The 113780-nt window shown below is 57.8% G+C and carries 113 protein-coding genes, 1 tRNA gene and 2 pseudogenes (1 of these 116 running past the window's edge); 62 read left to right on the top strand and 54 right to left on the bottom strand.

Annotated features, from left to right (window positions below):
* The 5 genes from TU74_RS10605 to acs form a co-directional block, all read right to left on the bottom strand.
* A protein-coding gene (locus tag TU74_RS10605) for a succinylglutamate desuccinylase/aspartoacylase family protein (RefSeq protein WP_047276977.1) crosses the window boundary here: on the bottom strand, positions 1–140 show its 5' end (the start). The gene continues 973 nt to the left of window position 1, outside the view; 140 of the gene's 1113 nt are visible here — the first part of the coding sequence; its start codon is at positions 138–140; its stop codon lies beyond the left edge, outside the window.
* A gap of 3 nt (positions 141–143) precedes the next feature.
* Entirely contained in the window at positions 144–842 is a 699-nt protein-coding gene (locus tag TU74_RS10600) for an ABC transporter permease (RefSeq protein ID WP_047276978.1), read from the bottom strand.
* Entirely contained in the window at positions 839–1528 is a 690-nt protein-coding gene (locus tag TU74_RS10595) for an ABC transporter permease (RefSeq protein ID WP_047276980.1), read from the bottom strand. Before TU74_RS10595 ends, TU74_RS10600 begins: the two co-directional genes overlap by 4 nt.
* A 90-nt stretch (positions 1529–1618) precedes the next feature.
* Entirely contained in the window at positions 1619–2401 is a 783-nt protein-coding gene (locus tag TU74_RS10590) for an ABC transporter substrate-binding protein (protein ID WP_047282953.1), read from the bottom strand.
* 553 nt (positions 2402–2954) lie between these two features.
* Positions 2955–4910, bottom strand: coding sequence for an acetate--CoA ligase (acs, locus tag TU74_RS10585; protein WP_048376401.1), 1956 nt, complete (start codon positions 4908–4910; stop codon positions 2955–2957).
* A 418-nt stretch (positions 4911–5328) separates the two neighbouring features.
* Here acs and TU74_RS10580 point away from each other — a divergent pair, with 418 nt between their 5' ends.
* From TU74_RS10580 to TU74_RS10560, 5 genes are all read left to right on the top strand, one after another.
* Positions 5329–5592: a DUF2790 domain-containing protein gene (locus TU74_RS10580; RefSeq protein ID WP_047276988.1), complete on the top strand. Its 264-nt coding sequence runs from the start codon at positions 5329–5331 to the stop codon at positions 5590–5592.
* Between the two features lie 115 nt (positions 5593–5707).
* Entirely contained in the window at positions 5708–5965 is a 258-nt protein-coding gene (locus TU74_RS10575) for a hypothetical protein (RefSeq protein ID WP_047276990.1), read from the top strand.
* A gap of 503 nt (positions 5966–6468) precedes the next feature.
* The gene (locus tag TU74_RS10570) at positions 6469–7719 is read left to right on the top strand and encodes a ribonucleotide-diphosphate reductase subunit beta (RefSeq protein ID WP_047276991.1); all 1251 of its coding nucleotides are present in this window, start codon (positions 6469–6471) and stop codon (positions 7717–7719) included.
* Positions 7720–7972: 253 nt separating this feature from the next.
* Entirely contained in the window at positions 7973–8290 is a 318-nt protein-coding gene (locus tag TU74_RS10565; RefSeq protein ID WP_047281052.1) for a helix-turn-helix domain-containing protein, read from the top strand.
* Positions 8291–8707: 417 nt separating this feature from the next.
* Positions 8708–9769, top strand: a complete 1062-nt coding sequence (locus TU74_RS10560) for a diguanylate cyclase (protein WP_047281053.1) — start codon at positions 8708–8710, stop codon at positions 9767–9769.
* On the opposite strand, the gene TU74_RS10555 is transcribed toward TU74_RS10560, so the two are convergent.
* Positions 9766–10092 carry a DUF2025 family protein gene (locus TU74_RS10555; protein WP_047276997.1) on the bottom strand — a complete coding sequence of 109 codons (327 nt, stop codon included), beginning with the start codon at positions 10090–10092 and terminating at the stop codon, positions 9766–9768. The two genes, TU74_RS10560 and TU74_RS10555, sit on opposite strands and share 4 nt — an antisense overlap.
* Before the next feature lie 233 nt (positions 10093–10325).
* Between TU74_RS10555 and TU74_RS10550 the strand changes: the two genes are divergently transcribed.
* From TU74_RS10550 to alaC, 6 genes are all read left to right on the top strand, one after another.
* On the top strand, positions 10326–11453 hold the full coding sequence (locus tag TU74_RS10550) for a glycerophosphodiester phosphodiesterase (RefSeq protein ID WP_047276999.1): 1128 nt from the start codon (positions 10326–10328) through the stop codon (positions 11451–11453).
* 104 nt (positions 11454–11557) lie between these two features.
* On the top strand, positions 11558–11863 hold the full coding sequence (locus tag TU74_RS10545) for a PepSY domain-containing protein (RefSeq protein ID WP_047277001.1): 306 nt from the start codon (positions 11558–11560) through the stop codon (positions 11861–11863).
* A 155-nt stretch (positions 11864–12018) separates the two neighbouring features.
* Positions 12019–13206 (top strand): GAF domain-containing sensor histidine kinase, encoded by a 1188-nt coding sequence (locus TU74_RS10540; RefSeq protein WP_047277002.1) that lies wholly within the window; start codon positions 12019–12021, stop codon positions 13204–13206.
* 127 nt (positions 13207–13333) lie between these two features.
* Positions 13334–14161, top strand: a complete 828-nt coding sequence (mddA, locus tag TU74_RS10535) for a methanethiol S-methyltransferase (protein WP_047277005.1) — start codon at positions 13334–13336, stop codon at positions 14159–14161.
* 64 nt (positions 14162–14225) lie between these two features.
* Positions 14226–14729 carry a GNAT family N-acetyltransferase gene (locus TU74_RS10530; RefSeq protein ID WP_047282957.1) on the top strand — a complete coding sequence of 168 codons (504 nt, stop codon included), beginning with the start codon at positions 14226–14228 and terminating at the stop codon, positions 14727–14729.
* 165 nt (positions 14730–14894) lie between these two features.
* Positions 14895–16103, top strand: a complete 1209-nt coding sequence (gene alaC, locus TU74_RS10525) for an alanine transaminase (RefSeq protein WP_047277007.1) — start codon at positions 14895–14897, stop codon at positions 16101–16103.
* Between the two features lie 46 nt (positions 16104–16149).
* Here alaC and TU74_RS10520 read toward each other — a convergent pair whose 3' ends face one another.
* Together TU74_RS10520 and TU74_RS10515 are read right to left on the bottom strand one after the other, a co-directional pair.
* Positions 16150–17502: a GntP family permease gene (locus tag TU74_RS10520; RefSeq protein ID WP_047277009.1), complete on the bottom strand. Its 1353-nt coding sequence runs from the start codon at positions 17500–17502 to the stop codon at positions 16150–16152.
* An 85-nt stretch (positions 17503–17587) separates the two neighbouring features.
* Positions 17588–18121, bottom strand: coding sequence for a gluconokinase (locus TU74_RS10515; protein ID WP_047277010.1), 534 nt, complete (start codon positions 18119–18121; stop codon positions 17588–17590).
* 226 nt (positions 18122–18347) lie between these two features.
* Between TU74_RS10515 and gntR the strand changes: the two genes are divergently transcribed.
* Both gntR and TU74_RS10505 read left to right on the top strand, forming a co-directional pair.
* Positions 18348–19379: an HTH-type transcriptional regulator GntR gene (gene gntR / locus TU74_RS10510; RefSeq protein ID WP_047277012.1), complete on the top strand. Its 1032-nt coding sequence runs from the start codon at positions 18348–18350 to the stop codon at positions 19377–19379.
* Between the two features lie 153 nt (positions 19380–19532).
* Positions 19533–19997: a hypothetical protein gene (locus TU74_RS10505; protein ID WP_048376398.1), complete on the top strand. Its 465-nt coding sequence runs from the start codon at positions 19533–19535 to the stop codon at positions 19995–19997.
* Between the two features lie 40 nt (positions 19998–20037).
* On the opposite strand, the pseudogene TU74_RS25095 reads toward TU74_RS10505, so the two are convergent.
* Positions 20038–20469 (bottom strand): annotated as a pseudogene (locus tag TU74_RS25095) (methyl-accepting chemotaxis protein); the annotation flags it as partial.
* A gap of 117 nt (positions 20470–20586) precedes the next feature.
* Positions 20587–21258 (bottom strand): annotated as a pseudogene (locus TU74_RS25090) (PAS domain-containing protein); the annotation flags it as partial.
* A gap of 393 nt (positions 21259–21651) precedes the next feature.
* On the opposite strand from TU74_RS25090, the gene TU74_RS10495 reads away from it, so the two are divergent.
* On the top strand, positions 21652–22062 hold the full coding sequence (locus TU74_RS10495; RefSeq protein ID WP_048376394.1) for a GNAT family N-acetyltransferase: 411 nt from the start codon (positions 21652–21654) through the stop codon (positions 22060–22062).
* Positions 22063–22108: 46 nt separating this feature from the next.
* Here TU74_RS10495 and def read toward each other — a convergent pair whose 3' ends face one another.
* The 3 genes from def to TU74_RS10480 form a co-directional block, all read right to left on the bottom strand.
* Complete coding sequence (gene def, locus TU74_RS10490) at positions 22109–22648, bottom strand: peptide deformylase (RefSeq protein WP_047277019.1); 540 nt, start codon at positions 22646–22648, stop codon at positions 22109–22111.
* A gap of 2 nt (positions 22649–22650) precedes the next feature.
* The gene (locus TU74_RS10485) at positions 22651–23604 is read right to left on the bottom strand and encodes a YihY/virulence factor BrkB family protein (RefSeq protein ID WP_047277021.1); all 954 of its coding nucleotides are present in this window, start codon (positions 23602–23604) and stop codon (positions 22651–22653) included.
* Between the two features lie 193 nt (positions 23605–23797).
* The gene (locus tag TU74_RS10480; RefSeq protein WP_047277023.1) at positions 23798–23989 is read right to left on the bottom strand and encodes a CsbD family protein; all 192 of its coding nucleotides are present in this window, start codon (positions 23987–23989) and stop codon (positions 23798–23800) included.
* Positions 23990–24189: 200 nt separating this feature from the next.
* Between TU74_RS10480 and TU74_RS10475 the strand changes: the two genes are divergently transcribed.
* Complete coding sequence (locus TU74_RS10475) at positions 24190–24570, top strand: hypothetical protein (protein ID WP_047277025.1); 381 nt, start codon at positions 24190–24192, stop codon at positions 24568–24570.
* Positions 24571–24625: 55 nt separating this feature from the next.
* On the opposite strand, the gene fadD1 is transcribed toward TU74_RS10475, so the two are convergent.
* Both fadD1 and fadD2 read right to left on the bottom strand, forming a co-directional pair.
* Entirely contained in the window at positions 24626–26317 is a 1692-nt protein-coding gene (fadD1, locus tag TU74_RS10470) for a long-chain-fatty-acid--CoA ligase FadD1 (RefSeq protein ID WP_047277026.1), read from the bottom strand.
* 350 nt (positions 26318–26667) lie between these two features.
* Positions 26668–28356, bottom strand: coding sequence for a long-chain-fatty-acid--CoA ligase FadD2 (gene fadD2 / locus TU74_RS10465; protein ID WP_048376392.1), 1689 nt, complete (start codon positions 28354–28356; stop codon positions 26668–26670).
* A gap of 209 nt (positions 28357–28565) precedes the next feature.
* Here fadD2 and TU74_RS10460 point away from each other — a divergent pair, with 209 nt between their 5' ends.
* On the top strand, positions 28566–29510 hold the full coding sequence (locus tag TU74_RS10460; RefSeq protein ID WP_048376390.1) for an alpha/beta hydrolase: 945 nt from the start codon (positions 28566–28568) through the stop codon (positions 29508–29510).
* Positions 29511–29582: 72 nt separating this feature from the next.
* Positions 29583–30053, top strand: coding sequence for a MaoC family dehydratase (locus tag TU74_RS10455; protein WP_047277033.1), 471 nt, complete (start codon positions 29583–29585; stop codon positions 30051–30053).
* Between the two features lie 55 nt (positions 30054–30108).
* Here TU74_RS10455 and TU74_RS10450 read toward each other — a convergent pair whose 3' ends face one another.
* Positions 30109–30576, bottom strand: coding sequence for a ferritin-like domain-containing protein (locus tag TU74_RS10450; protein WP_047277035.1), 468 nt, complete (start codon positions 30574–30576; stop codon positions 30109–30111).
* Between the two features lie 209 nt (positions 30577–30785).
* Here TU74_RS10450 and TU74_RS10445 point away from each other — a divergent pair, with 209 nt between their 5' ends.
* The gene (locus TU74_RS10445) at positions 30786–31022 is read left to right on the top strand and encodes a DUF3820 family protein (RefSeq protein ID WP_047278153.1); all 237 of its coding nucleotides are present in this window, start codon (positions 30786–30788) and stop codon (positions 31020–31022) included.
* 13 nt (positions 31023–31035) lie between these two features.
* Entirely contained in the window at positions 31036–32223 is a 1188-nt protein-coding gene (locus TU74_RS10440; RefSeq protein ID WP_048376388.1) for an aminotransferase class V-fold PLP-dependent enzyme, read from the top strand.
* Between the two features lie 99 nt (positions 32224–32322).
* Here TU74_RS10440 and TU74_RS10435 read toward each other — a convergent pair whose 3' ends face one another.
* The 3 genes from TU74_RS10435 to zwf are packed head-to-tail and all read right to left on the bottom strand — an operon-like array spanning position 32323 to position 35175.
* Entirely contained in the window at positions 32323–32988 is a 666-nt protein-coding gene (locus TU74_RS10435) for a bifunctional 4-hydroxy-2-oxoglutarate aldolase/2-dehydro-3-deoxy-phosphogluconate aldolase (RefSeq protein ID WP_047277040.1), read from the bottom strand.
* A 17-nt stretch (positions 32989–33005) separates the two neighbouring features.
* Positions 33006–33719: a 6-phosphogluconolactonase gene (gene pgl, locus TU74_RS10430; protein WP_047277042.1), complete on the bottom strand. Its 714-nt coding sequence runs from the start codon at positions 33717–33719 to the stop codon at positions 33006–33008.
* Positions 33706–35175, bottom strand: a complete 1470-nt coding sequence (gene zwf, locus TU74_RS10425; protein ID WP_047277044.1) for a glucose-6-phosphate dehydrogenase — start codon at positions 35173–35175, stop codon at positions 33706–33708. The genes pgl and zwf overlap by 14 nt, the downstream gene beginning before the upstream one ends.
* 209 nt (positions 35176–35384) lie before the next feature.
* Here zwf and TU74_RS10420 point away from each other — a divergent pair, with 209 nt between their 5' ends.
* On the top strand, positions 35385–36245 hold the full coding sequence (locus TU74_RS10420; RefSeq protein ID WP_169835829.1) for a MurR/RpiR family transcriptional regulator: 861 nt from the start codon (positions 35385–35387) through the stop codon (positions 36243–36245).
* Positions 36246–36285: 40 nt separating this feature from the next.
* Here TU74_RS10420 and TU74_RS10415 read toward each other — a convergent pair whose 3' ends face one another.
* From TU74_RS10415 to TU74_RS10390, 6 genes are all read right to left on the bottom strand, one after another.
* Positions 36286–37149, bottom strand: coding sequence for a D-hexose-6-phosphate mutarotase (locus TU74_RS10415; RefSeq protein ID WP_047295019.1), 864 nt, complete (start codon positions 37147–37149; stop codon positions 36286–36288).
* A 98-nt stretch (positions 37150–37247) separates the two neighbouring features.
* Positions 37248–38585 (bottom strand): carbohydrate porin, encoded by a 1338-nt coding sequence (locus TU74_RS10410; RefSeq protein WP_047277050.1) that lies wholly within the window; start codon positions 38583–38585, stop codon positions 37248–37250.
* Between the two features lie 86 nt (positions 38586–38671).
* Positions 38672–39832, bottom strand: coding sequence for an ABC transporter ATP-binding protein (locus TU74_RS10405; RefSeq protein WP_048376385.1), 1161 nt, complete (start codon positions 39830–39832; stop codon positions 38672–38674).
* A gap of 3 nt (positions 39833–39835) precedes the next feature.
* The gene (locus TU74_RS10400; RefSeq protein ID WP_047277053.1) at positions 39836–40672 is read right to left on the bottom strand and encodes a carbohydrate ABC transporter permease; all 837 of its coding nucleotides are present in this window, start codon (positions 40670–40672) and stop codon (positions 39836–39838) included.
* Positions 40665–41573, bottom strand: coding sequence for a carbohydrate ABC transporter permease (locus TU74_RS10395; RefSeq protein WP_047278160.1), 909 nt, complete (start codon positions 41571–41573; stop codon positions 40665–40667). The genes TU74_RS10400 and TU74_RS10395 overlap by 8 nt, the downstream gene beginning before the upstream one ends.
* A 107-nt stretch (positions 41574–41680) precedes the next feature.
* Positions 41681–42958, bottom strand: coding sequence for an ABC transporter substrate-binding protein (locus TU74_RS10390; RefSeq protein WP_048376383.1), 1278 nt, complete (start codon positions 42956–42958; stop codon positions 41681–41683).
* 349 nt (positions 42959–43307) lie between these two features.
* Here TU74_RS10390 and TU74_RS10385 point away from each other — a divergent pair, with 349 nt between their 5' ends.
* Positions 43308–43952 (top strand): AP2 domain-containing protein, encoded by a 645-nt coding sequence (locus TU74_RS10385; protein ID WP_047281065.1) that lies wholly within the window; start codon positions 43308–43310, stop codon positions 43950–43952.
* A 58-nt stretch (positions 43953–44010) separates the two neighbouring features.
* On the opposite strand, the gene TU74_RS10380 is transcribed toward TU74_RS10385, so the two are convergent.
* The 4 genes from TU74_RS10380 to edd are packed head-to-tail and all read right to left on the bottom strand — an operon-like array spanning position 44011 to position 49014.
* On the bottom strand, positions 44011–45441 hold the full coding sequence (locus TU74_RS10380) for an ATP-binding protein (RefSeq protein WP_088500197.1): 1431 nt from the start codon (positions 45439–45441) through the stop codon (positions 44011–44013).
* Between the two features lie 19 nt (positions 45442–45460).
* On the bottom strand, positions 45461–46192 hold the full coding sequence (locus TU74_RS10375; RefSeq protein WP_048376380.1) for a response regulator: 732 nt from the start codon (positions 46190–46192) through the stop codon (positions 45461–45463).
* Between the two features lie 42 nt (positions 46193–46234).
* Entirely contained in the window at positions 46235–47191 is a 957-nt protein-coding gene (locus TU74_RS10370; protein ID WP_048376378.1) for a glucokinase, read from the bottom strand.
* Positions 47188–49014: a phosphogluconate dehydratase gene (gene edd / locus TU74_RS10365; protein ID WP_047295033.1), complete on the bottom strand. Its 1827-nt coding sequence runs from the start codon at positions 49012–49014 to the stop codon at positions 47188–47190. Before edd ends, TU74_RS10370 begins: the two co-directional genes overlap by 4 nt.
* Positions 49015–49221: 207 nt before the next feature.
* On the opposite strand from edd, the gene gap reads away from it, so the two are divergent.
* The 7 genes from gap to TU74_RS10330 all read left to right on the top strand — a co-directional run bounded on the left by gap (position 49222) and on the right by TU74_RS10330 (position 56300).
* Positions 49222–50223 (top strand): type I glyceraldehyde-3-phosphate dehydrogenase, encoded by a 1002-nt coding sequence (gap, locus tag TU74_RS10360; protein ID WP_047281069.1) that lies wholly within the window; start codon positions 49222–49224, stop codon positions 50221–50223.
* Between the two features lie 4 nt (positions 50224–50227).
* On the top strand, positions 50228–50692 hold the full coding sequence (locus TU74_RS10355; protein ID WP_047277066.1) for a methylglyoxal synthase: 465 nt from the start codon (positions 50228–50230) through the stop codon (positions 50690–50692).
* Between the two features lie 115 nt (positions 50693–50807).
* On the top strand, positions 50808–51326 hold the full coding sequence (locus TU74_RS10350) for an RNA polymerase sigma factor (protein ID WP_047277068.1): 519 nt from the start codon (positions 50808–50810) through the stop codon (positions 51324–51326).
* Positions 51327–51493: 167 nt separating this feature from the next.
* Entirely contained in the window at positions 51494–52399 is a 906-nt protein-coding gene (locus TU74_RS10345) for a FecR family protein (protein WP_088500198.1), read from the top strand.
* 118 nt (positions 52400–52517) lie between these two features.
* A complete protein-coding gene (locus TU74_RS10340) occupies positions 52518–55121 on the top strand; it encodes a TonB-dependent receptor (RefSeq protein ID WP_048376374.1) in 2604 nt (867 codons plus the stop codon).
* 110 nt (positions 55122–55231) lie between these two features.
* A complete protein-coding gene (locus TU74_RS10335) occupies positions 55232–55840 on the top strand; it encodes a biliverdin-producing heme oxygenase (RefSeq protein ID WP_048376372.1) in 609 nt (202 codons plus the stop codon).
* A gap of 58 nt (positions 55841–55898) precedes the next feature.
* Positions 55899–56300: a YbaN family protein gene (locus tag TU74_RS10330; protein WP_047277076.1), complete on the top strand. Its 402-nt coding sequence runs from the start codon at positions 55899–55901 to the stop codon at positions 56298–56300.
* 31 nt (positions 56301–56331) lie between these two features.
* Here TU74_RS10330 and arcD (TU74_RS10325) read toward each other — a convergent pair whose 3' ends face one another.
* Entirely contained in the window at positions 56332–57759 is a 1428-nt protein-coding gene (arcD, locus tag TU74_RS10325; protein WP_048376370.1) for an arginine-ornithine antiporter, read from the bottom strand.
* 458 nt (positions 57760–58217) lie between these two features.
* Between arcD (TU74_RS10325) and arcD (TU74_RS10320) the strand changes: the two genes are divergently transcribed.
* The 12 genes from arcD (TU74_RS10320) to TU74_RS10265 all read left to right on the top strand — a co-directional run bounded on the left by arcD (TU74_RS10320) (position 58218) and on the right by TU74_RS10265 (position 72484).
* A complete protein-coding gene (gene arcD, locus TU74_RS10320; protein ID WP_047277080.1) occupies positions 58218–59645 on the top strand; it encodes an arginine-ornithine antiporter in 1428 nt (475 codons plus the stop codon).
* 33 nt (positions 59646–59678) lie between these two features.
* Positions 59679–60935 carry an arginine deiminase gene (gene arcA, locus TU74_RS10315; protein ID WP_047295046.1) on the top strand — a complete coding sequence of 419 codons (1257 nt, stop codon included), beginning with the start codon at positions 59679–59681 and terminating at the stop codon, positions 60933–60935.
* A 75-nt stretch (positions 60936–61010) separates the two neighbouring features.
* Entirely contained in the window at positions 61011–62021 is a 1011-nt protein-coding gene (locus tag TU74_RS10310; protein WP_048376368.1) for an ornithine carbamoyltransferase, read from the top strand.
* An 84-nt stretch (positions 62022–62105) separates the two neighbouring features.
* On the top strand, positions 62106–63035 hold the full coding sequence (gene arcC / locus TU74_RS10305) for a carbamate kinase (RefSeq protein ID WP_047277085.1): 930 nt from the start codon (positions 62106–62108) through the stop codon (positions 63033–63035).
* 57 nt (positions 63036–63092) lie between these two features.
* A complete protein-coding gene (locus TU74_RS10300) occupies positions 63093–63452 on the top strand; it encodes a DUF5064 family protein (protein WP_047277087.1) in 360 nt (119 codons plus the stop codon).
* 117 nt (positions 63453–63569) lie between these two features.
* On the top strand, positions 63570–65078 hold the full coding sequence (locus tag TU74_RS10295) for a sigma-54-dependent transcriptional regulator (protein WP_048376366.1): 1509 nt from the start codon (positions 63570–63572) through the stop codon (positions 65076–65078).
* A 356-nt stretch (positions 65079–65434) separates the two neighbouring features.
* Positions 65435–65818 carry a glycine cleavage system protein GcvH gene (gene gcvH, locus TU74_RS10290; protein ID WP_047277090.1) on the top strand — a complete coding sequence of 128 codons (384 nt, stop codon included), beginning with the start codon at positions 65435–65437 and terminating at the stop codon, positions 65816–65818.
* A gap of 10 nt (positions 65819–65828) precedes the next feature.
* The gene (gene gcvP / locus TU74_RS10285; RefSeq protein WP_048376440.1) at positions 65829–68687 is read left to right on the top strand and encodes an aminomethyl-transferring glycine dehydrogenase; all 2859 of its coding nucleotides are present in this window, start codon (positions 65829–65831) and stop codon (positions 68685–68687) included.
* A 91-nt stretch (positions 68688–68778) separates the two neighbouring features.
* Positions 68779–70155: an L-serine ammonia-lyase gene (locus tag TU74_RS10280; protein ID WP_048376365.1), complete on the top strand. Its 1377-nt coding sequence runs from the start codon at positions 68779–68781 to the stop codon at positions 70153–70155.
* Between the two features lie 17 nt (positions 70156–70172).
* Positions 70173–71297, top strand: a complete 1125-nt coding sequence (gene gcvT, locus TU74_RS10275) for a glycine cleavage system aminomethyltransferase GcvT (RefSeq protein WP_048376362.1) — start codon at positions 70173–70175, stop codon at positions 71295–71297.
* Positions 71298–71685: 388 nt separating this feature from the next.
* On the top strand, positions 71686–71898 hold the full coding sequence (locus TU74_RS10270) for a cold-shock protein (RefSeq protein ID WP_007977299.1): 213 nt from the start codon (positions 71686–71688) through the stop codon (positions 71896–71898).
* A 94-nt stretch (positions 71899–71992) separates the two neighbouring features.
* A complete protein-coding gene (locus TU74_RS10265; RefSeq protein ID WP_047278206.1) occupies positions 71993–72484 on the top strand; it encodes an RDD family protein in 492 nt (163 codons plus the stop codon).
* A gap of 104 nt (positions 72485–72588) precedes the next feature.
* Here TU74_RS10265 and TU74_RS10260 read toward each other — a convergent pair whose 3' ends face one another.
* From TU74_RS10260 to rpoE, 4 genes are all read right to left on the bottom strand, one after another.
* A complete protein-coding gene (locus TU74_RS10260) occupies positions 72589–74019 on the bottom strand; it encodes a DegQ family serine endoprotease (RefSeq protein WP_371057692.1) in 1431 nt (476 codons plus the stop codon).
* Between the two features lie 187 nt (positions 74020–74206).
* On the bottom strand, positions 74207–75169 hold the full coding sequence (locus tag TU74_RS10255; RefSeq protein WP_048376361.1) for a MucB/RseB C-terminal domain-containing protein: 963 nt from the start codon (positions 75167–75169) through the stop codon (positions 74207–74209).
* A 7-nt stretch (positions 75170–75176) separates the two neighbouring features.
* Positions 75177–75767, bottom strand: a complete 591-nt coding sequence (locus TU74_RS10250) for a sigma-E factor negative regulatory protein (protein ID WP_047277104.1) — start codon at positions 75765–75767, stop codon at positions 75177–75179.
* Positions 75768–75798: 31 nt separating this feature from the next.
* Positions 75799–76380, bottom strand: coding sequence for an RNA polymerase sigma factor RpoE/AlgU (gene rpoE / locus TU74_RS10245; protein ID WP_047277106.1), 582 nt, complete (start codon positions 76378–76380; stop codon positions 75799–75801).
* Between the two features lie 512 nt (positions 76381–76892).
* On the opposite strand from rpoE, the gene nadB reads away from it, so the two are divergent.
* Positions 76893–78509: an L-aspartate oxidase gene (gene nadB, locus TU74_RS10240; protein ID WP_047278212.1), complete on the top strand. Its 1617-nt coding sequence runs from the start codon at positions 76893–76895 to the stop codon at positions 78507–78509.
* Here nadB and TU74_RS23440 read toward each other — a convergent pair.
* A complete protein-coding gene (locus TU74_RS23440) occupies positions 78478–78930 on the bottom strand; it encodes a protein YgfX (RefSeq protein WP_082149863.1) in 453 nt (150 codons plus the stop codon). The two genes, nadB and TU74_RS23440, sit on opposite strands and share 32 nt — an antisense overlap.
* Complete coding sequence (locus tag TU74_RS10235; protein ID WP_047277109.1) at positions 78914–79168, bottom strand: FAD assembly factor SdhE; 255 nt, start codon at positions 79166–79168, stop codon at positions 78914–78916. The genes TU74_RS23440 and TU74_RS10235 overlap by 17 nt, the downstream gene beginning before the upstream one ends.
* A gap of 150 nt (positions 79169–79318) precedes the next feature.
* On the opposite strand from TU74_RS10235, the gene ygfZ reads away from it, so the two are divergent.
* Together ygfZ and TU74_RS10225 are read left to right on the top strand one after the other, a co-directional pair.
* A complete protein-coding gene (gene ygfZ / locus TU74_RS10230; RefSeq protein ID WP_047295063.1) occupies positions 79319–80260 on the top strand; it encodes a CAF17-like 4Fe-4S cluster assembly/insertion protein YgfZ in 942 nt (313 codons plus the stop codon).
* Between the two features lie 39 nt (positions 80261–80299).
* Entirely contained in the window at positions 80300–81121 is an 822-nt protein-coding gene (locus TU74_RS10225) for an HDOD domain-containing protein (protein ID WP_048376358.1), read from the top strand.
* A 22-nt stretch (positions 81122–81143) separates the two neighbouring features.
* On the opposite strand, the gene TU74_RS10220 is transcribed toward TU74_RS10225, so the two are convergent.
* Together TU74_RS10220 and TU74_RS10215 are read right to left on the bottom strand one after the other, a co-directional pair.
* The gene (locus TU74_RS10220; protein WP_047295067.1) at positions 81144–82535 is read right to left on the bottom strand and encodes a sensor histidine kinase; all 1392 of its coding nucleotides are present in this window, start codon (positions 82533–82535) and stop codon (positions 81144–81146) included.
* Positions 82528–83199, bottom strand: coding sequence for a response regulator (locus tag TU74_RS10215; RefSeq protein WP_047277116.1), 672 nt, complete (start codon positions 83197–83199; stop codon positions 82528–82530). The genes TU74_RS10220 and TU74_RS10215 overlap by 8 nt, the downstream gene beginning before the upstream one ends.
* Positions 83200–83652: 453 nt before the next feature.
* Here TU74_RS10215 and TU74_RS10210 point away from each other — a divergent pair, with 453 nt between their 5' ends.
* The 6 genes from TU74_RS10210 to TU74_RS10185 all read left to right on the top strand — a co-directional run bounded on the left by TU74_RS10210 (position 83653) and on the right by TU74_RS10185 (position 88548).
* Complete coding sequence (locus TU74_RS10210) at positions 83653–84630, top strand: Bug family tripartite tricarboxylate transporter substrate binding protein (protein ID WP_048376356.1); 978 nt, start codon at positions 83653–83655, stop codon at positions 84628–84630.
* 57 nt (positions 84631–84687) lie between these two features.
* Positions 84688–85146, top strand: coding sequence for a tripartite tricarboxylate transporter TctB family protein (locus TU74_RS10205; protein WP_048376354.1), 459 nt, complete (start codon positions 84688–84690; stop codon positions 85144–85146).
* A gap of 1 nt (position 85147) precedes the next feature.
* Positions 85148–86662: a tripartite tricarboxylate transporter permease gene (locus TU74_RS10200; RefSeq protein ID WP_047278223.1), complete on the top strand. Its 1515-nt coding sequence runs from the start codon at positions 85148–85150 to the stop codon at positions 86660–86662.
* Positions 86655–87686: an AbrB family transcriptional regulator gene (locus TU74_RS10195; RefSeq protein WP_048376352.1), complete on the top strand. Its 1032-nt coding sequence runs from the start codon at positions 86655–86657 to the stop codon at positions 87684–87686. The genes TU74_RS10200 and TU74_RS10195 overlap by 8 nt, the downstream gene beginning before the upstream one ends.
* Positions 87687–87784: 98 nt before the next feature.
* Positions 87785–88081 carry a response regulator transcription factor gene (locus tag TU74_RS10190; protein WP_139048412.1) on the top strand — a complete coding sequence of 99 codons (297 nt, stop codon included), beginning with the start codon at positions 87785–87787 and terminating at the stop codon, positions 88079–88081.
* A 113-nt stretch (positions 88082–88194) separates the two neighbouring features.
* Positions 88195–88548: a putative holin gene (locus TU74_RS10185; RefSeq protein ID WP_048376350.1), complete on the top strand. Its 354-nt coding sequence runs from the start codon at positions 88195–88197 to the stop codon at positions 88546–88548.
* 17 nt (positions 88549–88565) lie between these two features.
* On the opposite strand, the gene TU74_RS10180 is transcribed toward TU74_RS10185, so the two are convergent.
* Positions 88566–88967, bottom strand: a complete 402-nt coding sequence (locus TU74_RS10180) for a helix-turn-helix domain-containing protein (protein WP_048376348.1) — start codon at positions 88965–88967, stop codon at positions 88566–88568.
* Between the two features lie 334 nt (positions 88968–89301).
* Between TU74_RS10180 and TU74_RS23435 the strand changes: the two genes are divergently transcribed.
* Positions 89302–89568 carry an Ogr/Delta-like zinc finger protein gene (locus tag TU74_RS23435; protein ID WP_082149862.1) on the top strand — a complete coding sequence of 89 codons (267 nt, stop codon included), beginning with the start codon at positions 89302–89304 and terminating at the stop codon, positions 89566–89568.
* Positions 89565–89924 (top strand): hypothetical protein, encoded by a 360-nt coding sequence (locus tag TU74_RS10175; RefSeq protein ID WP_048376347.1) that lies wholly within the window; start codon positions 89565–89567, stop codon positions 89922–89924. The genes TU74_RS23435 and TU74_RS10175 overlap by 4 nt, the downstream gene beginning before the upstream one ends.
* 95 nt (positions 89925–90019) lie before the next feature.
* On the opposite strand, the gene ung is transcribed toward TU74_RS10175, so the two are convergent.
* Positions 90020–90712 (bottom strand): uracil-DNA glycosylase, encoded by a 693-nt coding sequence (ung, locus tag TU74_RS10170; protein ID WP_047277131.1) that lies wholly within the window; start codon positions 90710–90712, stop codon positions 90020–90022.
* A 148-nt stretch (positions 90713–90860) separates the two neighbouring features.
* Between ung and TU74_RS23430 the strand changes: the two genes are divergently transcribed.
* The 6 genes from TU74_RS23430 to TU74_RS10145 all read left to right on the top strand — a co-directional run bounded on the left by TU74_RS23430 (position 90861) and on the right by TU74_RS10145 (position 95227).
* The gene (locus tag TU74_RS23430) at positions 90861–91085 is read left to right on the top strand and encodes a cysteine-rich CWC family protein (protein ID WP_047278229.1); all 225 of its coding nucleotides are present in this window, start codon (positions 90861–90863) and stop codon (positions 91083–91085) included.
* Between the two features lie 33 nt (positions 91086–91118).
* Positions 91119–91811: a pseudouridine synthase gene (locus tag TU74_RS10165; protein ID WP_048376345.1), complete on the top strand. Its 693-nt coding sequence runs from the start codon at positions 91119–91121 to the stop codon at positions 91809–91811.
* Between the two features lie 103 nt (positions 91812–91914).
* Positions 91915–92799: an alpha/beta fold hydrolase gene (locus tag TU74_RS10160; RefSeq protein ID WP_048376343.1), complete on the top strand. Its 885-nt coding sequence runs from the start codon at positions 91915–91917 to the stop codon at positions 92797–92799.
* A 66-nt stretch (positions 92800–92865) separates the two neighbouring features.
* Positions 92866–92939, top strand: a tRNA-Gly gene (locus TU74_RS10155).
* 177 nt (positions 92940–93116) lie between these two features.
* Complete coding sequence (locus TU74_RS10150; protein WP_048376341.1) at positions 93117–94400, top strand: tyrosine-type recombinase/integrase; 1284 nt, start codon at positions 93117–93119, stop codon at positions 94398–94400.
* 218 nt (positions 94401–94618) lie between these two features.
* Complete coding sequence (locus TU74_RS10145) at positions 94619–95227, top strand: hypothetical protein (RefSeq protein ID WP_048376339.1); 609 nt, start codon at positions 94619–94621, stop codon at positions 95225–95227.
* A gap of 198 nt (positions 95228–95425) precedes the next feature.
* Here the strand turns inward: TU74_RS10145 and TU74_RS10140 are convergent, their stop codons facing one another.
* The 12 genes from TU74_RS10140 to TU74_RS10090 all read right to left on the bottom strand — a co-directional run bounded on the left by TU74_RS10140 (position 95426) and on the right by TU74_RS10090 (position 106811).
* Entirely contained in the window at positions 95426–95845 is a 420-nt protein-coding gene (locus TU74_RS10140) for a terminase small subunit (protein WP_048376338.1), read from the bottom strand.
* 121 nt (positions 95846–95966) lie between these two features.
* Positions 95967–96251, bottom strand: a complete 285-nt coding sequence (locus TU74_RS10135) for a hypothetical protein (RefSeq protein WP_048376336.1) — start codon at positions 96249–96251, stop codon at positions 95967–95969.
* A complete protein-coding gene (locus TU74_RS10130) occupies positions 96248–96472 on the bottom strand; it encodes a hypothetical protein (protein ID WP_157315150.1) in 225 nt (74 codons plus the stop codon). The genes TU74_RS10135 and TU74_RS10130 overlap by 4 nt, the downstream gene beginning before the upstream one ends.
* Positions 96472–97473 (bottom strand): phage major capsid protein, encoded by a 1002-nt coding sequence (locus TU74_RS10125; protein ID WP_048376332.1) that lies wholly within the window; start codon positions 97471–97473, stop codon positions 96472–96474. The genes TU74_RS10130 and TU74_RS10125 overlap by 1 nt, the downstream gene beginning before the upstream one ends.
* A 405-nt stretch (positions 97474–97878) precedes the next feature.
* Positions 97879–100380 (bottom strand): hypothetical protein, encoded by a 2502-nt coding sequence (locus tag TU74_RS23120; protein ID WP_053069991.1) that lies wholly within the window; start codon positions 100378–100380, stop codon positions 97879–97881.
* Complete coding sequence (locus tag TU74_RS10115; RefSeq protein ID WP_048376330.1) at positions 100377–100964, bottom strand: hypothetical protein; 588 nt, start codon at positions 100962–100964, stop codon at positions 100377–100379. Before TU74_RS10115 ends, TU74_RS23120 begins: the two co-directional genes overlap by 4 nt.
* On the bottom strand, positions 100961–101128 hold the full coding sequence (locus TU74_RS24455) for a hypothetical protein (protein WP_164488088.1): 168 nt from the start codon (positions 101126–101128) through the stop codon (positions 100961–100963). The genes TU74_RS10115 and TU74_RS24455 overlap by 4 nt, the downstream gene beginning before the upstream one ends.
* A 687-nt stretch (positions 101129–101815) precedes the next feature.
* Positions 101816–102535 (bottom strand): hypothetical protein, encoded by a 720-nt coding sequence (locus TU74_RS24990; RefSeq protein WP_338148439.1) that lies wholly within the window; start codon positions 102533–102535, stop codon positions 101816–101818.
* A gap of 400 nt (positions 102536–102935) precedes the next feature.
* On the bottom strand, positions 102936–104219 hold the full coding sequence (locus tag TU74_RS10105) for a diguanylate cyclase domain-containing protein (protein ID WP_048376328.1): 1284 nt from the start codon (positions 104217–104219) through the stop codon (positions 102936–102938).
* An 85-nt stretch (positions 104220–104304) separates the two neighbouring features.
* Positions 104305–104940 carry a LysE family translocator gene (locus tag TU74_RS10100; protein ID WP_048376327.1) on the bottom strand — a complete coding sequence of 212 codons (636 nt, stop codon included), beginning with the start codon at positions 104938–104940 and terminating at the stop codon, positions 104305–104307.
* Between the two features lie 124 nt (positions 104941–105064).
* On the bottom strand, positions 105065–106219 hold the full coding sequence (locus tag TU74_RS10095) for a phospholipase D-like domain-containing protein (RefSeq protein ID WP_048376325.1): 1155 nt from the start codon (positions 106217–106219) through the stop codon (positions 105065–105067).
* Position 106220: 1 nt separating this feature from the next.
* Entirely contained in the window at positions 106221–106811 is a 591-nt protein-coding gene (locus TU74_RS10090; RefSeq protein WP_048376323.1) for a YceI family protein, read from the bottom strand.
* A gap of 262 nt (positions 106812–107073) precedes the next feature.
* On the opposite strand from TU74_RS10090, the gene olsB reads away from it, so the two are divergent.
* Positions 107074–107829: an L-ornithine N(alpha)-acyltransferase gene (olsB, locus tag TU74_RS10085; protein WP_047295091.1), complete on the top strand. Its 756-nt coding sequence runs from the start codon at positions 107074–107076 to the stop codon at positions 107827–107829.
* Positions 107829–108626 carry a lysophospholipid acyltransferase family protein gene (locus TU74_RS10080; RefSeq protein WP_047295094.1) on the top strand — a complete coding sequence of 266 codons (798 nt, stop codon included), beginning with the start codon at positions 107829–107831 and terminating at the stop codon, positions 108624–108626. The genes olsB and TU74_RS10080 overlap by 1 nt, the downstream gene beginning before the upstream one ends.
* Positions 108627–108638: 12 nt before the next feature.
* Here the strand turns inward: TU74_RS10080 and TU74_RS10075 are convergent, their stop codons facing one another.
* Entirely contained in the window at positions 108639–109217 is a 579-nt protein-coding gene (locus TU74_RS10075; RefSeq protein ID WP_048376322.1) for an acyl carrier protein phosphodiesterase, read from the bottom strand.
* A gap of 156 nt (positions 109218–109373) precedes the next feature.
* Between TU74_RS10075 and TU74_RS10070 the strand changes: the two genes are divergently transcribed.
* From TU74_RS10070 to TU74_RS10060, 3 genes are read left to right on the top strand one after another with little or no spacing between them, the layout of a single operon-like run.
* Complete coding sequence (locus TU74_RS10070) at positions 109374–109676, top strand: ArsR/SmtB family transcription factor (RefSeq protein WP_047277151.1); 303 nt, start codon at positions 109374–109376, stop codon at positions 109674–109676.
* Positions 109677–109687: 11 nt separating this feature from the next.
* Positions 109688–110854 (top strand): MFS transporter, encoded by a 1167-nt coding sequence (locus tag TU74_RS10065; RefSeq protein WP_048376319.1) that lies wholly within the window; start codon positions 109688–109690, stop codon positions 110852–110854.
* Positions 110855–110871: 17 nt separating this feature from the next.
* Positions 110872–111921, top strand: a complete 1050-nt coding sequence (locus TU74_RS10060; protein ID WP_047295097.1) for an alkene reductase — start codon at positions 110872–110874, stop codon at positions 111919–111921.
* A gap of 693 nt (positions 111922–112614) precedes the next feature.
* Here TU74_RS10060 and rpoS read toward each other — a convergent pair.
* Positions 112615–113619, bottom strand: a complete 1005-nt coding sequence (gene rpoS / locus TU74_RS10055; RefSeq protein ID WP_047277156.1) for an RNA polymerase sigma factor RpoS — start codon at positions 113617–113619, stop codon at positions 112615–112617.
* Between the last annotated feature and the right edge of the window lie 161 nt (positions 113620–113780).

The following is a 113780-nucleotide window of genomic DNA, read 5'->3' as shown; positions in this document are numbered from 1 at the left end:
CAACGCATGCCGGGCAGTTCGTCGGCGTGCAAGCTGGCCTGAATGTAGGCCTTGCGCTCACCCGTACCAAAACGAAACACCGACAGATGACGCTCGGTGCCCAGGCTGCTCCAGGGCAAGGGATGATCGATACGCTCCATGGGTCAGGCCTTGCGCGGGGCCATATAGCCCAGCCAGCGGCGCTCGGCCAGTTTGAACAGGCGCACCAGAATGAACGTCAGGCACAGGTAGAAAACACCGGCGGTGATGTAGGCCTCGAACGGCAGGTAGTACTGCGCATTCACGGTACGCGCCGCACCCGTGATGTCGATCAGGGTCACGATGGACGCCAGACTGGTGGTCTGCAACATCATGATGACTTCGTTGCTGTACTGCGGCAGCGCCCGGCGCATGGCCGACGGCAACAGAATGCGGCGGTACATTTTGCCGCGCGACATGCCCATCGCCTTAGCCGCTTCAATTTCGCCGTGGGGCGTGGCCTTGAGGCTACCGGCGATGATTTCGGCGGTGTAGGCGCTGGTGTTGATGGCAAAGGCCAGACAGGCGCAGAAGGTTGCGCTGGACAACAGCGGCCACATGAAACTGTCGCGCACTGCATCGAACTGGGCCAGCCCGTAGTAGATCAGGAACAACTGCACCAGCATCGGCGTGCCGCGAATCACATAGGTGTAGAGCCAGGCCGGGAAGTTGACCAGCGGCTGCTTGGAGACGCGCATCAGCCCCAGCGGCACGGCCGCCAGCAAGCCGAAGAACAGTGAAATACCCAGCAACTTGAGGGTTTCCAGCAGGCCATCAAGGTACAGCGGCATGCTGTCCCAAATGACGTTGTAGTCGAAGATCATAGATCAGCCGCCTTAACGCCTACCGAGTAGCGCTTCTCAAGTTGTCGCAACGCCAACAGCGATACGCTGGTCAACACCAGGTACATCGCCGCGACGGCCAGAAAGAAGGTGAAAGGTTCGCGAGTGGCATCTGCCGCCTGCTTGGCCTTGAACATCATGTCTTGCAACCCGACCACCGAGATCAGGGCCGTGGCTTTGGTCAACACCAGCCAGTTGTTGGTAAAGCCCGGGATCGCGAGACGAATCATCTGCGGCACCAACACCCGGAAAAACACTTGAAAGCTGCTCATCCCATACGCCATGCCGGCTTCCGCCTGCCCTTTGGGAATGGCCATAAAGGCACCCCGAAAGGTTTCGGACAAGTACGCACCAAAGATGAAACCCAAGGTGCCGATACCGGCCGCCAGCGGGTTCAAATCAATGTAATCGTCATAGCCCAACAGGGGCGCGACGCGGTTCAGCAAGTCCTGACCGCCGTAGAAGATCAGCAGGATCAGCACCAGATCGGGAATGCCGCGAATGACGGTGGAATACAAATCGCCCAACCAGGCCAGCCAGCGCACCGGCGACAGGCGCAAAGAAACACCGATCAGACCTAGAACAATGGCCAGGGCCATGGACGACAAGGCGAGCTGAAGCGTCAGCCAAGCACCATCGAGGATGACAGCCCCGTAGCCTTTCAACATGATTCAGGTCCTCAAAATTTGGATGAAAAAATGGCGCAAACTTCAGAAATCCTGTTGCTTGCGCCATTTCGGACAGGGTGCTGCGATGGTTTACTTCGCGTCAGCGCCGTAAATATCGAAGTCGAAATACTTGTCCTGGATCTGCTTGTACTTGCCGTTGGCACGGATACCGTCGATGGCCGTGTTGATCTTGTCTTTCAGCGCATCGTTCTTGCGTACCGCGATGCCTACGCCGTCACCAAAGTATTTGACGTCGGTGAATTGCGGGCCTACGAACGCGTAACCTTTACCTGCGTCGGTTTTCAGGAAACCGTCTTGCAGCAGGGTGGCGTCGGCAACGGTGCCATCAAGGCGACCGGCCTGGATATCAAGGTAGATTTCGTTCTGCGAACCGTAAGGAACAACAGTGGCTCCTTTAGGCGCCAGCACTTCCTTGGCAAAACGGTCGTGGATCGAACCACGTTGCACACCGATTTTCTTGCCTTTGAGTTCATCCAGGTTGTCGCCGACCGCAGTGCCGTCCTTCATCACCAGGCGTGCTGGAGTGAGGTAGTAACGATGGGTGAAATCAACGGATTTTTTACGGTCGTCGGTGATGGACATCGAGGACAGGATGGCGTCGATCTTGCGCACTTTCAGCGCCGGGATCAGGCCATCGAACTCTTGCTCAACCCAAACGCACTTGACCTTCATCTCTTCGCACAGGGCGTTACCGATGTCGTAGTCAAAGCCGACAATGCTGCCATCCGGGGCCTTGGAGGCAAACGGAGGGTACGCAGCTTCGATACCAATTTTCAGAGGTTTTTCATCAGCAAAAGCCTGCAGGGACAGCACAGACAGTGCCAGGGCGCCAAGAAGCACGAGTTTCTTCATCTTAGGACTCCATCGGTAAAGGGCAAAAAATGCAGAGTGAGCGTGAGCCCAATATGCGGAGGTTAAACCGGGAATGCGGCGCCACGTCCTACTGGCGTTGTGCTGAGGTCAACACAACAACGACGAGCGAGTGATCGGCATTCTAACGACAGGCTTCAAGCCGTTATTTCTTCAATGCGACAACTAATTACAAATGCACCGAGAAAGGCGACTCCAGGCATTGACAGCTCTTCATAATTATGCAATAGCAAAAGGTGCAGAACCTATATGAGTTGCAAATAGCGGGCCTATTATTCGCAAAGCCTTCTATTCCGGCAAGTGCAGCGTTTCATCTAATTTATTTGGCCCACACTGGCGGCGCCAAAACAGTGCTTTTCGTTTCGCAAAGCCCCGTTTTCGTGCACCCGGTTACACACGCGGTAACACCTCTTCGCTTTGCGTAGGACCAAACCTACTGCGCGCCAGCCTGTTCCTACACATCCACCCTTTGGATCAACCACAAAAAAGCCCCGCCTGACAGTGCCAGGCGGGGCGTGTTTAATGCCAGCCGGTGTTACGCGACCTTCATACCTTTATGGGTTTCAATCAAATGCTGCACCACGCCCGGATCGGCCAGCGTCGAGATATCCCCCAGCCCGTCGTACTCACCCGTGGCGATCTTGCGCAAAATGCGGCGCATGATTTTGCCCGAACGGGTTTTGGGCAGGCCCGGCGCCCACTGAATGACATCGGGCGACGCAATGGGACCGATCTCTTTGCGGACCCAGTTTTTCAACTCCTGACGCAGTGCGTCTGTGGGCTTTTCCCCGCCATTCAACGTGACGTAGACGTAAATACCCTGCCCTTTGATGTCGTGCGGCACGCCAACGACGGCGGCCTCGGCAACTTTAGGGTGCGCAACCATCGCACTTTCTATTTCAGCCGTGCCCATGCGGTGCCCGGAAACGTTAAGCACGTCATCCACACGCCCGGTGATCCAGTAATAGCCATCTTCGTCACGGCGCGCGCCGTCACCGGTGAAGTACATGCCGCGGAAGGTCTTGAAGTAGGTGTCCACAAAGCGGTCGTGATCGCCGTACAGCGTGCGCGCCTGACCCGGCCACGAGTCGAGGATCACCAGATTGCCCTCGGTGGCACCTTCGAGGATGTTGCCCAGGTTATCCACCAGCGCAGGCACCACTCCGAAGAACGGCCGTGCCGCCGAACCGGGCTTGAGGGCATGCGCGCCAGGCAGCGGGCTCATCAGGCACGCACCGGTTTCGGTCTGCCACCAGGTATCGACAATCGGGCAGCGCTCTTTGCCGACGGTCGTGTAGTACCAGCTCCAGGCTTCGGGGTTGATCGGCTCGCCCACCGACCCCAGCAAACGCAAACTGGAGCCGTCTGCATCTTTTACGGCTGCCTGCCCCTCGGCCATCATGGCGCGAATGGCGGTAGGCGCGGTGTAGAGGATGTTGACCTTATGCTTGTCGATGATCTTCGACACGCGGGTGATGTCCGGGTAGTTCGGCACCCCTTCAAACAGCACCGTGGTGGCACCGTTGGCCAGCGGCCCGTAGACAATGTAGGTATGACCGGTGACCCAGCCCACGTCGGCCGTGCACCAATACACCTCGCCCGGGCGGTAATCGAACACGCGCTCATGGGTCAGGGCCGCATACAGCAGGTAGCCACCGGTGGTGTGCTGTACGCCCTTGGGCTTGCCGGTGGAGCCGGAGGTATAAAGGATGAACAACGCTTCTTCAGCGCCCATCTCTTTTGGCGCGCAGTGCGTTGAGGCGACGGCCATCAGGTCGTGGTACCAGATGTCACGGTGTTTGTACCAGGCAATGTCACCGCCGGTGCGCTTGAACACGATGATCTTTTGCACGCTGGAGGTGTCTGGGTTGGTCAGCGCTTCGTCGACATTGGCCTTGAGCGCCGTGCGCTTGCCGCCCCGAATACCTTCGTCGGCGGTAATGACCACCTTGGATTTGCAGTCGATGATGCGACCGGCCAGCGCCTCAGGCGAGAAGCCGCCAAACACCACCGAGTGAATCGCACCGATACGGGTGCAGGCCAGCATGGCCACGACCGCCTCGGGCACCATCGGCATGTAGATCGTCACCACGTCGCCACGGTGCACGTCCTGACCGCGCAAGGCGTTCGCCAACTTGCACACTTCTTCGTGCAGTTCACGGTAGGTAATGTTGCGTTGCTCGGAAGGGTCATCGCCCTCCCAGATAATCGCCACCTGATCGCCGCGCTCGGCCAGATGACGGTCCAGGCAGTTATAGGACACGTTGAGGGTGCCGTCGGCAAACCATTTGATGTCGACATGGTGATCGTCGAAAGAGGTCTGCTTGACCGTGGTGAAAGGCTTGATCCAGTCGAGACGCTTGGCCTGCTCGCGCCAGAAACCATCCGGGTTGACGACAGATTGCTGGTACATCGCCTTGTAGGTCGCCTCATCGGTCAGCGTGTTGGCTGCGACCTCGGGGCGTACGGGATACAGGGAAGCTGCACTCATGTTCCACACCTCAATTTTTTTGTAGTTGTTGTTTTATGACCCTGTTGTAGCCGGGCCACCGCGTGAGTTCCATTCGACGTTGGTAGTAAGAAACCTGCTTAAAAAACGTCATATTTATCAAGAAGGCTCAAGCTCGCCACTTACAGCGCACCTCCCCGTCAAAAGCCGCGCCGCCAGACTGCCTTGCCCTGCTGTTTTCGGCGATTGTTGCAGAATCTGTCAACAGTCTTTATCAAAACGCCCTCTATATGCAGGCCCGGCGCAGGCATAAAATTCCTCTCGCCAACCAAGGCACCGCGATTAACGCAAGTTACAGCCCCCACGAAGGCACGTTCAGTCGCACTTAACTCATCAAGTTTCACACGTGGCCTCATAAGGGCTACGTGACCCCACTCGACCAAAAACAGGTAACCCTGAAATGAAAGCGTTGTTAGTTCTGGCCCTCAGCAGTGTGTGTTTAACCGCCATGGCGGATGAATCAAACACCCCGGTTTCCAGCCAGCAACCTGCCGTTGAACACTACTCCTACTCTTCCGAACTGGACATTGCCAAAGTTATTTCCATGACTGAAGTGCCTAACGTGTGCGAAGTAGTGCCCGCACAAATGGTGTACGAAGACTCCCACGGTATGCAGCACACCCTGGAGTACCGCGTCATGGGTAATGGCTGCTCTAACGGCTAACTTACTGTTTTAAGTTAAACCCCTACTTATTTATTCAGGGCGCAACTTTAACGGCACACAAGGTTATATACGTGTTGCGTTAATGCCCGCCAGTCACCACTCAGGACACTCGTACATGAAACGCTCGCTGATATTGGCTTTTAGTCTATCGGTACTGGCAAGTGCTGCCTTTGCAGCAGACGGTTACACCCGCACTCATTCAGCCACTTATGCTGAAGACGGTTATGACAACACCCGTTCGGCCTCTTTTGCCGAAGATGGTTACGACAACACCCGCTCGGCCTCCTTTGCCGAAGACGGTTACGACAACACCCGCTCGGCCTCTTTCGCCGAAGATGGCTATGACCGCACCCAGGGTCATCGCTTGAGCTGACACCGCGAGTGACTTAACGCCCGGTTTCGACCGGGCTTAGTCCCCCCGAACGGCAACCCCCCCCCTCCCGGCCTCACCTCGCCCTGCACACACCCCGGCAAGACCCACGCAAAAATAATCTGCCTGCGGCAAACCCTCGCCCAGCCGCGGCCTCGCCCAAGTCCACCCTAAAATCAGGGCATTTCGTCGCATCCGCGGAAAAAAACTGGCTGAAATACCCTGTACAAAACCCGTATACTCCCGCCGTCAAAAGGGCTTGATATATCCCCTTCCCGGGTTATAAACCCACGCTGCTCCGGCCCAAGGCCAGGCTGCGATGCACAAACCACTGCATCCCCTCAGCGACAGCGGGCCAACCCTACGAATACATTCATGTTTTTGCGTGCGCTTACCGCTGCTGCAAGCAACATTTCTTAGATCCAAGCGGCCAATGGCCGTGTGACAACTCAACCATTAAGCGTTATCACACGGGCGTCAGGCCCTCACGCAGGAGACGACACGTCATGCTGAGCTGGGACGAATTCGATAAAGAAGATGAAGGCGAAGTCGCCGTCAAAGGCGCCAATGCCGGTCACGCAACCGAAGCCAACATGGACCGCCTGGACACCGCTGGCGGCGTTGCGGCACTTGAGGCTCGCGCTGTCACGGCCAGTGACTCCGAGGCCATCAAGCGTGCCAAGGCCGCACTGGACAACCTTGATATCGCTGAAGGCCTGGCCGAGCTCGAAGGCGCCAGCGCTCGTGTAGCCGTTGATGAAAAGATGATGATCAACTGCCGCGCCGACCTTAACCAGCTCGTGCCGTTCAAGTACGACTGGGCCTGGCAGAAGTACCTCGACGGCTGCGCAAACCACTGGATGCCGCAAGAAGTCAACATGACCGCCGACATCGCCCTCTGGAAAAACCCGGAAGGCCTGACCGACGACGAACGCCGCATCGTGATGCGCAACCTGGGCTTCTTCTCCACCGCCGACTCGCTGGTTGCCAACAACCTGGTCCTGGCCGTGTACCGTTTGATCACCAACCCGGAATGCCGCCAGTACATCCTGCGCCAGGCGTTCGAAGAGGCGATCCACACCCACGCCTATCAGTACTGCATCGAATCGCTGGCCATGGATGAAGGCGAGATCTTCAACATGTACCACGAGATTCCTTCGGTCGCCAAAAAGGCCACGTGGGGCTTGAAGTACACCCGTTCGATCTCTGATCCGAAGTTCGAAACCGGCACCGTAGAAACCGACAAGGAACTGCTGCGCAACCTGATCGCTTACTACTGTGTGCTGGAAGGCATCTTCTTCTACTGCGGCTTCACCCAGATCCTGTCGATGGGCCGCCGCAACAAGATGACCGGGGTTGCCGAGCAGTTCCAGTACATCCTGCGCGACGAGTCGATGCACCTGAACTTCGGCATCGACGTGATCAACCAGATCAAAATCGAAAACCCGCACCTGTGGGATGCCGAGATGAAGGAAGAAGCCTCGCAGATGATCCTGCAAGGCACGCAGCTGGAAATCGAATACGCCCGTGACACCATGCCGCGCGGTGTGTTGGGCATGAACGCAGCGATGATGGAGGACTACCTCAAGTTCATCGCCAACCGCCGCCTGTCGCAAATCGGCTTGAAAGAAGAGTATCCGGGCACGACCAACCCGTTCCCGTGGATGAGCGAAATCATGGACTTGAAGAAAGAGAAAAACTTCTTCGAGACCCGCGTGATCGAGTACCAAACGGGCGGCGCACTGAGCTGGGACTGATGCCCGGCGCGGTTAAACGCTGACCTTGAAAGGCTGCCCCCACGGGCAGCCTTTTTTTGTGGCCGGGCAAACGTCGCCAATTCAATCGAAATATTCGACAGATCACGGCTTGGGCACATCGGCTCACATCAAGGGGTTGGGTCGGGATCTCACGGCGGGAACAGATCAAAAAAATGGATTTGATCCACGCTTGAAACAACTGTATAAAAACACAGTACTTTTTCAAGCATAGACCCAGCCCCGGAGAATCCCCATGTCGAACTCAGCGATGCGCAATACGCTTGAGCAAATCGTACTCAACCAATTCACCCCGTTGCACTGCGCTCAGGCACGCGAAATGCTGGGCTGGAGCTTTGAACGACTGAGCGAAGCGTCCCGTGTTTCGGTAGGGGCCATTAAACGCTTTGAGTCCGGCGAACCGATTCGCGACGTCACCCTGCTGGCCCTAGCTCACCGCCTTGAGGCTGAAGGACTGGTGTTCTTTCCGGGTTTCGCTCCCGGCAGAGGCGAGAACATTCGCGGCACTACCCCGAACCCGATCGGTCGCGGCGATTACGCCATGATCGAGTAACACCGGGCGATACAGGTTCAACGCCACGCCAGCCATGCTGCCTGGCGTGGGCAGGCATCCGATCCAACCGCGCGTACTGGCCAGGGAAGGCCAGCTCCAGCGTGACGTTGTGAATCACCAAAGAGGGGGCATGGGAATACCCAGTCTCGTCTGATGACAGGGGCAGACACGGAAGCTATCCAACGCACCAGGCCCATCAACCGAAAAAGCTCACCCTGTGCGCGTTGAGCACGAAAGACCGTCAATCGCTGTTTTTCTGACCCCTGCCTTAGCACTCCGCTACCCAGCCCTGAAATGATGCCCTTGAGAAACGTTCAGCAGCTACGCTTGAACAATCTTGATCTGAAGTGCATAAAGCCCGCGCGGCATATACCTGATCCAGCACCCGTTGAACCACCCTTTTTCGTAGACCACGCCATGGACAATAAAAGAGGCAAAGGCCTGTCATTCGCCAAACGCATCTATGTGCCACGCATCATTGGGTTAGGCATTGGCTGTTTTAGCGTAATGGCCACTCTTTATCCGCTCGACCCGCCTGCCTGGCTATGGGGTTTGTTGCTATTCAACGGGTTCATCTGGCCACACTTGGCCCTGCGGCTCTCGACACGCTCGGCGTATCCGTTTCAGGCCGAGCGCCGCAATATGCTGATCGATTCGTTGTGGGGCGGGTTTTGGGCCGCGAGCATGCAGTTCAATCCGTTACCCACGGTGACCATCCTGTCGATGATGATCATGAATAACGTCGCAGCGGGTGGCCAAAAAATGCTGCTTCGTGGCGCAGTGGCCCAACTGGCCGGTGTGCTGATTTCTTGGGGGTTATTGGGCGTGGCCTTCAGCACGACCATCACGCCCCTGCAGATCTACGCCTGCTTGCCCATGCTGACGCTCTACCCGTTTGCGGTGGGCATGGTCTGTTATCGGCTGGCCATCAAACTGGCCGAACACAAACGCACCCTCAGTGCCCTCAGCCGTACCGACAGCCTGACCGGACTGTTAAACCACGGTTCGTGGAAAGACCTCTTACAGCTCAGCTTTGAGCAGTGCCGGAAAAATAACTCACGCGCGACGCTGGCCTTGATTGATATCGACCATTTCAAGCGCATCAATGACACGTACGGACATATCGTCGGCGACAGCGTGTTGCGCCAATTCAGCAAACAACTCAAGGACAACCTGAGGGCCGAGGACCTGGCGGGGCGTTATGGCGGGGACGAGTTTTGCGTCATCCTCCCCGACCGCACCCTGGAGCAGGCGCAAGACATCATGGAGCGACTGCGCCAAGTTTTCTGCAACGACCTGCATGACAATGACCCGGCGTTGCGGGTCAGCTTGAGCATCGGGCTGGCGTCATACCGCGCCGATTTCAACGATGCCTCCCTGTGGCTCAACGAAGCCGACAAAGCGCTGTATATCGCCAAAAACACCGGCCGCAACAAAATCAGCGTGGCTGCGGCCGAGGTGTTTCCGGACCCCGCCTAGGGGGTAACGCAACGTCGTACGGCACTGATCTCAGGAATATCTTGCCTGCGCATATACACACGCAACGGCTCGGTGATGTTGAGCCGATCATCGATGTTTTGATCCAGCAGCAACTGAACCAGCTCACGCTTGAGGGTCATGGTGTCGGCATCCCCGGCTTGCCAGACAAATTCGCTGGTGGGGGTGATGTTGTCGTCGGCGACGTCCATCCCGAAGGAATCTTCACTAAAACGGACAATGTGCTGGCCTGTCTTACGATTGAAACCAACGAAGCCGTTAAGTTGATCGGCGGCCTGGCAGATCAGTTCAGACGTGATGCGCATGGTAAACCTCACTAATGAGCGCTAAAGGCTCTAGGACGATGGTTTACACGCAAGGATGAAGGTGTGTTCCCTCTGCCGGGGACGCTGTTGCGCGCCAGAATACTGCAGATCACACCTTAAAAGCGCAGCAAATTGCCCCTCACGCACATTTATGTCGGGTTCTCGATAGCCCCCGAGGCTGTCAGTTGTTAAAAAGACGCCCTTAATTTTACCGATCGAAAGGAACTCACCCCATGCCGGATATTTTTGGCAAAAGCGCCCTGCTCCTCAGCCTGTTGCTGGGCATGAGCGGCGCACACGCCGCCCGCCCGTCTGACACGGCTCAAGCGGAACTGGCCAAGGCTCAGGGCATCCCGCGGCCGGCCGTTATCGCCCATCGCGGCGCATCATTCGACGCCCCTGAATCCACGGCAGCGGCGTACACCGTTGCCCGCGACCTGGGTGCCGATTACCTGGAAATGGATCTGCAGCGCAGTAAAGACGGTGTGTTGTTTGCCTTGCATGACAACAGCCTGTTGCGCACCACCGACGTCGCGACAAAATTCCCGGAGCGCAAAGACAGCCCGGCCAACGCCTTCACCATGGCCGAGCTGAAAACCCTGGATGCGGGCAGCTGGTTCAACGCGGCCTACCCTGAGCGCGCTCGCCCGTCTTATAAGGGTCTGCAAATCCTGACCCTGGATGAAATCATCGACATCGCCGAGGCCAGCCCTCAGCACACACCCGGTTTGTACATCGAGACCAAGGAGCCCAAGCAGTTCCCGGGCCTTGAACATGACCTTAAAAACGCGCTGAGCAAGCGCGGCTGGCTGCAACCTGTCACCACGGTCAGCGGCGAACCAGGCGTGGGTCAGGGCAAAGGCCGCGTCATCCTGCAAACCTTTGAGAAAAGCAGCCTTGAACTGCTGCAAAAAGAAATGCCCGACACCCCTAAAATCTTGCTGTTATGGGTCGGTGAAGGTGGCATGGCGCCCAACTCCGACGTGAGTTTTGCCGACTCTGGCGAGAAAGATAAAGCCGCCTATTACGCCAAACAGCAACCCAAGGATAAAGCCGAGTTCCTACGCTGGCTGGACTTTGCCAAAGCCCACGGGGCCATCGGTACGGGGCCTTCGGCTGCGCTGGCGGCCGGTGGCGATCAGAGCTACTTCGACCTGGTCCAGCCCTGGATGAACACAGCGACCCACGACAAGGGCATGCTGGTACACGTGTACACCATTGATGAACCGGCGGACTTCAAGCATGTCATGCAATCTGGCGTAGACGGCATCTTTACCAACCGCGCCTCCGAGCTGCTGAAGTTCTATCAACGCCCGGCGCCGTTAACGGTTAACCAATTGCTCGAAAAGAACGGTTACTGATCGATTTGAGGCTTTCTTCAGTTTCAGGGCAGAAATTAAGGGTGAGTTAAGTTGCGATGTTTAATCTGGCCCCACTTAAACAGCTCACCCAAGAGGAATTAAACATGAAAGCACTTAGCGTATTGTTTGCCACTGCTGCCCTGACACTGACTGCCGGTCTGGCTCAAGCCGATGTTCGTCCGGACCACATTCCCGAATTGCTCAAGAAGGGTGAAATCACCTCTTTTGAAACGCTGAATGCAAAGGCGCTGGCCCAACATAAGGGGGCCACTATTCTGGATACCGAACTTGATGACTCATACGGCAAGTTGGTGTATGAAGTTGAAATGCGTGACGCCCAGGGCCTTAAGTGGGATGTTGAACTGGACGCCAAAACGGGCGACGTATTGAAGAATAAACAAGACACCTGAGTTAAGCGTTTAATAAATAACCGCGCCCTCTTCTAGAGTGGCGCGGTTTTTTTATGTCGGCGTCCACTCTTTTTATAAAATATCGCCTCAGTTGTAGCGCATAAGCGAGTTCTCGCTAAAATTGCCCCTACCCCGTTCAACCGAGACCCCGATCCATGGTGCAAGGCGTAGAAACTGACATCGCAACGATCAATCGCATCAGTGCAGTGCCGGCCATGTTGCAAGTCATCAGTGAAATGACCGGCATGCGATTCGCGGCCATCGCCCGCGTGACCGCCACCAGCTGGACGGCGTGTGCCGTGCTCGACAAACTCGGGTTCGGGTTAAAACCCGGCGGCGAACTGGATTTGGCCACCACCTTGTGTTTTGAAAGCATGGGGTCGCATCAGCCGATCATTATCGATAACGTCAGTACAGACCCGCACTACCAGAACCATCACACCCCTAAGTTGTACCGTTTCGAAAGCTACATCACGGTGCCGGTATTCCGTACCGACGGCAGATTTTTCGGCACCATCTGCGCGCTGGACCCTGAACCCGCGACACTCAAAAGCAGCACCATCCAGACCACGCTGGAGTCGTTCGCTCGACTGATCTCGTTGCAAATGGACGCCGAAGAACACCAGCAACGCACCGAAACCGCGCTACTTCTGGAACGTGAAACCGCCGAGTTGCGCGAGCAGTTTATTGCCGTGCTGGGCCATGACTTGCGTAACCCGCTGTTCGCCATTACCACCGCCGCCGAACGACTGCTACGCAAACACCCTAACCCGGCATCCGATCATCTGGTGCAGCACATTCTGACCAGCGGCCGACGTGCCGCACGGCTGGTTGAAGATGTACTGGACTTTGCCCGAGGGCGCCTGGGGGCCGGTATTCCATTGACACTGCATGACTCTGCCGACCTCAATGACGTTTTTACCCATGTCATCTCGGAAGTCCAAAGTGTTCACCCGCAGCGCCAGATTGAGGCAGACATCGGCCCCATTGATGGGCTGCATTGTGACAGCGGTCGATTGGCGCAATTGCTGTCCAACTTGCTGGCCAATGCCATCAACCATGGCGCAACCCACGGGGTGGTCGAAGTGCAGGCCCAAGTGAACGATGACCTCTTCACTCTGAAAGTAACCAACCAGGGCAACCCGATTCCGCCCCACGTCCAGGCACAGCTGTTTCAGCCCTACTCACGCCCCGCCAATGACACGCCACAAGCCGGGCTGGGATTGGGACTGTACATCGCCAGCCAGATCGCTCAATCGCACGGCGGCCATATTGAAGTGTCCTCCTGTGAAGAACACGGCACCGTCTTTGCTTTCCACCTGCCGTTAGGCGCACGGCGCTGAGGGTGTGTTCCTGTGCAGGAGAGGTCAGTACATTAAACACGGCATCTTTTCGAAACGACCAATGGCAGCTTGAGGCGTCTACGCTGGGCTATGGTAGGTACTTTGCCCTGTTCGAAAGGAGTCGATCATGCACGGCAATACACGCTTGGAATCGTCCATTTCCACCCTCGCGGGCAAACTTGCCGCTTTGGCCTACAGCCTTCTGAGTTACGCGCTCTTTCTGTTGGTCTTTATCTACTTCATCGGCTTTCTCAGCTCGATTGGCGTCCCTAAAGGCATCGATACCGCCGTCAGCCGGGTACCCTGGCCATGGGCAATCGGGATCGATGTGCTGCTGATTACCCTGTTCGCCATTCAACACAGCGGTATGGCGCGCAAAACCTTCAAACACTGGTGGCTCAGGTTCGTGCCGGCACCGATTGAACGCGCAACCTATGTGCTGTTCAGCAGTGCGGTGCTGGCGCTGATGATCTGGCTGTGGCAACCGGTCAGCATCACCGTGTGGCGCATCGAGTCCCCTTTGGCCGTCGCCCTGCTGACAGGGGTGTATTGGCTGGGCTGGGCTCTGGTACTGGTGGCTACGTTTCTGATCAGCCACCTTGAACTGTTCGGCATCAAGCAGGCACTGGACACTGTTCTGCGGTTAAAAGCACCCGATACCTCTTTCAAAACCCCGCTTCTGTACAGAGTCGTGCGGCACCCGATGTATGCCGGTTTTCTGATGGCCTTCTGGGCGACGCCGCACATGACCGTCGGGCGACTGGTGTTCGCCGTGACCTGCACGCTGTATATCGTGATTGGCAGCCGACTTGAGGAAAAAGATCTGCTGGTGCTGTTTGGCGATCCCTACCGGCGTTACCAACAACGCATCGGCAGGCTCATCCCGTTTGTCGGTCGCAGAAAACTCCCGGTCTTGAGCCCGCAAAAAGGATGTATTTGCAGCGAAGATGAGTAGACACTGGCGCACCGCTTTAACGCTCACCTGTGAGCTCTTCCATTGCGCCATGACAGACCTCGCCATGCTTACCCGCCTTTGCACTTACGATGACCTGACGGCTGAACAACGCCAGCAACTGCGTGCCATCAACGTCCATCCGGAGCAGCTCCCCTACTGCGGCGACATTGAATGCGCCCTGTACTCTCTGCCGGCTACCCCACATGCCGGTATCAAAGGGTTCGTGCTGCTGGGCGATGACCTGCCCGTGGCATTTTTACTACTCAAGCGCGCACCGCTGCTGGCGCATTGGGCCGAACCGGGCAGCGCCACCGTGCATGCGTTTCAGGTCGACAAACGCCTTCAGGGCCAAGGGATCGGCAAAACCTGCCTCAACCTGTTAGCCCGGCAACTGCACGGTTACTGGCCAGAGATCAACCAACTGATGCTCTCCGTCAGCCCGTTCAACACGTCAGCCCTGCATTTTTACAAGGGCCAGGGCTGGATTGAAGGGGGTGAGGCGTATCAGGGCGAGCGGTGTTTGACCTTGGCGCTGCCCCCCCCCTTGGCGAGCCAGCAAGCGGGTTAAAGGCATCGCCCTCACATGCCAGAACAGAATCATCGCGTCTCATCGAAAATCGCCGCTGACAGCCCCTAGACAAAAGGCCACCATCGACCTTATTGTTTGGCCCGGACCACCGCAGTGGTTCACGTCGCTCGGACGGTTCCGGGCGCTTACGTATCAGAGGCCAACATGGCAGACCAAGGTTCGCCGCGCCGCTTTGCGCGCATCGATCGACTCCCCCCGTATGTGTTCAACATCACCGCCGAGCTGAAAATGGCTGCGCGGCGCCGTGGCGAAGACATTATCGACTTCAGCATGGGCAACCCTGACGGCCCGACACCGCCGCACATCGTTGAAAAACTCTGCACGGTCGCACAACGCGAAGACACCCATGGCTACTCCACTTCGCGCGGCATCCCACGCCTGCGCCGGGCTATTTCCCGCTGGTATGCCGATCGCTACAACGTCGACATCGACCCTGAAGACGAAGCCATTGTCACCATCGGTTCCAAGGAAGGCCTCGCGCATTTGATGCTGGCCACGCTGGATCAGGGCGACACGGTGCTCGTGCCCAACCCCAGCTATCCGATCCACATCTACGGGGCTGTCATCGCGGGCGCGCAAGTGCGGTCAGTGCCGCTGATTCCCGGCGTAGACTTTTTCGCCGAGCTGGAAAAAGCCATCCGCGGATCGATTCCCAAGCCAAAAATGATGATTCTGGGCTTCCCGTCCAATCCCACCGCGCAGTGCGTTGAGCTGGATTTCTTCGAGCGCGTGGTGGCGCTGGCCAAACAATATGACGTGCTGGTGGTGCACGACCTGGCCTACGCTGACATCGTGTACGACGGCTGGAAGGCCCCTTCGATCATGCAAGTGCCGGGGGCAAAAGACATCGCCGTGGAGTTTTTCACCCTGTCAAAAAGCTACAACATGGCAGGCTGGCGCATTGGTTTCATGGTGGGTAATGCCGAACTGGTCAGCGCGCTGGCGCGCATCAAGAGCTACCACGACTACGGCACCTTCACACCGTTGCAAGTCGCCGCCATTGCTGCCCTGGAAGGCGATCAACAGTGCGTGAAAGACATTGCCGAGCAGTACCGCCAGCGCCGTAACGTACTGGTCAAAGGGCTGCATGAGCTGGGCTGGATGGTCGAAAACCCGAAAGCGTCCATGTATGTGTGGGCCAAGATCCCTGAGGCCTACGCGTCTATGGGGTCGCTGGAATTTGCCAAGAAGCTGCTAGCGGACGCCAAAGTCTGCGTCTCACCGGGCGTAGGATTTGGTGAATATGGCGATGACCATGTGCGCTTTGCGCTGATCGAAAATCAGGATCGAATTCGTCAGGCGGTGCGCGGCATTCGCGCCATGTTCCGTGCAGATGGCGTGAGCGCCAACTGAAAGACCCCGCCGGTGCGAACGCATTCGCGCCGGCGGGGGCTGGGGTTTAAACCACCAGCGACAGCAGCAGGATGAAGATCAAACCGACCACCGACAGAATGGTTTCCATCGCGGTCCAGGTTTTGAATGTTTCAGCCACGGTCATGTTGAAGTACTGCTTGACCAGCCAGAACCCCGCATCGTTCACATGGGACAGGATCAACGAACCTGCGCCCGTCGCCAGCACCAGCAGCTCGCGGTTCACGCCCGGAATCAAGTCCACCACCGGCAGCACAATGCCTGCGCCGGTGATGGTTGCAACGGTCGCGGAACCGGTCGCAATCCGAATCACCGCCGCCACCAGCCACGCCAGTAGAATCGGCGAAATTTGCGCATTCACCGCCATGTGACCGATCACGTCGCCCACACCGCTGGCCACCAGCATTTGCTTGAAACCACCGCCAGCACCAATGATCAAAATGATCGCCGCCGTCGGCGCCAGGCTCGCGTCCAGTAATTTGAGGATGCGCTTGGAGTCGATGCCCTGACGCGCGCCAAAGGTGTACAGCGACAGCAGCAAGGCCAGCAACAGCGCGGTGATCGGGTGGCCGATCATGTCCATCCAGCCGCGGAAGAAGTTACCGTCGGGCAACGCCACGTCGGCAAAGGTCTTGAGCAACATCAGGAACACCGGCAGCAACACCGTGGCCAGCGTGATGCCGAAACTCGGCAGGCTGCTGGATTCCGGCTCGCTGGCCAGTTGATCCACCAGTTCCTGGGACGGGTTGCCGGGAATGTACTTGGAGATAAAGCTGCCGTAGATCGGCCCCGCGATGATGGCCGTCGGCAAGGCAACGATCAGGCCATACAGAATGGTCTTACCGATGTCTGCGCCAAAGACCCCAATGGCCAGCAACGGTCCCGGATGCGGAGGCACCAGGCCATGGACGGCAGACAAACCGGCCAGCAGCGGAATGCCGATCTTGATCAACGACACGCCGGTGCGGCGCGCCACGATGAACACCAACGGAATCAGCAGGACAAAACCGATCTCGAAAAACAGCGGAATGCCCACCAGGAACGCAGCGAACATCATCGCCCACTGCACGCGCTCTTTACCGAACGCGCGAATCAGGGTGCGGGCGATCTGATCGGCCCCGCCTGAGTCGGCCATCATTTTGCCGAGCATGGTGCCCAGCGCGAGGATGATGCCGACAAAGCCCAGCACGCCACCGAACCCGTCCTGGAAAGACTTGATGATTTTGTCCGTAGGCATGCCCGAGGTCAGGCCGAGGAACGCCGAGGCAATAATCAACGCGATAAACGGGTGTAGCTTGAACCGGGTGATCAACACGATCAACCCGATGATGGTGACGACAGCGTCAAGCAGTAGAAAGGTGTTCTGGGACATGCCTAGCATGGGGCGTCTCCTGGCTTGTTGTTGTTATCGGGCGCGAATGTGCAGCCGGGGATGAGTCGGATAGCGCTGTCTTTTTTATGCAAAATCATGGGGTTGTCTGCAACGAATGTTCATGCCACCAATCGCGGGCCTGAGACGCCAGCTCATCGATGTCATGGGTGGCCGCGTTCAGGGTCAACACCAGAGGTTCATTGACCGGCGATTCAAGGGCAGCGAACTGGCTGTCAATCAGGGTTTTGGGCATGAAATGCCCGGGGCGATGAGCCACCCGATCTGCCGCTACTTCGGGCGTCAACTCAAGGAACACGAAGCCCAAACCGTCGACGGCGCTGCGCAGACGCTCGCGATAACGCAACTTGAGCGCCGAGCAGGTCAATACCGGGCGCTGGCCCCGCTCAACGGCAAGGCGCAACTCGTCTGCCAGGCTGGCCAGCCATCCGGCACGGTCGTCGTCGGTCAGGGGGATCCCGGCACTCATCTTGGCAATGTTGGCCGCGGGGTGAAACGCGTCACCCTCAATCGGGGTCGCGCCATTGAGCAGGCACAATGCCTGGCTCACGCTGGATTTGCCGCAGCCGGCAACACCCATGATGACCAGGGCAGTGATAGGTTGACTCATGAAACACCTCAGTCCGTAGACAGCGCTGTCTTTGTCCGTGCGTTCAGTACCTGAAAGCAAAGCACAAAGCCGGGGCTACCGACGTCTATTTCTCATTTTTGTGGGGAGACGCGGTGACGCTCTCGACATACAAAGCTGGGGTAACCGGAGTGCCGACAATCAGGCAATTGCGGGCATCCGTGGACAGCGCTACCTTAGTGGCTTGTTTTTTGTTTGGCAAGCCGCGATGACCTCCGTCAAAAACGATAAAAATACCCGCACAACGGGCCGCCCGACCCTCAATGAAGTCGCCCGACTGGCAGGCGTCAGCCCTATTACAGCCTCGCGCGCATTGCGCGGCATCAGCAGTGTGGCCACCGAACTGGCCGAAAAAGTGCGCCAAGCCGCCGCCGACCTGAACTACGTGGTCAACCCCGCGGCACGTGCCTTGGCCTCGGCCCAGAGCCATTCGGTGGTGGTTTTAGTCCCGTCGTTGTCCAACCTGCTGTTTATCGACACCCTCGAAGCCATCCATTCGGTATTACGGCCCAAGGGTTTTGAAGTCTTGATCGGCAACTTCCATTACTCGCGTGACGAAGAAGAAGACCTGCTGCGCAACTACATGGCGTACCAGCCGCGCGGGCTGCTGCTGACCGGGTTCGATCGCTCTGAAAGCTCACGGCGCATGATCGAGTCCAGCAATGTGCCCTGCGTGTACATGATGGAACTGGACGCGGGCGCCGGACTGAACTGCGTAGGGTTCTCCCAGTTGGAAGCGGGCGAGACCGCCGCGCACCATTTGATTTCCAGCGGCCGTCAACACCTGGCTTATATAGGGGCACAACTCGACCAACGCACCTTGCTGCGCGGTGAAGGCTATCGGCGCGCGCTGCAAGCCGTCGGCCTTTACAACCCGGACCTTGAGGTGCTGACGCCACGCCCTTCATCCGTGGGGCTGGGTGGCGAGTTGTTCTTGCAGTTGATAGCCGCACACCCGCAGGTGGATGCCATTTTCTTCGGCAATGACGACCTTGCCCACGGCGCCTTGCTGGAAGCGGCGCGGTTCGGGATCAAAATCCCTGAACAAATCGCCATGCTGGGGTTCAACGACCTGCCCTCTTCCGAGTTTATGGTGCCGCGGCTCAGCAGCATTCGCACGCCTCGCGAAGCCATTGGCCGTCGTGCGGCGGAACAAATGCTGACCCTGATGGCGGGTAATCGAGTCGCCAATCCTGTGCAAGACATGGGGTTTGAATTGATGGTGCGCGAAAGCAGTTAATCCTTAACCGGCCCAAAAGCGGCAAGCGGGCGGCAAGGTTTCTCCGCCCGGCCTTGCCGTTGACCGCCAGGCCCCGCGCGGGACGGGGGTGAGCGTGCCCGGCATGCTAATTGCTCGATAAGTGGCTATCGACGATTTGAACAGGGCTCACGCATGCTAGTTACTGCGCAAAACACCTCGACCCTCCTGAAGACCCAGCGCCCGGACCTGGACCCTGTCACAGGGGCCGCCAGCGCGCTGTACAACGGTCAACTGCAAAACAGCCAGCCGCTGACCAATATTCAAGCCACGCCGACGTCGGCGGCCGGCAATGCTCAGGCCGATAACGTCAACGCCGCCTTCGCCAAAACCCGCGTGCTGTTGCAGGCCAGCGTGCCTGAAACCGCTGCCACCCAAGGAACTGCCACCCAAGCCTTCAAGGACTACATGGACACGCCTGTGGCGGAGCGCATTCGTGAACAGTTTTTGAAGGAAATGGGCCTGACCGAGGACGACGTAAAAGCCATGCCGCCCGAAAAGCAGCAAGCGATCAACGACAAAATCAGCGATTTGATGCAACACAAAGAAGCCCTCAAACACGCTGAAAGTGCCCGACACAAACAAGAAGAGCAGGTTTAGCGCTTGCCTGTCATCGCTGACAGGCAATGTGAAAGACCGGTTAGTGCAACTGCAACGTGGCGTTGAACTGGCTGATAGCGTCTACCACGTGCCTGGAGCCTTGCTGAATCTCCAGAATCGCCACCCCGGCTTCATTGGCCAGTTCAACGCCCAATCCTGTTCGGCTCAGACTCGATTGCATGCTGTTGACGGCATTAAGGGACAAGTCGTGGTTCTTGCGCACCACTTCTACTATTTCCACAGTTGCCGCACTGGTGCGCGCGGCCAGGCTTCTGACCTCATCGGCCACCACGGCAAAACCCCGCCCATGCTCTCCGGCACGCGCCGCTTCAATGGCCGCATTGAGTGCCAGCAAGTTGGTCTGATCGGCGATGCTGCGAATTGTTTGCACAATCTTGCCGATGCTGTCCGATTGCTTGCTGACCGCATCGATGCTCTGCGCTGCCTCGTTCAGGTCCTGGGAGATGGCCTCGATGATTTGCACCGTTTGCTGAACCACCTCAGAACCTTTCTGCGCACTTGCATCGTTTTGCACCGAAGTGGCATGGGCTGATTCGGCCGCTGTTTGCAGGTTGGTGACTTGAGCCGTGATATCACTGGCGAATTTCACCACTTTGTATAAACGGCCCTTGGCATCGAAGATCGGGTTATAGGAGGCCCCAAGGAACACCTGACGGCCATATTTATCGAGCCGCTCAAATCGTCGCGAGTGCACTTCGCCGCGGTTGAGTGACGCCCAAAATGCCTTGTACTGCGCCGACTCTCGTTCGCTCGGCGTGCAAAACATGCCATGGTGCTGGCCCACAATCTCTGCCAACGAATAATGCATGGTGTTGAGAAAGTTCTGATTGGCGTTGATTACGCAACCGTCCGGCGAAAACTCGATTAGCGCCATGGAACGACTCAAGGCGTTCACGATGCTTTCGTTCTCATGTTCGGTGTGGATACGTTGCGTGATGTCCGCCGCCACTTTGATCACGCTGCTGACCTGTTTGTCGGCGCCAATGATCGGCATATAGCTGGCCTCAAGCCAGACTTCACGGCCGCTTTTATCGAGTCGCAGGTAAGTGCCACTCATGGCTTCGCCCTCACCCAGCGCGCGCCAAAATCGTGCGTACTCTTCGCTTCGGGTGTAAGGCTCTTCGCAAAATAGGCGGTGATGCTTGCCGCGTAGCTCTTCGACGGGATAACCCATGACCCGGCAAAAATTATCGTTGGCATCGAGAATAGTGCCGTCGGGGGCAAATTCGATGATGGCCATGGAGCGACTGATGGCCATTACCTTGGCCTTCATTTCCTCGAGTGAACAACTCAGGCGTTGATTTTCAAGCAAGTCAGCTTTGCGATGTAAATCGAACATGGCTCAATCCCTGGAGATGCTGTCTATTGATACGTCATAGGCTTCAAGACACAACAAACCATCAGCTTGCAAGGCTCATGCCGCTGGAGCCAGGCGCACCTCGGGGGATTCAAGCATTCGTTATTCGCGCCCCGTAATTAATGAGCATAGCCAGCCAATGAAGGGTTGCAAGCAAAAGGCCATCAATTTGCGGCGCACCGCCCATTTTGCAAAACGTTCCCAAACGGACGATGCGGGATGCGCCACAGGCCTTTGTATATACTGGCGCCCGACTTCTCCACCGATAGTTCCCACATGACCACCCTTGTCTACAGCCTGCTCGATGCGCCTTTATGGCCATTGATGAACAAGTTTTACCGCCACCATCAGTCGTCAATGAAAGCGGTCAAAGACGCGCAAGTGTGGGTGGCGCGGCAAGAAGAAATCATCGCCGGGCTGTGCCTGCGACCTGTGGCAAACGGCTATTGGTTGACGGGTGTGTTTGTCGCGCCCGAGTGGCGCAAACAAGGTGTCGCGGCGACGCTGATTGATCGCGCGGTGTCGGCCTGCGACGGGCCGGTCTGGTTGTTTTGCGACCCAGGGTTGCAGGGCTTTTATGAAAGGTTGGGGTTCTCGCTCGATACCCGACTGCCCCATGCCTTGCATGAGCGGCTGGTGCGTTACCAACGTAACAAAGCGATGGTCGCGCTGGGGATCGGCATGTAGTCGCTGCCTCAACAAAAACGAGGCAGCCACCACAGAGGCAGGACGTTTACTCCAGCGTGCCAGGCTCCAGCTCCGGAAATAGCACCTCGATATAACCGAACTTGCTGAAGTCCTTGATCCGCGACGGGTACAGGCGGCCAATCAGGTGATCGCATTCATGCTGCACCACCCGTGCGTGGAACCCTTGCGCTTCGCGCACAACCGGTTCGCCTTTGGGCGTAAAGCCCTCGTAGCGGATCCGTTGGTAACGCTCCACCGCGCCGCGCAAACCCGGCACCGACAAGCACCCTTCCCACTCCTCTTCGACCTCCGGACTCAACGGCGTGATAAGCGGATTGATCAGAATGGTCTGCGGCACCGCCTCGGCATCCGGGTAACGCTCACTGTGTTCGAACCCGAAAATCACCAGTTGCAGATCCACCCCGATTTGCGGCGCAGCCAGACCGACGCCACCGGCATGTTCCATGGTTTGCAACATGTCATCGATCAATTGCCACAACTCGGGCGAGTCGAACATGTCATCCGGCACAGGTTTGGCGACCTGCAGCAGACGTTCATCGCCCATTTTCAAAATTTCACGAATCATAGTCAGGCTTCATCTGAGGGGGATGTAAGGGAATGGTCGCGGCCAAGGCCGGAAACATGTTGCTTGGGATTGGGATCGTCCGCTTCATCGAACGTTTTCTCACCCGGGTCCTTGCCTTCGGCGGACATGTGCTCGATCACTGCGTTCATTTCTGCCCCCAGTAGCAGCACGGCTGCCGAGATGTAGAAATACAACAACAGCACGATGATTGCCCCGATGCTGCCGTACATGGCGTTGTAATCAGCGAACGTCTTGACGTAAAAGGCAAACCCCAACGACGCGGCGATCCACACCACCACGGCCAATACCGAGCCCGGTGTAATGAAACGAAACTTCTGTTCGACATCGGGCATCACGTAATACATCACCGCCACGGCAACCATCATCAGCAGCACGATCACCGGCCAGCGCAGGATCGTCCACAGCGTCACCACAAATTCTTCAAGCCCGACCTGCCCCGCCAGCCAGCTCATCACTTGCGGGCCCAGCACCATCAACGCGGCGGCAGCCAGCAACATGCCCGCAAGACCGATGGTGTAAAAAATCGACAGCGGCAAACGCTTCCAGATAGGCCGCCCTTCTACCACGTCATACGCCGCGTTCATGGCGCTCATCATCAGGCGCACACCGGCCGAGGCGGTCCACAAGGCAATCACAATACCCACCGAGAGCAAACCGCCCTTGGACTGTTGTAACTGGTCGATCACCGGGTTGACCTGTTCCAGCGCCTGCGGCGGCAATACCAGTTCGGATTGCAGGCGCAGCCAGCTGAAGAAGTCCGGCAGGTGCAAAAAGCCGATCAGCGCGATCAGAAACAGAATGAACGGGAACAACGAAAACAACATTTGATAGGCCAACGCAGAGGCGTACGTCGACATCTCATCGTCAATGAATTCCTTGACCGTACGGATCAACACTTTGCCCAACGGCAGGCCATTCAAGACCGGAAATAACATAGCGTCTCCTTTCGCCGCTCAATGAGAGGGTTTACAAGCCATACAACAACTTCAGGTGGGGGTTTTACCTCAAAAGTAGTCGAGTTGGCGACTTTGGAAACAGGTCCGCGCCCAACGTGTAAAAACGGCCATCACTGGATGGCCGTCATTTATTTCTTCAGGCAAATCAATTGCCCTCAGGATCCAGCGCTGTTCAGGCTTTGTCGACGGTCTTCTTGACCGCATCCTTGGCCTTGCCCACCGCCTGCTGGCCTTCGCCTTTCACTTCCTGGGCTTTGCCTTCTGCGCGCAGTTTGTCGTTATCAGTGGCTTTGCCAACCGTTTGTTTGACATTGCCTACTGCTTCGTTCGCCATGCCTTTGATCTTATCGCCAGTGCTGCTCATGGGATTTCTCCTAGTGAAATTTCGGATGTCATTAACTCGACATTAGGATTGACCTGACGCTTTACGGAGGAGTTTCATTTATTTTCTGTGGGTCATTTCATCGCCCGGCGCAGGTTGGGCTTTATGTTTGCCCGCGAACCCCCGAGAATGCGCGACGTATTCAGGCTCAGGCGCTGAAGATCCAGAAAGACAGGAAGGTTATGAAACTCGATAAAAAGCAGGCCATTGCTCGCAGAAACCAGGCACTTGGCGGTGCAGTGATCGGCGTTAACAACGGTCACTTCGCCTCACTCAACACCAACAAGAATATTTGGTGGTTCGACATCCCACTGGCCCGTCTGGCCGTTGGTCAGTACGAATGGGTGCACCTGCTGCTGCACACGCCGAGCACTGATGAACTGCTGCACCTGAAAGTGACCACGGCGTTTCTGCGCGAGAAACGTGAAGGCATGGTGGTACGCGCCACCCACAAGCGCACGCCGACCATGAGCCTGGAACTGAGCGCTGACAAGGATTCGTTCTTGCAGGACGTACGCCCGACCGGCACGGGCGTGAACTTCGCCCAGTTCTTGCAAAAGTAACCCGTTGCACAAACGACAAAGCCCCGCATGGCGGGGCTTTGTCGTATTCGGGCGGTTACTTTTTCAGGCCAAGCTTTTTCAGTTCTTCGTCACGCAACTCGCGACGCAGGATTTTGCCCACGTTGGTCGTAGGCAATGAATCGCGGAATTCAACGATTTTCGGCGCCTTGTAAGCCGTCAGGTTGGCACGCATGTGCGCCATCACTTGCTCCTTGGTCAGCGTCATGCCCGGCTTGACCACGATGAAGACCTTGATCAACTCGCCGGTTTTCTCGTCCGGGATGCCGATGGCCGCTGATTGCAGCACGCCCGGCAGCGAGGCCATCACGTCTTCCAGCTCGTTGGGGTACACATTGAAGCCCGAGACCAGGATCATGTCTTTCTTGCGATCGACAATGCGCATGTAGCCGTCCGGCTGGATGATGGCAATGTCACCCGACTTCAACCAGCCTTCGCTGTCCATGATTTCGTCGGTGGCGTCAGGGCGCTCCCAGTACCCTTTCATGACCTGCGGGCCCTTGATGCAGAGTTCGCCCACTTCACCCAGCGGCAACTCTTCACCGGCATCGTTGATGACTTTGCACAGGGTCGACGGGACCGGAATACCGATGGTGCCGACCTGGATGTTCTGAATCGGGTTGACCGACGCCACTGGGCTGGTTTCGGTCATGCCGTAGCCTTCGCAGATCGGGCAGCCGGTCACGGCTTTCCAGCGTTCGGCCACGGACAACTGCAAGGCCATGCCGCCCGACAACGTGACTTTAAGCGCGGAGAAGTCCAGCTTGCGGAATGCTTCGCTGTTGCACAGCGCCACAAACAAGGTGTTCAGGCCCACGAAACCGCTGAACTTCCATTTCGACAGTTCTTTGACCATGGCCGGCAGGTCACGGGGGTTGCTGATCAGCACGTTGTGGTTACCGATCAGCATCATCGCCATGCAGTGAAAGGTGAACGCGTAGATGTGGTAAAGCGGCAATGGCGTGATGAGGATTTCGCAACCTTCATTGAGGTTGGAGCCCATCAGCGCCTTGCACTGCAACATGTTGGCGATCAGGTTGCGATGGGTCAGCATCGCGCCCTTGGCCACGCCGGTGGTGCCACCGGTGTATTGCAGCACGGCCACATCGCTGCTCGGCGGGTTGGCATCCCTGACCGGCTGGCCGTGCCCTTTGCTCAGCACATCGTTGAACTTGATGGCATTGGGCAAGTGATAGGCCGGCACCATTTTTTTCACGTACTTGATGACGCTGTTGATCAGCACGCGCTTGAACGGAGACAGCAGGTCGGCCACTTCGGTGATGAATACGTATTTGACGGACGTTTGGGGCACGACTTTTTCGGCCAGGTGCGCCATGTTCGCCAGACACACCAGCGCCTTGGCGCCCGAGTCATTGAATTGGTGTTCCATTTCCCGCGCGGTGTACAGCGGGTTGGTGTTGACCACGATCAAGCCGGCGCGGATGGCTCCGAACACAGCGATGGGGTATTGCAGCAGATTAGGCAGTTGAACAGCGATGCGATCGCCGGGTTGCAAGTCAGTGTGCTGTTGCAGATAGGCCGCAAAGGCACCCGACAATTCGTACAGTTCACCGTAGGTGATGGTTTTGCCAAGGTTGCTGAACGCCGGTTTGTCGGCGAAGCGTTGGCAAGATTGTTTCAGTACCGTCTGGATATTTGGATATTCGTCCGGATTGATTTCAGCAGCAATCCCAGCTGGGTACTTATCCTTCCAAAAGCCTTCAAACATGGAAGCCCACTCCTCAGCGACGCGAATTCTTCACCGCATTTGATGCGGTTATTATTTGTTTGATTTTTATAATTGATAACTCTGGCTTTTTACTTACCGAGAAGTCACAAAGCGCGCCGAGAGTAGCAGCTTTGCCAAAGGCCGCCTAGAGCCAAAAGTGGGCTTCAAAGTAACCAACCTGACTGTAGGACAATCCTAAGTCATCATTAGAATAAAAACTCAATATCGTTCAAACCCCTTCTATTCCGGGCCTCTCCGGGCGGAGGCGGCATGCAGGTCTTATTAATGGAGACGAATAAAAACGCCCGTTCACGTCGCGTAAACGGGCGTTTGTCGCCTGGTTGAACGAATCAGGCGATATCACGCAACTCACGGCGCAAAATCTTGCCCACCGGGGTCATGGGCAATGACTCGCGCAGCACGATTTGCTTGGGGACTTTATAACCGGTGAAGTTGTCTTTGCAGTAGGCCTTGAGTTCTTCAACCGTGACGCCGCCCTCACGTGCCACCACGAACAATTTGACCGCCTCCCCGGTGCGCTCGTCCGGGACACCGATGACCGCACAGTTCGCCACTTTCGGATGAGCCATGACGATGTCTTCGATTTCGTTGGGGTACACATTGAAACCGGACACGATGATCAGGTCTTTTTTGCGGTCCACGATGCGCACGAATCCGTCCGGGTCAATCACCGCCACATCGCCGGTTCTGAACCAGCCTTCGGCGTCGAGTACTTCCGCGGTGGCTTGCGGATTTTGCCAGTAGCCTTTCATTACCTGCGGGCCCTTGACGCACAACTCGCCTCGCTCCCCCACCCCGAGATCGACCCCGTCGTCACTGATGACTTTCATCGCAGTGCCCGGCACTGGCGTACCCACCGTGCCCAGCCGTGCCAACGAACCACACGGGTTGGCGCTGGCCACCGGCGACGTTTCGGTCAGGCCATAGCCTTCGACGATGCGGCAACCGGTGAGTTTCTCCCACCGTTCGGCCGTGGCCTTGACCAAAGCCGTACCGCCGGAGTTGGTGACTTTAAGCCCGGAGAAGTCCAGCGCCTTGAAATCCGGGTGATCCATCAACGCCACGAACAACGTGTTAAGCCCCAGAAACGCCGTGAAGCGCCAGTTGCTCAGCTCTTTGACAAACCCCTTGATGTCACGCGGGTTGGTAATCAGTACGTTGTGGTTGCCGGTGACCATCATGCACATGCAATTCGCGGTGAAGGCATAGATATGGTAGAGCGGCAACGGCGCGATCATGATTTCGCGTCCGTCGCGCAGGATCGACTGCCCCTGGGCGTCATGCTGCGACAGGCACGCTCGCACTTGCAGCATATTGGCAACCAGATTGCCGTGGGTGAGCATCGCGCCTTTGGGCAAACCGGTGGTGCCACCGGTGTATTGCAGCACGGCAATGTCATCCAGGGTCGCGTTCAGGGCATGAAGCGGCTGACCGGCGCCACGGTGCAAAACGGTTTTGAAAGACACCGCCTGCGCCACGTTGTAGGCCGGTACCAGCTTTTTGACTTTGTCGACCACCAGGTTAGTCACCCAGCCCTTAACCGCGGGCATCATGTCGCCCATTTTGGCTTCAATCAGGTAGTCGATCTCGGTGTCTTGCAAGACTTCCTGCACCCGCTTGCCGAACATGTTCAAGTACACCAGCGCACGAATACCGGCGCTTTGGAACTGATGGCGCATTTCACGGGAGGTGTACAGCGGGTTGGTGTTGACCACTACTAACCCGGCACGTAGCGCACCGAATACCGCGATGGGGTATTGCAGGATATTGGGCATTTGCACCGCAATGCGGTCACCTGGCTTGAGGTCGGTGTGCTGCTGCAAATACCCGGCAAATGCCGCACTGTGACGCTCAAGCTCGGCATACGTGAGGGTCACCCCCAAATTGCTGAAAGCGGGCCGGTCGGCGAATTTCTTGCAGGAGCGTTCAAACACATCCACGACCGACGTAAAAGCCGTCATATCGATGTCCAGCGGTACACCGGCGGGACGTTTGTCATTCCAGAAATCAGGTTGCATTGTTTTTATCCTCTTACCTGAGCCAGTCTGGCCGCCTCTTTCATGCACTAAAAAGCGGAACCTGCGGACGTTAACAGTTCTCAAGTAGTAGGCAAATACAGCGATCTTCGCCATTTACATCTTGAATTGTTTTGCTGCGACGCCGCCGGTTGAGTGGCCAGCGCGCAAATGCGCTATACACTGCTACGACTCGCGAGGAAGGACTCACCATGACCACGGACAGTTTTTGGCTGGATGCAAATGACCGCACCGGTCTTTTCGTCAATCGCTGGCTGCCCGCTGGCGCAGCGAAAGCCATTGTGTTGCTGGCCCATGGCATGGCGGAACATGGCGGGCGCTATGCACGGCTGGGGGACGCCCTGTGCGGTGCCGGTTTTGGGTTGTACGCCCACGATCAGCGCGGCCACGGCAAGACCGCCGAGCGCGGCACGCCGGGCTATTTTGCCGGTCACGACGGCTGGTGTGCCGTGGTCAGCGACGTGGCCACCCTGCAACAGCACATCAATCAGGCACATCCCGGTGTTCCGGTGTTTTTGCTGGGGCACAGCATGGGCAGTTACGTCGCTCAGTCTTATTTGCTGCACCACAGCGCCAGCCTGCACGGCGCGATCCTCAGTGCGTCGAACTTCCAGCCGGCCATGCTCTACCGCGCGGCCAGCCTGATTGCCCGCTTTGAACGCTGGCGCCAGGGGCCAACGGGGCGCAGTGCGCTGATCGACTGGCTGTCGTTCGGTTCATTCAACAAAGCCTTCAAGCCCAATCGCACCCGCTATGACTGGCTCAGCCGCGACCCTGGCGAGGTCGATGCCTACGCGGCAGATCCGTTGTGCGGGTTTCGCTGTACCAACCAGTTCTGGATCGATCTGTTGGGCGGTTTGCAGCAAATCAGCACACCCGCGAACCTGTCGCAGATCGACGCGAGCCTGCCAATACTGATCATTGGCGGGGAATGTGATCCGGTCAGTGCAGGCAAGCGTCTCACTGACTTGGCCAATGCCTTGCGCCAGTCGGGCAATCAGTCGGTACAACTGAAGGTGTACCCCCAGGCGCGGCACGAACTGTTTAATGAAACCAATCGCGATGCGGTGATGGCCGACGTGATTGCCTGGCTCGAACAGGCACTGACTCACCCACGGCCCGCGCGCAGCGAATGAACACCCAACATCATTAAAAAAGTTATTAGAATCAAAAACTTGCAATTAAAACCGGCACAGGACATGCGCTCGATGACTCAAGTTACCAACACCCCGTACGAAGCTCTCGAAGTCGGCCAGACGGCCAGTTACAGCAAAACTGTGGAAGAGCGTGACATTCAACTGTTTGCGGCCATGTCCGGCGACCACAACCCGGTCCACCTTGACCCGGAGTTCGCCGCGGCAACCATGTTCAAGGAGCGCATTGCGCACGGCATGTTCAGCGGCGCCCTGATCAGCGCGGCCGTCGCCTGCGAGTTGCCCGGCCCCGGCACCATTTACATCGGTCAGCAAATGAGCTTCCAAAAACCGGTGAAGATTGGCGACACCCTGACCGTACGCCTGGAAATCCTGGAAAAACTGCCAAAATTTCGCGTCCGTATTGCCACCCGCGTATTCAATCAGCGCGACGAACTGGTGGTGGACGGTGAGGCCGAAATCCTCGCCCCGCGCAAGCAACAGACCGTCACCCTGCCCACCTTGCCCGCCATCAGCATTGGCTGAATGACACGCATAAAAAAACGCCGGACAACCGGCGTTTTTTCATTTCAGCCTGTACTTAAGACTGAGCACGCGCCTGATTGCGCAGCGCTTTCACCTGATCGTGATTGCGTTGTACGCCGTGATACTGGCGCTCTACCAGGTCACGGATACCCAGCAGGTTATGCTTGGTGATTTTCTCAAGGGCTTCTTTGTAAGCCTTCAGCGCATGGTCTTCACCGCGCTCGGCTTCGTTCAGCACAGCCTCTTCATCCTTACCGGTAAACATGGACTTCACGTCCACCCAACGGCGGTGCAAATCACCGGCAACGCTGGTGCTGGTCTCCGGGTCGCCGCCAAGTTTGCGCACTTCTGCCTGAAGTTCAGCGGCGGCGGTTGCGCAATCAGCGGAACGCTTGGCAAACAGGGCTTTGAGTTCAGGGTGCTTGATGTCTTCTGCACAGGTTTTGAAACCTTCCTGGCCGTCTTTGCTGGTTTCGATCAGATCGTTCAAAACTTTGATGGATTCTTTATTGATGTCAGTCATTGTTCAATTCCTTACAAGGTTGAGGATCGTGCAATTGAGATTGCATGGCCCGTGCCAGACTTTTAATTTTTATAAAACCCTTTAAAAACAATGACTTAATAATTAACTGAACTTCTGTATCCGGTTTTTTTGCATGATCTGTCAATTGGCCTGCATGCAGAATGCCTGTATTTTCCAGATCAACGTTTCACGCCAGAAAAGGCCGAACCATGAACCCCGAAAAACTCGAACTGCTGGTAACCCGCGAAATGCCGTTCGGCAAATACAAAGGCCGGCTCATTGCTGACTTGCCCGGCCAGTACCTGAACTGGTTTGCCCGCGAAGGTTTCCCCCATGGAGAGCTGGGTGGCTTGCTGGCCTTGATGCAAGAGATCGATCACAACGGGCTGTCCGATCTGCTTGACCCGTTGCGCGCCAAACACGGAAAACCCAAACCTCGCCATTGACAGAGCGCCCCCTATGCCAAGGATTGAAGACAACGCCCGCGACGAACACTTCTGGCACGCCATCGCTCAACGCTACGACGTGGCCCCCGGCCCGATCAATCTTGAGAACGGCTACTTTGGACGCATGACTCGCGGCGTCGCGCAGGACTACCAGCGTCAGGTCGACTTTATTAACCGCAGCAACTCAGTGCACGTGCGTCAGCGCTTCGACGACACGCAAAGCCTTGAAATCCGTGCTCACTTGGCCGATGTGCTGAAGGTCGAGCCCGCCAGTATTGCCCTGACCAACCGCGCGTCGGACGCCTTGCAGTCGCTGATCCGCAACTACACAGGCTTGCAGCCCGGTGACCAGTTGCTGATCTGCGACCTCGAATACCACAGCGTCGAATACGCCATGCGCTGGGTGGCACAGCAACGCGGGCTGGAGATGATTGAAATCACCCATGCCCACCCCGCCACGTACGAGAGCCTGCTCAACGGCTATCGAGAAGCCTTTGCGCAACACCCGCGCATCAAACTGATGGCCCTGACCCACGTCACCCATCGCACAGGGCTGGTGATGCCGGTGCAGGCGATTATCGAATTAGCGAAAGAGCATGGGGTCGATGTCATTCTGGACGGCGCCCACGCGCTGGGGCAGATCGACTTCGACCTGTCGGGCATGGGGGTGGCATTTGCCGGTTTCAACTTGCACAAGTGGATCGGTGCGCCATTGACGCTGGGCTTTATGTACATCGACCCGCAGCGGTTGGCCGACATTGCGCCGGACATGGGCAGCCAGCACTACCCGGAACCGGACATCCGCAACCGTGCCCCATACGGAACACCCAACATTCCGGCGTGGTTGAGCCTGCCCAAAGTGCTGCAAGAACACCTCGACCTGGGAGGTTCCAGGGCCAAGGGCGAGCGCCTCAAGGCCCTGCGCGATCTGTGGGTGGGTGAAGCGCGCACGCTGCCGGGTATCGAAGTGCTGACGCCCGACGACCCGCGCCTGTATTGCGCCATCACCTCGTTGCGCTTTACCCACCTGGACGATCAGCAGCCGATGGTCGAGCGCCTGCTCAAGGACTACAACCTATTGATTGTGGCGCGTAATGGCTCGGCGTGCGGCAGTTGCATTCGCATCACCGTGGGCATGGCCACGACGCAGGATGACATCCATCAATTGATCCGGGCGTTGCGTGAGCTGGCTGTGGGCTAACAATCGCGCCTCACGGCAAAACACACAGGCAAAAAAAAGGTGCGCCGACCAAGCGCACCGAAAAACCGTAGAACACACAACACATTCGTGAAACAACCCTCAGTCCAGCAGCGCCAGCGCCTCCGCTGTGCATTCCTGGATGCGGGCCCAATCGCCGTTTTTGATCCACTCGCTGTCGAGCATCCAGCTGCCGCCTACACACATGACGTTTTTAAGCGCCATGTAACTGCGGATGTTGGCCGGGCTGACGCCCCCGGTCGGGCAAAACTTCACTTCACCGAACGGCCCGCCCAGCGCCTTGATGGCGGCAACGCCACCGCTGACCTCGGCTGGGAACAATTTGAAACGGCGATACCCCAGCCCGTAGCCTTCCATGATCCCCGACGCATTGCTGATACCCGGCAGCAGTGGAATGTCGCTGGCCACACTGGCTTGCAACAGGTCGCGGGTGATGCCCGGCGTGACGATGAATTGCGAGCCGGCTTCTTCGGCTGCTGCCAGCATATGGCGGTCCAGGATGGTGCCAGCGCCCGTCACCAGCTCCGGGCGCTGGTCGCGCAGGATGCGAATCGCCTCCAGCCCGAACTCCGAACGCAGGGTCACTTCAAGGGCATTGAGACCGCCCGCGGCCAGCGCATCGGCCAGCGGCAAGATGTCCTGCTTACGCGCAATGGTGATGACCGGCAGGATCCGGGCCTTGGCACACAGCGCATCGATCAGGGCGACTTTCTCAGCCATCGAAACGTTCGGGGTGGTTGTTTGCATGGCAGCTGATCCTTGGCTCATGGGCACCAGTAAATCTCTAACGTAGGTTGCAGAAAGGCTCGAATCGGCAGGGCAGCAACATCATCGCCAGCCAACGCCGTGTTAAGGGTGTTCAATTTGGCCGGCCCCTGAATCGACAGCACAGTGTGCTTTGCACTGCTCAGCAGGCTGCGACTCATGCTCAGGCGCTGATGCGGCACGGTCGGCGCCAGCATCGGCCAGCAGCGGCGCTGGTTATTGAGGTCCAGTGCGCTGGCCAGATTCGGGCTGTCAGGGAACAGCGAGGCCGTGTGACCGTCATCGCCCATGCCGAGGATCAGCACGTCAATTGGCGGTAACTCGGCCAACTGGCGATCGGCCTGCTGCGCGGCCTCTTCCAGATTGGCCGCCACGTTGTACAGCCCCACGAAGCGGGCCTTGGCTGCAGGGCCTTGCAGCAGGTGTTTTTTAAGCAAGCCGGCGTTGCTGTCGGCGTGTTCAACCGGCACCCAGCGCTCATCGGCCAGGCTGACCACCACGCGCGACCAGTCGACAGGCTGTTTGATCAGGCTGTGAAAAAACGCTACCGGGCTGCGACCGCCCGACACCACCAGCGTGGCCGTGCCTTGCTGTTGAATCGCGTCGGTCAATTGCACGGCCACAGCCGCGGCCAGTTCATCGGCCAATACCGCCGGTGATGTGAAGGTGTGCGCAATGACGCCTTCAGGCAGTTTCAAATCAGATATCGCCATACCAGGACCTCCCGTCTCGGGTAATCAGGGCAATGGAACTCATCGGTCCCCAGGAGCCCGCCGCGTAAGGCTTGGGCGCATCGCCAGACTTCTTCCAGCCGGCGATCAACTGGTCGCACCATGTCCATGCCGCTTCAATTTCGTCTTTGCGCACAAACAGGTTTTGGTTACCGCGCATGACTTCCAGCAACAGACGCTCGTAAGCGTCCGGGACCCGAGCACTGTGATACGTGTCGGAAAAATTCAATTGCAATGGCCCGCTGCGCAGTTGCATGCCCTTGTCCAGGCCCTGATCTTTGGTCATCACGCGCAACGAAATGCCTTCGTCCGGTTGCAGGCGAATGATCAGCTTGTTGCCGATTTGCAGACGCTGCTCCGGGGCGAAGATGTAGTGCGAAGGTTCTTTGAAATGGATGACGATCTGCGACAGCTTTTGTGGCATGCGCTTACCGGTGCGCAGGTAAAACGGCACACCCGCCCAACGCCAGTTGCGGATATCAGCCCGCAGCGCGACGAAAGTTTCGGTGTCGCTCTGGGTGTTGGAATTTTCTTCCTCCAGGTAGCCCGGCACCGACTGCCCTTCGCTGTAACCGGCGATGTACTGGCCGCGCACCACTTGGGTGGTGAGACCCTCCGGGGTAATCGGCGCCAGCGCCTTGAGCACTTTGACCTTCTCGTCGCGAATGCTGTCGGCCGAGAGGTCCGCAGGCGGGTCCATCGCGATCAGGCACAACAGCTGCAACAGGTGATTCTGGATCATGTCGCGCAGTTGCCCGGCCTTGTCAAAGTAGCCCCAGCGCCCTTCGATCCCGACCTTCTCCGCCACGGTGATTTCCACGTGGGAGATGTAACGCTGGTTCCACTGGGTTTCAAACAGGCTGTTGGCAAAGCGCAGGGCGATCAGGTTTTGAACGGTGTCTTTGCCCAGGTAATGGTCGATGCGGTAGATGCGGTTCTCGGGGAAGAACTGCGCCACGGCGTCATTGACCTTGCGCGAGGATTCAAGGTCCGAGCCGATCGGTTTTTCAAGCACCACGCGGGTGTTTTCAGTCAGGCCAACGCGGGACAGGTTTTCGCAAATGGCCCCGTACACCGCCGCCGGGGTGGCGAAATAGGCGATCAAGCGTTGTGCGGTACCCGCCTGTTCGGCCAGCGCCACGTAATCGTCAGTCTTGAGAAAGTCCACATGCAGGTAGCTCAATCGGGCCAAAAAGCGGCCGATGGCTTGATCTTCGATTTCCTTGTCGCCCACGTACTGGCGCAACTGGCTGTCAATATGGGCCAGATGCGTGAGTGCGTCGCCCGGCTCGCGAGCCAACGCCAGAATCCGCGTGTTGTCATGCAGCAAACCGGCGCGATCCAGTTGATACAAAGCAGGGAACAATTTGCGCAACGCCAGATCGCCAAGGGCGCCAAACAAGGCAAAGGTGCACGGTTCAACCGTAATCGAAGACATGATGTTGGTTCTTTTATCAAGTTAAGCTACAAATACCTTTTTTCAAGGCATCACTCAAGGAGAAATGTAGTAATAAACACAACATTTTCTCTAAATGCAGATTGCTACTAGTGGTGGTATCGGGCCAACAGTAGGATAGGCCACCTTTCAGCGCCGCATTCGCATGCGGCTCTTTTGCATCGACGCCCCAAGGAACATAAATGGACCGCGTGCGCAATCTACTCGAACAAATCAAAGGCCGCCTCGAAGAGCTGAACAAGGCCGAGCGTAAGGTGGCCGAGGTCATTCTGCAAAACCCGCAGCAAGCGACCCGCTTCAGCATTGCGGCGCTGGCCCAGGCTGCGTCGGTCAGCGAGCCGACCGTCAACCGTTTCTGCCGCTCGTTCGGCGTCAGCGGTTACCCCGAGCTCAAGCTGCAACTGGCGCAAAGCCTGGCCAGCGGCGCCGCGTATGTCAGCCGTGCCGTGGAAGCGGACGACAACCCCGCCGCTTACACCCAGAAAATTTTCGGCAGCGCCATCGCCTCGCTCGACAGCGCGTGCCAGGCGCTGGACCCCAATCTGATCAGTCGCGCCGTAGACCTGTTGATTCAGGCCCGACAGATCCACTTTTTCGGCCTGGGTGCTTCGGCCCCGGTAGCGCTGGATGCACAGCACAAGTTTTTTCGCTTCAATTTGGCGGTGACGGCCCACGCCGACGTGTTGATGCAACGCATGATTGCGTCGGTGGCCCACACGGGCGAGCTGTTTGTGATTATTTCGTACACAGGGCGCACCCGAGAACTGGTTGAAGTGGCGCGCATTGCACGGGCCAATGGCGCGTCTGTGCTGGGCTTGACGGCTGAAAACTCGCCCCTGGCCAAAGCCAGCACCTTGAGCCTGAATATTCCGCTGCCCGAAGACACGGACATCTACATGCCCATGACGTCGCGCATTATCCAGCTGACCGTGCTGGACGTGCTGGCCACCGGCATGACCCTGCGCCGTGGCGTCGACTTCCAGCCGCACCTGCGCAAGATCAAAGAAAGCCTCAACGCCAGCCGTTACCCGGTGGGCGATGAGCTGGAGTAAGCGCCGGGCCGGTCAAGTCCAAGCGCGAGCCGCAGGCTCATCAGGCATGACATAACCCCGCCCGGGCATGCAGGCTCAAATGCGCTTGCTCACCCGGCGCCAGGCTCTGGTGCCGGGTGCCACCACTGGTGGATTCGACACACACAAACCCCATGACTTCACTCCAACTGACGCCCAATAGCGGCCGTTTGCCGGGGTGCCACACCACGGTGTTGCCGCTGTCGCCTGTATCAATGCTCAGCGCACGCTGCCAGGCATGATCGTTGAGTTGCATTTCACCGTCGTGGTGAAACACGCGCTGGCAACCGCCTTCCACCCGCAACTCGCCTTTTTGTTCGCACGGTTCACGATTCAACTGGTCATAACCCACCACCCCGTCCAGCCCGGACAGCGCTACCTCAGCAACGTCACCAATACGCCAATAGGCGCGCAGTGCCTGACTCATGTGGCAAGGTGCGTCGTCCTGGTGTTCGGTACTCAGGCGCAGCGTCATGCTTTCACCCAAGCGGGCGTGCAGGTCCACTTGCCAGTCGCACAGTTGCAAACGCCAGTGCAGGCTCACGCCTTCGTCGTCGGCATGACTGTCCAGCAACTTCCAGTCAATCAACCGCGCCCACCCATGGGACGGCCAGGCATTTTCGCTTGGATGACGGCCATACCAGGGCCAACAGATCGGCACACCACCGCGAATGGCGCCCACCTGCGGCCATTTCGCCGCGCACCACAGCCAGGGCTTTTGCCCCGTCGGTTTGAAGTGCAACAACTGCGCGCCCTGACGGCTGAACACGGCCTGACAATGCGGGTGATCGATTACCAGCACGTCGCGCTGCTGAAAGCGCTCCCACTGAAAGACGGGCTGTTCACGTTTGGACTTGAAAAAGCGATGAAGCGGATGCTCGTGCATGTGCCGCAATCCTGAAAAATCATGCGTCGGGTTGGGTCGACCCGAAAAAAAGCGGATAGCCAAGGCTACCCGCTAGATAAAGCGCAAGCTTGGCGCGATCAGAACGTCGACTGAATTTTCAGCCCGGCGACCAGTGCGTTATCCACCTTGTCCACACCCCCCGGATGGGTGATGTACTGCAGGTTTGGACGCACGGTCAGCCAATTGGTCACGTGGAAACCGTAGTTGAGTTCGTAGTTGTACTCGGTGGAACGCAGAGGCGAGTACAGCGGGTCACTGTAGTCAGTGGCGCCGATGGATGCGTTAATCAGCTCAGCGCTTTTTTTCACGTCATCGTTGACATGAATACGGGCGGCACCAATACCGATGTCATCCTTTGGACGCGCATCGAAGGGGCCTTTGTACACAAACATCAGCGACTGGTAGTTGTCGACGATGTTGGTGGCCTTGTCATGGAAGGTGGCATTGGCGGCTACGTGCAGGCCGCGGGTGGGGTCACCATTGTGCTGAGTGAGCTGTTGCTGCACGACAAACCAGTAACCGTGTTTGCTGTCACGCACGCGGTAACTTTGGCCATCATTGGTGAGGTCGACTTTCACGTCATCCGCCGGGGCGGTGCTTTTGTAATAACCGACACGGTATTCGCCCGGCAACTCATTGACCTTGGGCGACCACACCAATTCAACCGGCAGCACGGTACCTTTGGTGCCGCTGCCACTGAGCTTGAAGCCGTTGCCGTGTTCCAGTTGCGACGGGTTCTGGTTGTAGGCACCGATTTGCGCATACAGCTCGGGCGTGATGTTGTACTTGACCCGCAACGCCGCCTGACTGACCGGCCAGTTGTACCAGATGTTGGTGGCCCAGTTGCCCACCTGGGAGCCGCAGAACGCCAGGTTCTGGAAGTCGCAAGGGAAGGTGTTGAAATCCTCGCCTTCGCCAAAGTACCCCGCTTTGACGTCCAGCTTGCCTTCCAGGAACTGGTGCTGGATCCACAGCTGGGTCAGACGCACCATGTGGCCACGGCCGTAGACTTCCTGCGATGAACTCAACGTGCCGGCACGCGGATCGCCGACGCGGTCATTGGAGATGTTTTCACCATTACGGTTGGTCAGTTGAATCTTGGCTTGGGTGTTATCCCATCCCCAGAGTTTTTCCAGGTCCAAGGCCACGCCCAAACCAAACTGATCGCTGTAGCGCGCCGTTTTGTCGTGGTTGTAACCCCCGTGCAGGTTGGCCCCCACCTCACCGACGTAATCGGCCTTGATGTCGATACCCTGCTCGATCAACTTGGTCCGCTCGCCGCCCCAGTCGCCGGTCATCCATTTCGAGTCGGCGCTGAACGCGTCGGCTGCATAACTGCCGGTTGCACCCAGGCTGAGTGCGGCCATCACCGACAGTTGGCAGGCCAGACGGGTGCGGGTCATTGTGTTGTTCATCCCTTGGATCCTCGTTGGTTTCTTATTGGCTTTGTTTAACGCGGCACCGCTCAAGAAGCACCTGATGACAGGCTCCTTGTACAGATTCAACGCCCCTTGAAATGCGCCACGTTATCCGCCCGGCCCTGCGCAGGGGGCGCATTCATCGCCCCCAATCGCTCACCTGTGTTCGCATCAAACAGTAGCACTTTCGCAGGATCGAACTGCACGTTGAGGCTTTGACCGACCTGAGGCGCATCATCAGGGGCCAGACGGCAGCACACTTTGCTGCCATTGAGGTTCACAAACACCAGCGTGTCCGGCCCGGTGGGCTCTACCACCTGCACTTCAGCCCGAATGGTCGGCAACCCGTTGGGCTCGTTAGCCGCCAGCACGATCTGCTCGGCGCGAATGCCGACGATCACGTCACGGTCCTCCAGACCTGCATCACGGGTGCCCAACGGCAGCTCGCAACGCGCCTGCCCGCTGTCGAGCAACGCCACCAATCGCCCTTCCTGACGCTGCAAACGCAACGGGATAAAATTCATCGGCGGCGAGCCGATAAAACTGGCGACAAACAGGTTGGCCGGATCGTTGTAGATCTGTTTCGGGGTACCGAACTGTTGGATGATCCCGTCTTTCATCACCGCCACTTTGTCGCCCAGGGTCATGGCTTCGATCTGGTCATGGGTGACATACACGGTGGTGGTTTTCAGACGCTGGTGCATCAACTTCATTTCCGTGCGCATCTCGACCCGCAGCTTGGCGTCAAGGTTGGACAACGGCTCATCGAACAAATAGATCTTCGGTCGCCGCGCCAGCGCCCTGCCCATGGCCACCCGCTGCTGCTGCCCGCCCGACAGTTGGCCGGGCTTACGGTTGAGCAGGTGCTCGATCTGCAGCAGCTTGGCCACCCGCGCCACTTCCTCATCAATGGCGGCCGTGCTCATTTTGCGAATCTTGAGACCGAAGGCGATGTTGTCGCGCACGTTCATCGTCGGGTACAGCGCGTACGACTGAAACACCATGGCGATGTCGCGGTCCTTGGGGCTCATGCCGCTGATGTCGGCGTCGTCCACCAGAATCGCACCACCGCTGATGCTCTCCAGCCCCGCGATGCAGTTCATCAACGTGGATTTGCCGCACCCCGACGGGCCGACCAGAATCAAAAATTCGCCGTCATCGATTTTCAGTTCGATGTTTTTCAGCGTGTCCGGCAAACCCTTGCCATAGGTTTTGTTGACATTGCGTAATTCGAGCGTTGCCATGCGTTACCCCTTGACCGCGCCGGACGTCAGCCCGCGCAGAAAATACTTGCCCGCAAAAATGTAGACCAGCAATGTCGGCAGCCCGGCAATCATGGCCGCAGCCATGTCGACGTTGTATTCCTTGGCTCCGGTGCTGGTATTGACCAGGTTGTTCAGCGCCACAGTGATGGGTTGCGCGTCGCCGCTGGCGAACACCACGCCGAACAGAAAGTCGTTCCAGATTTGAGTGAACTGCCAGATCAGGCACACCATGATGATCGGCACCGACATCGGTAGCAGAATGCGCCCGAAAATCGTGAAGAACCCCGCACCGTCCAGACGCGCCGCCTTGACCAGTGCGTCGGGAATGCTCACGTAGTAGTTGCGGAAAAACAGCGTCGTGAAGGCCAGCCCGTAGACGACGTGCACCAGCACCAGGCCGGTGGTGGTGTTGGCCAGCCCCAGCTTGCCGATGGTGAACGAGGCAGGCAGCAACACGGTCTGGAACGGCAGAAAGCAGCCGAACAACAGCAACCCGAAAAACAGCTGCGAGCCGCGAAAGCGCCACATCGACAGGACGTAGCCGTTCAGGGCGCCGATGAACGTGGAGATCAGCACTGCCGGGACGGTGATTTTGACCGAGTTCCAGAAATAGCCGCCCACGGTGTCCCACGCCTTGATCCAGCCAATCCCGTCGATCACCTGCGGCCAGCTCAGCAGGTTGCCGGTGCGGATGTCTTCCGGGCTTTTGAAACTGGTGAGCAGCATCACCACCAGCGGCACCAGATACACCGCCGCGGCGAGGATCAACGTGGCGTAAATCGCCAGACGGCTGAAGGTAAAACGCTGCGCATTAATCATGGCGTTTATTCCTCAGCTCGGAGTACAGGTACGGCACCAGAATGGCCAGAATCGCCCCCAGCATCATGATGGCGCTGGCAGAGCCGACGCCCATTTGCCCACGGCTGAACGTAAAGGAGTACATGAACATGGCCGGTAAATCAGACGAGTAACCCGGCCCGCCCGCGGTCATCGCGGACACCAGGTCAAAGCTCTTGATGGCGATGTGCGCCAGAATCATGAACGCACTGAAAAACACCGGACGCAGGCTGGGTAACACGATGCGCAAATAGATGGTCGGCAGGTTTGCGCCATCGACTTGAGCCGCGCGAATGATGGATTGATCCACACCACGCAACCCGGCCAGGAACATCGCCATCACAAAGCCCGAGGCTTGCCACACGGCAGCGATCACCAGGCAGTACACCACGCGGTCCTGATCCAGCAGCCAGTCGAACCGAAACCCCTCCCACCCCCAGTCGCGGAGCATCTTGTCGAGCCCGAGCCCGGGGTTGAGCAGCCATTTCCAGGCCGTACCGGTGACGATCATCGACAGCGCCATCGGGTACAGGTAAATGGTGCGGATGAAGCCCTCTTTGCGAATGCGCTGGTCGAGCAATACGGCCAGAAAAACCCCGATCACCAGGCTGATGGCAATAAACAAACCGCCAAACACCGCCAGGTTTTTACTGGCCACCCACCAGCGATCGTTTTCCATCAACCGCACGTATTGCTGTAAGCCCACCCATTTGTAACTGGGCATGAAGCTGGAGTTGGTGAACGACAGCACAAAGGTCCACAAAATGTAGCCATAAAAACCGACCAACACGATCAGCATGCTGGGTGCCAGGACCAACTTGGGCAACCAGCGTTGCAGCGCATCAAACGGCGAGGCTTTACTCAACACAGCCACGGCACTCATCGAATTGCTCCCGAGAGGGTATGCCGGCATCTGCCTTCGCACAGGCCGCACACGCCGGGTAACTAAGGGGGACGCCGCACGGGGGTGCGGCGGTTCATGTCAGCGGATTACTGGGCAGCCTTGATCGCGGAAGCCAATTGCTTGCCAGCCTTTGACGGATCCGCGTTTTTGTCACTCATGAAGTTGGTGACGACATCAAAAATGGCGCCCTGCACCGCCAGAGAGGTGGCCATGTTGTGGGCCATGCTGGGCAACTGCCCTTTTTCACCCGCGCTGGCAAAGTCTTTGGCCGAGGCTTGAGCGCAGCTGTCGAACTTGCTCATGTCCAGGTCATTGCGAACCGGGATCGAGCCTTTGTTCTGGTTGAACACGTACTGGAACTCCGGCTCCAGTGCGACTTTGGCCAGATCGTCACGCGCGGCATTGTTGCCAGGGGTGTCGTTCTTCTTGGCCAGCTTGAACATCGCCAGTGAGTCGATGTTGTAGGTAAAGCTGCCGTCGGTACCGGGGAATGGCACACACTCGTAATCGGTGCCGGCTGTTTTACCGGCAGCCGTCCATTCACTTTTCGCCCAGTCGCCCATGATCTGCATGCCGGCCTTGCCGTTAATGACCTTGGCCGCTTCGAGGTTCCAGTCTTGCCCCGTGCCGTCCGGATCCATGTAGCCCTTGAGTTTTTTCAACTGGGTGAAGACCTCGGTCATCTGCGGGCCGGTCATTGTGGCTTCATCTTGATCGACGAAGACCTTTTGGTAGCCCTCCGGCCCCATCACGCTCAGCACCAAGTCCTCGAAGACCGTGCTGTCCTGCCAGGGTTGCCCGCCATGGGCCAACGGAATAAAACCGGCCGCCTTGAGCTTGTCGCCTGCTGCATACAGCTCGTCGAGGGTGGTAGGTGCCTTTTCGATGCCCGCTTTCTTGAAGACCTCAGGGTTGATCCACAGCCAGTTCACACGGTGGATGTTCACCGGTACGGCAACGTAGTGGCCTTCGTACTTCATGGTCTCGGAGACCTTTTTGGGGAGCAGTGCTTCCCAATTGTTGGCCTTTGCTACGTCGTCCACCTGGGTCAGCAAGCCGAGCGCGGCCCAGTCCTGAATGTCGGGGCCCTTGATCTGCGCGGCAGACGGCGGGTTACCGGACACGGCACGGGTTTTGAGCACGGTCATGGCCGCGGCGCCGCCGCCCCCTGCCACCGCGCTGTCCTGCCAGGTGTAGCCGTCTTTTTCGACCAGTTTTTTCAGCACATCCACTGCTTTGGCTTCGCCACCGGACGTCCACCAGTGCACGACTTCAACGTTGCCTTTGGTGTCGGCGGCGTAAGCATGGAGGGGAAAAATCGAGGCGAGAGAAATAACAAGGGCGAGGCGATTGAACGCATTCATCGGTAGACCTTTCTTGTTGTTATGACGGGGCAAGTCTGGTGCTTGCGCTTGGATCGAGTGTAGTCATCCGGCTTCGGCCGCACGTAACGAAGAGATGCGCCTTTGTCACAACTCAGTGACAAAACAATCACGTGCTGCACGTTCAAACAGCAACCGTATTCCACAAGTTGGCGAATCTGAAAAAAAGAAGATTCTTTTCCATCAGCCGTGTAAAGCAATTTCCGCTTTGCCTGTAGGACGCATCCCTAAGTCCCTTCCCCACGTTGTACCCATTAAATACATCGGCGAATCTTCTCTACATCGTTACAACTTATGAACGGATGTCGACACCCATCAGGAGATAGCAGCCATGTCCAGAAGCAACCCTTTTCTGCCCAACCAGCATTTCATTTACCCTCTTAAACATCAGAACGGTGAGATTTATGCCTGGAAAGTCGATATCCAGCGTGCAGGAAAAGTTCACGTTCAAGTGTTCGATGCGAGCGAGTATGGCGGTATAGACGCCGCGTTACAGGCCGCTGAACAGGCGCGCAATCAATGGGTGTTGAAAATGCCGCAGGCCTTCAGCTATGAGAACCGTCAACGCCTGATGCCCCATAACACCAGTGGCCACCCCGGGGTTTACCGGATCCAGTCCAACAACATTGAATATTGGCGGGCCACCACCCGTATTCACGGTTACAACTTGAGCAAAAGTTTTCGTATCGACCGTTATGGCGACGAGCAGGCCAAAATGATGGCGCTGCAAGAACGCGAGCGGCAGTTAACCCTGTGTAACGAACCTTACGACGTGGCCATGGAAAAACTGCAGCAGCACTTCAGTCAAACCAGCGCCCGCATTCGCGAAAATCGCATCAAGGCGGCCATGAATAAAAAGGCTCAAGAACCCGAAACCGAGTCCGCGGCCAGTTCGTGCCTGGAGCCCGTACTGCCCATCACGCCAGAACAGGCAAGCCTGTCCATCAGTCGGCATCTGGCGGCAAGCGGCAAGTGAGCCGCAGGCCTGTGCTGTTGCAGTTGCAGGGCGCGACCGGGCAAGCGCCGGGGCCGCTTTAATCCGCCGCTCGCGGTACTGACAACGTGACCCGCAGGCCACCACCGCGCAGGTTTTGCAAGCTGACTTCGCCGCCGTGGCTATGGGCAATGTTGCGGGCAATGCCCAACCCCAAACCATAGCCTTGCTGATGCCCTGACAACCGGAAATGCGGTTCGAACACTTGCTCCAGTCGTTGCTCGGGAACCCCGGGGCCGTCATCGTCGACATGCAACACGAACGCGTGCGCGTGGTCTTCAATCACCAGGTGCGCGTGCTTGCCGTATTTGAGCGCATTGTCGATCAGGTTGCCCATGCACCGGCGCAAGGCCAAGGGCTTGCCAGAAAAGGGCCTCGACGCCCGCCCGCTCACAGTCACGCGGCCATTACCGTGGGGCAGCAAATACGGCTCGATTAAACATTCGAGCAACAGGTTCAGGTTCACCGGCTCGATGTTTTCGTGGATGTCCGTGTCTTTCACACACTGCAAGGCGCCTTTGACCAGCAGTTCAAGCTCATCCAGATCTCGCCCGAATTTGTGCTGCAACGCTTCGTCTTCCAGTAGCTCGACGCGCAAGCGCAAACGGGTAATCGGGGTTCGCAGGTCGTGGGAAATCGCGCTGAACAACTGGCTGCGCTCTGTGAGGTAACGGCTGATGCGCACCCGCATGGTATTAAATGCTCGCCCGACCTCAGCCACCTCGCTGCCGCCCCCGATTTCGACTGGTTCGGCTTGCTCCTCGCCCAGCGACAAATCCCGCGCTGCACGGGCCAGACGCTTGAGGGGCCGACTTTGCCAGTGCACCAGCACACCGATGGAGAGCAATAAAAACCCGCTGCTCAGCGCGATAAACCATAACTGCATCGCGGGCAGGCCTTCTTCCTCAAGGCTGGTATAGGGCTGGGGCAACAGGGAAGCGATATAGAGCCACTCGCCGGGGGACATCTGGATTTGCGTCACCAGCACCGGGGGGTTGACCGGTTCAAGGGTCAGGGCAAAGTGCGCCCAGGAGCGCGGCAGCTCATCGAGCGTCAGCCCGGCGTTGAAGATCCGCAGGTCTTGCGGGCTGACAAACTGCACCGACAGGTCGACAGCGGGGCCCAGGGATTGGCGCAGCACTTGGTCCACGGCCTCAAGCACAGCCTGTTTGCGCTGGGTCAGTGGCAACGCGCGCATGTCCAGAGGCCGCTCATTGAGGCTGACGACAAAGCGTGTGCCGCCCATGCTGCGCATCTGGTCCAGCACCAGCGGCCGGTATGCCAGCGGCAGTGACTTCATGTAGGTGACGGTGGCGTTCATCGAATGCGCCAGGCTGCGCGCACTGGTGACAAGCCCTTGCAGTTGCGTGGCCCGCAGTTGCGACAGCCAGATCACGCTGGACAAGGTTTGCGCCAGCAAGATGGCGATCAAGGTGAGCAACAACATACGGCCGAGCAATGAGCGGGGCATACGCGGCCGGCGCCAGTACTTAATGACCATGACCTGTCGTGACCTCGGCGGCCAACTGATAGCCACTGCCGCGAATGGTGCGGATCAGTCGCGGGGGCTTTTCGGTATCGCGCAGGCGCTGGCGCAAGCGACTGACCGCCATGTCGACAATACGGTCCAACGGCATCAGGTCGCGGCCACGGGTGGCATTGCCGATGGTGTCGCGGTCCAGAATTTGTTGCGGGTGATCGAGAAACAATTTGAGCAAGGCAAAGTCGGCCCCCGAGAGGATGACTTCTTCGCCGTCGGTGTGAAACAGGCGATGGGTCACGGTGTTCAGGCGCCATTCTTCAAACGCCATGATCTCGTGACCGGCACCGGCACTGGCAAATTGCACACGCCGCAGCAGCGCCTTGATCCGCGCCTGCAATTCACGGGGGCTGAACGGTTTGCCCAGGTAGTCGTCGGCCCCCAGCTCCAACCCCAGCACGCGGTCGGTTTCGTCGGAGCTGGCGGTGAGCATGATGATGGGCGTCTGGGCACAACGGGGGTGCTGCCTGACCCAGCGACACAGGCTAAACCCATCTTCGTCGGGCAGCATGACGTCCAGTATCAATAAGTCGCAGGGCGTGTGTTCGAGGGCTTTGCGAAAGCCTGCGCCATCACTCACCGTGCTCACCTGAAAACCGGCGCGGGTCAGGTAGATGTCCAGCAGTTCGCGGATTTCCTGATCGTCGTCGACCAGCAAAATGGATTTACCGAGTGAGCTCACAGCGGTGTTCCTTATTGTTTTTGTGAGTGCGGCGTTTCGCGGTCAGGCGAACGCTTGTTGCAATGCCACGCCCGCCCCCATCAACCCCGGATACGGCGCGGTGACCAGCCAGACCGGTATGCCGTTGAGGTAATCGCTCATGCAACCTTTGTCAGCAAAGCTGCGGGCAAAACCACTGGCCATAAAGAGGTCGGCAAACCGTGGCACCACGCCACCAACAATGTAGACGCCGCCACGTGCACCCAGTGTCAGGACGTTGTTGCCCGCCACTCGACCCAGCCAGCAGCTGAACTGTTCAAGGACTTGTAAGGCAATCGGGTCGCCTGCCAGGGCAGCGGCCGTGATGGCGCGGTCACTGTCGAGCACAGGTGCATGCCCGTCCACCGCGCAAATCGCGCGATAAAGACGCGGCAAGCCGCTGCCGCTCAAGACGGATTCGGCGCTGACGTGACCGATTTCGTTGTAAATGTGCTGCCACAACAGGACTTCACGCGGGTTACTCATGGGCAAGTCAACGTGCCCACCCTCGCCCGGCAAGGCCATCCACTGCGCCTCGCCCAGGCTCAGCAACGTCCCGACGCCCAGGCCGGTGCCGGGCCCGATCACCACCGCAGGGCGCAGCGGTTCGGCCTGGCCGGCACACACTTGGCGCACGTCGCCCGGTTGCAGGCGCGTCATGCCCAGCGCCATGGCACTGAAGTCGTTGATCAGCAGCAGGTTGTCCACCTGCAACGTCTGACAAAACGCCGAACGGCTCAGGCGCCAGTGGTTATTGGTAAAGCGGAATTCATCGCCGCTCACCGGCCCGGCGACGGACAGGCACACCGCGCCGATCGCGCCCAGCGGCAAGTCCAGGCCTTGCAGGTAGAGCTTGATGGCATCTTCCGGGCATGCAAAGTCGGCAGTGGCCAGCACGCTGACTGCGCGCAGTTGATCGTTTTCCCACAAGGCAAACCGCGCATTGGTGCCGCCGATGTCACCGACCAGAGCAAGCTTCATTTAAGGTTTTCCAGAGACGAGGTAAAGGTACTGGCGCCCTGCTCGGCCGAGCTGAAGGCCTGGCGCATAAACGCAAACAACTCGCGCCCGGTGCCGACCGCGTCGCTCAGGGTGCCGATGGCCGGGGTGCGTGCGGCGAATTCTGCCTCATCCACCCACAGTTGCAACGTACCTTTGACGCCGTCGACGCGAATCATGTCGCCATCCTGCACCCGGGCCAGCGGACCACCGACGGCCGCTTCCGGGCTGACGTGGATCGCCGCAGGAATTTTGCCGGAAGCGCCTGACATGCGTCCGTCAGTAATCAACGCGACCTTGAAACCGCGGTCCTGCAACACCCCCAAAAACGGTGTCATCTTGTGCAGCTCCGGCATGCCGTTCGAACGCGGCCCCTGAAAGCGCATGACGGCGACAAAATCGTGTTCCAACTCACCTGCCTTGAACGCATCGGCCAGTTGTTGTTGATCCTGAAACACCCGCGCCGGGGCTTCGACAATTTGATGCTCGGGCGCCACGGCCGAAACTTTCATCACCCCGCGTCCCAGGTTGCCTTCCATCACCCGCAATCCGCCCTCGGACGAGAAGGCGCGTGCAACCGGACGCAAGATGCTTTCGTCGAGGCTTTCAATCGGGCCATCACGCCATACCAGCTCGCCGTCCACCAGGAACGGTTCGCGGGTATACAGGCTCAGGCCGCGACCTGCCACCGTGTTGACGTCTTCATGCAACAACCCGGCTTCCAGCAGCTCGCGAATCAGGAATGCCATGCCGCCAGCGGCCTGGAAGTGGTTGATGTCGGCCTTGCCGTTGGGATAGACGTGGGACAGGGTCGGCACGACTTCGGAAAGGTCCGCCATGTCTTGCCAGGTCAGTTGAATCCCGGCGGCCCGGGCGATGGCGGGCATGTGCAAGGTGTGGTTGGTGGAACCGCCGGTGGCATGCAACGCCACGATGGAGTTGACCAGCGAACGCTCGTCCACGATCTCGCCCAACGGCATGAAGTTGCCGCTTTGCCGGGTCAGGCGGGTGACTTGATGCGCGGCCTCGCGTGTCAGCGCATCGCGCAAAGGCGTGTAGGGATTGACGAACGAGGCGCCCGGCAAATGCAGGCCCATCACTTCCATCAACAGTTGGTTGGTGTTGGCGGTGCCATAAAACGTGCAGGTGCCGGGGCTGTGATAGGACTTCATCTCCGATTCGAGCAGCTCTTCTCGGCTGGCTTTGCCTTCGGCGTAGCGCTGGCGCACGTCGGCCTTTTCCTTGTTGGAAATGCCCGATGGCATCGGCCCGCCCGGCACGAAGATCGTCGGCAAATGGCCAAAGCGCAGCGCCCCTATCATCAGACCCGGCACGATCTTGTCACAAATGCCCAGCATCAGCGCCGCGTCGAACATGTTGTGCGACAGCGCGACCGCCGTCGACAGGGCGATCACTTCGCGGCTCAACAGGCTCAGCTCCATGCCCGCTTCGCCTTGCGTCACGCCATCGCACATGGCCGGGGTGCCACCTGCGAACTGCCCGACCGAGCCCATTTCACGCAGGGCCTTTTTGAGTTGCTCGGGAAAGTGCTCGTAAGGCTGATGCGCCGAGAGCATGTCGTTGTAGGACGAAACAATCGCTACGTTGGCGGCGTTCATCAAGCGCAGGTTGTTTTTATCTTCCGTGCCACACCCGGCCACGCCATGGGCGAAGTTGGCACATTGCAGCTTGCCGCGTTGCGGGCCATCACTGGCGGCGCCACGAATGAGTGTCAGGTATGCCTCACGGGTTGCTCGACTGCGGGCAATAAGACGCTCGGTGACTTCAAGAACGCGGGGATGCATGTGTTGAACTCCAGGCTAACGGATGTGGCGACCTGTGCGTGTCCTATGCTGATCGAGGGGCCAGACACGCACTTCGATCATTTGGACCCGTTGATTCAGGTCACTCGTTGTAGATAAAACAAAATATTGCCACCAAAATGGCTTGTTTTCTATTTCTATGCGAATAATCTTGTAATTCCAACAACAAATCGATGGCAGGCGCTTTCCATGACTCTACGAATCGCAATCAATGGTTTTGGCCGAATCGGCCGCAACGTCCTGCGCGCACTGTATACCCAAGGCTACCGTCAGGACCTGCAGATCGTCGCAATCAACGATCTGGGTGACAGCGCAATCAATGCACACCTGCTCAAGTACGACACCGTTCACGGCACTTTCGATGCAACCGTTGAGCACGATCAGGAAAGCCTGACCGTCAATGGCGACCGCATTGCCGTCACGGCTATTCGTAACCCGGCTGAACTGCCGTGGGCTGCATTGAAGATCGACGTGGTGTTCGAATGTACCGGTTTCTTCACCGAGCGCAGCAAGGCCGAGGCGCATATTAGCGCTGGCGCGCGCAAGGTGATTATCTCCGCGCCGGGCAAAAATGCCGACGCCACGGTGGTGTACGGTGTGAACCACGACATCCTGCGCCAATCGCATCAAATTATTTCCAGCGCCTCCTGCACCACCAACTGCCTGGCGCCGGTTGCCCAAATCCTGCACCGCGAACTGGGCATTGCCAACGGTTTGATGACCACCATTCATGCCTACACCAATGACCAGAACCTGACCGACGTTTACCACAGCGACCCGTACCGCGCGCGCTCGGCCACGCAGAACATGATCCCGAGCAAAACCGGCGCCGCCGAAGCCGTGGGCCTGGTATTGCCCGAACTGGCGGGCAAATTGACCGGCATGGCGGTGCGCGTCCCGGTGATCAACGTGTCGCTGGTTGACCTGACCGTCGAGCTCAAGCGCGAAACCACAGCGGCTGAAGTCAACGCGCTGTTCAAAGAAGCCAGCCAGCATTCCAAAGTGCTGGGCTATAACAGCCTGCCGCTGGTATCGAGCGATTTTAACCACAACCCGCTGTCGTCGATTTTCGATGCCAACCACACCAAAGTCAGCGGCAAGATGCTCAAAGTCCTGGCGTGGTACGACAACGAGTGGGGCTTCTCCAACCGCATGCTCGATAACTGCCTGGCGCTGTGCAACGCGGAGTGACGCGATGATCGGTATCAGCTTCACCACGGCCACCCTGGCGGCGCGCAAGCGTATCGCCCTGGTGGCGCACGATCACTGCAAAGGGTTCTTGCTGGACTGGGCCGAGCGTCACAAGGCCACCCTCAGCCAGCATCAGTTGTGCGCCACCGGCACCACCGGCCTGTTGCTGAGCCAGCGCCTGGGGCTGCCGATCGAAAGCATGATCAGCGGCCCGCTGGGCGGGGACCAACAAGTGGGGGCACGCATCGCTGAGCAACAGGTCGACATGCTGGTGTTCTTCTGGGACCCGTTCGAGCCGCAACCCCATGACCCGGACATCAAGGCCCTGCTGCGGGTTGCGGCGGTGTGGAACATCCCTGTGGCGTGCAATGAATGCAGCGCGGATTACCTGCTCAGCAGCCCGCTCATGAGCCAGCCCCACGATCACCGGGTGCCAGATTACGCCGCGTACTTGAAAGGACGCGTGTAAACCCGCAGGCACCTCGCCGTAAACCGCGCGTAAAAGGCGGGAGACAAAAACAGCGCTTGACCAAACGCACAGATGATAAGCATTATCATTCGCTCAAAATCGGTCTGGTAGCACTGTGAGTCAGTCCCACTTCAATCAAGTCTTCCTGACGCAACGGGTGATCCTGTTGCGCACGTTACAGCGGATGGTCAATAACCCGAGTACCGCCGAGGACCTGTTGCAGGAGACTTACCTGCGCGTCACCCGCGCGCTGAGCGAACGCACGGTCGAGCATCTGGAACCGTTTGTGTTCCAGACTGCGCGTAATCTGGCGCTGGACCACCTGCGCTCACGGCGTATTCAGTCGCGCACGGTGCTCGAAGACGTGCCGACCGAGGTCATCGAAAGCGTCCCCTCCTCACTCAGCACCCCCGAAGAAGCCCATCAAGCCGCGCAATTACTGGAGCGTTTGAGTGTGAGCCTGAGCCAGCTAAGCGCACGTCAGCAGCGCATATTCATTCTCAGTCGCCTGCATGGTTGCAGCTATCAGGAGATCGCACGAGAGCTTGACGTGTCCCTGAGCACCGTTCAAAAGGAACTCAAATTAATCATGGCAATCTGTGTCGGGGTAGCCGATCGAATCAATCGGCCGTAATCTTGCCGGGACAATCCCGTAAGAAAAATCCGACTTGGCCGCTTTCACGCCAAGGATTCCAAGACGTTGAACACCACTGTGCCTGAGACTGCCAAGGATCACCCGTGAAGGACACTCCACCCCCCGCCGTGCCGGAACTGGCGCAGGATGCTCTGCAAGACGGCGCCATGGATCAGGCGCTGGACTGGCTGATCACCCTGGAGTGTGCCGACGCCTCCGAAAAAGCAGCCTTTCAAGCCTGGCTCAAGGCAGACCCGGCCCATGCCCAAGCGTTTGCCAAAGCCCATGCCGTCTGGAATGGCCAGCCGCTGATTGACGCGGCACACACCCTGAACACACGCCGTGCGCCTACCGTGTTGCAACGCATTGGCCGTCACTGGAAACACGTGGCCACTGCGGCAGTGCTGGTGATTGGCGTGGGCAGTTACAGCAATGTGCCATTGCGCTTGCAGGCCGATCATTTGACCGTCGTGGGCGAGCGTCAGCGCCTGGAGCTGGAAGACGGCTCGAAAGTGTTGCTCAACACCAATTCCGCGTTTTCCAGCCACCGGGTCAATGCGCAAAGCAATGCGCGGTTGTATCAGGGTGAAGCGTTTTTCGAGGTCCCGGCCAATCTTGAATTCCCGCTGGTGCTCGATGCCGGCCCGGTTCGCGTCAGCGTGCGCGACACCGCTTTCGCCGTCAGCTACCTCAACGGGCAGGCTCAAGTGCGCGTGCAGCGCGGCGATGTCGATTTACGCATGAACAGCGTGGGCACGCAGATGCGGTTGTCTGCCGGGAACAGTGTGAGTATCGGCCCTAATGGTTTTGGCCAACCGGTCAAGCTCAACCCGCAAACCGATCTGGCCTGGGTTCAGGGACGTCTGGTATTCGAAAACTGCCCCATGAGCCAAGTGCTGGAGGAAGTGCGGCGCTATTACCCCGGCTGGATCGTCAACAATAACGAGCAACTGGCCAGCGTCTCAGTGACCGGCAATTACCGTCTGGACCAGCCTCTGGACATCGTACGTTCCCTCGCCCACATCACCTCGTCCAGCCTCTCGGAATTCCCGGCGCTGGTCATTCTCAACTAAATCCGGTTTTTTTTACGCGATAGCACGAGGTCATACGTCTCGTTGTAGTCAATGCAACTGATTCGCATTTTGAGTCAGCTTCGCAACTATAAGATTCGTTCACCACGGAGCGCTATCAATGCCCACACGTTTCAACAGCCGGTCCTCTTCCAACGGTCGCACCCGCCCAAAACACCCGTGCACTTTGTCGTTGTTGACCGTCGCCGTGCTGATGGCCGGCGCGCACGCCGTTCCGGCCATGGCCGCAACCGATGCGCCACCTGAACGCCGCGCTGTGGGCAATTACAAATTCGCGATATCGCAGCAGCCGCTGGTGTCGGCGCTCAACGACTTCACGGCCGTCACCGGCTGGCAAGTCGGTTTACCGGCCGAACTGGGGCAGAACGTGTCTTCACCGGGTGTACGCGGGTCTCTGTCGCCAGAAAAGGCACTCGACCGCCTGTTGATCGGCACCAACCTGGGCTACCGCAAACTGGGCAGCAATAACATCGTCCTCGAAAAACGTTCCGCCGGCAGCGGCACCCTCGCCCTGCAGCAAGTGACCATCAGCGCCACACGTCAGGAACAAGACGTCATCAGCGTGCCCAGCACCGTGACCGTGCAAGACCGTGAACAACTCGACCGTCAAAACGTCAACACCATCAAAGAACTGGTGCGCTATGAACCGGGCGTGTCCGTGGGCGGCGGCGGTCTGCGCGGCGGCATCAGCGGTTACAACATTCGCGGCATCGACGGTGACCGGATCCTGACTCAAGTCGATGGAGTTGAAATCCCCAACTCGTTCTTCAACGGTCCGTTCGCCAAAACCCAGCGCAACTACGTCGACCCGGAAATCGTCAAGCGCGTAGAAATCCTGCGCGGCCCGGCCTCGGTGCTGTATGGCAGCAACGCCATCGGCGGCGCGGTGAGCTACTTCACCCTCAACCCGGACGACATCATCAAACCGGGCCAGGAGGCAGGCGCACGCCTGAAGACGGGTTACAGTTCGGCCGACCGCAGCTGGCTCAAGTCCGCCACCGTGGCAGGCCGCGCCGACCAGTTCGACGGTTTGTTGCATGTGAGCCGCCGGGACGGCCACGAAACCGAATCCTATGGCAACCACGGCGGCACCGGCCTGACGCGCACTGCGGCCAACCCGCAAGACGTGAACACCACCAACGTATTGGCCAAGGCGGGCTGGAACTACAACGATGACGACCGACTGGCGTTCACCTACGAGAACTACCGGGACGAGCGCGACATCAACCAGAAAAGCGTGGTAGGCGGCCCGTTCAACCTGGGCCAACCGCTGGGCATGTACAAGTCACGCAACGGTAATGACACCGTGACCCGCGAGCGTTTCGGCATTGAAAACACCTTCGCGCTCGACAGCCTGCTGGCCGACCACGGCAAACTGAGCCTCAACTATCAGGTGGCCAAGACCGACCAAAGCACCGAAGAACGCTACTTCCCGTTCAGCCGTGATGTGTATCGCACCCGCGACACCCGCTATAAAGAGCAGCAATGGGTGTTCGATGCCCAGTTCGACAAAGCCTTCGCAGTCGGCCCCACCGACCATTTGCTGACCTATGGCACCACTTTGAAACACGACAAGGTCACCGGCTCGCGTTCCGGCAGCGCGGTGTGCCTTGCGGTAGGTGCTGGCTGTAAAGCAGTCGGCGCCCTGAGCACGGCCAAAGGCGACGTGTTCGCCAAAGTCAGCGACTTCCCGGACCCGACCATCGACACCTACAGCCTGTTTGCGCAAGACGAAATCAGCTGGAATCAATGGACCTTCATGCCCGGCGTGCGCTACGACTACACGCGCCTCAAGCCCAAGATCACCCAGGAGTTCCAGAACGCGGTCAACCCCGACGGTAAATACCCCGTCAGCGACGATGAAAAAACCTGGCACCGCCTTTCCCCAAAACTGGGCGTGACCTACGCGTTCAACGACCACTACACCTGGTTCGGCCAATACTCCGAAGGTTTCCGTACCCCGACCGCTAAGGCGCTGTACGGCCGCTTCGAAAACCTGCAGGAAGGTTACGTCGTCGAACCCAACCCCAACCTTGAGCCGGAAAAGAGCAAAAGCTACGAAACCGGCCTGCGCGGCCACTTCGACGAAGGCTCGTTTGACGTGGCGGTGTTCTACAACAAATACCGCGACTTTATCGATGAAGATAACGTCACCCCCGGTTATGACATGGACAGCTTCCAGAGCCGCAACATCAAGCACGCCACCATCAAGGGCGTCGAGCTTAAAGGCCAGTTGCAACTGGACGCCTTCGGGGCTCCGCGTGGCCTGTACACCAAAGGGTCGATTGCTTACGCCTATGGCCGCAACGATGACACCGGCCAGCCACTCAACAGCGTGAACCCGCTGACGGGAGTGTTTGGCCTCGGTTATGACCAGGACAACTATGGCGCTCTGGTGAGCTGGACCCTGGTCAAGAAAAAAGACCGCATCGACGACACCGCCTTCAAAGCGCCAGACATTCAGGGCAAACGATTCGAAACCCCGGGGTTCGGCATTGTGGACGTGAGCGCCTATTACAAAGTGACGCAAGACGTGACCGTCAGCGCAGGCGTGTACAACCTGACCGACAAAAAGTATTGGCTGTGGGATGACGTGCGCAGCTACGACGGCGTGGGTGAAGCATCGGCCGTAAACCCGGCCAACCTCGACCGCCTGACCCAGCCGGGCCGCAACTTCGCGATCAACCTGGTCTGGGACATCTAGCCGGCGTTCTCACTGCGCGGTGTTTTCGCTGCGCAGTGAGGATTTTTTACTGTCACGCGTCTTCTTGTTCGTCTAGTTACCAAGCGCATCTCATTCTCAAGGACATCTTCATGACCTCTCAAGACACTGCACAGCGTCCTGCCCTGCATTCCCAACGCCTGAACCAGATCACCCACGAGCCTCATCAAAAACTCGACGCGCTGGTCAAGGCCCACAAACCCTTTGAGACCCGGGAAAACTTTGCCCGCTTTGTGGTGGCTCAATACCTCTTTCAATCGGAACTGCAAGCGCTGTACACCGACCCTTCGTTGAAAGAAATCGTCCCGGACTTGCCAGAGCGTTGCCGCGCAGAGCAAGCCAAAGCTGACCTCGCAGACCTCAACACTGAAGTCCCGGCTCCTGTCGCAGGCGCGGTCAACGCGCCAAGCAAGGCTCACGCGCTGGGCTGGATCTTTGTGTCGGAAGGTTCCAAGCTGGGCGCCGCCTTCCTGATCAAACGGGCCGTGGCACTGGAGCTGAGCGACACCTTCGGCGCCCGTCACTTGGGCGAGCCAGCCGGCGGCCGCGCTGAAGGCTGGAAACGCTTCGTCAAAACCCTTGATGGCCTGGAGCTGAGTGCTGAAGAAGAGGCCGATCTAGACAAAGGTGCAGTAGCGGCCTTCGAGCGTTTCACCGTATTACTGGAACACGCCTACGCTGCTCAGCCAGAACTGGCTTAAGCTAGACCTGCTCGGTCGGCGCGCGCTGGCCGAGCACTCTTTTTTGCGTCTTGAGCTTATGACCCGCCAAACCCAATCCCCGTCGAAAATAGCCCAAATCCTCTTCGGCCTGCTGGCCTACGTCAGCCTGGGCATCGGCCTGATCGCCATCGTGGTGCCGGGGCTGCCGACCACCGAGTTCATTTTGCTGGCGGCCTGGGCCGCGACCAAAAGCTCGCCGCGACTGAGCGCCTGGCTGGAAAACCACCGCCTGTTCGGCCCGATCCTGAGCAATTGGCGCAACGGCAAAATCATTCAACGCAAAGCCAAAGTCAGCGCCACCATCAGCATGCTGATCTGCGCGGGGTTGATGTTGTACGTGCTTGAGCATCAATGGCCGGTATTTCTGGCCATTGCGGGCATGAGCCTGGGCAATCTGTGGATCTGGTCCCGGCCGGAACGGTTACCACCCGCGCTGTAGCAGGCGGCACCATCGCTTCAACCCGGCGCGCTTACAACGTCAATTCACCCGCATACAGCCCATAAGCCGCCGCCAGGGCCGCCACCACCACCGCTCCGAAGATCGCCCGTTCTGCGGCGACAAACAGCGGCTCACCCTGTTCACGTTTAGCCTTGGCAAAGAAGAACACCCCCGGCGCATACAGCAACGCCGACAGCAGCAAGTACTTGGGCCCCGCCGCATACAGCAACCACATGGCATAAATCAGGGCGATCAGCCCCACCAACAGGTCTTTGAAACGCGAACGGCTGGCCTGCGAGTAAGTCTCGCCCTTGATGCATAACAACACTGCATAAGCCGCCGACCACAGGTAAGGCACGAGGATCATCGACGACGCCAGGTAGATCAGGCTGGTGTACGTGCCCGCCGACACCAGGGTGATCAGCAGGAATATCTGGATCATGCTGTTGGTCAGCCACAGGGCGTTGACCGGGACATGGTTGGCGTTTTCCTTTTTCAGGAACGCCGGCATGGTGTTGTCTTTGGCCGTGGCAAACAGGATCTCGGCGCATAACAATGCCCACGAGAGCAGCGCCCCCAGCAACGAGATGGCTAACCCGATGCTGATCAAAATGGCGCCCCACTCCCCCACCACATGCTTGAGCACGCCAGCCATGGACGGGTTTTGCAGTTTGGCCAGTTCCGGCTGGGTCATGATGCCCAGCGACAGCACGTTCACCAGCACCAACAGTGCCAGCACCCCCAAAAAACCGATGACCGTGGCTTTGCCCACGTCCGAGCGTTTTTCGGCGCGCCCCGAATAAACACTGGCGCCTTCAATGCCGATAAACACGAACACTGTCACCAGCATCATGTTGCGCACCTGGTCCATCACGCTGCCCAGGCTGGGGGTTTCGGTGCCCCAGAAGTCCAGGGTGAAGATGTCGGCTTTAAACGCGACGCCGGTCAACACGATAAACATTACGATCGGGACGATTTTCGCCACGGTGGTGATCTGGTTGATAAACGCCGCTTCCTTGATGCCGCGCAGCACCAGAAAGTGCACACCCCACAACAACAGCGAGGCGCAGCCAATGGCGATGGGCGTGTTGCCCTGACCGAAGACCGATACGAAATACCCCAGCGTACTGAACAGCAACACAAAGTAGCCGACGTTGCCCATCCACGCGCTGATCCAGTAGCCCCAGGCCGAAGAAAAGCCCATGTAATCGCCAAAACCGGCCTTGGCGTAGGCGTAGACCCCGGAATCGAGTTCCGGTTTGCGGTTAGCGAGGGTCTGGAACACAAACGCCAGCGCCAGCATCCCCACCGCGGTAATGCCCCAACCAATCAGGACTGCCCCGCCAGCGGCGTGTTCCGCAATATTTTGCGGCAGCGAAAAAATCCCGCCGCCAATCATGGAACCGACCACCAGGGCGATCAAAGCATTAAGCCGAAGCTTCTGGGTTTGTTGCGACATCGCCACCTCGTTATTGGGTCTGGAACTGTTTTCGATACACGCTTAATAGGCTACAGATGTTCACTGACTAAATATATGCGCCGGTTAAACGTCTATAAGCACCCCGCAATAAGCCCCTTCTTTCTTAATCGCAAGATTTTCTATTGAAGCCTGAAAAAACAACCCTGTGTACATGACGTTTTTATTTCATGGCGCGGTTCATGAAATATGAAAGCGACATTTGCAAAACTGAAAATAGTGACTAGCTTCAATCCCCACGACCTTGTTGCCACATGCGTATTAAAAACCTGTAAGTCCTCTGGAGCGGGCCTTTCAGGAAGCGTCAAAATAATACGTGATTGCGACCTTCCCACGCGCCACACAATGGAATGTAGTAATGCCCTGATCTAAGTCAAACGGCTGAAATATCAACGGAATTATCTTAAGGCCTCACTTCTCCTGGATTGGAGTTAACACAAATGTCTGATACTCCCGGAAAACTACGATTGGGTGCGTTGGTTGCTCTGGTAGTCGGCTCAATGATTGGTGGCGGTATTTTTTCGCTACCTCAAAACATGGCAGCAAGTGCCGATGTTGGAGCCGTACTTATTGGTTGGGCAATCACCGCAGTCGGTATGCTGACCCTCGCTTTTGTCTTCCAGACCCTCGCTAACCGCAAACCCGACCTCGACGGCGGCGTCTACGCCTATGCCAAGGCCGGTTTTGGCGATTACATGGGTTTCTCATCCGCCTGGGGTTACTGGATCAGTGCCTGGTTGGGCAACGTCGGCTACTTTGTGTTGCTGTTCAGTACGCTGGGGTATTTCTTCCCGATCTTTGGTGAAGGCAACACCCCCGCCGCGATCATCGGCGCGTCGGTCCTGCTGTGGGCCGTTCACTTCCTCGTTCTGCGCGGTATCAAGGAAGCAGCGTTCATCAACCTGGTGACCACGGTGGCCAAGGTCGTGCCGCTGATCCTGTTCATTCTGATCGCGGTCTTCGCTTTCAAACTGGACATCTTCACCAGTGACATCTGGGGCCTGAAAAACCCTGATCTGGGCAGCGTGATGGACCAGGTGCGCAACATGATGCTGGTCACCGTCTGGGTGTTCATCGGTATCGAAGGCGCGAGCATCTTCTCTTCCCGTGCCGAGAAACGTTCGGACGTGGGTAAAGCCACTGTGATCGGCTTCATCACCGTGCTGCTGTTGCTGGTACTGGTGAACGTGCTGTCGCTGGGCATCATGACTCAGCCCGAACTGGCCAAACTGCAAAACCCTTCGATGGCGGCCGTGCTTGAGCATGTGGTCGGTCACTGGGGCGCGGTGCTGATCAGTGTCGGTTTGATCATCTCGCTGCTGGGTGCCCTGCTGTCGTGGGTCCTGCTGTGCGCCGAAATCATGTTCTCGGCCGCCAAAGACCACACCATGCCGGCCTTCCTGAAAAAGGAAAACGCCAACCATGTACCGGTCAACGCCTTGTGGCTGACCAACGCCATGGTGCAGGTGTTCCTGGTTATCACCCTGTTCTCGGCCAGCACTTACCTGTCGCTGATCTACCTGGCGACCTCGATGATCCTCGTGCCTTACCTCTGGTCGGCGGCTTACGGCCTGCTGCTGGCGGTGCGCGGCGAGACCTACGAGAACGCACTGGCAGAACGCAAGAAAGACCTGATCATCGGCGGCATCGCCCTGATCTACGCCGTGTGGCTGTTGTATGCCGGCGGCCTGAAATACCTGCTGCTATCGGCCCTGCTGTACGCACCTGGCGCGATCTTCTTCGCCAAGGCTAAACGCGAGACAGGCCAGCAAGTGTTTACCAGCATTGAAAAAGTGATTTTTGCTGCCGTCATCATCGGCGCCCTGGTGGCGGCCTATGGACTGTACGACGGCTTTCTGACCCTGTAAGTCCCTGTTTATGTACTTTGGAGGTTGACTGTAATGACCACGGAAAAAGTGAAATACGGCGTACATTCCGAAGCCGGCAAACTGCGCAAAGTGATGGTTTGCTCCCCTGGCCTGGCTCACCAGCGCCTGACGCCAAACAACTGCGACGAGCTGCTGTTTGATGACGTGTTGTGGGTCAACCAGGCCAAGCGCGACCACTTCGACTTCGTGACCAAGATGCGCGAGCGCGGTATCGATGTACTGGAAATGCACAACCTGCTGACCGACATCGTGGCGATGCCTGAAGCACTGGACTGGATTCTTGACCACAAAGTGACCCCCAATCAGGTGGGTGTGGGTCTGGTGCACGAAGTCAAAGCCTGGATCAAAAGCCTTGAGCCACGCAAAGCGGCTGAGTTCCTGATCGGTGGTGTGTCGGCCGACGACCTGCCGGACAGCTTCGGTGGCAAAACCATCGAGATGTTCCGCGACTTCCTCGGCCACACCAGCTTTATCCTGCCACCGCTGCCCAACACCCAGTTCACCCGTGACACCACCTGCTGGATCTACGGTGGCGTGACACTGAACCCGATGTACTGGCCAGCGCGTCGTCAGGAAACCCTGCTGACCACCGCGATCTACAAGTTCCACCCTGAGTTCACCAACGCCGACTTCCAGATCTGGTACGGCGACCCGACTCTGGACCACGGCAACGCCAGCCTTGAAGGTGGCGACGTGATGCCAATCGGCAAAGGCGTGGTACTGATCGGTATGGGCGAACGTACATCGCGCCAGGCCATTGGCCAACTGGCGCAGAACCTGTTCAAGAACAAAGCCGTGGAACGCGTGATCGTTGCCGGTATGCCTAAATCCCGCGCCGCGATGCACCTGGACACCGTGTTCAGCTTCTGCGACCGCGATCTGGTCACCATCTTCCCTGAAGTCGTGAACCAAATTGTTGCCTTCTCGCTGTACCCGGACGAGAGCAAACAGGGCGGCATTGACGTTCGACGTGAAGAAAGCAGCTTCCTGGATGTGGTCGCCAAAGCGCTGGGCGTTAAAGCCCTGCGTGTGGTTGAGACCGGCGGCAACTCCTTCGCGGCAGAACGCGAGCAGTGGGACGACGGCAACAACGTTGTGGCACTGGAGCCTGGCGTGGTGATCGGTTACGACCGCAACACCTACACCAACACCCTGCTGCGCAAGGCCGGTGTGGAAGTCATCACCATCAGCGCCTCTGAGCTGGGACGCGGCCGTGGCGGCGGTCACTGCATGACCTGCCCAATCATCCGCGACCCGATTGACTATTAATTCATCCCTTTGAATGCTTGCGCCAGCCCCGAACCGGGCGGCGCAAGCCGGTTACCAGAAACCCAGGAGATTCCCATGGCGTTTAACATGAAAAACCGCAGCCTGCTCAGCTTGGTGCACCACACCCAACGCGAACTGCACTACCTGCTGGACCTGTCTCGTGATCTCAAGCGCGCCAAGTACACCGGTACTGAAGAGCCGCACCTCAAAGGCAAAAACATTGCGCTGATCTTTGAAAAAACGTCGACCCGTACCCGTTGCGCGTTCGAAGTGGCCGCTCACGACCAAGGCGCCCACGTCACCTACATCGACCCGGTTTCTTCGCAGATCGGCCACAAAGAAAGCATGAAAGACACCGCCCGCGTTCTGGGCCGCATGTTTGATGCCATCGAGTACCGTGGCTTTGCGCAGGAAATCGTTGAAGAACTGGCCAAGTACGCTGGTGTACCGGTGTTCAACGGCTTGACCGCTGAATTCCACCCGACGCAAATGATCGCTGACGTGCTGACCATGCGCGAACACAGCGACAAGCCTCTGCACGACATCAGCTACGCCTACCTGGGCGACGCCCGCAACAACATGGGTAACTCGCTGCTGCTGATAGGCGCCAAACTGGGCATGGACGTGCGCATCGCCGCCCCTAAAGCCCTGTGGCCAGAAGAGTCGTTCGTTAAGCAATGCCAGGAATTCGCCAAGGAAAGCGGTGCCAAAATCACCCTGACCGAAGACCCTAAAGTGGTCGTCAAAGGCGTGGACTTCATCCACACCGACGTCTGGGTGTCGATGGGCGAGCCGGTTGAAGCCTGGAACGAACGCATCAAACTGCTGCTGCCTTACCAGGTCAACATGGACCTGATCAAAGCCGCCGAAAATATCCGTGTGAAGTTCATGCACTGCCTGCCAGCGTTCCACAACTGTGAAACCAAGGTCGGTAAAGATGTGGCTGAGCACCATCCAAACCTCAAAGACGGCATTGAAGTGACCGAGGAAGTGTTTGAATCCCCCTTCAACATTGCCTTTGAACAAGCCGAAAACCGCATGCACACCATCAAGGCAATCCTGGTTGCAGCCCTGGCTGATATCTAAGGACGTGCATGGCTGCCGGAGCGGGCTCGCCTGCTCCGGCACAACCCGGCTGTTGTGAACTTCCCTTCTATTAAGGAAATACCTATGCGTATCGTCGTTGCACTGGGCGGTAACGCCCTCCTGCGTCGCGGTCAACCCATGACTGCCGAGAATCAACGCGAAAACATCCGCACCGCCACTGCCCAAATCGCCCGCATCGCCACTGGCAATGAGCTGGTCGTCGCCCACGGCAACGGCCCGCAAGTGGGCCTGTTGTCCCTGCAAGCTGCCGCCTACACCGCCGTTAGCCCTTACCCGCTGGACGTTCTGGGGGCTGAAACCGAAGGCATGATCGGTTACATGATCGAGCAGGAACTGGGCAATCTGTTGCCGCAGGACGCGCCCTTCGCCACGTTGCTGACTCAGGTAGAAGTGGACCCCAAAGACCCGGCCTTCCAGAACCCGACCAAGCCGATCGGCCCGGTGTACAGCGAAGCCGAAGCCAAAAGCCTGGCCGCTGAAAAAGGCTGGAACATTGCCCCCGATGGCGACAAGTTCCGCCGCGTGGTACCGAGCCCTAAACCAAAACGCATCTTCGAAATCCGTCCGATCAAATGGCTGCTGGAAAAAGGCACCATCGTGATCTGCGCGGGCGGTGGCGGCATTCCGACCATGTATGGCGAAGACGGCAAGCTGCAAGGCATTGAGGCGGTGATCGACAAGGATCTGGCCTCTTCCCTGCTGGCGCAGCAACTGGACAGCGACTTGCTGGTCATTGCCACTGACGTCAATGCCGCCTTTATTGACTGGGGCAAGCCAACCCAGAAGGGCATTTCCCAGGCGCACCCTGACGAGCTGGAAAAACTCGGCTTCGCCTCCGGCTCCATGGGGCCAAAAGTGGAAGCGGCCTGTGAGTTTGCCCGTAAAACAGGCAAAACCGCCGTCATTGGCGCCCTGGCCGATATCGAGGCCATCGTTCAGGGCAAAGCCGGTACTCGCGTCAGCACTGAAAAATCTGGTATTACCTACTTCTGAACCGCGGGGCGGGCTTTCGGGCCTGCCCTTTTACCCCCCCGTCCAAGGAGTCACCCTATGGCCTCGTTCGAACCCGGTCACCTGCATATCCATCGCGAACCGCTGCAACCGGGCGATTTCGGGTATGACATCAAGATTGATTACCAGGTCGTTCAGGATCCCAAGGAAGGCAAGTCCATGCAGTTCGACATGCACGGTCAGATCAACGGAAAGGATTTCAAGGATTCATTCACGCTGCCTAAAGACGTGGCCTTCAATTTTGCCCACGATGCCTTTCAGATTGCTGTCAAACATGGCATTCCCAAGACCGCTGACATCCGTTCGATGCACGGTCACTACGACAAGATGTTTTCGGATGTGATGGCCCAGCTTAACCACAAACCCGGTGACCCGATTAACCTCGATCATCTGGACTGATCCTGCCTGTAGCCGCTGCCGCAGGCTGCGCCAGCCGCTACAGGACGCGTCTCTTTGTCCTGTTGCCTCGCCCAAGGCATACTGGCCGTCTCCCGGCCTACAGTGTTCCCCGTTCTCATGCGTATCCATGTCAGCTTTATTGACCGCGTCGGTATTACCCAGGAAGTGCTGGCACTGCTGGGGGCACGCCATCTCAATCTCGACGCCGTGGAGATGATCCCCCCCAACGTGTATATCGATGCCCCGACCTTGAGCCCGCACGTGCTCGATGAGTTGCGTGAAGCGCTGTTCCGGGTTCAGGGCGTGCAGTCGGTGAGGGTGGTGGACATCCTCCCGGGGCAGCGTCGGCACCTGCAACTTGATGCCCTGCTGGCCGCCATGACCGATCCGGTGCTGGCCCTGGACAGTGAAGGCCATGTGCTGCTGGCCAATCCGGCGCTGGTCTCGCTGTATGGCCGCGAACCTGCCGGCCAAAGCATTGGCGAGTTGTTCACCGATCCCGACTTGCTGAGCGCCTTGCTGGAAAACGGCTTTCGCTTGCCCCTGCGTGAAGTCACGCTCAATGGCCACCCGCTGATGCTCGATGCCACGCCGATTACCGACGCGGGGGCTTTGTTGACCCTGTATCAGCCCAGCCGCATCGGTGAACGTCTGGCCGCGCTGCATCACGACCACGCCGAGGGGTTTGACGCCTTGCTGGGTGAGTCGCCCGCAATACGTACCCTGAAGGCACGAGCCCAACGCGTCGCTGCTCTGGATGCGCCGTTGTTGATTCAGGGCGAAACCGGCACCGGCAAAGAATTGGTCGCCCGCGCGTGTCATGCCATCAGCGATCGCTTCGGCGCACCGTTTTTGGCCCTCAACTGCGCGGCATTGCCGGAAAACCTGGCCGAAAGCGAGCTGTTCGGCTACGCCCCCGGCGCCTTTACCGGCGCACAACGGGGTGGCAAGCCGGGGCTGATGGAATTGGCCAACAACGGTACGGTGTTCCTGGATGAAATCGCTGAGATGTCGCCCTACCTGCAAGCCAAACTGCTGCGGTTTTTGAATGATGGCAGTTTCCGCCGTGTGGGCGGCGAGCGCGAAGTAAAGGTCAATGTCCGCATCCTCAGCGCTACTCATCGCAACCTCGAAAAAATGGTCAACGAAGGCACGTTTCGCGAAGACCTGTTCTATCGGCTGAACGTGCTCAACATCGAAGTGCCTCCTTTGCGTGAGCGTGGCCAGGACATCCTGCTGCTGGCGCGCACGTTTATGCAGCAGGCCTGCACTCAAATACAGCGTCCGGTGTGTCGCCTGGCGCCCGGTACGTACCCGGCCTTGCTGGGTAACCGCTGGCCGGGGAACGTTCGCCAATTACAAAACGTGATCTTCCGCGCCGCGGCCATCTGTGAAAGCAGCGTGGTCGACATTGGCGACCTCGACATTGCCGGAACCTCCGTCGCACGCCAAAGCGACGCAGACGTCGAAACCCTGGAGCACGCCGTTGAAGGCTTCGAAAAAGCCCTGCTGGAAAAGCTCTACGTCAGCTACCCCTCGACCCGCCAACTGGCCAGCCGCCTGCAAACCAGCCACACCGCCATCGCCCACCGCCTGCGCAAATACGGGATCCCCGACAAGACCTGAAGGTTGCCCGCCCCTTCATACAACCCGCTTTCTACTCGACGTCGACATGATGCATGTGGCGTCGATGCCCACCGCCCGACCGTATTGATTTCGTTCCAGTGTAGCGAATTCGATACAGCCAAAGGCCGACGCAGTGCTGCAAGGCTTTGATCCCCTTCGTTTTTTTAAACCCGGTCGTCGTGTAGCGATTTCGCTACACACTCATCCTCCACATTCCATCCTGAAACCCATAACCACTTGATAAATAGACGTTTATTGATTGTGGCAGCCATCTTGCAGAGCAAACCTCAATGCGCTCGATCTTGCACGAGCATTTAACTGCGACCACCAGACGAGTCTGGCCTTGAGGAGTTTCCATGAGCGAATTGCGTTTTACTGAAGACCACGAATGGCTGCGCGCCGAAGCCGATGGCAGCGTGACCGTGGGCATTACCGCGTTTGCGCAAAACGCTCTGGGTGATGTGGTGTTTGTGCAACTGCCCGAGTTGCAGTTTTACGAAAAAGGCGCAGAAGCGGCCACCGTTGAGTCGGTCAAAGCCGCCAGCGGCGTGTACATGCCGCTGGACGGTGAGGTGCTGGAGGTTAACCCGGCGCTCGACAGCAGCCCCGAAGTGGTCAACGAAGATCCGTTGGGCGAAGGCTGGTTCTTCCGGTTCAAGCCGGCGCACGCCAACGCCGTCAGCCAGTTGCTGGATCAGGACGCCTATGACCGCCTGATCAAAGCCAATGCCCAAGCCTGAGGACAGCGCCATGACCATTAACCTGAGCACCGCCAACGAATTCATCGCGCGCCACATCGGCCCGGATCAGGCCGACGAGCACGCCATGCTCGCCACGCTGGGTTTTGACTCGCTAGAGGCCCTGAGCGCCAGCGTGATCCCCGAAAGCATCAAGGGCACCAGCGTTCTGAACCTGCCCGCCGGGCAAAGCGAAGCCGATGCACTGGCCTCGATCAAAGCCATCGCCGGCAAAAACCAGCTGTGCAAGACCTACATCGGCCAGGGCTATTACAACTGCCACACGCCCGCGCCGATCTTGCGCAACCTGCTGGAAAACCCGGCGTGGTACACGGCCTACACCCCCTATCAACCAGAAATTTCCCAAGGCCGCCTGGAAGCACTGCTCAATTTCCAGACCCTGATCAGCGACCTCAGTGGCTTGCCGATTGCCAACGCGTCGTTGCTCGACGAAGCCACTGCGGCGGCCGAGGCCATGACCTTCTGTAAACGCCTGAGCAAAAACAAATCCGGCCGCGCATTCTTTGCTTCGCGCCATTGCCACCCGCAAACCCTCGACGTGTTGCGCACCCGTGCCGAACCGCTGGGCATCGAAGTGGTGGTGGGCGACGAGCGCGGCCTGAGCGACCTGTCTCCGTTCTTCGGCGCGCTGCTGCAATACCCGGCGAGCAACGGCGATGTGTTCGACTACCGCGAGCTGGTCGAGCGTTTTCACGCCACCCACGCACTGGTGGCCGTGGCCGCTGACTTGCTGGCCCTGACCCTGCTGACCCCACCGGGGGAATTCGGCGCCGATGTGGCCATCGGAAGCGCCCAGCGTTTTGGCGTGCCCTTGGGCTTCGGCGGCCCGCACGCGGCATATTTCGCCACCCGTGATGCGTTCAAACGCGACATGCCGGGGCGCTTGGTGGGTGTGTCGGTGGATCGTCACGGCAAACCTGCGCTGCGTCTGGCCATGCAAACCCGCGAGCAACACATCCGCCGCGAGAAGGCCACGAGCAATATCTGCACGGCACAAGTGTTGCTGGCCAACATGGCAAGCATGTACGCCGTCTACCATGGCCCTCAGGGCCTGACTCAAATCGCCCGGCGCGTTCATCAGCTCACGGCCATTCTGGCCAAGGGCCTGACTGCACTGGGGCTCAATGTCGAGCAAATCGAGTTTTTCGACACCCTGACCCTGCACACCGGCTCCAGAACAGCGGCCCTGCATGCCAAGGCACACGCCAGACACATCAACCTGCGCGTGGTGGATGACGAGCGTCTGGGGGTGTCGCTGGATGAAACCTGCGGCCCGTCCGATGTCACTGCACTGTGGGCCCTGCTCGCAGCCGAGGGTCAAGCGCTGCCAGACGTCGACACGCTGGCCGCCACCGTGAGCAGCACCTTGCCGCCTGCCCTGCTGCGCCAATCGCCAATCCTCAGCCACCCGGTGTTCAACCGTTATCACTCTGAAACTGAACTGATGCGCTACCTGCGTCGTTTGGCAGACAAGGATCTGGCACTGGATCGCACCATGATTCCGCTGGGCTCTTGCACCATGAAACTCAACGCGGCCAGCGAGATGATCCCGGTCACTTGGGCCGAGTTTGGCAACCTGCACCCGTTTGCACCGGCCGAACAAAGTCAGGGCTACCAGCAGCTCACGACTGAACTGGAGGCCATGCTGTGCGCTGCCACCGGTTATGACGCCATTTCCCTGCAACCCAACGCCGGTTCACAGGGTGAATACGCCGGGCTACTGGCCATACGTGCCTATCACCAGAGCCGTGGCGACGAGCGCCGCGACATTTGCCTGATCCCGTCCTCGGCCCACGGTACCAACCCGGCAACCGCCAACATGGCGGGCATGCGCGTGGTGGTCACGGCCTGCGACGCCCGTGGCAACGTTGACATCGAAGACCTGCGCGCCAAGGCCATCGAGCACCGCGAACATCTGGCGGCACTGATGATTACCTACCCGTCGACCCACGGCGTGTTCGAAGAAGGTATCCGTGAAATCTGCGGCATCATTCACGACAACGGCGGTCAGGTGTACATCGACGGCGCCAACATGAATGCGATGGTGGGCTTGTGCGCGCCGGGCAAGTTCGGGGGCGACGTGTCTCACCTCAACCTGCATAAGACCTTTTGCATCCCCCACGGCGGTGGGGGCCCGGGCGTCGGCCCGATTGGCGTCAAGTCGCACCTGACCCCCTTCTTGCCAGGCCATGCCAGCTTGCCTCGCACACAGGGCGCCGTGTGCGCCGCGCCATTTGGCAGCGCGAGCATTCTGCCCATTACCTGGATGTACATCCGCATGATGGGCGGCGAAGGGCTCAAGCGCGCGTCGCAAATGGCCATTCTCAATGCCAACTACATCGCCCGTCGCCTCGAAGAGCACTACCCCGTGCTGTATTCGGGCAGCAACGGGCTGGTGGCACACGAATGCATCCTCGACCTGCGCCCGCTCAAAGACAGCAGCGGGATCAGCGTGGATGACGTGGCCAAGCGCCTGATCGACTTTGGGTTCCACGCGCCAACCATGTCGTTCCCGGTGGCCGGCACGCTGATGATCGAACCTACCGAAAGTGAGTCCAAACACGAACTGGATCGCTTCTGCGACGCCATGATCCGCATCCGTGAAGAAATCCGCGCGGTAGAAAACGGCACGCTGGATAAAGAAGACAACCCGCTGAAAAACGCCCCGCACACGGCGGCGGAAATGGTCGGAGAATGGACCCACCCGTACAGCCGCGAACAGGCGGTGTACCCGGTCGAGTCGTTGATCGAAGGCAAATACTGGCCGCCAGTGGGGCGTGTCGACAACGTCTTCGGCGATCGCAATCTGGTCTGCGCCTGCCCGTCAATCGAGAGCTATCAGGAGGCCTGACACCCCCTCAGCTCCCGCCGCAGCGATTTAAACCGGTGCGGCGGGAGCATTGACCTTATGCCAATCCTTTTATAAGAAACCGGAGAACCCCATGTCGTTAAGCGTGTTCGACCTGTTCAAAATTGGCATCGGCCCTTCCAGCTCACACACCGTTGGTCCCATGCGGGCCGCTGTGCGGTTTGTTGAAGGGTTGCAGCGTGATGCGCTATTGCAACAAACCGCCTGCGTCAAAGTGGAACTGTATGGCTCGCTCGGGGCCACCGGCAAAGGTCACGGCAGTGACAAGGCCGTGCTGCTGGGGCTCGAAGGCGAACACCCCGACACCGTCAATACGGACACCGTGGACGAACGTCTGGCCACGATTCGCCACAGCGGCCACCTCAACCTGCTGGGCCACCACAGCATCGAGTTCAACGAAAAGCTGCACCTGGCGATGATTCGTAAACCCCTTCCCTATCACCCGAACGGCATGATTTTTCGCGCCCTGGACGACGCTGGCATTCAGATCCGCAGCCGCGAGTATTACTCGGTGGGGGGCGGCTTTGTGGTGGACGAAGGGGCGGCGGGCGCTGACCGGATCGTCGAGGACAGCACCGAACTCACTTACCCGTTCAAGACCGCCAAAGACCTGTTGCGCCACTGCGTCACCCACCACCTGTCGATCAGCCAGGTCATGCTGGCCAACGAGCGGGCGTGGCGACCCGAAGCCGAGACCCGCAGCGGGTTGTTGAACATCTGGCAAGTGATGCAGGACTGCGTCAGCGCGGGCTGTCGACATGAAGGCATTCTGCCTGGCGGGTTGAAGGTCAAACGTCGGGCGGCGGCCTTGCATCGTCAGTTATGCGCTCACCCTGAAGCCTCATTGCGCGACGCCTTGTCGGTGCTCGACTGGGTCAACCTGTACGCGCTGGCCGTGAATGAAGAAAACGCCAACGGTGGCCGCGTGGTCACGGCCCCGACCAACGGCGCGGCCGGCATTATTCCAGCGGTGCTGTATTACTACATGCGTTTTATCGGTGGCGCCAATGAAGACGGCGTGGTGCGCTTTTTGCTGACGGCGGCGGCCATCGGCATTTTGTACAAAGAAAACGCGTCGATTTCGGGGGCCGAAGTGGGCTGCCAGGGCGAAGTCGGCGTGGCGTGCTCCATGGCCGCAGGTGCCTTGTGCGAGGTGCTCGGCGGCACGGTGCAGCAAGTCGAAAACGCCGCCGAAATTGGCATGGAACACAACCTGGGGCTGACCTGCGACCCGATTGGCGGTCTGGTGCAAGTGCCTTGTATCGAGCGCAACGCCATGGGTTCAGTGAAAGCCATCAACGCAGTGCGCATGGCCCTGCGCGGCGACGGCCAGCATTTTGTTTCGCTGGATAAAGTGATCCGCACCATGCGCCAGACCGGCGCCGACATGAAAAGCAAATACAAAGAAACGGCTCGCGGCGGCCTGGCCGTCAACATTATTGAGTGCTGATTTTCAAGGAGTCATGAATGTCTACCGAACCCCTGCTTAAAACCCCGCTGCACGCCCTTCACCTGGAGCTAGGCGCGCGCATGGTGCCGTTTGCCGGCTATGACATGCCGGTGCAATACCCGCTGGGCGTGCTGAAGGAGCATTTACACACCCGTGAGCACGCCGGGTTGTTCGATGTCTCGCACATGGGCCAGATCCGGCTGCGCGGTGCGCAGGCAGCCCAAGGCCTGGAGACGCTGGTCCCGGTGGATATCCGCGACCTGCCGGTGGGCATGCAGCGCTATGCCATGTTTACCAACGAGCAAGGCGGCATTCTGGATGACCTGATGGTGGCCAATCTGGGCAATGACACGTTGCTTCTGGTGGTCAACGCCGCCTGCAAGGAACAGGACCTCGCGCACCTGCGTCAACACTTGGGCGATCGCTGCGAGATTGAACCGCTGTTTGAATCGCGCGCACTGCTCGCCTTGCAAGGTCCCGATGCAGTCAACGTGCTGGCGCGTTTGGCACCGGACGTGGCCAAGATGACATTCATGCAATTTGCCCCGGTCAAACTGATGGGCGCGGACTGCTACGTCAGTCGCTCTGGCTATACCGGTGAGGACGGTTTTGAGATTTCAGTACCGCGCGAACAAGCTGAAGCACTGGCGCGTCATTTGCTCGACCAACCCGAAGTCAAGGCCATCGGCCTGGGTGCGCGGGACTCGCTGCGACTCGAAGCCGGGTTGTGCCTGTACGGCCATGACATGAATGAAGCCACCACACCGATCGAAGCCAGTTTGCTGTGGGCCATTTCAAAGGCGCGCCGCGCAGACGGGCCTCGTGCAGGCGGCTTCCCGGGGGCAGAAACAATCTTCGCCCAACAACAAGGCGGCGTTGCACGCAAACGGGTCGGCCTGCTGCCCCAAGAGCGAACACCCGTGCGCGAAGGAGCCGAGATTGTGGATGCTGAGGGCACTGTTATTGGCCAAGTGTGCAGCGGTGGGTTTGGTCCGACGCTGGGAGCCCCGCTCGCCATGGGCTATCTGGACTTCAACCATACGCCTGTCGACAGCGAAGTCTGGGCAATCGTGCGCAGTAAGCGAGTCGCGATGAAAGTGTCCAAAATGCCGTTTGTGCCGCAGCGTTATTACAGAGGTTAAACGCTTCACTGGAAGTTACACAGTTGCATGTTTACGCCATGCGCGTGTCATGCAACTGCCCCATTACCGTGCAAACTTTCGATAGTGAAAGCGTGCACTTAATGTCGAAAATAATTGAACCTTTCTATACCGCCACTGTGCTGCAAAAAAGCGCCGGGGCCTCTGAAAATCAGGGATAGACGGTTTATTTTCGGGGCTTGTTTTTATCGTCTAAGTTGTCGTAGAGTTTGCTCACTGTGTTTGCATGGGTCGCTGGAATCGTGACCTGGGCAGTAGCTCTAAGTTTGCTACAACCCGTTCGACGTCTCTTACTTTCCTGCAACCCAGCACCAGTACTCTTTCAGGTGAAAGAGACTGTCATTAATTGTTAGCGTCAAGGAATTAAGAAATGTCCCAACGTCAGAGCGGTACCGTTAAGTGGTTTAACGATGAGAAAGGTTTTGGTTTTATCACGCCGGAAAGCGGACCGGATCTGTTCGTGCACTTCCGCGCCATTCAGGGCAACGGCTTCAAGAGCCTGAAAGAAGGCCAGAAAGTCACCTTCATCGCCGTGCAGGGCCAAAAAGGCATGCAGGCTGACGAAGTTCAAGCCGAAGCTTAACGTTCTCGAACAGAAAAGCCTCTGATGGTGACATCAGAGGCTTTTTTATGGGCGCAATTCCGTAAGATGGCTTTTTTCTTTTAGAGACCCTGCCATGTCGAAACAACCGTTAAGCCCTCAAGGCGTGTTTCCCGCCGCTGGACTGGGGCGCCGCCTGGCAGCCATGTTCTACGATTTTTTGTTGTGCACGGCGCTGATGATCGTCACCACGTTCCTTTACAAACTGATCATGATGGCTTTTATCGGCGAGGCCAAAATGCGTGCCTTGTCTGAAGCCGGTGCCCTTGACGGCGATCCGCTGCTGTCGACACTCCTGTTTTTTGTCTTGTTCGGCTTCTTTGCCAAGTTCTGGACCCACTCCGGGCAAACCCTGGGCATGCAAGTGTGGGGGGTTCGTGTTCAGAACGCAGACGGAACAGCTATCAGTCTGTGGCAGGCGCTGTTGCGTTTTATTGTGTCCATCGGCTCGTGGTTATGTTTCGGGCTGGGTTTTTTCTGGTCATTGATCGACAAGCAAAAACGCACCTGGCATGACATGTACTCCAACACGCAGCTCGTCAGAATTCCCAAGCAAAAAAAGAAATAACACGCCGCACAAAAAAAGCCCGTATCGCTTGATACGGGCTTTTTTGTTGTGCAGTGCTCACCTCAGGTGGCGATAACCTCCCTCACCCCAGGCGAGCCCACTGCTTACTCAGCCAGTTTGAAAGTAATGAAACTGGCACGGCCTTGACGCAGGACGCGCATCGACACCGAACGGTTTTTCGGCAATGCCTTGGCAATTTCAGTGAACTGCTTGGCATCGCTGATCGCCTGGTTGTTCAGGTGCGTGATGACGTCGCCTGGACGCAGACCAATCAAGGCTGCCGGGCCATCCTGAACATCCTTGATGATCACGCCACCTTTGATGTCGTTGGTTTTCTTCTGCTCGTCACTCAAGTCCGCCACAGAAACGCCCAGACGGTTGCTGCTGCGCTCTGCGCCGCTTGGCGAATCCATTTCCTTGCCTTCATCGGGGATGGCGCCCACGGTCAGGTCGAGGGTTTTACGCTTGCCGTCGCGCACGACTTCAAGGCTTGCCTTGCTGCCGGCCTTGAGTGCGCCTACCAGATGCGGCAAATCGGCTGACATGACAATCGGCTGACCGTTCATGCTGAGGATCACATCCCCCACTTGCAGCCCGCCTTTGGCAGCCGGACCGTCTTCCAGTACCTGAGCCACCAGCGCACCGGCAGGCTTTTCCAGACCGAAGGATTCAGCCAGGTCTTTGTTGACCTCCTGAATCACTACGCCCAGCCAGCCACGGCTGACCTTGCCACCGCTTTTGAGCTGGTTGGACACGTCCATCGCCACATCGATAGGGATTGCGAACGACACGCCCATAAAGCCGCCTGAGCGGGTGTAGATCTGGGAGTTGATACCGACCACTTCACCGGCCAGGTTAAACAACGGACCGCCCGAGTTACCGGGGTTGATGGGCACGTCGGTCTGGATGAACGGCACATAGCTTTCGTTCGGCAGGCTGCGGCCGATGGCGCTGATGATGCCTTGGGTCACTGTATGATCGAAACCAAACGGTGAACCGATGGCAACCACCCATTGGCCAGCCTTCAAGTCTTGAGACTTGCCGAGTTTAAGCACGGGCAGGTTTTTGCCTTCGATTTTGAGCAGCGCCACATCGGAGCGCGGATCAGTACCGATCAATTTCGCTTTCATTTCGCTGCGGTCTGACAGGCGAACGATAATTTCATCCGCATCGGCCACCACGTGATTGTTGGTCAGGATGTACCCGTCAGGAGAAATGATGAAACCCGAACCCAGGGACTGGGCCTCGCGCTGACGCCCGCCGCCGCTGCGCGGTGGCTGCGGAATGCTGCGTTCGAAGAAGTCACGCAGGCCTGGCGGCAAGCCTTCCAGATCTGGCATTTGCCCCATGTTGGAGACGCGACGTTCCGGGAGTTTCTGCGTAGTACTGATGTTGACGACCGCCGGGGAAGCTTGTTCCACCAATTGCGTAAAGTCCGGCAGTTGCACCACCGGCGCATCAGCCAGGGCCGGGACTGCCTGCCCTAGCATCATCACGGCCGCAAAAATGGGTAAGTAATTTTTCAATCGAGGCATCGACATACAGCTCCCGTTAATAGCAAGCAGAGTTAAGCGGCTGGCATTCAAAGTTCAAGGTCAAAGCATAGACCTTAATTTTGGATACCCGAAAACAAACAAGGCCAGAGCCTTTAGGGCTCTGACCTATAGAAAAAGATGAAACGTTTGGCAAATGAAATTCTTCACCAGACATTTCTGCACACCACTATGGCTTGGCCTGTGTGGAGGCCTGACCCGGGCGCATATTCAATGCAATGCGCTCAGCGGTTCCGATCGGGATTTCCCCGACCACCGTGGCGAGCATATCGCCATTATTGGTGGTGAGATGCCTTGAAACCGCCGCAGTAGGCCCTAGCTGGACCCGTGTATCAGGGGCTGAAGCGCCATTGAGAGGCTCAAGAAAGACAGAAAATCGTGTCAAACCGTCGTCGTACAAGAGACTGGTGACTTCGGATTTGCTCTTCGGATCACGGTGAACGGTGCTGTTGACCAATTCAAAGCCCGGAGGCAGCCAGTCGGAGTGCCAATTATTGACTTGCTTGACGACAAGGTCTTTGGGCTCCAGAGCAGCGATCTGACGGCATTGAGCGCCGGGGTTGAGCGAGGTGACCTCTGGCGTATGAGGATCGAGTTCGGTGAACTGGAAGCGCTCCAGCAACTGCCCCTTGTCATTGAGTAACAATGACTTGAGCGGCAGACCGGTCTGTTTATCCAGATACAACTCAACCCCATAGCGGTGCTGATCCCGTGGGGTCAGCGAGATGATGGCAGCGGGCCGCCCTGCTACGCGCGAATCACCCGACTTGGCGACGCTGTACCAGTTGCTGATTTTATCGACATCCAGTTTACGTACTGCCGTTGCAGATACCCCTGCGAGCCCGGAAACCAGCTTGCCCGTTACACATTCAGTACGGCCATTGGTGCGAACGACCTCTTGCGCAGGGCCGTCAAGTTGCAGCAAGCGCTCACGAACGTTCCCATCCTGCACCAAGTGCCAGATGCTGTGGGTAGAAAAACTACCGTTGCGTTCGTAGACAAAAGTACCTTGATAGCTCTGCTGCTGCTCAGCCTGACCGAGACGTTTAAGCCAGTCCCGGGCTTCATCGGCATGGGCTGGTGCTGCAAACCAGCCACTGAGCAACAGCGGTAACAGAGGGAGGACGCGCATGGTAGTCTTAACGGTTTTCCAGGCTGGCTGCACGAGCGTATGGCAGGACACCTTCAGTGCCTTTCATGGCGGCTTGCTGGGCATGCTGACGCAGGTAGCCGGGTAAACGCTGATCCTGCCAGCCGGACTGGCCTTGCAGTACACCGTTAGCCATCGGACCCGTCGCCTGATCGGCGCTTTCGCTGTAGTTGGCCAATACCGCAGGACCTTTAACCATCGGAGCGCTCATGCTTGGCTGGCTGCCTTGCTGGGCAAGTTGCGCACCCACGATGTCATCCTGGTTGTAAAGCCTTACACCTGCCAGTACTGCCACGGTCACCGAAGCAGCAACAGCCAGACGGCCAATGCTCTTCCAGGGACCACGGGCCACTTTGGCCGGGGTTTGCTCTTCGGCCAATGCAGCCGATACGGCCGATGCGATGTCCAGCCGTGGAATCATCAAATCCTTGTGCATTGCCGCACGGGCCACCTGGTAACGCGACCAGGTATCACGTGTGTGCGCATCGTCGAAGGCATTCAACACCCGACGTAGTTCCAGTTCGTCCGCTTCGTTATCCATCACCGCGGACAGCGATTCCTGCAGGGCTTCACGACTCATGGCGGTTCCTCTCTTGGCTGTCGCCGCTGTCTCAGGTTTCCTGCAACAAAGGTTGCAGGGCTTTATCGATGGCTTCCCGAGCGCGGAAAATCCGGGAGCGCACGGTACCCACCGGACATTGCATGACGCTCGCAATGTCCTCGTAACTCAGACCGTCGAATTCGCGTAAAGTTAACGCCGTTCGTAGATCTTCTGGTAATAGCTGAATCGTGCGATGAACGGTCCCTTCGATCTCGTCACGGAGCAATGCGCGCTCCGGCGATTCAAGATCTTTGAGGCCGTGGTCACCATCGTAAAACTCAGCGTCCTCAGAACTCACATCACTGTCAGGCGGACGTCGACCGCGTGATACCAGGTAGTTTTTCGCCGTGTTAATGGCGATACGGTACAGCCAGGTATAAAAAGCGCTGTCACCGCGAAAATTACCAAGTGCCCGGTAAGCCTTAATAAAGGCTTCTTGTGCAACGTCCTGGGCTTCATGGGTGTCGTGCACAAAACGCACGATCAACCCGAGAATTTTGTGCTGGTATTTCAGCACTAGCAGATCAAATGCACGCTTGTCGCCACGCTGTACGCGCTCGACCAGCTGCTGATCCTCTTCCTGGGTTAGCATGAATACTCCTCATAAGACCGAGAGGGAGATTGCTTTGCTAAGTGATCAGGCTTGCAAACATAGACTCGGGCATTGCGCAAAAGTTCTCTCCCCCTGGCAAGTTTCCTGCGCACTCGGATTTGGCACGCACGAAAACGCAGCTCGGGCCTTGCCGGCTGCGTCGATAATCTTGTCGTTGAATTTACCTGCTGAAGCCGTACCGCAAGCTCCGCTTCAAAGCCAACGCTGCTCCCCTTCATGATGGGCAACCCTCTATGGAACATTGGCCTATAGAAAAAGTTCAATATTCTGGCGAGGTGCCGCGCATTGATTCACTGCATCGTAATGGGGCTTTACACCCCTCGGGCCCGACCGATTCTGGCAGATTTATTCTGCAAATCGGCATACAGATCCCACACGAGTGAGGCACACTTCGTGCCCGCTGTAGTTTCACAATGCCATAAAGGCCCGGCTATTGTGCCGATCCCCCCCTCTATATACTAGTGGGCGCTTTTTTTGCGGACGTCAGAAGAATGAGCCAACATTTTCAACATGATGTGCTGGTGATTGGCAGCGGCGCTGCCGGTTTGAGCCTCGCGCTTACCCTGCCCAGCCACTTGCGCATTGCAGTCCTCAGTAAGGGCGACCTGGCCAATGGCTCGACGTTCTGGGCACAAGGTGGCGTGGCCGCCGTGCTGGATGATACCGACACCGTTCAATCCCATGTCGAAGACACGCTTAACGCCGGAGGCGGGCTGTGTCATGAAGACGCCGTGCGTTTCACCGTCGAGCACAGCCGCGAAGCCATTCAGTGGCTGATCGATCAAGGCGTGCCCTTCACCCGCGATGAACCTGCCGACCCGCAGCATGCCGGTTTTGAGTTTCACCTCACCCGTGAAGGCGGGCACAGTCATCGGCGCATCATCCACGCCGCCGATGCCACTGGCGCGGCCATTTTCAAAACCTTGCTCGAACAGGCACAGCAACGGCCCAACATTGAGCTGCTCGAACAACGGGTAGCGGTGGACCTGATCACCGAGCGCAGACTAGGCCTGGAGGGCGATCGCTGCCTTGGCGCCTATGTACTCAATCGCAGCACCGGGGAAGTCGACACGTTCGGGGCGCGCTTCACCATTCTGGCGACCGGCGGAGCCGCCAAGGTCTACCTCTATACCAGCAACCCGGATGGCGCCTGTGGCGATGGTATTGCCATGGCCTGGCGCTCGGGCTGCCGAGTGGCGAATCTGGAGTTCAACCAGTTTCATCCCACCTGCCTGTACCACCCGCAAGCCAAAAGCTTTTTGATCACCGAAGCCCTGCGCGGCGAAGGCGCGCATTTAAAACTGCCAAATGGCGAGCGATTCATGCACCGCTTTGATCCGCGCGGTGAACTGGCGCCTCGCGATATCGTCGCCCGCGCCATTGACCATGAGATGAAGCGCCTGGGCATTGATTGCGTCTACCTGGACATCAGTCATCAGTCCGAAACCTTCATCAAAACCCACTTCCCGACGGTGTATGAGCGCTGCCTCGGCTTTTCCATCGACATCACCCGCCAGGCCATCCCGGTCGTCCCGGCTGCGCATTACACCTGCGGCGGCGTGATGGTGGACGCCCATGGCCGAACCGACGTCCCGGGCCTGTATGCCATTGGCGAAACCAGCTTCACCGGCCTGCACGGCGCCAACCGAATGGCCAGCAATTCGCTGCTGGAATGCTTCGTGTACGGCCGTGCAGCCGCTGACGACATTCTCTCGCAATTGCAACAAGTGGCCATTCCAGTGGCCCTGCCCAGTTGGGATGCCAGCCAGGTGACCGACTCGGATGAAGACGTGATCATCGCCCACAACTGGGATGAGCTGCGGCGCTTTATGTGGGACTACGTGGGCATCGTGCGCACCAACAAGCGATTGCAACGCGCGCAACACCGCGTGCGGTTGTTGCTGGATGAAATCGACGAGTTCTACAGCAACTACAAAGTGAGCCGCGACCTGATCGAGTTACGCAATCTGGCGCAAGTCGCCGAATTGATGATCCGCAGCGCCATGGCGAGAAAGGAGTCCCGGGGCTTGCATTACACCCTTGACTACCCGGACATGCTGCCCGAAGCACTGGATACTATTCTGGTGCCAACCACCTACGCCGACTGAATTTGAGCCGTACGCGCAAGCGCCGATGCTGATCGGGCGCCAGCGCGTCGCGGGGAATGCACACCGCTCGCACGCGGCGCTCCCCGCGTCGGCTGAAGCGCACAATCACCAACACCGGCAGCGCCATGCTGTCACGGCGCAACTGCACCGCTTGCCAACCCGTGGCGCGGCTCCATAACTGCCAGCCCTCGACCGTACGGCGCAACCCCGTAATAGCCGTCGGGTGAGTCAAGCGAATATGCCGTGGCCACACCCAAATCCCATGGGTCAGGCACGCTAAAACACCGAGCATGCGGGCCCAGAGGGGAATCGACAGAAGGCATATTGAGATCAGCGCCAAGGACTGGGCTGCGAGATACGCCGCCAGCAAGTGCCCGGAAGCACGCCAGCGGCATTCGAAATACTTACTTGGGCTGAACACGATCCAGAATCATGCGAACCATGCGCTGCAGCTCAGGGTCCTCAGACTCGCTGCGCTCCATGAACCAGCCAAACATGTCCTGGTCTTCACACTCAAGCAGCCTGCGATAGCACTCGCGGTCAACATCATTGAGGGTGGCATACACCTCTTTAACGAAAGGCACCAGCAGCACGTCCAGTTCAAGCATGCCGCGACGGCTGTGCCAGTAGAGACGATTGAGTTCAACATCTTCGACCATGGAGCGCTCCTCAAATAGAGCGCAAGTATACAGGCCGCTCCAACATAGACCAGTCGGCTTTGGTCGGGCCCCCACAGGTCCTACGCGAACTATCCATTTGAGGATCGCCCCTCTATGATGTCCTTCAGACTTTTTGACCTGCGATGAACCATGGCCGACTCTGCTTTTTTCTGCACCCTGACCCACGAAGGCGTTCTTGCTGTGATCGGCACTGACGCCAGCAAGTTTTTACAAGGGCAGCTGACCTGCAACCTCAACTACTTGAGCGACACGCGCTCCAGTCTGGGCGCGCGCTGCACGCAAAAAGGCCGCATGCAATCGAGTTTCCGTATCCTGCTTCAGCCCGACGGTTGCTTGCTGGCCATGGCGCGGGAACTGGTTGAGCCACAGTTGGCCGACCTGAAAAAGTACGCCGTCTTCTCCAAGTCCAAACTCACCGATGACAGCGCTAACTGGGTACGCTTCGGCCTCGCCGGTGCAGACGCAGTGCTGGCCGGGCTCGGGCTCGACCTGCCAGCCGACACCGACAGCGTCGTGCGTGCCAACGGCTTGATCGCGATTCGCGCCAGCCACCACCGTGCAGAACTCTGGGCCCCCGCCGATCAGGCCGACAGCGTCACCCGTGAACTTCACGCCCACTTGCCTCAGGCAAACCTCAATGAATGGTTGCTCGGGCAAATACGCGCCGGCATCGGTCAGGTGATGGAACAGACCCGCGAGCTGTTCATTCCGCAAATGATCAACCTGCAGGCCGTGGGGGGCGTGAGCTTCAAGAAAGGGTGTTACACGGGTCAGGAAATCGTGGCGCGCATGCAATACCTGGGCAAACTCAAGCGCCACCTCTACCGCTTGTCGCTCGACCTCAATGAGGTGCCATTACCGGGAACTCCGCTGTTTGCCCCGACTCATAGCAGCGCCATTGGCGAAGTCGTGATCGGCGCCCGCAGTGAGCGCGGTGTTGAACTGCTGGCTGTCCTGCAATCTGAAGCAGCACAAGCCGGCGACGTGCATCTGGGTGATGCGCAAGGCCCTGAATTGACCCTTCTGGATCTGCCTTATCAACTGGACCGTGATCGCGAAATCCAGCGCTAAATTGCAACACCTTGAAACGCAGCATCCTAGAGAACAGAAATGAGCAACCTGGCGCATAAGGTCCAAAAGGATTTGATTCAGGCCATTACCAAAGATGACCTGGTTCTGCCCACGCTACCCGAAGTAGCGTTGAACATTCGCAAGGCCGCCGAAAACCCCGATATCAGCGTCAGCAACCTGAGCAAAGTGATTGGCCGTGACACCGCGCTGTCAGCGCGCCTGATCAAAGTGGTGAACAGCCCGCTGCTGCGCGCCGCTCAGGAGGTCACCAACCTGCACACCGCCATCACCCGATTGGGTGTCAACTACAGCAGTAACCTCGCGATCGGGCTGGTCATGGAGCAAATCTTCCATGCCCGCTCCGAGGTGGTTGAAAACAAAATGCGTGATGTGTGGCGTCAAAGCCTCGAAATCGCCGGCATTTGTTACGCCTTGTGCCGCCGCTGCACCTCACTTAAACCGGACCAGGCAGCGCTGGGCGGGCTGGTGCATCAAATCGGGGTGCTGCCGATTCTGACTTACGCCGAAGAACACAACGAACTGCTCTCGGACCCGGTTTCCCTTAACCATGTCATCGAAAATATCCACCCGCTGATTGGCGACAAACTGCTGAGCGTGTGGGAATTCCCTGAAATGCTGGTCAAGCTGCCGGGCCAATATCTGGACTTTTCTCGTGAATCCGCAGCAGTGGATTACATCGATCTGGTACAAATCGCCACGGTTTACTGCCTTAAGCAGGGCGATTCCGCCCTCTTGAACCTTGAGCTGAGCACCCTGCCCGCCTTCAAAAGGCTGGGCCTTGATGGCATGAGCAGCAAGCTGCAGGAAGAACTGAACGCCGCGCGCTTCATGTTCATCTGAGCGACACCGCCTTCAAACCCGCTCAGCGCAGGACCTGCACAAAACTGACCCGTACTTTCAGCCCGCCTTGCGCGCCATCATGCAAAGTGATGTGTGCCAGATGGGCGCGGCAGATCTCTCCCACAATCGCCAACCCAAGGCCTGATCCCGCCACCGAGGGATTTCGTCGGTAAAACCGCTCGAATACCCGTTCACGGTCTTCATGGGGAATCCCCGGACCGTCGTCTTCCACCTCCAGCACGGCAGGTTCAGTCACGCGCAAAATCACGTTGCCGCCCACGGGTGTGTGGGCCAGCGCATTGTCCATCAGGTTACTGAGCAACTCGTTGAGCAAGGTGGGCTCGCCGTGCAGCCACACAGGCCGGTCCGCTTCAAGTGCCAGCGCCACGCCGCGCGCATGCGCCAGGGGCGCCATCGCCATGCCCAGCTCACGCGCCAATTGGCTCAGATCCAGTAACTGCGCGCCGCCTTCGGCAATCGCCCGGGCTCCGTTCTCCACCCGCGCCAACGACAGCAATTGATTGGCCAAGTGGGTCACCCTGTCCGTGCCCTGCACCGCCTGTGTCAACGTCGTGCGCCATACGTTCGGATCATGCGCGCGCAAGCCCAGTTCAAGCTGGGCCTTGAGCACCGCCAGCGGGGTTCTTAGCTCGTGGGAGGCATCGGCAATAAACTGCGCCTGACGCTCAAACTGCCCGCGCAAACGCTCCGTGAAGTGATTGAGCGCCTGCACCAGCGGCCACAACTCACGCTGCACCGGCACCAGCGGCAAAGGACGCAAATCATCAGGCTCACGCTCCTCCACCGCGGTGCGCAAACGCTCCAGCGGACGCAACGCAGCGCTCACGGCAAACCACACCACCAACAGCGCGCCCAGCCCGAGCATCCCCAGACGCAGCACGGTGTCTGCCATCAGGCTGCGCGCCATCGCAACCCGCGCCTCATCGGTTTCTGCCACCCGAATTTCAGCCATGCCGTTCATGTTCGGTTCGCTGACAGCCTTGAGCAAACTCACCACGCGCACGTTTTGCCCCTGATACTGGCCATCATAAAAACGCGCCAGCGCCGGGTAATCGTCAGTCCGTAACGTACCGGGCGGCGGCGCTGGCAGGTTTTCGTACCCTGAAATCAGGCGCTGATGAATGTCATTGACCTGGTAATAGATCCGCCCCGCGCTGTCATAGGCAAACGTGTCCAGCGCGACGTAGGGCACGTCGGCGCTCAAGCTGCCATCTCGCTGTGACAAGCCCGCCGCAATGGTGCGCGCCGAAGCCAGCAGGGTTCGGTCGTAAGCGGTGTCAGCAGCCTCGCGGCCGTTGAACCAGGCACTCAAACTGCTGGCCAGCATCAACACCACCAGCATCAGCGTCAGGTGCCAGAGCAGTCGCCAGCGCAAACTGTCGAGCTTACGCATCACGGCTTTCCAGCAAGTAGCCCAGGCCACGAAAGGTCACGATCGCCACGGGCTGGCCGTCGAGTTTTTTTCGCAAGCGGTGGACATAAATCTCGATGGCGTCCGGGCTTGCGTCCTCGTCCAGACCAAACACCTGCGCCGCCAGTTGTTCCTTGCTCATGACCCGCCCCGGCCGGGCAATCAAAGCCTCCAGCACGGCTTGCTCGCGAGAAGTCAGGGTTAGCAGTTCGTCGCCGAGCGTAAAGCGGCGGGTTTCCAGGTCATACACCAACGCCCCGCAGCGTTGCTGACGTTCGCCGCCCAACACACTGCGACGCAACAGGGCTTTGACGCGGGCTTCCATCTCGGTCAGCTCGAAAGGTTTGGCCAGATAATCATCGGCGCCCAAATTGAGGCCGTGTACCCGATCCTTGACGTCACTGCGGGCAGTCAACATCAACACTGGCAGGGTTTTGCCACGGGCACGCAAACGCGCCAGCACCTCAAACCCATCCATGCGCGGCAGCCCCACATCCAGAATCGCTACGGCATAGTCTTCACTGGCCAACGCCAGATCGGCAGCCACGCCATCGTGCAACACGTCCACGGTCAGGCCGGTACTTTTCAACGCCTGAGCCACACTTTCGGCCAGTTGCGGCTGGTCTTCGACCAAGAGCACACGCATCGGATCGTCCTCATTATTGTTCTAGGCACCTGCCCTTCTTTGCGCGGAGTGTACAGACGCCAGCCCGGCTGTGAAGTACGAAACGGCGCGAAAAAGTCTTGAAAGGTTGGTGAAAGGTTGGCCGATTAGGATCGTGAAACGGACAGTTACAACTGTCTTCGCTATGGATGCCGTAGCGACCCGAAAAGCGCCCTGAAGCGTTTTCGCCAATAAGAACAATAATGGAGCACTGCCTCATGCCGGCTTTAAAGCCTTGGGCCACCTGGCCCGTCCGTTTATTGCGTATTTGCCAAATCGCCTCACTCAGCGCCAGGTTGCGCCTGCGACACCTGCTGCCTCGCCCCTCACTGCCACGCAATGCCACTGAAATCAGCTTGCTTATCGGTTTCGGTATCGCCTTGTAGTGACGCGGCCCCGCCCCTCTCTAAAAACAAAAACGCACCGGGAGACACCATGAATCAATCACTGCGCGCCCTCGCCCTTGCGGCCAGTTGCCTTGTTTTGGCCGGCTACGCGATTGCCGAACCCAAACGCCCCGAATGCATCGCCCCCGCCTCGCCGGGCGGAGGTTTTGACTTGACCTGCAAACTGGCGCAAAGCGCGCTGGTGAACGAGAAGCTGCTGAGCAAACCCATGCGCGTAACCTACATGCCGGGTGGCGTCGGGGCAGTGGCCTACAACGCGGTCGTGGCGCAACGCCCCGCAGATGCGGGCACGTTGGTGGCCTGGTCCAGTGGCTCATTGCTCAATCTGGCGCAGGGTAAATTCGGACGTTTCGATGAGGGCGCAGTGCGCTGGCTTGCCGCCGTGGGTACCAGCTATGGCGCCATTGCCGTTAAAAGCGACTCACCTTACAAAAACCTCAATGATCTGGTGCAGGCCCTGAAAAAAGACCCCAGCAGCGTGGTCATCGGCTCCGGTGGCACCGTAGGCAGTCAGGACTGGATGCAAACGGCGCTGATCGCCAAGGCGGCCGGCATCAACCCGCGCGACTTGCGTTACGTGGCGCTCGAAGGCGGCGGCGAAATTGCCACCGCCTTGCTCGGCGGCCACATTCAGGTTGGCAGTACGGATATTTCCGACTCCATGCCGCACATCCAGAGCGGCGACATGCGCATCCTCGCGGTGTTCTCTGACACCCGCCTGGATGAACCCGAAATGAAGAATATTCCCACGGCCAAAGAGCAAGGCTACGACATCGTCTGGCCAGTGGTGCGCGGCTTTTACCTTGGTCCAAAAGTCAGCGACGAGGACTACGCGTGGTGGAAAGGCGCTTTTGACACGTTGCTGGCCTCTGAGGAATTCGCCACGTTGCGCGATCAGCGCGAACTCTTCCCGTTCGCCATGACCGGCCCCGAGCTGGACACCTACGTGAAAAAACAGGTGAGCGATTACAAAGTGCTGGCCAAAGAATTCGGCCTGATCCAGTAACCGCCGCTGACAGTTGATTGCGCGCTGTACCGCCGGCGCGCAGCGCAGGAGTGAACCATGCTCTTACAACGCTTTTTTGCCTCGGTGTTGCTGCTGGTCTGCGTCGGTCTGGCGCTGATGGCCTGGCCGTATCAGGCAGCATTTTCCTACGAACCCGTCGGCCCCCGGGCTTTCCCGCTCTTGATGTTGGGCCTGATGGGGCTGGGCCTGATCTACATGATTGTGCGCCCGACGCCCGTGGTGCACAGCGATGAAGACCCACAACTGGACCGCGACACACTGCTCAAGATCGCGGTGTGCGTCGTGCTACTGCTGATCTTTGCCGGCACCTTCGAACCCCTGGGTTTTATCCTCAGCAGCATCCTGATTGGCATCCCGATGGCCCGTCTGTACGGCGGTCGCTGGGTGCCCAGTGTCGTGATCATCAGTGTGATGAGCGTCGGCCTTTATCTGCTGTTCGATAAAGCCATGGACGTTCCACTGCCCCTCGGCCTGCTCGACGTTCTGGAGAACTGATATGGACACTTTTGGTTATTTGGGCCAGGGCTTCGGCGTCGCGCTCAGCCCCTACAACTTGGTGACTGCGCTGTGCGGGACGTTGATCGGCACGGTCGTAGGATTGTTACCCGGCCTTGGGCCCATCAACGGGGTTGCGCTGTTAATCCCGATTGCATTTGCACTGGGCCTGCCGCCCGAGTCCGCACTCATCCTGCTGGCAGCGGTGTATCTGGGCTGTGAATACGGCGGGCGGATCAGCTCGATCCTGCTGAACATTCCCGGCGAAGCCTCAACCGTCATGACCACCCTGGACGGCTATCCGATGGCCCGCAAAGGCCTGGCGGGCGTCGCACTCTCGCTGTCAGCCTGGAGCTCGTTCATCGGCGCCTTTATTGCGACCTGCGGCATGGTGCTGTTCGCGCCACTGCTCGCCAAGTGGGCCATTGCATTCGGGCCCGCCGAGTATTTCGTGCTGATGGTTTTTGCAATTGTGTGCCTGGGCGGGATGGCGGGCGACCGCCCCCTGAAAACCTTTATCGCCGCGCTGATCGGCCTGTTTCTGTCCAGTGTCGGGATCGATGCCAACAGCGGTGTGTACCGTTTCACCGGGGACAACATTCACCTGACTGACGGCATTCAGTTCGTGGTCCTGGTGTTGGGCCTGTTCTCCATCAGCGAAATTCTGTTACTGCTGGAAAAAACTCACCGGGGCCAGGAAGCGGTCAAAGCCACAGGCCGCATGATGTTTAACCTCAAAGAAGCGTCTGCGGTGTTTGTCGTGAATATCCGCTGCGGGTTATTGGGTTTCATCATGGGTGTGCTGCCCGGCGCAGGCGCGACGCTGGCCAGTGCTGTGGCCTACATGACCGAGAAGCGCATGGCCGGTGCGACGGGTCAATTCGGCCAGGGTGACATGCGCGGCCTGGCGGCCCCTGAAACGGCCATCGGCGCCTCGGCGTGTGGCGCACTGGTGCCGATGCTGACCCTCGGCGTGCCGGGCTCAGGCACCACGGCGGTGATGATCGGCGCCTTGTCGCTGTACAACATCACCCCCGGTCCACTGTTGTTCCAACAACAGCCGGACATCGTGTGGGGCCTGATTGCCTCGTTGTTTATCGCCAACATCATGCTGGTGATCCTCAACATCCCGATGATCCGTATCTTCACGCGCATTTTGTCCGTGCCAAACTGGGCGCTGGTGCCCGTGATTGCCATCATTACCGCGATTGGCGTGTACGCGGTGCATGCGACCACCTTCGACCTGTTCCTGATGATCGGCATAGGCATCTTCGGTTACATCCTGCGCAAGCTCGACTTCCCGCTCTCGCCTGTGCTCCTGGGCTTTATTTTGGGCGGCCTGATGGAACAGAACCTGCGCCGCGCCCTGTCGATTTCCAATGGCGCGCTGGAGATCTTGTGGTCTAGCCCGATCACGCTGGGCGTGTGGATGCTCACGGTCGTGATGTTACTGCTGCCCATCGTACGAATCTGGCGCAAACGCAGCGCTCAGCGACGTACGCTAGCCAATGCCTGACAGCCGTTTCCAACACTGGGGGGCAACGCCGCTGGTCGGTCTGGCTGGCGGTTACTTGGCCAGCCTGATCGGCTGGCCGTTGCCCTGGATGGTCGGCTCATTGCTGGCAGTCATTCTGGTTCGCTGCCTGACACCCTGGCAGTTGGCCGAAATCCCCGGTGGCAGAAAGTGCGGCCAATGGATTATCGGGATTGGCATCGGCCTGCATTTCACGCCAACGGTGATAGAGCAGGTGATCGCGCATTTTTGGCTGATTGTGTGCGGTGCGCTGCTGACGAGCCTGTCGAGCATCATCAACGTATGGATCATGCTTCGCAGCGGAGAAGATCGAGCCACTGCGTTTTTCTCAAGCATGCCTGGCGGCTCGGGCGAGATGGTCAACCTCGGCGCACGCAACGGCGCTGTTCTGAGCCGTGTGGCGGCGGGCCAGAGTTTGCGCGTATTGACCGTGGTCTTATGCGTACCCGCCGCATTCAAATACACATTGGACTCCGGCTCGCCGACCTTACAGGCCACACCCGTGGACTTCGCCTGGCTGACGCTGCTGTTTGCGGCCGGCGCCTTACTGGCCTGGATCTGGCAACGTTTGGGTCAACCCAACCCCTGGTTGTTCGGCCCTCTGCTTGTCAGCGCTTGCGTCAGCTGTGTGTGGGACGTACACACTGGGCTTCCCGAAGGCAGCAGTCAGGCAGGCCAATGGCTAATCGGCAGCGGCCTGGGCTGTCACTTCAATCGCGAGTTCTTTCGCCGCGCCCCTTCTTTTATCGCCCGCACACTCCTTGGTACAGCGCTCACTGTGATGATCGCCAGTGCATGCGCTGTGGGGTTAAGCGCGCTCACGCACCTAGACCTGCGCTCCCTGACCCTGGGCATGATGCCGGGCGGAATCGCAGAGATGAGCCTGACCGCCGAGGTATTACAACTCTCCGTGCCTTTGGTGACGGCACTGCAAGTCATGCGCCTGCTGTTTGTGTTGTTTCTCGCGCAACCCTTATTCCGGCGTTGGACAAGGTCTGATCACTGACAGTCGAAAACAGCCCGAATAATGTAGGAAAAGTCATGCAATGTAAGACTGATTCTTACAGTTTTATTACATTGAGGGCCTGACACTCAGCATTTACTGTGAAGCCCAATTCCTTCAACAGTGCAGGCTTTGAAATGAAACAGGGCGAGTCTTATAAATCATTAATTCTGGATAATGAGCACGCGACCTGCACGCTAAAAATCACCGTTCGCGAACAGCAAATATTGCAACTTTGTGCAAAAGGCATGACCACCGCAGAAATTGCCAGAACACTTCACCGCGCCGAGAGCACCATCAACTTTCACTTCTTCAACCTCAGAGCAAAGTTTGGAACACGGTGCCGTCACGCCACTGTTTTAAAAGCATTAAAACTCGGCATCCTGACACACACCTGACGACTATAAACCTCAAAAAAACTGAACGACACGATACGTATTAAACTGCCTGAAATGCACGTCAACCGATGTTCTGAACCCTGTGCAGCCCCACGACAAAAGAGCGTCCCGACATGGCCACTGAAGAATTAGCGTACACAGCCCATAAATACCTAGAACTGTGCCTTCTCGTGCTGGAAAACATAGTGAACAACCCGATGTTCTGGGGAGCATTTTTAGGGGCGTGGCTGGTGGCGAGCTCCCGAAAAAATAAAAATATATTCAAAAAAATGGCGAGCTTTTTACTCAGCGTAAGTGTGGGTTACTTATTCTCGCCGGTGGCATTACTTTACTTGCCCGTCATACCGCCCGGCGTGTGCGGTTTTATATGTGCATTGGTGGTAATCCCCCTCAGCCGAAAACTGACTGACTGGATTCAGGTGACGGATATTGTCGACCTGATACGACGGTTTAGAGGGGGAAAGTGACCTGATGGCTGAGCAGACTACTCGACGCGCTGTGACAAAATCTCTATGCGCTCCGTCAAACCCTGCACATGTTGACGATCCTGTATAGCGCTTAGCGCCAGCCCTTGATTGAAAGCATTCAAGGCGCGGTAAAGCGTTAAAACTTGAAACTCATTTGCATTAAAGACGTCATAGCCTGATGTTACTTGATGGCAGTTAGGCAGCAACATGGGGCCATGCCCGCTAAATAACCAGTCCAGCGATATATCGTGCTTTTCGGCGAGTTCAATACAGTGCGCATAGGGAATCTTTGAGCGCCCTTTCCAGCTGCTCAATGTTTGAGGGCTAACCCCCATGGCGCCAGAAAGGTCAACGTCAGTTTTAACACCGAAAACCTGTTTCAACCTTAAAAGTACTTCAATTGATTTCTTGTTACTCATTTTGAATAATCCAAATTTGACTCAGCGCGATTTTGCTTCAATATCTACTCACATTGAGTACTTCAAGATTATTAAAAAATTGCAACCTTATAAATATTTCGAAAATGACAACACTGACTTACCACTCAAACAACTCGCTTCACGCTCAAAAAAACGCAACTCACACATACGCAATCCAAAATTCCTACAAAAACAAAACCAAAAACTTACTTAATGCTGGAACTGCTTATCACCTCCTGTTCCGGCACTCACCCACCGAGATCAAAGGAGTGGTCTTTTCTATACGCCGTGCCTGCTACGACTGGCACTTAACAACGTTTAACCGGAGTCACTCATGAGCACCTACAAAATGGTTTGCCCACATTGCTTGAGCAAAATGCGGATCCGCACCAGCGAAGGCAGACATATTTTTTTACGTGTCGCCTATTTGCAATGTACAACTGAAGCCTGTGGATGGTCAGTCAGGGCTGAATTCGAAATGACCCATGAGTTATCACCCAGCGGTATGCCCAACCCGGATGTTCGTCTTCCTCATGTTGATAAAGACCTGCGTCGCGCTGCTATTGAGAACGTTGATAATGCGTGCGGAGTGACACCATGACATCTGCCCATTTAGCCGAAGATGACGAGCACCAGATACAGGCATCGGCGCTGACATTCTTACGAAAGTTCCAACCCCAGCATCCGGAAAGCGATCAGATTTTATTTTGTAAAACCGTCAATTATCTGGTCAGTATTTACGCGCTGAGCGTTCCGGCGGCACAGAAGTTGGTCAGTCGCGCCTACGGCGAACTCAAAATCATTGATGAACGGTGCCGACTGGATCTGGATGCCAGTACTGAACATCTGGCCGTTATCACAGACCCGGAAAGTGGAATGACGTGGGCCGTTCCAATTAAAGCCATTGTAGAAAGAGTGATTGAGGCACCCGACAATTGTCGAATGCGGCTGGTTTAATTCGCGCGATTCTCACCTGTTATCACTTACACACCAGGCGTCACACCTGGTGTGTCATGTCGAGTTTATCTGTCCACACCTGTATTGGTCGCAGATCAATCGGCAGGCAATGTCCAATTGATGGGCGTTAAACCGTTTTGCTCAAGAAACTTGTTGGTGCGGCTGAAATGCCCGTTCCCGATAAAGCCTCGATAAGCCGACAGCGGCGAAGGATGCACAGAGGTCAACACCAAATGTTTGGTGGCATCAATCAGCTTTTGTTTGCCCTGCGCATGTGCCCCCCACAGCAAAAACACCAACGTGGGCTGTGTCTCGCTGACCACCTGGATTATCCGGTCGGTGAAGTGCTCCCAGCCTTTTTTGGCGTGAGACGCTGCGTTGGCCCGCTCTACGGTCATGGTGGTATTGAGCAGCAACACCCCCTGATCGGCCCATGACTGCAAACAGCCATGGGAAGGAATGTCGATGTTCAGATCGCGTTTGAGTTCTTTGTAGATGTTGACCAGCGAAGGTGGCGCAGGCACGCCGCGCTGCACGGAAAAACACAGCCCATGGGCCTGACCCGGGCCGTGGTAAGGGTCCTGCCCCAGAATCACCACCTTGACCTTGTCCAGCGGCGTTGAATTCAGGGCATTGAAAATCAGGGGGCCCGGCGGATAAATTTCTTTGCCCGCAGCGTGCTCCTGACGCAGGAACTCACGCAGCTCGCCCATGTAGGGTTTTTCGAACTCCTCGCGCAGCGCCTGCTTCCAGAGGGGTTCAAGTTTTATACGGTCGTCCAGCGTCATGGCTACATCTCGAAAAACAATGGTGCGGACACTAAAAAAGCCCACCCGCCTTGTCAATGCAATCAGGCACGTCTGTCGCGGATGACCATGCCGGTCGCCCAACTGTTGTATAAAGGCGGCCAGCTCCCACGGTTTTATTGGATTTACCATGTCAACACCCGCCCTGTGCCCTGCCTGCGGCGCCAGCAATGAATGCGCGATGCTCGCCAGCGATGATGTGCCGACGAGCGCATGCTGGTGTTTTAGCGTCACCCTCGACCCGAGCGTCATTGACGCGTTACCTGCCGAACTGCGCAATGCGGCCTGTCTGTGCCCACGGTGCGCCGGTGTGCTTGAGCAACTTCCTGCAACGACTGGCGACGCCAACCGTTAAGCTACGCGCCGGTTTTTCATGTGATCGATGGCTATGCGTTTAGACCGTTTCCTCAGCAACTTGCCGCAATTCAATCGCAAACAGGTGCGCCTGTTGCTGATCGAGAAGCGCGTTCAGGTCGATGGCCACATCGTCTGCGATCCTCACCATGAGGTGCGGGCCTTCAGCCGTATTGAGTGCGACGGACAATGCCTGCAGGTCGGCAAGCCCGCGCGGTATTTCATGCTGCACAAGCCGCCCGGCTGTGTCAGCGCCACTCAGGACCCGCAACACCCCACTGTGCTCGACTGGCTGAACGAGCCGGACAAGGACGACCTGCATATCGCCGGGCGCCTGGACTTCAACACCAGCGGCTTGATGCTGATCACCAACGATGGGCACTGGTCACGACAGGTCACGCAACCTGAAACCAAACTGCCCAAGGTGTATTACGTTGAAACAGAGCACGTGATCACCGACGCGTATGCCGTCACGTTCAACCACGGCATTTATTTCGCGTATGAAGACCTCACCACCCAGCCAGCCCACTTGCACGTGCTTGGCCCGCGTTGTGCCCGGCTGAGCATCGTTGAGGGCCGCTATCACCAGGTCAAGCGCATGTTCGGCCACTTCAACAACAAAGTGCTGCGCCTGCACCGCGAGCGCATCGGCTCGTTGGTGCTCGATGAACGCCTCGCGCCAGGCCAGTACCGGGCACTGACTGCGCAGGAAATCGAGTTGTTCTGAGACCGCAACCCTCTGGCACCAGCTCAAGCCCCGCACGATTGACTGTCACATTCCGGGTTCACTCTCGAATTAAACGACGTTCGATGTGCGGGAGTCCGACGCCATGAAGCCTGAAATCGCCGTGCTGGATATACAAGGTCAGTATCGAATCCATACCGAGCATTACCGATCCGAATCGGCACACCGCACCATCATTCTGGTCAACGGGTCGATGTCCACAACGGCCTCATTTGCCCAGACCCTCAAGAACCTGCACCCCGCACTGAATGTCGTGCTGTACGACCAACCCTACGCGGGTCAGTCAAAACCCCACAATCCTCATCCTTCCCTGCTAACCAATGAGCTTGAAGCCCACGTGTTGCTGGAATTGATCGAGCACTTTAACGCCCATTACGTGCTGTCGTTTTCGTGGGGCGGACTGGTTGCACTGGCCGCCCTGGCTGAACAACCACAGCGTATTGAGAAAGCGGTGATCAGTTCGTTCTCACCCGCCATCAATACGGCCATGCAGGATTATCTGGAACGGGGCCGTCACGGGCTAGCCAGGGGCGACCGCACCCTGCTGGGCCATCTGGTGAACGACACACTGGGCAAGCATTTGCCGCACCTGTTCAAACGTTTTAATTTTCGTCACATCAGCACCCTTGCCGATCACGAATACGCGCAAATGCACTTCCACATCGACCATTTGCTGGCGAGTGACTACGCGAGTCGGCTCAAGGCGGCTGAACGCATTGCTATTCCCGTGCTGTTCATCAATGGCGAATGGGACGAATACACGGCGGCAAAAGACGCTCGACAATTCGCACACCCTGTTACCAACAGCCAATTTGCCATCGTGGACAACACTGGTCACTTTCTGGACATGGAACACACGGCTGCCAGTCGACACACAAAAAGCGTCGTGCTGGACTTCCTGAACCCAGTGCAATCCCCTTCATCGGCAGGGCTGCCAATGACGCCATCCGGTGAGCATATCGGGCTGTAAACGAGGGAATGAACAATTAAACCTTCTCATCCGCGCCGACTTCTGGTACAAAGTCAGCCGCTCTGAGCGGGTGTCGTATAATGGCATTACTCCAGCTTCCCAAGCTGATAACGAGGGTTCGATTCCCTTCACCCGCTCCACTTCTATATTTCAGCATGACCCCGGATGTGTCGGAGGTCAGCTGAAGCCCAGACAAACCGGCCATATGAGCCGGTTTTTTTGTGTCCGCTTGTTTTGCGATGTACCCCTATATCTTTGCCGTTTCTGTACACCTCTGTGTACACTCGGGAAAATGCTTAACTTAGGTGTACAAGAAAATGCGCCGTACCGAGATTAAAAAGCGCCCGCTGGCTGATACGGTCCTGGCGAGCCTAGAAGCGGAACCCAAGGAGTACAGGGAGCAGGACGGGAACGGTCTGTATTTTCGCGTAAAACCCAACGGGCAAAAGAGCTGGCTGTTCCGATTCAAAAAACCCGACGGCGCCTGGTCTTGGCACGGTCTCGGTGGATATCCAGAAATACCCGCGAAGGTTGCCCGCGAAAAAGCACGGACGATGCGTGATTTGGTGTCTGCCGGTGGGGATCCTGTCGAGCACAAGGCCGGTCTTCGTAAAGCACGAGACGCATCTGTCCTTAACCCTTTCCGGGATGCTGCCGAGGACTGGTTTAAACACAAGGCCGACGGTGGACTGGCTGAAAGCACTCTCTATCTAATGCGCGGGTATCTCGACAACGATGTGTTGCCTGCATTTGGCGATAAACCGATTGCAGAGGTAACACGCAAAGATTGCGCGGACCTTCAGGCACGCATAGAAGCCCGCAATGCGCCGAACACGCGGGATAAGGTACGAGTAGCGCTACGCCAGATATTCAGTCAAGCCATTGCACGGGGGCTGTGCGACAACAACCCGGCAAGTGAGCTTCTGTCTATCTCCACCAAGACGCCGAAAGCAACGCCTTATCCTCACCTGTTGGAAGCGGAACTACCCGCGTTTCTGAGAGCGTTGCGCACCAGCACCAGCCGAGCACCGGCGAGAACGGCCACCTGGCTGTGCCTATGGACGGCCTCCAGACCGGGAATGGTGCGATGGGCTGAATGGTCAGAAATCGACTTCGATGCGGCGCTGTGGACAGTGCCGGCAGACAAAATGAAGATGCGCCGCGACCATTATGTTCCCCTCCCCCGGCAGGCAATCGAGGCGCTACGCGAACTCCAAAGATCAACAGGCCGGTCGCGCTACCTGTTCCCCGGCATCGGTGCAACGCATCCAGTCATCAGCGAGAACACCATAAACCTGACGCTGTGCAAGATCGGCTATAGAGGCCGTCTTGTTGGGCATGGCACAAGACACACAGCGTCAACCCTGCTCCGTGAACACGGCTGGCAAAAGGACCACATCGAGGCGCAGCTAGCGCACAAAGAAACGGGCGTGAGCGGGATCTACAACCAAGCCAGTTATTTGCCACAGCGCCGCGCCCTGGTGCAGTGGTACGCCGACTATCTGGATTGCCTGGCCGACGGTGTTACACCGGAACAGCGAGCCGAGTTCTCTCGCAAGGTCAACGTAGTGCAGGGTCACGCGTCAGGCGAAAGAAAGTAGTGGAGTCAAAGTCCCCGTAGTCCCAAGTCACAGACCGGCTAAAGGATGACTGCGCCAGCCGCCGACGCGTGACACACCCACCGAAAGGAAGTAGTGGAGTCAAAGTCCCGATAGTCCCAAGTCATAAAAGGTCCCTCTCACCATTACGGCAGGGCTGCACAGCCGGCGCTCAATGGCGTTCTGATACAGTGCGCAAAACTCAATCTATGGAGCAGGGAATGAAACGGATCCTCGCAATATCGTTAGCAGCCGCTGCGCTTGTTGGTTGCGCCTCAGGCTCTGTATGGAAGGCTACCGGCACTACAGACGAATTTACCGACAAGACAACCATGATGGTTACTACCGGTGATTTCTCTTCAGGTAGCTCGATAATCACCAGCACCCTGAAGTTCTATCCCGTCGTGCGCAAGGAGGGCAGCGAAATTTACGTGGGCCTCATGTCTGGCGGCCGCTTCAAGATCCCAGTCGGTACAGTGCAGATCCGAATTGACCAGAACGAAGCGTGGACGATAACGCCTCAAGAAACTCCAGTAGGACTGGTTCCTGCGATGCCAGACATCGCAATGGGGCTCCCGGCAGAGCAAGCGGAACTGATTAAAAAGACTCAGGCTCAAGCCATGGAAAACGCTTATAAGATGATGAGTCCATACACAGTAACCGGTGGCGCCAAGGCGAAGGCGATACTGAAACAGATGGTGGCGGGGCAAACGCTTAAGTTTCGCACTGTTGGCATCAATCAGGCGGCCTCCACAACTGGCGAGGTTGCTCTCGATGGATCGCTTGCACAGTCTCTGAAAAACATCGGTATCGATCCCGACACTCTGTAACCATGTAACCAGCTCAAAGCCATCAACTGCCAGGCAAAAAAAAAACCCGACTAGGCGTTAACCTGGTCGGGCGTGTTTACCAAGGCCATACCGGTATCGCTTTACCGGCAAGGAGGGCTGACCTGTAAACAGTCGCGGTTGGTATTAACCTGAGGCACTCACGACTAATCCTCATACGCAAAAATTGTCAGTGGCTGTCTACTGCCAGGTGATGTCCTCGGGCGCGGGCTGGACGACAAACCTGCCGCTAACCAGATCCTCTGCTGTGGCTAATGACCTGGCCGCAGCTTTCGCATGGGTGTAAGGCAATATCGCTTTTGCCGCTTCAATTCGTATGCCGAGATCCTGTGTCCCGTCTGCCATGACGGCCAGCAGAAACACTAGCGCGTCGGTGAAATTTATTCCTTCAAGCGCGTCGTGGAGGCCGTTCGCTAAGTTGTTCTCTAACCGGCTTATCTCTGCAATGACTCGGGGGTTACGCAGGTTTTTGGATGCGCGACAGGCTGCGCGGGCTTCGGGATATCCCGCAATACGTGCTGCTTTAGAACCGTTTCGTTTGCCGGTCTGCGCCACGAGCGCTTTGCAAAAAGCGCGCTGCCTGCTTGTCAAATGCCTCATGTTTAAACATGCCCCTTTTTCGTATAGGGAAAAAAACCTGTGCGTGCGGTCGGCGCGTTCAGGGGTAGGAGAGGCCCCGTAGGATTTACCCTCCCGCCCCTCCCTTCAGGTCGCGACAGCCTCAGGCCGTAGCCTCCAGCACCTCGCCAGAGAGCCCCAGCGCCGCGTTGAGCGCCGCGACGATCAGCAGGTGCATCTGACGCTCAGGACTCCACGGTTGATCGTCAGTGAAGCCAACGCCAATCAGATGCCCCGATGTGAGCTCAAGCATCGCGAACAGCGCACCGTCCTCATCTTCGTGAGGATCGACATCTACCGTCAGCACCGTAGCGCCGGGTGAGTGAAGTACAGCGGCTGTGCATTCAGCGCGGATGCGATCCATAGCGAGTTCGGTAGATTCGTTCATAGCTTTGCCTCCAGGGCGGATAAGCGATCCAGGGCGTCTTCGATCAGATTCAAATGCTCGGCAAACTCAGCCTGAATTACTTTCAGCACTTCGCTGCAGGCTGCACCCACCGCACCGGCCACCGCACCGTCATCGCCAGCACCAACCGGGGCTTCCTTGCGCGCTTCAATCTGAGCTTTCACGATGCGTTCAGCCGCACCGGGCGAGAGTCTTAGAGTCATTACCATTTCACCCCGCTGAGATAGGTTGCGCAGCCAGGCTGCGCTACCTGCCAGCTCAGACCACGCACGATTTTGATTGCCGCACAATTGTTCTGCCAGAGGGACATGTATTGGGGATCGCCGGAGGAGTCCTCACCAATTTGCACGAGAGCCTGGTCAGACTTGTCTAGGCTGACGCCTTGGTCTGACAGCAGGATCTTCCGTGGGTCAACCAAGGCAACCAAGCCGCCAGCAGCAATGTCGTAAGGCACTGCACTTGATGTAACAGCGGGGACGCCAAGGAGCTCGCCGCCGCGTGCGCCGATGCCGTCAAAGCCAATAGCCGCAAGTGATACAGCGGTAGCAGGGTTCATAACAAACACGGCTGTTTCCAGGTCGCCGGAAAAGCTGGCAATCAAAGCCTTCAGGTCTGCGGCTGGATCATCGGTAGCCGCGATGGCGGTGGAGCCATACAACACGGAGGCAGGGGTTTCACCATCCACGCCGGCGTTTGCAGGATCAATGAAGGTAACGCCCTCAAGTGCCGCCACTGCACGGACCAACTCGGCGGACAAAGCTGATTCAAAATCAGCACCAACGCCACGCAGCACTTCCTGAGTAACAGGGAGGATTGCGCCGAGTTTTAGTGGTTCATTGACGATGCGTTCAAAACTCGCTGCCGTGGTGGCGATAGGGTTTCCCTGAGCTACCCAGGAAGCTACTAGCGGCGATGTTTGGCGAAGGGTCGGAGTGAGTGCGGGCAACTTGTAGAAGCCGGACGCGGCAGCAATCTTGCCTACCAGGCTTCGGGCTCGAACCATCTCGATGAATGCGCGCTGTGCTGCACGCCAGTCGCCGTCCAAGTTCAGGGAGTCGGAAGAAATAAATTCTTTTCTCAGAAGCCTGACTACCGTGGAGTTTTCGCCGTAAGTAGCCGAGGCGACGGCTTCCGCGTTAACGAGGTCGCCGCATTGTGCTTTGACCTTAATCATTTGAATTAGCGTGGCAGAGGGCTGATGCATTGGAAAGTCTCCTTACCCGGCAGGGGTAGCCGGGGTATGGAGGAGATGATGCGGGCGTAGAGTCCCAGGTGACATAACCGCAACTCACCGGGTCTTACGTTGTATCGTAATCTTGCTCAAGCCATATCGCGATGGAGCGCACTCGGTAACTGGATCGAGTCTTTCCACCAACCCCCCTCGGATGTGCTGTAGGTGCGCGGTCTTCTGATTTTGCCTGTTTCAGCCCTTCTACCGACAACCCGAGAAGCGCTGCGGCATCCTTTGTGCTGACCCTTTGATCTCCGGTCACATATAGTCCCTTAGCTTCACACGCTGCGAGTAATCTCGCCTCCGTGCGGTCTATGCGCTGTTCGAGTGTTTCCGTTTGTGGGGCGTGCCCGGTCCCGTTGCAGTGGGTGCATTTGGTCATACTAAGTCCTCATACGTCGCCTCGTCACAGGCAAGCGATGGATGTGGTCGTGACGCCGTTGATTGAGGCACCTCGGTGACCTTTCTGTTCTTGATGGCCCAACGGACAACTCCGCCGCTCCCTTTGCCCAAACATTCACAATCAATGCCGATTTGGCGTAGCGCTGGAGCAGCCCGCCGCATTGCGTCCCCCAGGCCTTTTGGGGAACGAGGCCAGGCTTCGCAGCCGTTGGGTCTGTAGCGCTCTAGGGATTGCAGAATTTCCTTCACCGGGGCCGTCATACCCCACGGTAATGCGTCGAGCATATCGACAATTGCAGCGGCGACCGGGGACGCATCAATCGTGCGAGAAAGGGCTTCTTGCCGAGATTTGGTGAACTGCGCTAGGAACTCTTCAGCCGGTTTGCCCATTGCTACCGCTACAGCCATTCCCAGGCGGGCAAACTCGATAAGCCGAGGGCGTTGTTCGGCGGGGATACGGATAGTCGGCAGTATTTCAAGCGCCTTTGCAGCAATGTCGAGTAAAGCCCCGAGCAGAGAGGGTAACTCGCGGTCAAACCCGCACCAGAGCTCATTGCTTTCCAAACGGTCAGTGATCGTCGGCAGCTCAAGCGTGATACAGCGATCCACCAAATCTTGGGCCGTGACCGAGACAGATATGCCGTTCAGGATGACTGGGCGTTTTACAGAGATGATGGTTTCGTCTTTGTTACTGTAGAGCGTTCGTGCTGCGAACCCGCCACCAGTAGCAATAACACAGAGCGAGTCCTGCATTGGGGCGCTAAGGTGGGAGATGTTCTCGTAGGACACAATCGCGCAGACACCAGCGCTGACAAAAACATCCTCGATGGTCTTCGGTGCGGATCTTAAATTACACGCGTTGGGGTCGAGCATCCTGCGCAATGCCTCTTGCGTGCCTGACTTGCCACTTCCTTGTTCGCCCAGCAATTCTGCAACCGGGTAGGGGGTATCCGGGCGCAGACAATCAATCAGCCATGTTACAGCGAGCAGGCGTTGCGCCTCGGGGATGTTCGCCACTCGGAATAGACCGTCAAGCGAACCTCCACCGATAGGCGTAGGAAGCGGTTGCATTGATTCCGGCCGATAGAAGCGGTGCTCAGGTGTCTCTAGGACTTCCCACTTTCCGGGTGTCAGTCGAACCGCTCGGCTGGAGCCAGGCTGCGCCAGGTCGAGCATATAGCGCCCATCGGCGCCGGCGAAGCGGAGGGATACATCGTGCAGCTCGCCCTTGAACCGCCCGAGCCCTGCCAGTGTGCCCAATGCTTCTTTGAGCGACTGCTCCCTAGCGGCATTTCCGGTCGCGGTGTAGTAGTCCGCGCCGACACGGTCCCGGAGTTGGCGGGAGTTGAGTTGGCAAACTTCACTTGATATGAGGTCGCGGCAGTACACGTCCTTTTCGGGGTTGTGAAACAGCTCGTACCGTTCCAAGACGAACGCAACCAAGATGGTGGCTTGGTTCTTCTTGCCACCGCTTTCGCTGTCTTCTTTCTCGTCCTCGGGCAGATAGTCCAACGCCGAAAGGAAGTCGTCGCGAGTGGCGGCGACACAGTGCGCATGCAGACATTTGAAATTACCCAGCGAAAAACCGCCGGTGTTGCGTGGGTAGTAAATGGAAGCGCTCTCGGTGCTGTCGCTCGTGTGCTGATCTAGTCGCGGGCAGACGATGTTTAGTGCGCCGTCGGGTCGAATCGACTTCACCATACCTTTCGAGTGGAGCAGATCTGCTATCGAGTCAGGTCGTGGCGTCGATCTAATGCCCGCCGTTGCAGCTTCTTCTTGCACCGTCAAAATGAGGTCCACGGCGCTTTTAGTTTTGCGCATCAGTCCGCTCCGTCGCGCAACCGGATCGAGCACGCCCGCGTCGAAGAGCGGCGTAGCGGTGAAGTGAAGCTGAACAGTGTTGAACAACGCGCGATCTACGGACATGGTGTTGTTCTCGGCCCACACTTTGAGCTGAGCGGATGTACGTGGAGCATCCAGCCAGAACCACAGGTGACCGTGGAACGCGTTATCTGGCTTTAAGTGATGCCCGGCGCTGCTCGATAGCTGCCAATGGCATGAGACATCGTCAAAGCAGGGAGGCAGGCACTCCCTGATAACCGCTCCGATGGCTTTTTCAGGCTCTTCGTTTGGATCGAAGCCTTCAACAATGTAGCCGTCTACGTCGATCATTATCCAATGGTGTGGCTTATCGTCCATTAAGTCAGCGCGCCGCAGAAACTTGCCGGGTTTGTAACCGTCAGGAGCAAACAACGCGCTCTGCTCAAGCGCATCTTGTTTATAAGTGCCGCGCACAACCGCGCTTTTGGACTGCGCTTCCAGCTTCGTTAGTTCTCGGGATAGGTCTTCCAGGCAATCGACGGGAATAGTCTCGAAGTCAAAATGCTTCGCATTGGCCGAGGGGGCGACTTTGCCGCCGGCTGTCCAGCGTTTTGCCAAAGGGACACCAGCCTTTAGAACGGTCAGAGAATCGCTCATAGTCGATGCTCCCCTCGTACTTGCTGTAACAGAGTCCCGAGATTGCTTCTGCCCCAGGTCGGCCGTTCGGCGTCCAGAACATCCATGAGGTCGTGGACATGAGCCAACGTCACCACGTCGGCAGGCCAGGTAGCCTCAATCAATTTCACCAGCTCCGTTAGCTGGCCGGGGTTCACTGAGCATCCTCGACGGGCGTAGGAGAGTGCTCTCGAGTGAAGTCGTGCGAACGTTGAGAGAGCACTTTGCTTGTCGTAATAGAGCCCCTGAAAAAGCACGATCGGCTCGCCGTGGGCACTTAGAAAATCGGCTAGCGGGCCGGTATAGCGCAGTACACGCTTCTTGCTAATGGATAGCTCTGTTTCGAGGACAGCCCAACGAGCTCTGACGAAGCCTCTCTCGCTGCCGGCCAGATATGCAGCTGGATTGGTCTTGAGAAAAGCCGTGGCGAGTCCGTGGCCATCGCGATCAGCAAGTACCGCTGCACGGAGGCACGCAGCCGCCGCTTCTAATGTGCAAGCTGGATGAATGATGCGCACCATTTTTTTACGCTTCGATTCGAGGACAAACAGGTCACATGCAGTCATTGCACGCCCCCTTGCGCTTCCAGGGTACGAGCGATTTCGATGTGGTGGTTGTAACGCTTGAGGCGGGTGGAAAGGGAGGAATTGGCGTGCAACGCTGCGAGAGCCATGCGGCGATGGGCAAGTGCGCGAATATTGGACGGAATGAGGGCGTGCTGGGCTTTCATGGGTGGAGCTCCTGTATGTGAGGAGCTGCCACGGATCGTCGCCAAACGATTTAAGGGTGGCAGCTGTGCGCGGGTTGGCGAACCGGGCATACAGGACCCCGGCAGACCCGAAGGTCTCCCACGCACAGCCACCATTAAGCGGAATGCGGGCACAGAAAAAGCGCCTGCAATCGTAATGGGGGCGCCTGTGCGCCTGTATGAGCTCGGGTCGCCAAACCCGTTCGCTGATTTTGCAGCGACTGGAGAACGATACACGGGCGGGCGGGCTGTCGCAATGGCACAACGTAGCTCTTTAGGGCTAGACTGACCTTGTTGCACGAGGCCGCTTTCCTTCACCGGGGCGGCTTTTTTCATTGGGAGTTTCCCCGCAGTGCGAGCTTCGAGGCTTGCCAGTTAGCAAGTTCCCCAGCTACGAAAAACGCGCGTGCGGATCGAGCCTGACCATCTTTGATTGGTGCAGGGAATGAAGGGTCGGCGGACATGAGTTTGTAAACGCCAGAACGCGACTTGCGCAGAAGTTCACATACTTCGCTGAAGGTAAGCAGTTGAGCCAGGCTAGGTGCCTGATTGGGAATGTATTGCTGTGTAGTCGTTTGCATCGCCTTGACCTCGTATGTATGTAGGCGATACAGATGGTATGAACGAAAAAACGGGGAAGCATTTTCTAATTAATACGCTTCCAAAACCCTAGTCGGTGTCGGGTTGGCTTGGGGGTATTCCCAATACTTGTTCCGCCTTAGCTTGGTACGTTTCTATCCTGTTTCGCATAGCGCGATCCCCTATACCGAGTTTTTTCATAAAGAACTGACGCGCTTCAAACTCTGCTTCCTTCAAAGGTTGACCAGCGTCGGTGTTCTCTCGGACCCGCAGCAGATAATTTACGACCACAGTAAAGTCCTCAATAAAATTGGACTTTTTCACCACGAATTTTCCTTGATCCTTGGTCAAATCCAATCTCTTAGCTACCTCCGCCATAATCTCGGCTGTTGGTTTCTTGCAGCTTTCTGTGATGGGTTTCAATCCTCGCGCAATGGCTGACAAGTCGGCTTGGTCAGGTATGACTCCGTTTTCTACATCCTGGCAAAACCTGAAAGCCAAAGCGTGGCCGGCTGTCATGCCGACGAATCCACCGGACCGTTTGATACTGTTGATTGTGAGGGCCTTCGTGGGCTTGCTCGTCCGGGCCAGGCATTCCAAACCGAATTGAACCAGGTAAGGCGCGGCGCGATGCTGTGTGCTCCCTTCTTCGGCCAGGTAGTAGCGCATCATTCGCGGGGATACTCCAAGCAGCTCAGCCGCCTGGCTTTGGGTAATACTGGCCCGGTCTAATAAGCTGCGCAGGTATGTCGGATCGGGGTTGTGATTGGCGGCGTTTGGCATTTGCTTCTGCTCCGAACGATTGGGCATTCAGAAGCCACTATATAGGAAACTATTGCCTATTCAAGCGCTGTGCCGGTGGGAGCCCCCCCTTTAGCCGGTCTGTGACTTGGGACTACGGGGACTTTGACTCCACTACTTTCTTTCGATTGAGTCGTAACCCAAACCGTGACAGGTCAGTGGCCGAGCGGCTGCGTTTGAGTGGCCAGCGGTCGGAGCGTACTTAGCTACTTTCGACGGGGTTTGCCGTGTGACCAACGGCACAGTACAGGCAATGAGCAATCCTGACGGTGTACACCTACATGTACACCCACCAACAGAAACAACCACGCAAGCCTTATGTTTACTGGATCCTTAGGTTCCCTTCACCCGCTCCACTTCTTCATTGCGCTGTCAGCCTTCTGAAAGCGACATTTCTTCGCAGCACTCCTCACGCCCGACCACTTTTCTTCACGTTGTACATCACCGTATCGGCATGGTGTAGCAATTGCTGCGCGACTTCTCCGTTCTCGGGGTAGACCGCAACACCAATGCTCGGCAACACGTGCAGGGTATGGCCTTCTATCAGGAGTGGCTGACTGAGGTTCTGGCGGATTTTTTCCGACACGATCTGTGCATGGTCCGGGTGCTTGAGGTTATCCAGCACGACCACGAATTCATCCCCGCTCATCCTCGCCACGGTGTCGCTTTCTCGTACGCAGTGCTTCATGCGTTTGGCAATCTGCTGCAGCAAGCAATCGCCAATACCGTGTCCATATTTGTCATTGATCTGTTTGAAATGATCCAGGTCGACATACAACACGCCGACAAATCCGTACTCCCGCCTCGCTTTGGCCAGTGCCCGGTCGAGCCGTTCATACAGTGATTCGCGATTGAACAGTTGTGTCAGGGGATCGTACTGCGCCAGGTACTGTAACCGGGCGTGTAGTTGCTTGCGCTCGATGGCGGCGGCCACTTGCGTGGAGACATATTGCAGCAGTTCCTGATGCTCCTCGGTATAACGCTCTTCGCCCAGCGAGCTCTTGACCAGCAGCGCACCAATGATGCCCTTATGCGTGGCCAGCGGCACACCCAGCCTCGAAGGCGCATCCGGTGAGCAGTGCAACATCGCTTGCCCGGTGCGTATCACCTGCTCGCTCAACTCAAGGGCTTCGTTACTGTGTCGTTGCGGGTGGTCATCCACGTGATAAGGAAAGCTCAACGTGCCTTGCGCCTGATCCCTCAGGGCGACCGAAAAGTTCAACGCGGGCAGCCATTGCCCGATGAGCAAGTGCACACGCTTAAACAGCTGCATCAAGTCTTCGGCGCCATGGGCCGCTTCAGAGATATCAAACAGCGCCTGCTGCCGCGATTCGGCGTGCTTGCGTTCGGTGATGTCACGTGCAACGGCGATGCGCATCTGCCAGGTCTCGGACCAACGGGCAGACCACAGGATATGCACGACTCGGCCATCCTTGTGCAGGTATCGGTTCTCAAAATTGAGTTTGGCCTCGCCGCCCATGACGTCCTGAGCCGCCTGCAACGTACGCGCCCGATCAGCGGGCAACACCAGCTCAATCATGTACGTTCCGATCAGTTCCTCTTGCGTGTACCCGAAAATGCGCTCGCAGGCCGCACTTACAAAGATAAACCGCCCCTGACGGTCCACCACGCACACGGCATCAAGCAACAGATCGATGAAGCTGGATTGCGACAGGTAGCTTTTAATATCCATTGGGCAGCTCTATGCCAGAAGGTAAAACCTCACACTCCATCCTCTTGATGCGGCACTCCCCCCGGCTGATTCCTTGCAGCTCAGGTCACACAACACTCATCCACAAACCGGGCAATGCATGCGCCAATGCGCTGATCGCAAACCCGATGAACATGACGCCACACAACCGCGTAATCAGTAATTCATGGCGCTGGTACAGCGCGCGAACGTGACCGGCCCCCACAATCGCGACCAGAATGACATAGGCCGCCGCGCCGCCCACAAAACTGAGAGCAATCAGCCAGGGCAGCATCGTCCATGTGAGCAACTCTGCGCGACTGGAGAGCAAGGCCGTGAACGTGGCAACGGCAACGGGATACGCCTTGGGGTTGGTCAAACCGAAGAAAATGCCGTGGGCAAAAGGCTGGCGGGCCGGGCCTTGCTGCCCCCCGCGGCTAGGCTGTGCACGTACGGCACGCACGCCCAGCCAAAAAAGGTAGAGTCCACTGAGCAGGCCCAGCACGTTGAACGCCGTGCTGCCGAACTCACGGGCACCGACAATGGCGATCAGCGCAGTGCTGCACCACATCACATCGCCCAGCAGATGCCCGCACAAAAAACCGGCGCCGGCGCGGCGACCACGCGCGGCGCCAATCCCGAATACAGCCAATACGCCTGGCCCCGGCGTGATGCCATAAATGAAGCCCGAGGCCAGTATCGCCCACAACAGCGAAGGTGTCATGCAAAAACGCTCCAGAAATCCCGCTCACGCTCTCCAAGTGCCCGTGAGGCCGCTTGATTTTGCACGTTCTGAAACGTTATGTAACCGCGTGTTGAATAAAACAGCGGCTCGCTTGATAAAACCGCTATCGACGTCCGACCAGATTCACCACTAGCCGGTCCACCCAACCCCAGACCCGCTGTTTGACCCGCCGCCACAAAGGCCGCGATTGCCAGGCCTGCAAACTGACGGCCTGACTCTGCGCGAAGTCGGTGACAAAACTGGCCGCCACAGCGCGAGTCAGTGCAGGGTCCAGCGCCTCCAGATTGGCTTCGAGGTTGAAGTGCAGGTTCCAGTGATCAAAATTGCATGAGCCGATACTGACCCAGTCATCGATCAGCACCATTTTCAGGTGTAAAAAACACGGCTGATATTCAAAGATCTTCACCCCGGCTTTGAGCAGCCGCGGGTAGTAACGGTGCCCGGCATAACGGACCGAAGGGTGATCGGTGCGCGGGCCAGTAAGCAGCAAACGCACATCCACGCCCCGGTGGGCAGCCCGGCGCAGCGACCGGCGCACTTGCCAGGTGGGCAAAAAGTAAGGCGTTGCCAGCCAGATACGCTGTTTTGCACTGTTAATGGCCCTGACCAGCGACTTCAAAATATCGCGATGCTGATGGGCGTCTGCGTAGGCCACACGGCCCATGCCTGTTCCCGACGCCGGCACGCGCGGTAAATGAGGCAACCCGAAGTGCGTGGCGGGTTTCCAGGCTTTACGACTGATATTGGCGCGCCATTGACGGTCAAACAGCATTTGCCAGTCCAACACCAACGGCCCTTGAATGTCGACCATCACTTCATGCCAGTCACAGGTATTGCTGCCCGGTTGCCAAAACTCATCGGTCACGCCAGTACCGCCCACTACCGCCAGACGTTGATCCACCAGCAACAGCTTTCGGTGATCGCGATAGAGGTTATTCAACCCTTTGCGCCAGCTGATGGCGTTGTAAAAGCGCAGCTCCACGCCGGCATCGATCAGCCGTCGACGCAGCCCCAAGGTAAACGCCAGGCTGCCATAGCCGTCGAACAGACACCGTACGCGCACACCGCGCATGGCCGCTTGCTCCAGCGCCACCACAATGGCCTCGGCACACGCGCCGCTTTCGACGAGATAAAGCTCCAGGTCAATGTGGGCCTGAGCGTCGGCCATCGCCGCGATCATGCGCGCAAAGAATTGCGGGCCGTCGATCAGCAATTCGAACTGATTGGCGTCACGCCATGGAAACACTGCGCCAGCCATCTCAGCGGGCCGTGAAGATCAAGACCGCACCCACCGGCACTGAAAAACTGATTGCGGACAATCCCGCCAGTTTGCGCAGTGTTTCAAGCTCGGGCTGCACACCGAAGTCCTCGGCCTGCACCACCAACGGCTCCAGCGTCACCACTTGAAACCGGTGCTCATCCAGGCGGGTGGCCAACAGTTGAGCATCATAGGTGTGCTGTTTGCCCCGCAGGCTGACCGTGACCGGCAAACGCAGCTCAAACTGGGCGCCGGGTGCCAGGTTGTTAATCGGTTGCAGGTCTATTTGCGCGGTGATCTGTGCTTCCGGGAAGTGCTTGAAGTCGAACAACACATCACGCATGCGCTCGTCGAGCAGTGGCACCGCGCTGTTGACTGAGTCCATCTCAATCCTCAATTGCGCCTGCCCTTTGCTATTCACCTTGCCGTGCAACACCAAAAAACGGTGCACGTTGGCAACGTTGGCATTTTGCGTGGTGATAAACGACAGCCGTGACGACTCGCCATCCAGATACCAATTGGCCTGCGCGGACAGGCTTACGCCTAGCGTCAGCAAGAGTGCGCACACAGAAGACAAACACGCTTTGAACATAAGAACTCTTCGGCAATTAAACGTGGGCGAACATTACCCCGAGCCGGGGCACATGCAAGCGGTGCGAGGGATTTTTTTAGCGTATCGGGTAGGACGCCAGCCGGCCCAAACAGTTCATCAGGCACAAAACGGCGCAACGCCTGTCACGCAAGCATCACTCAATTGTCATGGCGATGACATTGCACCTGCCTAGCCTGACGTTGCACCCCTCAGTCGATTGGCAGTCACCCTCGGCGGGCATTGGCCTGCATGGAGATTCGCAATGTCTCAAATCGCCCGCATTCGCGACACCGCTCAAGAACGACGCCTGCAAGCAGAACGCCTGATCGGCCCCGAAGCGTTACGCGAGGCACAGGCCCTGCGCTTCCGGGTGTTCAGTGATGAACTCAAGGCCACGCTTAAAGGCGCAGAAGGCGGCCTCGATCAGGACGACTTCGACAGGCATTGTGCGCACATCGGCGTGCGCGATCTCAACACCGGCCATCTGGTCGCCACCACCCGGCTACTGGACCACACGGCCGCGCGCGGCATCGGGCATTTTTACAGCGAAGAAGAATTCAATCTGCACGGGCTGGCGCACCTGCAAGGGCCTGTCCTTGAAATCGGACGAACGTGCGTCGACCCCGCCTACCGCAATGGCGGCACCATTGCCGTGCTGTGGGGCGAACTGGCTGAAGTCCTCAATCAGGGCCACTACCGATACCTGATGGGCTGCGCCAGCATCCCGATGCAGGACGGCGGCGTTCAGGCCCATGCCATCATGCAGCGCTTACGCGAACGCTACTTGTGCACCGAATACCTGCGCGCCGAGCCGAAAAAGCCGATTCCACATCAGGAACTACCCGCCAACGTGATTGCCGAACTGCCGCCGCTGCTCAAGGCCTATATGCGCCTGGGAGCGAAAATCTGCGGCGAACCTTGCTGGGACGAAGACTTCCAGGTGGCCGACGTGTTTATTTTGCTTAAACGTGACGAGCTGTGCCCGCGTTATGCCCGGCACTTCAAGGCGGCCATGTAATGGGTCGCTTGCGGCGTTACGGCCGCGTGATCCACGTGTTGTGCGTCGTAGGGTTGGGGCTGGGCATGGCCAGCGTATTTGGCGTGATGGAACGCCTGAAACTCAACAGCACTCAGGTCAGGCGCCAGCGCTGGTCACAGTTTTTCATGGCGCGCCTGAGCCGTGCCCTGCCCTTTCGCATCAACGTGTTCGGGCAGTTGCCGGACACCTCGATGCTGTGGGTCAGTAACCATGTGTCATGGACCGACATCGCACTGTTGGGGCAATTGACGCCACTGTCGTTTTTGTCCAAAGCCGATGTGCGCGGCTGGCCGGTCGCAGGATGGCTGGCCGCCAAGGCGGGCAGTCTGTTCATCCGGCGCGGTGCTGGCGACAGCCAATTGATCCGCCAACAGATGCGTCACCATTTGAGTCAGGGCTTGCCGCTGTTGATGTTTCCCGAGGGCACCACGACAGATGGCCGCTGCGTGCGCACCTTCCACGGCCGACTGCTCTCAGCGGCGATCGACAGCGGCGCGCACCTGCAACCGGTCGCGATCCGTTATCTGCGTGATGGCTCGACCGACCCGATTGCGCCTTTCATCGGCGATGACGACTTGCTGTCGCATTTGATGCGGTTGTTCAGTCACGACACGGCGGACGTGGAGATCCACCTGCTCGAACCCATTGCGTGCCTGAATCAGGAACGGACCGTCCTCGCCTTCCGCGCACAGCAAGCCATTGAACGCGTGCTGGTACAGCCCCAACAGACAGGGCCTGCGGGTGCAGCTCAGGCCAGCTGGTTAATGCAACGCTGACTCAACGCGCATTCAGCGGCTCAGCGCATGAGCGGCGTAAGTCTGTAGCTCGGGGTAGAACGCTTGAAAGTCGTCGCTTAAAGGCTGATACAGCGCATCCAGATCCTGCATGGCGCCCGCCAGTTCCTGGGGGCGTGACAGGCGGCGGGCAATCCCGTTAAACACCCGTTCCAGCGTTGAGTAGTCCTGATAGGAACCCAACCAGTCGTGGGCGGCCATGTGCGGTGCAATGGCCGCCAATCGGGCGGGCAACTGCGGCTCGGCCCCCAACACACGATAAAAACCCGACGTAAAGCGCTCCAGCGGTACATCGGCATAGTGACCCCAGTCACGGGCCAGGCAATGGTCGAAAAACACATCGAGCACGATGCCTGCATACCGCCGTCGCGTGTGGGTAAACCGCGACAGTGCCTGCCCGACTAAGGGGTGAGCATCCGTAAACGCATCAATGCTGCGGTGCAACTGGATGCCGGACTCAATACCCGGCCGGAACTCACCTTGCAGCGGGCCTTTGACAAAGTCGCCATAAAGGCTGCCGAGTAATTCTTCAGGGCGCTGGCCGCCAAGGTGCAGATGTGCGAGATAATTCATGGCGCGCAGTTTAGCACTGCACCCTCCATATCGTTATAACTCGATATATCGATTTGTACTGATCTCAGATCAAAATCATATTTGTATATCGCGATATTACGATTTAAAGTTCGCCTCATCGCGATATAACGTTGTACCTCATTGAGCACTGCCACCATGAACATCGACCTCGACGAAATAATAAAAGCGCTGGCACACCCAGTACGCCGAGAAATCCTTCACCTGCTTAAAGATCCCGAAAAGTCATTTCCAGACCAACTGCATTCCACCGAGCACGGCGTGTGCGCCGGTCAATTTGACCAGCATTGCGGCCTCTCGCAGTCGACGGTTTCAGCACACCTGGCGACCTTGCAACGCGCGGGCCTGATTACCAGCCAGAAGCACGGGCAATGGCACTTTTTCAAACGTAACGAAGACACCATCAGGGCCTTCCTCGAACAATTCAACCAAACGCTTTAACAAGGATTTTCATGCCCCTCTCGCTTCTCATCCTGGCGCTCAGCGCCTTCGCTATCGGGACCACCGAGTTCGTCATCATGGGCTTGCTGCCCGATGTGGCTGCCGACCTGGGTGTCTCCATTCCCGGTGCTGGCTGGCTGGTCACCGGTTACGCGTTAGGCGTGGCCATCGGCGCGCCGTTCATGGCGCTGGCGACTGCCAAGCTGCCACGCAAGGCCGCGCTGGTGGCCTTGATGGGTATTTTTATCGTCGGCAACCTGTTGTGCGCTGTGGCCAGCGATTACAACGTGCTGATGTTTGCCCGCGTAGTCACAGCGCTTTGCCATGGCGCTTTTTTCGGCATTGGCTCGGTCGTGGCGGCGGGCCTGGTGCCCGCCAACAAGCGCGCCTCCGCCGTTGCGCTGATGTTCACGGGGCTGACACTGGCAAACGTGCTGGGCGTGCCCTTGGGGACCGCGCTGGGGCAAGCCGCCGGATGGCGCTCGACGTTTTTCGCCGTCACCGTCATCGGCGTGATCGCGCTGATTGGCCTGATCCGCTTCTTGCCAACCAAGCGTGACGAAGAAAAACTCGACATGCGAGCCGAGCTCAGAGCACTCAAAGGCGCTGGCATCTGGCTGTCCCTGAGCATGACCGCGTTGTTTGCGGCGTCGATGTTCACCCTTTTCACCTATGTGGCGCCGTTGCTGGGTGACGTGACTGGCGTATCGCCGCGGGGCGTGACCTGGACCTTGCTGCTGATCGGCCTCGGGCTCACCGTCGGCAACATCATCGGCGGCAAATTGGCTGACAAGCGTCTGGCCGCCACCCTGATGGTCGTCTTCATCGCCATGGCCGTGATATCGACCGTCCTGACCTGGACCAGCGTGGCCGTGATCCCGACTGAGATCACCTTGTTCCTGTGGGCTACCGCCTCGTTTGCAGCCGTCCCGGCGCTGCAAGTCAACGTCGTGACCTTCGGCAAAGCCGCCCCCAATCTGGTTTCAACCCTGAACATCGGCGCCTTCAACATCGGTAACGCATTGGGCGCCTGGATAGGCGGCAGCGTGATTGCACATGGCTTCGGCCTGACCAGCGTGCCGCTGGCTGCCGCAGCGTTGGCGGTCCTGGCATTGCTGGTGACCCTGATTACTTTTCGCCAGGGCGGGACGCCCGACCTGGCCACTGCCACACACTGATCCGAGAGGCTACAGACATGACCACCCTTTTCGACCCTATCAAACTGGGCGAGCTCGAACTGCCCAACCGCATCATCATGGCCCCACTGACCCGCTGCCGCGCCGATGAAGGCCGCGTCCCGAATGCGTTGATGGCCGAGTACTACGTGCAACGTGCCAGCGCTGGTCTGATCCTCAGCGAGGCGACTTCGGTGACGCCAATGGGCGTTGGCTACCCGGACACCCCAGGGATCTGGTCAGACGCTCAGGTACGCGGCTGGACCAATATCACTAAAGCGTTGCACCAAGCGGGTGGCCGAATCTTCCTGCAACTGTGGCACGTGGGCCGTATCTCTCACCCCACCTACCTGAACGGCGAAACGCCGGTTGCGCCAAGCGCCATCGCGGCTAAAGGCCACGTCAGCCTGCTGCGCCCGAAAGTGGATTTCCCTACACCACGCGCACTGGAAACAGCCGAGATCGCTGACATTGTCGAGGCCTATCGCACAGGCGCAGAAAACGCCAAGGCGGCTGGTTTTGATGGGGTCGAGATTCACGGCGCCAATGGTTATCTGCTCGATCAGTTCCTGCAGAGCAGCACGAACCAGCGCACGGATCAGTACGGCGGCTCAGTGGAAAACCGCGCCCGCCTGTTGCTGGAAGTCACGGACGCTGCTATCAGCGTCTGGGGGCCGGGGCGCGTAGGTGTGCACTTGTCGCCTCGTGCAGACTTGCACGATATGGGTGATGAGAACCTGGCTGAAACCTTTGGCTATGTGGCACGAGAGCTGGGCAAGCGCGGTATCGCGTTCATCTGCTCACGCGAAGCAGAGGGCGCTGACAGCCTGGGCCCGCAATTGAAAGCGGCCTTTGGCGGCCCTTACATCGCTAATGAGCGCTTTACCAAAGACAGCGCCAACGCCTTGCTGGCTGCTGGCAAAGCAGATGCCGTGGCTTTTGGCGTGCCTTACATCGCAAACCCGGATTTGCCTGAGCGCTTCAAGGCGGATGCCCCGCTCAATGAACCTCAACCGCAGACCTTTTACTCTCACGGACCGCAAGGCTACATCGACTACCCGGCGCTGTGATTGGTGCTGAGATGACGCGCCTTTAACGCACGCCATAAAAAACGCCCAAGGCCTTAATGACCTTGGGCGGTTTGTTTTAAATAAGGGGGGTCACACTCAGACGCAAGCGAGATAAATCAAGCATTCGTCTGTGGCACGTAGGCCAAGTAAAAAAAGGGGCGGTTTGACCCGCCCACATTTATTCCCTAATCCCTTTTTTCCCTTTCATCATCCTGATGAATCGCTTCCTGCGATGTCCTTCAACGTCCATCCCTGAACGATGTATCGATCCGTCGATACAGTTCTGATATTAGAGATTTCCAAGGTTGCTGCAAGCGCACCATATATAGATTTTTATTACACGACAGACACGCAACAAAAAAAGAAGTTTATATATATCAACAACTTAAAAAATAAAACAGGTAAGAAAATCTAACTACTTATTCTTTCATGAACCTTTAGCTTACAAGAAGAGTAAGTAAAGGCTTACAAAACAGCGAAACAAATATCCATTTTCACTCGCGGCGCCTCATTTCAAATGCCCAATTCCGAACAGCGAATTAAAAATGTTTACCGTTGCTGGTTACTTTTCCCCATCAACAGAAGGAAAAAAACGCAGGCCGCGGTAGTTTTCCGTTCAATACGCCAGGAAGGCATAACTGATCGCGCATAAAAAACCCCGGCTTTTAGCCGGGGTTTCAGGTACTGCACGCTCTATTGGAACAATGACTCACTGGAGAGCCCATTACGCTCCAGGATCTCGCGCAAGCGCTTGAGTCCTTCGACTTGAATCTGGCGCACACGCTCACGCGTCAAGCCAATTTCAAGCCCTACATCTTCAAGCGTACTGCTTTCATGACCCCGCAAGCCGAAGCGGCGAATAACCACCTCGCGCTGCTTGTCGGTCAATTCCGACAGCCACTGATCGATGCTCTGAGATAAATCGTCATCCTGCAACAGTTCACACGGATCTGTAGGACGATCATCTGTCAGGGTATCGAGCAGGGTTTTATCGGAGTCAGGCCCCAAAGACACATCCACCGAGGACACCCGCTCGTTGAGGCCGAGCATGCGCTTGACTTCAGCAACGGGTTTTTCGAGCAGATTGGCGATTTCTTCAGGGGAGGGTTCGTGGTCGAGTTTCTGCGTGAGTTCACGCGCAGCTCGCAGATAGACGTTGAGTTCTTTAACAACATGGATCGGCAAACGGATGGTACGGGTCTGGTTCATGATCGCCCGTTCAATCGTTTGGCGGATCCACCAGGTGGCGTAAGTCGAGAAACGGAACCCGCGTTCGGGATCAAACTTCTCGACAGCCCGAATAAGGCCCAGGTTGCCCTCTTCAATCAGGTCGAGCAGCGATAACCCGCGATTGACGTAGCGGCGGGCAATTTTAACCACCAGCCGCAAGTTGCTTTCAATCATGCGCTTACGCCCGGCCGGATCTCCACTTTGCGACAAACGCGCAAAATGGACTTCCTCTTCGGGAGAGAGTAATGGGGAAAAACCGATTTCATTGAGGTACAACTGAGTCGCATCAAGCGCCCGGGTGTAATCAATGTATTTATGCTGCTTTAACGCAGATGAAGTTTTGGACTTGGTACGAACTGTAGGGGGTGAAGCATCTTCTTCTGACATCGAGTCCATGACGATATCAGGGTCCATAAGGAGCACCTCATCGTCGATGTCAAACCCCGGCGCTTCTTTGTTGAGAGCCATTTTATAGTCCTTTGTTGAGTTCGACCTCAAGCTCTAGGCTCTGTACGTAAACCCAAGAAATACGATTTTCTGTAAAATACACCGCCATTAAAGCCAGGAGGCCAAGATGGCAAAGCGGTATGAACTCCCCGACGCAGCCTGGGATCTGGTTGCAGATATCT

The sequence above is a fragment of the Pseudomonas lundensis genome (genome assembly GCF_001042985.1).
Taxonomy (GTDB): Bacteria; Pseudomonadota; Gammaproteobacteria; order Pseudomonadales; family Pseudomonadaceae; genus Aquipseudomonas; species Aquipseudomonas lundensis.
The sequence above is the reverse complement of the archived record's forward strand: the minus strand, read 5'-3'. Positions and strand labels throughout refer to the sequence as shown.

Bases quoted from the DNA above. Each gene is read 5' to 3' on its own strand.
- TU74_RS10505 (WP_048376398.1), top strand. From the start codon at position 19,533: ATGCTAGTTACTGCGCAAAACACCTCGACCCTCCTGAAGACCCAGCGC.
- TU74_RS10540 (WP_047277002.1), top strand. From the start codon at position 12,019: ATGGTGCAAGGCGTAGAAACTGACATCGCAACGATCAATCGCATCAGT.
- TU74_RS10495 (WP_048376394.1), top strand. From the start codon at position 21,652: ATGACCACCCTTGTCTACAGCCTGCTCGATGCGCCTTTATGGCCATTG.
- TU74_RS10300 (WP_047277087.1), top strand. From the start codon at position 63,093: ATGGCCTCGTTCGAACCCGGTCACCTGCATATCCATCGCGAACCGCTG.
- TU74_RS24455 (WP_164488088.1), bottom strand. From the start codon at position 101,128: ATGAAAGCCCAGCACGCCCTCATTCCGTCCAATATTCGCGCACTTGCC.
- gap (WP_047281069.1), top strand. From the start codon at position 49,222: ATGACTCTACGAATCGCAATCAATGGTTTTGGCCGAATCGGCCGCAAC.
- TU74_RS10555 (WP_047276997.1), bottom strand. From the start codon at position 10,092: ATGCGCATCACGTCTGAACTGATCTGCCAGGCCGCCGATCAACTTAAC.
- TU74_RS10515 (WP_047277010.1), bottom strand. From the start codon at position 18,121: ATGAGTCAACCTATCACTGCCCTGGTCATCATGGGTGTTGCCGGCTGC.
- TU74_RS10310 (WP_048376368.1), top strand. From the start codon at position 61,011: ATGGCGTTTAACATGAAAAACCGCAGCCTGCTCAGCTTGGTGCACCAC.
- TU74_RS10485 (WP_047277021.1), bottom strand. From the start codon at position 23,604: ATGTTATTTCCGGTCTTGAATGGCCTGCCGTTGGGCAAAGTGTTGATC.
- TU74_RS10380 (WP_088500197.1), bottom strand. From the start codon at position 45,441: ATGCCCCGCTCATTGCTCGGCCGTATGTTGTTGCTCACCTTGATCGCC.
- fadD2 (WP_048376392.1), bottom strand. From the start codon at position 28,356: ATGCAACCTGATTTCTGGAATGACAAACGTCCCGCCGGTGTACCGCTG.
- TU74_RS10105 (WP_048376328.1), bottom strand. From the start codon at position 104,219: ATGGATATTAAAAGCTACCTGTCGCAATCCAGCTTCATCGATCTGTTG.
- TU74_RS10415 (WP_047295019.1), bottom strand. From the start codon at position 37,149: ATGCACGAGCATCCGCTTCATCGCTTTTTCAAGTCCAAACGTGAACAG.
- TU74_RS10115 (WP_048376330.1), bottom strand. From the start codon at position 100,964: ATGACTGCATGTGACCTGTTTGTCCTCGAATCGAAGCGTAAAAAAATG.
- arcD (WP_047277080.1), top strand. From the start codon at position 58,218: ATGTCTGATACTCCCGGAAAACTACGATTGGGTGCGTTGGTTGCTCTG.
- TU74_RS10400 (WP_047277053.1), bottom strand. From the start codon at position 40,672: ATGATTAATGCGCAGCGTTTTACCTTCAGCCGTCTGGCGATTTACGCC.
- TU74_RS10090 (WP_048376323.1), bottom strand. From the start codon at position 106,811: ATGTTCAAAGCGTGTTTGTCTTCTGTGTGCGCACTCTTGCTGACGCTA.
- rpoE (WP_047277106.1), bottom strand. From the start codon at position 76,380: ATGCTAACCCAGGAAGAGGATCAGCAGCTGGTCGAGCGCGTACAGCGT.
- TU74_RS10125 (WP_048376332.1), bottom strand. From the start codon at position 97,473: ATGCATCAGCCCTCTGCCACGCTAATTCAAATGATTAAGGTCAAAGCA.
- TU74_RS10205 (WP_048376354.1), top strand. From the start codon at position 84,688: ATGCTCTTACAACGCTTTTTTGCCTCGGTGTTGCTGCTGGTCTGCGTC.
- TU74_RS10435 (WP_047277040.1), bottom strand. From the start codon at position 32,988: ATGCAAACAACCACCCCGAACGTTTCGATGGCTGAGAAAGTCGCCCTG.
- TU74_RS10590 (WP_047282953.1), bottom strand. From the start codon at position 2,401: ATGAAGAAACTCGTGCTTCTTGGCGCCCTGGCACTGTCTGTGCTGTCC.
- ung (WP_047277131.1), bottom strand. From the start codon at position 90,712: ATGACGCTGGACGACCGTATAAAACTTGAACCCCTCTGGAAGCAGGCG.
- TU74_RS10550 (WP_047276999.1), top strand. From the start codon at position 10,326: ATGCCGGATATTTTTGGCAAAAGCGCCCTGCTCCTCAGCCTGTTGCTG.
- arcD (WP_048376370.1), bottom strand. From the start codon at position 57,759: ATGTCGCAACAAACCCAGAAGCTTCGGCTTAATGCTTTGATCGCCCTG.
- gntR (WP_047277012.1), top strand. From the start codon at position 18,348: ATGACCTCCGTCAAAAACGATAAAAATACCCGCACAACGGGCCGCCCG.
- TU74_RS10385 (WP_047281065.1), top strand. From the start codon at position 43,308: ATGTCCAGAAGCAACCCTTTTCTGCCCAACCAGCATTTCATTTACCCT.
- TU74_RS10195 (WP_048376352.1), top strand. From the start codon at position 86,655: ATGCCTGACAGCCGTTTCCAACACTGGGGGGCAACGCCGCTGGTCGGT.
- TU74_RS10080 (WP_047295094.1), top strand. From the start codon at position 107,829: ATGGGTCGCTTGCGGCGTTACGGCCGCGTGATCCACGTGTTGTGCGTC.
- TU74_RS10075 (WP_048376322.1), bottom strand. From the start codon at position 109,217: ATGAATTATCTCGCACATCTGCACCTTGGCGGCCAGCGCCCTGAAGAA.
- arcC (WP_047277085.1), top strand. From the start codon at position 62,106: ATGCGTATCGTCGTTGCACTGGGCGGTAACGCCCTCCTGCGTCGCGGT.
- TU74_RS10220 (WP_047295067.1), bottom strand. From the start codon at position 82,535: ATGCGTAAGCTCGACAGTTTGCGCTGGCGACTGCTCTGGCACCTGACG.
- TU74_RS10225 (WP_048376358.1), top strand. From the start codon at position 80,300: ATGAGCAACCTGGCGCATAAGGTCCAAAAGGATTTGATTCAGGCCATT.
- TU74_RS10260 (WP_371057692.1), bottom strand. From the start codon at position 74,019: ATGCCTCGATTGAAAAATTACTTACCCATTTTTGCGGCCGTGATGATG.
- TU74_RS10255 (WP_048376361.1), bottom strand. From the start codon at position 75,169: ATGCGCGTCCTCCCTCTGTTACCGCTGTTGCTCAGTGGCTGGTTTGCA.
- TU74_RS10530 (WP_047282957.1), top strand. From the start codon at position 14,226: ATGCTTACCCGCCTTTGCACTTACGATGACCTGACGGCTGAACAACGC.
- TU74_RS10595 (WP_047276980.1), bottom strand. From the start codon at position 1,528: ATGTTGAAAGGCTACGGGGCTGTCATCCTCGATGGTGCTTGGCTGACG.
- TU74_RS10570 (WP_047276991.1), top strand. From the start codon at position 6,469: ATGCTGAGCTGGGACGAATTCGATAAAGAAGATGAAGGCGAAGTCGCC.
- TU74_RS10370 (WP_048376378.1), bottom strand. From the start codon at position 47,191: ATGAAGCTTGCTCTGGTCGGTGACATCGGCGGCACCAATGCGCGGTTT.
- alaC (WP_047277007.1), top strand. From the start codon at position 14,895: ATGGCAGACCAAGGTTCGCCGCGCCGCTTTGCGCGCATCGATCGACTC.
- TU74_RS10065 (WP_048376319.1), top strand. From the start codon at position 109,688: ATGCCCCTCTCGCTTCTCATCCTGGCGCTCAGCGCCTTCGCTATCGGG.
- TU74_RS10410 (WP_047277050.1), bottom strand. From the start codon at position 38,585: ATGAACAACACAATGACCCGCACCCGTCTGGCCTGCCAACTGTCGGTG.
- rpoS (WP_047277156.1), bottom strand. From the start codon at position 113,619: ATGGCTCTCAACAAAGAAGCGCCGGGGTTTGACATCGACGATGAGGTG.
- TU74_RS10270 (WP_007977299.1), top strand. From the start codon at position 71,686: ATGTCCCAACGTCAGAGCGGTACCGTTAAGTGGTTTAACGATGAGAAA.
- gcvP (WP_048376440.1), top strand. From the start codon at position 65,829: ATGACCATTAACCTGAGCACCGCCAACGAATTCATCGCGCGCCACATC.
- pgl (WP_047277042.1), bottom strand. From the start codon at position 33,719: ATGGCGATATCTGATTTGAAACTGCCTGAAGGCGTCATTGCGCACACC.
- TU74_RS10150 (WP_048376341.1), top strand. From the start codon at position 93,117: ATGCGCCGTACCGAGATTAAAAAGCGCCCGCTGGCTGATACGGTCCTG.
- TU74_RS10095 (WP_048376325.1), bottom strand. From the start codon at position 106,219: ATGGCTGGCGCAGTGTTTCCATGGCGTGACGCCAATCAGTTCGAATTG.
- TU74_RS10405 (WP_048376385.1), bottom strand. From the start codon at position 39,832: ATGGCAACGCTCGAATTACGCAATGTCAACAAAACCTATGGCAAGGGT.
- TU74_RS24990 (WP_338148439.1), bottom strand. From the start codon at position 102,535: ATGCCCAATCGTTCGGAGCAGAAGCAAATGCCAAACGCCGCCAATCAC.
- TU74_RS10600 (WP_047276978.1), bottom strand. From the start codon at position 842: ATGATCTTCGACTACAACGTCATTTGGGACAGCATGCCGCTGTACCTT.
- TU74_RS10160 (WP_048376343.1), top strand. From the start codon at position 91,915: ATGAAGCCTGAAATCGCCGTGCTGGATATACAAGGTCAGTATCGAATC.
- TU74_RS10390 (WP_048376383.1), bottom strand. From the start codon at position 42,958: ATGAATGCGTTCAATCGCCTCGCCCTTGTTATTTCTCTCGCCTCGATT.
- mddA (WP_047277005.1), top strand. From the start codon at position 13,334: ATGCACGGCAATACACGCTTGGAATCGTCCATTTCCACCCTCGCGGGC.
- TU74_RS10070 (WP_047277151.1), top strand. From the start codon at position 109,374: ATGAACATCGACCTCGACGAAATAATAAAAGCGCTGGCACACCCAGTA.
- edd (WP_047295033.1), bottom strand. From the start codon at position 49,014: ATGCATCCCCGCGTTCTTGAAGTCACCGAGCGTCTTATTGCCCGCAGT.
- TU74_RS10575 (WP_047276990.1), top strand. From the start codon at position 5,708: ATGAAACGCTCGCTGATATTGGCTTTTAGTCTATCGGTACTGGCAAGT.
- TU74_RS10455 (WP_047277033.1), top strand. From the start codon at position 29,583: ATGACTCAAGTTACCAACACCCCGTACGAAGCTCTCGAAGTCGGCCAG.
- TU74_RS10215 (WP_047277116.1), bottom strand. From the start codon at position 83,199: ATGCGTGTGCTCTTGGTCGAAGACCAGCCGCAACTGGCCGAAAGTGTG.
- TU74_RS23435 (WP_082149862.1), top strand. From the start codon at position 89,302: ATGAGCACCTACAAAATGGTTTGCCCACATTGCTTGAGCAAAATGCGG.
- TU74_RS10355 (WP_047277066.1), top strand. From the start codon at position 50,228: ATGATCGGTATCAGCTTCACCACGGCCACCCTGGCGGCGCGCAAGCGT.
- TU74_RS10440 (WP_048376388.1), top strand. From the start codon at position 31,036: ATGCCAAGGATTGAAGACAACGCCCGCGACGAACACTTCTGGCACGCC.
- TU74_RS10565 (WP_047281052.1), top strand. From the start codon at position 7,973: ATGTCGAACTCAGCGATGCGCAATACGCTTGAGCAAATCGTACTCAAC.
- zwf (WP_047277044.1), bottom strand. From the start codon at position 35,175: ATGTCTTCGATTACGGTTGAACCGTGCACCTTTGCCTTGTTTGGCGCC.
- ygfZ (WP_047295063.1), top strand. From the start codon at position 79,319: ATGGCCGACTCTGCTTTTTTCTGCACCCTGACCCACGAAGGCGTTCTT.
- TU74_RS10395 (WP_047278160.1), bottom strand. From the start codon at position 41,573: ATGAGTGCCGTGGCTGTGTTGAGTAAAGCCTCGCCGTTTGATGCGCTG.
- TU74_RS10265 (WP_047278206.1), top strand. From the start codon at position 71,993: ATGTCGAAACAACCGTTAAGCCCTCAAGGCGTGTTTCCCGCCGCTGGA.
- TU74_RS10560 (WP_047281053.1), top strand. From the start codon at position 8,708: ATGGACAATAAAAGAGGCAAAGGCCTGTCATTCGCCAAACGCATCTAT.
- TU74_RS10520 (WP_047277009.1), bottom strand. From the start codon at position 17,502: ATGCTAGGCATGTCCCAGAACACCTTTCTACTGCTTGACGCTGTCGTC.
- TU74_RS10450 (WP_047277035.1), bottom strand. From the start codon at position 30,576: ATGACTGACATCAATAAAGAATCCATCAAAGTTTTGAACGATCTGATC.
- TU74_RS10100 (WP_048376327.1), bottom strand. From the start codon at position 104,940: ATGACACCTTCGCTGTTGTGGGCGATACTGGCCTCGGGCTTCATTTAT.
- TU74_RS10250 (WP_047277104.1), bottom strand. From the start codon at position 75,767: ATGAGTCGTGAAGCCCTGCAGGAATCGCTGTCCGCGGTGATGGATAAC.
- TU74_RS10145 (WP_048376339.1), top strand. From the start codon at position 94,619: ATGAAACGGATCCTCGCAATATCGTTAGCAGCCGCTGCGCTTGTTGGT.
- arcA (WP_047295046.1), top strand. From the start codon at position 59,679: ATGACCACGGAAAAAGTGAAATACGGCGTACATTCCGAAGCCGGCAAA.
- TU74_RS10165 (WP_048376345.1), top strand. From the start codon at position 91,119: ATGCGTTTAGACCGTTTCCTCAGCAACTTGCCGCAATTCAATCGCAAA.
- TU74_RS10460 (WP_048376390.1), top strand. From the start codon at position 28,566: ATGACCACGGACAGTTTTTGGCTGGATGCAAATGACCGCACCGGTCTT.
- gcvT (WP_048376362.1), top strand. From the start codon at position 70,173: ATGTCTACCGAACCCCTGCTTAAAACCCCGCTGCACGCCCTTCACCTG.
- nadB (WP_047278212.1), top strand. From the start codon at position 76,893: ATGAGCCAACATTTTCAACATGATGTGCTGGTGATTGGCAGCGGCGCT.
- olsB (WP_047295091.1), top strand. From the start codon at position 107,074: ATGTCTCAAATCGCCCGCATTCGCGACACCGCTCAAGAACGACGCCTG.
- TU74_RS10340 (WP_048376374.1), top strand. From the start codon at position 52,518: ATGCCCACACGTTTCAACAGCCGGTCCTCTTCCAACGGTCGCACCCGC.
- fadD1 (WP_047277026.1), bottom strand. From the start codon at position 26,317: ATGTTTGAAGGCTTTTGGAAGGATAAGTACCCAGCTGGGATTGCTGCT.
- TU74_RS10140 (WP_048376338.1), bottom strand. From the start codon at position 95,845: ATGAGGCATTTGACAAGCAGGCAGCGCGCTTTTTGCAAAGCGCTCGTG.
- TU74_RS10175 (WP_048376347.1), top strand. From the start codon at position 89,565: ATGACATCTGCCCATTTAGCCGAAGATGACGAGCACCAGATACAGGCA.
- TU74_RS10295 (WP_048376366.1), top strand. From the start codon at position 63,570: ATGCGTATCCATGTCAGCTTTATTGACCGCGTCGGTATTACCCAGGAA.
- gcvH (WP_047277090.1), top strand. From the start codon at position 65,435: ATGAGCGAATTGCGTTTTACTGAAGACCACGAATGGCTGCGCGCCGAA.
- TU74_RS23430 (WP_047278229.1), top strand. From the start codon at position 90,861: ATGTCAACACCCGCCCTGTGCCCTGCCTGCGGCGCCAGCAATGAATGC.
- TU74_RS10545 (WP_047277001.1), top strand. From the start codon at position 11,558: ATGAAAGCACTTAGCGTATTGTTTGCCACTGCTGCCCTGACACTGACT.
- TU74_RS10235 (WP_047277109.1), bottom strand. From the start codon at position 79,168: ATGGTCGAAGATGTTGAACTCAATCGTCTCTACTGGCACAGCCGTCGC.
- TU74_RS10130 (WP_157315150.1), bottom strand. From the start codon at position 96,472: ATGACTCTAAGACTCTCGCCCGGTGCGGCTGAACGCATCGTGAAAGCT.
- TU74_RS10185 (WP_048376350.1), top strand. From the start codon at position 88,195: ATGGCCACTGAAGAATTAGCGTACACAGCCCATAAATACCTAGAACTG.
- TU74_RS10475 (WP_047277025.1), top strand. From the start codon at position 24,190: ATGAAACTCGATAAAAAGCAGGCCATTGCTCGCAGAAACCAGGCACTT.
- TU74_RS10445 (WP_047278153.1), top strand. From the start codon at position 30,786: ATGAACCCCGAAAAACTCGAACTGCTGGTAACCCGCGAAATGCCGTTC.
- acs (WP_048376401.1), bottom strand. From the start codon at position 4,910: ATGAGTGCAGCTTCCCTGTATCCCGTACGCCCCGAGGTCGCAGCCAAC.
- TU74_RS10200 (WP_047278223.1), top strand. From the start codon at position 85,148: ATGGACACTTTTGGTTATTTGGGCCAGGGCTTCGGCGTCGCGCTCAGC.
- TU74_RS10060 (WP_047295097.1), top strand. From the start codon at position 110,872: ATGACCACCCTTTTCGACCCTATCAAACTGGGCGAGCTCGAACTGCCC.
- def (WP_047277019.1), bottom strand. From the start codon at position 22,648: ATGATTCGTGAAATTTTGAAAATGGGCGATGAACGTCTGCTGCAGGTC.
- TU74_RS10135 (WP_048376336.1), bottom strand. From the start codon at position 96,251: ATGAACGAATCTACCGAACTCGCTATGGATCGCATCCGCGCTGAATGC.
- TU74_RS10345 (WP_088500198.1), top strand. From the start codon at position 51,494: ATGGATCAGGCGCTGGACTGGCTGATCACCCTGGAGTGTGCCGACGCC.
- TU74_RS10180 (WP_048376348.1), bottom strand. From the start codon at position 88,967: ATGAGTAACAAGAAATCAATTGAAGTACTTTTAAGGTTGAAACAGGTT.
- TU74_RS10335 (WP_048376372.1), top strand. From the start codon at position 55,232: ATGACCTCTCAAGACACTGCACAGCGTCCTGCCCTGCATTCCCAACGC.
- TU74_RS10210 (WP_048376356.1), top strand. From the start codon at position 83,653: ATGAATCAATCACTGCGCGCCCTCGCCCTTGCGGCCAGTTGCCTTGTT.
- TU74_RS10280 (WP_048376365.1), top strand. From the start codon at position 68,779: ATGTCGTTAAGCGTGTTCGACCTGTTCAAAATTGGCATCGGCCCTTCC.
- TU74_RS10480 (WP_047277023.1), bottom strand. From the start codon at position 23,989: ATGAGCAGCACTGGCGATAAGATCAAAGGCATGGCGAACGAAGCAGTA.
- TU74_RS23120 (WP_053069991.1), bottom strand. From the start codon at position 100,380: ATGAGCGATTCTCTGACCGTTCTAAAGGCTGGTGTCCCTTTGGCAAAA.
- TU74_RS10580 (WP_047276988.1), top strand. From the start codon at position 5,329: ATGAAAGCGTTGTTAGTTCTGGCCCTCAGCAGTGTGTGTTTAACCGCC.
- TU74_RS10330 (WP_047277076.1), top strand. From the start codon at position 55,899: ATGACCCGCCAAACCCAATCCCCGTCGAAAATAGCCCAAATCCTCTTC.